At 26.7% G+C, this 115343-nt stretch carries 107 protein-coding genes and 2 other annotated features (1 of these 109 only partly in view); of the genes, 26 read left to right on the top strand and 81 right to left on the bottom strand.

Translation table 11 applies throughout. The features are described 5' to 3' along the window. The 4 genes from IC758_RS09600 to IC758_RS09585 all read right to left on the bottom strand — a co-directional run. Nucleotides 1-394, bottom strand: partial view of a DUF1653 domain-containing protein gene (locus tag IC758_RS09600; RefSeq protein WP_227483122.1) — the 5' portion only. The gene continues 26 nt to the left of window position 1, outside the view; the window shows 394 of its 420 coding nt (coding positions 1-394); it begins with the start codon at nucleotides 392-394; its stop codon lies beyond the left edge, outside the window. 383 nt (nucleotides 395-777) lie between these two features. Beyond that, the gene (locus tag IC758_RS09595; protein ID WP_227436024.1) at nucleotides 778-1119 is read right to left on the bottom strand and encodes a LytTR family transcriptional regulator DNA-binding domain-containing protein; all 342 of its coding nucleotides are present in this window, start codon (nucleotides 1117-1119) and stop codon (nucleotides 778-780) included. A gap of 1129 nt (nucleotides 1120-2248) precedes the next feature. Next, nucleotides 2249-2917: a histidine kinase gene (locus IC758_RS09590; RefSeq protein ID WP_227834353.1), complete on the bottom strand. Its 669-nt coding sequence runs from the start codon at nucleotides 2915-2917 to the stop codon at nucleotides 2249-2251. A gap of 530 nt (nucleotides 2918-3447) precedes the next feature. After that, on the bottom strand, nucleotides 3448-3825 hold the full coding sequence (locus IC758_RS09585) for a BlaI/MecI/CopY family transcriptional regulator (RefSeq protein WP_227860929.1): 378 nt from the start codon (nucleotides 3823-3825) through the stop codon (nucleotides 3448-3450). Between the two features lie 634 nt (nucleotides 3826-4459). On the opposite strand from IC758_RS09585, the gene IC758_RS09580 reads away from it, so the two are divergent. Further along, nucleotides 4460-4933 carry a DUF2798 domain-containing protein gene (locus IC758_RS09580; RefSeq protein WP_227436019.1) on the top strand — a complete coding sequence of 158 codons (474 nt, stop codon included), beginning with the start codon at nucleotides 4460-4462 and terminating at the stop codon, nucleotides 4931-4933. An 866-nt stretch (nucleotides 4934-5799) separates the two neighbouring features. Here the strand turns inward: IC758_RS09580 and IC758_RS09575 are convergent. After that, nucleotides 5800-8199, bottom strand: a complete 2400-nt coding sequence (locus tag IC758_RS09575) for a cell wall-binding repeat-containing protein (RefSeq protein ID WP_227860928.1) — start codon at nucleotides 8197-8199, stop codon at nucleotides 5800-5802. A 653-nt stretch (nucleotides 8200-8852) separates the two neighbouring features. Beyond that, nucleotides 8853-10064: a diaminopimelate decarboxylase family protein gene (locus IC758_RS09570; RefSeq protein WP_227860927.1), complete on the bottom strand. Its 1212-nt coding sequence runs from the start codon at nucleotides 10062-10064 to the stop codon at nucleotides 8853-8855. 677 nt (nucleotides 10065-10741) lie between these two features. Here IC758_RS09570 and IC758_RS09565 point away from each other — a divergent pair. Beyond that, nucleotides 10742-11344 (top strand): flavodoxin family protein, encoded by a 603-nt coding sequence (locus tag IC758_RS09565; RefSeq protein WP_227483126.1) that lies wholly within the window; start codon nucleotides 10742-10744, stop codon nucleotides 11342-11344. 87 nt (nucleotides 11345-11431) lie between these two features. Here the strand turns inward: IC758_RS09565 and IC758_RS09560 are convergent, their stop codons facing one another. The 3 genes from IC758_RS09560 to IC758_RS09550 all read right to left on the bottom strand — a co-directional run bounded on the left by IC758_RS09560 (nucleotide 11432) and on the right by IC758_RS09550 (nucleotide 15252). Then, complete coding sequence (locus IC758_RS09560) at nucleotides 11432-13177, bottom strand: cell wall-binding repeat-containing protein (RefSeq protein WP_227823860.1); 1746 nt, start codon at nucleotides 13175-13177, stop codon at nucleotides 11432-11434. A gap of 249 nt (nucleotides 13178-13426) precedes the next feature. Continuing rightward, entirely contained in the window at nucleotides 13427-14110 is a 684-nt protein-coding gene (locus tag IC758_RS09555) for a methyltransferase family protein (RefSeq protein WP_227483128.1), read from the bottom strand. Nucleotides 14111-14361: 251 nt separating this feature from the next. Further along, entirely contained in the window at nucleotides 14362-15252 is an 891-nt protein-coding gene (locus IC758_RS09550; RefSeq protein WP_227435999.1) for an MBL fold metallo-hydrolase, read from the bottom strand. 148 nt (nucleotides 15253-15400) lie between these two features. On the opposite strand from IC758_RS09550, the gene IC758_RS09545 reads away from it, so the two are divergent. The 4 genes from IC758_RS09545 (at nucleotide 15401) to IC758_RS09530 (ending at nucleotide 19083) form a co-directional block, all read left to right on the top strand. Further along, the gene (locus IC758_RS09545; RefSeq protein WP_227483129.1) at nucleotides 15401-16261 is read left to right on the top strand and encodes a YitT family protein; all 861 of its coding nucleotides are present in this window, start codon (nucleotides 15401-15403) and stop codon (nucleotides 16259-16261) included. 510 nt (nucleotides 16262-16771) lie between these two features. Beyond that, nucleotides 16772-17338 (top strand): TerD family protein, encoded by a 567-nt coding sequence (locus IC758_RS09540; RefSeq protein WP_227435995.1) that lies wholly within the window; start codon nucleotides 16772-16774, stop codon nucleotides 17336-17338. Nucleotides 17339-17379: 41 nt separating this feature from the next. Then, complete coding sequence (locus IC758_RS09535) at nucleotides 17380-17961, top strand: TerD family protein (protein ID WP_227435993.1); 582 nt, start codon at nucleotides 17380-17382, stop codon at nucleotides 17959-17961. Nucleotides 17962-18765: 804 nt separating this feature from the next. Further along, entirely contained in the window at nucleotides 18766-19083 is a 318-nt protein-coding gene (locus IC758_RS09530) for a hypothetical protein (RefSeq protein ID WP_227435991.1), read from the top strand. A 51-nt stretch (nucleotides 19084-19134) separates the two neighbouring features. Here IC758_RS09530 and IC758_RS09525 read toward each other — a convergent pair whose 3' ends face one another. Both IC758_RS09525 and IC758_RS09520 read right to left on the bottom strand, forming a co-directional pair. Next, complete coding sequence (locus IC758_RS09525; protein ID WP_227435989.1) at nucleotides 19135-19701, bottom strand: hypothetical protein; 567 nt, start codon at nucleotides 19699-19701, stop codon at nucleotides 19135-19137. 430 nt (nucleotides 19702-20131) lie between these two features. Next, nucleotides 20132-20440: a DUF1835 domain-containing protein gene (locus IC758_RS09520; RefSeq protein WP_227435987.1), complete on the bottom strand. Its 309-nt coding sequence runs from the start codon at nucleotides 20438-20440 to the stop codon at nucleotides 20132-20134. 1204 nt (nucleotides 20441-21644) lie between these two features. On the opposite strand from IC758_RS09520, the gene IC758_RS21225 reads away from it, so the two are divergent. Next, entirely contained in the window at nucleotides 21645-21764 is a 120-nt protein-coding gene (locus IC758_RS21225) for a helix-turn-helix domain-containing protein (protein ID WP_227483130.1), read from the top strand. Further along, the gene (locus IC758_RS09510; protein WP_413927322.1) at nucleotides 21721-22041 is read left to right on the top strand and encodes a LysR family transcriptional regulator substrate-binding protein; all 321 of its coding nucleotides are present in this window, start codon (nucleotides 21721-21723) and stop codon (nucleotides 22039-22041) included. The genes IC758_RS21225 and IC758_RS09510 overlap by 44 nt, the downstream gene beginning before the upstream one ends. 131 nt (nucleotides 22042-22172) lie before the next feature. On the opposite strand, the gene IC758_RS09505 is transcribed toward IC758_RS09510, so the two are convergent. Beyond that, nucleotides 22173-23078: a LysR family transcriptional regulator gene (locus tag IC758_RS09505; RefSeq protein WP_227435985.1), complete on the bottom strand. Its 906-nt coding sequence runs from the start codon at nucleotides 23076-23078 to the stop codon at nucleotides 22173-22175. 127 nt (nucleotides 23079-23205) lie between these two features. Here IC758_RS09505 and IC758_RS09500 point away from each other — a divergent pair, with 127 nt between their 5' ends. Then, nucleotides 23206-24837, top strand: a complete 1632-nt coding sequence (locus tag IC758_RS09500) for an FAD-dependent oxidoreductase (RefSeq protein WP_227483131.1) — start codon at nucleotides 23206-23208, stop codon at nucleotides 24835-24837. A gap of 2 nt (nucleotides 24838-24839) precedes the next feature. Continuing rightward, nucleotides 24840-25787 carry a 4Fe-4S dicluster domain-containing protein gene (locus IC758_RS09495; RefSeq protein ID WP_227483132.1) on the top strand — a complete coding sequence of 316 codons (948 nt, stop codon included), beginning with the start codon at nucleotides 24840-24842 and terminating at the stop codon, nucleotides 25785-25787. 283 nt (nucleotides 25788-26070) lie between these two features. Here the strand turns inward: IC758_RS09495 and IC758_RS09490 are convergent, their stop codons facing one another. From IC758_RS09490 to IC758_RS09475, 4 genes are all read right to left on the bottom strand, one after another. Then, a complete protein-coding gene (locus tag IC758_RS09490; protein ID WP_227435979.1) occupies nucleotides 26071-26334 on the bottom strand; it encodes a DUF1883 domain-containing protein in 264 nt (87 codons plus the stop codon). Nucleotides 26335-26439: 105 nt separating this feature from the next. Continuing rightward, the gene (locus IC758_RS09485) at nucleotides 26440-26685 is read right to left on the bottom strand and encodes a hypothetical protein (protein WP_227435977.1); all 246 of its coding nucleotides are present in this window, start codon (nucleotides 26683-26685) and stop codon (nucleotides 26440-26442) included. Between the two features lie 418 nt (nucleotides 26686-27103). Beyond that, the gene (locus tag IC758_RS09480) at nucleotides 27104-27472 is read right to left on the bottom strand and encodes a C-GCAxxG-C-C family (seleno)protein (protein ID WP_227435975.1); all 369 of its coding nucleotides are present in this window, start codon (nucleotides 27470-27472) and stop codon (nucleotides 27104-27106) included. Between the two features lie 441 nt (nucleotides 27473-27913). After that, nucleotides 27914-28084, bottom strand: coding sequence for a hypothetical protein (locus IC758_RS09475; protein WP_227435972.1), 171 nt, complete (start codon nucleotides 28082-28084; stop codon nucleotides 27914-27916). A gap of 441 nt (nucleotides 28085-28525) precedes the next feature. Between IC758_RS09475 and IC758_RS09470 the strand changes: the two genes are divergently transcribed. The 5 genes from IC758_RS09470 (at nucleotide 28526) to IC758_RS09450 (ending at nucleotide 32281) form a co-directional block, all read left to right on the top strand. Further along, nucleotides 28526-29482 carry an L-threonine 3-dehydrogenase gene (locus tag IC758_RS09470; protein ID WP_227823858.1) on the top strand — a complete coding sequence of 319 codons (957 nt, stop codon included), beginning with the start codon at nucleotides 28526-28528 and terminating at the stop codon, nucleotides 29480-29482. Between the two features lie 286 nt (nucleotides 29483-29768). After that, nucleotides 29769-30119, top strand: coding sequence for a hypothetical protein (locus tag IC758_RS09465; RefSeq protein ID WP_227435968.1), 351 nt, complete (start codon nucleotides 29769-29771; stop codon nucleotides 30117-30119). Between the two features lie 40 nt (nucleotides 30120-30159). Next, on the top strand, nucleotides 30160-31131 hold the full coding sequence (locus IC758_RS09460; protein WP_227435965.1) for a 3'-5' exonuclease: 972 nt from the start codon (nucleotides 30160-30162) through the stop codon (nucleotides 31129-31131). 107 nt (nucleotides 31132-31238) lie between these two features. Beyond that, entirely contained in the window at nucleotides 31239-31898 is a 660-nt protein-coding gene (locus IC758_RS09455) for a DUF421 domain-containing protein (protein ID WP_227435963.1), read from the top strand. Nucleotides 31899-31900: 2 nt separating this feature from the next. Then, entirely contained in the window at nucleotides 31901-32281 is a 381-nt protein-coding gene (locus IC758_RS09450; protein ID WP_227435961.1) for a DUF4363 family protein, read from the top strand. A gap of 55 nt (nucleotides 32282-32336) precedes the next feature. Here IC758_RS09450 and IC758_RS09445 read toward each other — a convergent pair whose 3' ends face one another. The 25 genes from IC758_RS09445 to IC758_RS09325 all read right to left on the bottom strand — a co-directional run bounded on the left by IC758_RS09445 (nucleotide 32337) and on the right by IC758_RS09325 (nucleotide 62144). Further along, complete coding sequence (locus IC758_RS09445) at nucleotides 32337-33500, bottom strand: MerR family transcriptional regulator (protein ID WP_227435959.1); 1164 nt, start codon at nucleotides 33498-33500, stop codon at nucleotides 32337-32339. 226 nt (nucleotides 33501-33726) lie between these two features. Continuing rightward, nucleotides 33727-34779, bottom strand: coding sequence for a BtrH N-terminal domain-containing protein (locus tag IC758_RS09440; RefSeq protein ID WP_227834423.1), 1053 nt, complete (start codon nucleotides 34777-34779; stop codon nucleotides 33727-33729). A gap of 397 nt (nucleotides 34780-35176) precedes the next feature. Continuing rightward, nucleotides 35177-36376 (bottom strand): argininosuccinate synthase, encoded by a 1200-nt coding sequence (locus IC758_RS09435; RefSeq protein WP_227435954.1) that lies wholly within the window; start codon nucleotides 36374-36376, stop codon nucleotides 35177-35179. Nucleotides 36377-36638: 262 nt separating this feature from the next. After that, nucleotides 36639-36846: a binding site (T-box leader), on the bottom strand. A gap of 105 nt (nucleotides 36847-36951) precedes the next feature. Then, entirely contained in the window at nucleotides 36952-37692 is a 741-nt protein-coding gene (truA, locus tag IC758_RS09430; RefSeq protein ID WP_227483137.1) for a tRNA pseudouridine(38-40) synthase TruA, read from the bottom strand. A 21-nt stretch (nucleotides 37693-37713) separates the two neighbouring features. After that, nucleotides 37714-39147 carry a cell wall metabolism sensor histidine kinase WalK gene (walK, locus tag IC758_RS09425; RefSeq protein WP_227435951.1) on the bottom strand — a complete coding sequence of 478 codons (1434 nt, stop codon included), beginning with the start codon at nucleotides 39145-39147 and terminating at the stop codon, nucleotides 37714-37716. Nucleotides 39148-39149: 2 nt separating this feature from the next. Beyond that, nucleotides 39150-39848 carry a cell wall metabolism DNA-binding response regulator WalR gene (gene walR / locus IC758_RS09420; RefSeq protein ID WP_227435949.1) on the bottom strand — a complete coding sequence of 233 codons (699 nt, stop codon included), beginning with the start codon at nucleotides 39846-39848 and terminating at the stop codon, nucleotides 39150-39152. 28 nt (nucleotides 39849-39876) lie between these two features. Beyond that, complete coding sequence (locus tag IC758_RS09415) at nucleotides 39877-41256, bottom strand: hypothetical protein (RefSeq protein ID WP_227435946.1); 1380 nt, start codon at nucleotides 41254-41256, stop codon at nucleotides 39877-39879. A 147-nt stretch (nucleotides 41257-41403) separates the two neighbouring features. Then, complete coding sequence (locus IC758_RS09410) at nucleotides 41404-42552, bottom strand: THUMP domain-containing class I SAM-dependent RNA methyltransferase (protein WP_227483138.1); 1149 nt, start codon at nucleotides 42550-42552, stop codon at nucleotides 41404-41406. Nucleotides 42553-42605: 53 nt separating this feature from the next. After that, nucleotides 42606-43424: an ATP-dependent sacrificial sulfur transferase LarE gene (larE, locus tag IC758_RS09405; protein WP_227860926.1), complete on the bottom strand. Its 819-nt coding sequence runs from the start codon at nucleotides 43422-43424 to the stop codon at nucleotides 42606-42608. 364 nt (nucleotides 43425-43788) lie between these two features. Further along, entirely contained in the window at nucleotides 43789-44490 is a 702-nt protein-coding gene (locus IC758_RS09400; RefSeq protein ID WP_227435938.1) for a DUF4253 domain-containing protein, read from the bottom strand. 824 nt (nucleotides 44491-45314) lie between these two features. Then, a complete protein-coding gene (locus tag IC758_RS09395; protein WP_227435937.1) occupies nucleotides 45315-45677 on the bottom strand; it encodes an arsenate reductase family protein in 363 nt (120 codons plus the stop codon). Between the two features lie 458 nt (nucleotides 45678-46135). Beyond that, nucleotides 46136-46807, bottom strand: coding sequence for an amino acid ABC transporter ATP-binding protein (locus tag IC758_RS09390; protein ID WP_227435935.1), 672 nt, complete (start codon nucleotides 46805-46807; stop codon nucleotides 46136-46138). Nucleotides 46808-46839: 32 nt separating this feature from the next. Next, nucleotides 46840-47451, bottom strand: a complete 612-nt coding sequence (locus IC758_RS09385) for an amino acid ABC transporter permease (protein ID WP_227435933.1) — start codon at nucleotides 47449-47451, stop codon at nucleotides 46840-46842. A gap of 37 nt (nucleotides 47452-47488) precedes the next feature. Next, entirely contained in the window at nucleotides 47489-48292 is an 804-nt protein-coding gene (locus IC758_RS09380; protein ID WP_227834424.1) for an amino acid ABC transporter substrate-binding protein, read from the bottom strand. 132 nt (nucleotides 48293-48424) lie between these two features. After that, nucleotides 48425-48685: a binding site (T-box leader), on the bottom strand. Between the two features lie 86 nt (nucleotides 48686-48771). After that, nucleotides 48772-50079 (bottom strand): hypothetical protein, encoded by a 1308-nt coding sequence (locus IC758_RS09375; protein ID WP_227483140.1) that lies wholly within the window; start codon nucleotides 50077-50079, stop codon nucleotides 48772-48774. Nucleotides 50080-50609: 530 nt separating this feature from the next. After that, nucleotides 50610-50807: a GyrI-like domain-containing protein gene (locus IC758_RS09370; RefSeq protein WP_227435928.1), complete on the bottom strand. Its 198-nt coding sequence runs from the start codon at nucleotides 50805-50807 to the stop codon at nucleotides 50610-50612. Beyond that, entirely contained in the window at nucleotides 50782-51063 is a 282-nt protein-coding gene (locus IC758_RS09365) for a hypothetical protein (RefSeq protein ID WP_255604584.1), read from the bottom strand. Before IC758_RS09365 ends, IC758_RS09370 begins: the two co-directional genes overlap by 26 nt. Nucleotides 51064-51206: 143 nt before the next feature. Next, nucleotides 51207-51647 (bottom strand): SufBD protein, encoded by a 441-nt coding sequence (locus tag IC758_RS09360; RefSeq protein WP_227435925.1) that lies wholly within the window; start codon nucleotides 51645-51647, stop codon nucleotides 51207-51209. Nucleotides 51648-51974: 327 nt separating this feature from the next. After that, nucleotides 51975-52352: a C-GCAxxG-C-C family (seleno)protein gene (locus IC758_RS09355; RefSeq protein ID WP_227435923.1), complete on the bottom strand. Its 378-nt coding sequence runs from the start codon at nucleotides 52350-52352 to the stop codon at nucleotides 51975-51977. 86 nt (nucleotides 52353-52438) lie between these two features. Continuing rightward, the gene (locus tag IC758_RS09350) at nucleotides 52439-52933 is read right to left on the bottom strand and encodes a methylated-DNA--[protein]-cysteine S-methyltransferase (protein ID WP_227435913.1); all 495 of its coding nucleotides are present in this window, start codon (nucleotides 52931-52933) and stop codon (nucleotides 52439-52441) included. A 142-nt stretch (nucleotides 52934-53075) separates the two neighbouring features. After that, nucleotides 53076-57332: a 2-hydroxyacyl-CoA dehydratase gene (locus IC758_RS09345; RefSeq protein ID WP_227860925.1), complete on the bottom strand. Its 4257-nt coding sequence runs from the start codon at nucleotides 57330-57332 to the stop codon at nucleotides 53076-53078. A gap of 387 nt (nucleotides 57333-57719) precedes the next feature. Then, nucleotides 57720-58889, bottom strand: a complete 1170-nt coding sequence (locus IC758_RS09340) for a hypothetical protein (RefSeq protein ID WP_227860924.1) — start codon at nucleotides 58887-58889, stop codon at nucleotides 57720-57722. Nucleotides 58890-59270: 381 nt separating this feature from the next. Beyond that, nucleotides 59271-60287, bottom strand: coding sequence for a type I glyceraldehyde-3-phosphate dehydrogenase (gene gap, locus IC758_RS09335; protein ID WP_227435901.1), 1017 nt, complete (start codon nucleotides 60285-60287; stop codon nucleotides 59271-59273). Nucleotides 60288-60751: 464 nt separating this feature from the next. Next, nucleotides 60752-61360: an NUDIX hydrolase gene (locus IC758_RS09330; protein WP_227823851.1), complete on the bottom strand. Its 609-nt coding sequence runs from the start codon at nucleotides 61358-61360 to the stop codon at nucleotides 60752-60754. A gap of 82 nt (nucleotides 61361-61442) precedes the next feature. Continuing rightward, nucleotides 61443-62144, bottom strand: a complete 702-nt coding sequence (locus IC758_RS09325) for a B3/4 domain-containing protein (RefSeq protein WP_227435897.1) — start codon at nucleotides 62142-62144, stop codon at nucleotides 61443-61445. 239 nt (nucleotides 62145-62383) lie between these two features. Here IC758_RS09325 and IC758_RS09320 point away from each other — a divergent pair, with 239 nt between their 5' ends. Next, nucleotides 62384-62647 (top strand): DUF1294 domain-containing protein, encoded by a 264-nt coding sequence (locus IC758_RS09320; RefSeq protein ID WP_255604585.1) that lies wholly within the window; start codon nucleotides 62384-62386, stop codon nucleotides 62645-62647. Between the two features lie 110 nt (nucleotides 62648-62757). Here the strand turns inward: IC758_RS09320 and IC758_RS09315 are convergent, their stop codons facing one another. The 14 genes from IC758_RS09315 to IC758_RS09250 all read right to left on the bottom strand — a co-directional run bounded on the left by IC758_RS09315 (nucleotide 62758) and on the right by IC758_RS09250 (nucleotide 74379). Then, nucleotides 62758-63177 (bottom strand): YjdF family protein, encoded by a 420-nt coding sequence (locus IC758_RS09315; RefSeq protein ID WP_227483147.1) that lies wholly within the window; start codon nucleotides 63175-63177, stop codon nucleotides 62758-62760. Between the two features lie 195 nt (nucleotides 63178-63372). Next, on the bottom strand, nucleotides 63373-64155 hold the full coding sequence (locus IC758_RS09310) for a PhzF family phenazine biosynthesis protein (RefSeq protein ID WP_227483148.1): 783 nt from the start codon (nucleotides 64153-64155) through the stop codon (nucleotides 63373-63375). Nucleotides 64156-64371: 216 nt separating this feature from the next. Beyond that, nucleotides 64372-65715 (bottom strand): MATE family efflux transporter, encoded by a 1344-nt coding sequence (locus IC758_RS09305; RefSeq protein ID WP_227834427.1) that lies wholly within the window; start codon nucleotides 65713-65715, stop codon nucleotides 64372-64374. Between the two features lie 106 nt (nucleotides 65716-65821). Continuing rightward, nucleotides 65822-66277: a MarR family winged helix-turn-helix transcriptional regulator gene (locus tag IC758_RS09300; RefSeq protein WP_227435888.1), complete on the bottom strand. Its 456-nt coding sequence runs from the start codon at nucleotides 66275-66277 to the stop codon at nucleotides 65822-65824. A gap of 239 nt (nucleotides 66278-66516) precedes the next feature. Continuing rightward, nucleotides 66517-67743 (bottom strand): RtcB family protein, encoded by a 1227-nt coding sequence (locus IC758_RS09295; protein ID WP_227483150.1) that lies wholly within the window; start codon nucleotides 67741-67743, stop codon nucleotides 66517-66519. Between the two features lie 244 nt (nucleotides 67744-67987). After that, nucleotides 67988-68818, bottom strand: a complete 831-nt coding sequence (locus IC758_RS09290; RefSeq protein ID WP_227483151.1) for a class I SAM-dependent methyltransferase — start codon at nucleotides 68816-68818, stop codon at nucleotides 67988-67990. A gap of 351 nt (nucleotides 68819-69169) precedes the next feature. Further along, nucleotides 69170-70072 carry an SPL family radical SAM protein gene (locus IC758_RS09285; protein ID WP_227834428.1) on the bottom strand — a complete coding sequence of 301 codons (903 nt, stop codon included), beginning with the start codon at nucleotides 70070-70072 and terminating at the stop codon, nucleotides 69170-69172. Nucleotides 70073-70121: 49 nt separating this feature from the next. Further along, a complete protein-coding gene (locus IC758_RS09280) occupies nucleotides 70122-70583 on the bottom strand; it encodes a pyrimidine dimer DNA glycosylase/endonuclease V (RefSeq protein WP_227435873.1) in 462 nt (153 codons plus the stop codon). A 51-nt stretch (nucleotides 70584-70634) separates the two neighbouring features. Next, entirely contained in the window at nucleotides 70635-71090 is a 456-nt protein-coding gene (def, locus tag IC758_RS09275; protein ID WP_227435871.1) for a peptide deformylase, read from the bottom strand. Then, nucleotides 71071-71325 (bottom strand): helix-turn-helix transcriptional regulator, encoded by a 255-nt coding sequence (locus IC758_RS09270; protein ID WP_227483153.1) that lies wholly within the window; start codon nucleotides 71323-71325, stop codon nucleotides 71071-71073. The genes def and IC758_RS09270 overlap by 20 nt, the downstream gene beginning before the upstream one ends. A gap of 96 nt (nucleotides 71326-71421) precedes the next feature. Further along, the gene (locus tag IC758_RS09265; RefSeq protein WP_227831011.1) at nucleotides 71422-72138 is read right to left on the bottom strand and encodes an ABC transporter permease; all 717 of its coding nucleotides are present in this window, start codon (nucleotides 72136-72138) and stop codon (nucleotides 71422-71424) included. Next, nucleotides 72135-72818, bottom strand: coding sequence for an ABC transporter permease (locus IC758_RS09260; protein WP_227834429.1), 684 nt, complete (start codon nucleotides 72816-72818; stop codon nucleotides 72135-72137). Before IC758_RS09260 ends, IC758_RS09265 begins: the two co-directional genes overlap by 4 nt. After that, complete coding sequence (locus tag IC758_RS09255; protein ID WP_227853312.1) at nucleotides 72815-73675, bottom strand: ABC transporter ATP-binding protein; 861 nt, start codon at nucleotides 73673-73675, stop codon at nucleotides 72815-72817. The genes IC758_RS09260 and IC758_RS09255 overlap by 4 nt, the downstream gene beginning before the upstream one ends. Before the next feature lie 113 nt (nucleotides 73676-73788). Continuing rightward, nucleotides 73789-74379, bottom strand: coding sequence for a TetR/AcrR family transcriptional regulator (locus tag IC758_RS09250; protein WP_227823843.1), 591 nt, complete (start codon nucleotides 74377-74379; stop codon nucleotides 73789-73791). Nucleotides 74380-74655: 276 nt separating this feature from the next. On the opposite strand from IC758_RS09250, the gene IC758_RS09245 reads away from it, so the two are divergent. Further along, on the top strand, nucleotides 74656-74889 hold the full coding sequence (locus tag IC758_RS09245) for an ATPase (protein ID WP_227433254.1): 234 nt from the start codon (nucleotides 74656-74658) through the stop codon (nucleotides 74887-74889). A gap of 223 nt (nucleotides 74890-75112) precedes the next feature. On the opposite strand, the gene IC758_RS09240 is transcribed toward IC758_RS09245, so the two are convergent. From IC758_RS09240 to add, 5 genes are all read right to left on the bottom strand, one after another. Next, on the bottom strand, nucleotides 75113-77500 hold the full coding sequence (locus IC758_RS09240) for a cell wall-binding repeat-containing protein (RefSeq protein ID WP_227433253.1): 2388 nt from the start codon (nucleotides 77498-77500) through the stop codon (nucleotides 75113-75115). 193 nt (nucleotides 77501-77693) lie between these two features. After that, nucleotides 77694-78449 carry an acyl-CoA dehydratase activase gene (locus tag IC758_RS09235; protein ID WP_227433252.1) on the bottom strand — a complete coding sequence of 252 codons (756 nt, stop codon included), beginning with the start codon at nucleotides 78447-78449 and terminating at the stop codon, nucleotides 77694-77696. Nucleotides 78450-78470: 21 nt separating this feature from the next. Beyond that, nucleotides 78471-79622, bottom strand: coding sequence for a double-cubane-cluster-containing anaerobic reductase (locus IC758_RS09230; protein ID WP_227483213.1), 1152 nt, complete (start codon nucleotides 79620-79622; stop codon nucleotides 78471-78473). Between the two features lie 198 nt (nucleotides 79623-79820). Further along, entirely contained in the window at nucleotides 79821-80558 is a 738-nt protein-coding gene (locus IC758_RS09225) for an EcsC family protein (protein WP_227433250.1), read from the bottom strand. Nucleotides 80559-80632: 74 nt separating this feature from the next. Then, nucleotides 80633-81622: an adenosine deaminase gene (gene add, locus IC758_RS09220; protein ID WP_227831052.1), complete on the bottom strand. Its 990-nt coding sequence runs from the start codon at nucleotides 81620-81622 to the stop codon at nucleotides 80633-80635. A gap of 270 nt (nucleotides 81623-81892) precedes the next feature. Between add and IC758_RS09215 the strand changes: the two genes are divergently transcribed. After that, nucleotides 81893-83146 (top strand): sodium/glutamate symporter, encoded by a 1254-nt coding sequence (locus IC758_RS09215; protein ID WP_227433248.1) that lies wholly within the window; start codon nucleotides 81893-81895, stop codon nucleotides 83144-83146. Nucleotides 83147-83242: 96 nt separating this feature from the next. Continuing rightward, nucleotides 83243-83467, top strand: a complete 225-nt coding sequence (locus IC758_RS09210) for a FeoA family protein (protein WP_003423664.1) — start codon at nucleotides 83243-83245, stop codon at nucleotides 83465-83467. Nucleotides 83468-83743: 276 nt separating this feature from the next. On the opposite strand, the gene IC758_RS09205 is transcribed toward IC758_RS09210, so the two are convergent. The 8 genes from IC758_RS09205 to IC758_RS09170 form a co-directional block, all read right to left on the bottom strand. After that, nucleotides 83744-84187 (bottom strand): FlxA-like family protein, encoded by a 444-nt coding sequence (locus tag IC758_RS09205; RefSeq protein ID WP_227860923.1) that lies wholly within the window; start codon nucleotides 84185-84187, stop codon nucleotides 83744-83746. A gap of 87 nt (nucleotides 84188-84274) precedes the next feature. Then, nucleotides 84275-85660 (bottom strand): sensor histidine kinase, encoded by a 1386-nt coding sequence (locus tag IC758_RS09200; protein WP_227834473.1) that lies wholly within the window; start codon nucleotides 85658-85660, stop codon nucleotides 84275-84277. A 1-nt stretch (nucleotide 85661) separates the two neighbouring features. Beyond that, entirely contained in the window at nucleotides 85662-86369 is a 708-nt protein-coding gene (locus IC758_RS09195) for a LytR/AlgR family response regulator transcription factor (protein WP_227845221.1), read from the bottom strand. Nucleotides 86370-86678: 309 nt separating this feature from the next. Beyond that, a complete protein-coding gene (grdF, locus tag IC758_RS09190) occupies nucleotides 86679-87986 on the bottom strand; it encodes a sarcosine reductase complex component B subunit beta (RefSeq protein WP_227860922.1) in 1308 nt (435 codons plus the stop codon). Between the two features lie 85 nt (nucleotides 87987-88071). After that, nucleotides 88072-89358, bottom strand: a complete 1287-nt coding sequence (grdG, locus tag IC758_RS09185; protein WP_227836383.1) for a sarcosine reductase complex component B subunit alpha — start codon at nucleotides 89356-89358, stop codon at nucleotides 88072-88074. Nucleotides 89359-89636: 278 nt separating this feature from the next. After that, a complete protein-coding gene (locus IC758_RS09180) occupies nucleotides 89637-90962 on the bottom strand; it encodes a sigma-54-dependent transcriptional regulator (RefSeq protein ID WP_227860921.1) in 1326 nt (441 codons plus the stop codon). Then, on the bottom strand, nucleotides 90959-92953 hold the full coding sequence (locus IC758_RS09175; RefSeq protein ID WP_227483222.1) for an ATP-binding protein: 1995 nt from the start codon (nucleotides 92951-92953) through the stop codon (nucleotides 90959-90961). The genes IC758_RS09180 and IC758_RS09175 overlap by 4 nt, the downstream gene beginning before the upstream one ends. Nucleotides 92954-93036: 83 nt before the next feature. Next, complete coding sequence (locus IC758_RS09170; protein ID WP_227860920.1) at nucleotides 93037-94284, bottom strand: GntP family permease; 1248 nt, start codon at nucleotides 94282-94284, stop codon at nucleotides 93037-93039. Between the two features lie 237 nt (nucleotides 94285-94521). Between IC758_RS09170 and IC758_RS09165 the strand changes: the two genes are divergently transcribed. Continuing rightward, nucleotides 94522-95067 (top strand): helix-turn-helix domain-containing protein, encoded by a 546-nt coding sequence (locus IC758_RS09165; protein WP_227433237.1) that lies wholly within the window; start codon nucleotides 94522-94524, stop codon nucleotides 95065-95067. Between the two features lie 12 nt (nucleotides 95068-95079). After that, a complete protein-coding gene (locus tag IC758_RS09160; RefSeq protein WP_227860919.1) occupies nucleotides 95080-95766 on the top strand; it encodes a YjjG family noncanonical pyrimidine nucleotidase in 687 nt (228 codons plus the stop codon). A gap of 109 nt (nucleotides 95767-95875) precedes the next feature. On the opposite strand, the gene IC758_RS09155 is transcribed toward IC758_RS09160, so the two are convergent. The 4 genes from IC758_RS09155 to IC758_RS09140 all read right to left on the bottom strand — a co-directional run bounded on the left by IC758_RS09155 (nucleotide 95876) and on the right by IC758_RS09140 (nucleotide 99494). Further along, the gene (locus IC758_RS09155; protein ID WP_227860918.1) at nucleotides 95876-96496 is read right to left on the bottom strand and encodes a hypothetical protein; all 621 of its coding nucleotides are present in this window, start codon (nucleotides 96494-96496) and stop codon (nucleotides 95876-95878) included. Continuing rightward, on the bottom strand, nucleotides 96483-97508 hold the full coding sequence (locus IC758_RS09150) for a uroporphyrinogen decarboxylase family protein (RefSeq protein ID WP_227433234.1): 1026 nt from the start codon (nucleotides 97506-97508) through the stop codon (nucleotides 96483-96485). Before IC758_RS09150 ends, IC758_RS09155 begins: the two co-directional genes overlap by 14 nt. A gap of 1 nt (nucleotide 97509) precedes the next feature. Beyond that, a complete protein-coding gene (locus IC758_RS09145) occupies nucleotides 97510-98148 on the bottom strand; it encodes a B12-binding domain-containing protein (RefSeq protein ID WP_227860917.1) in 639 nt (212 codons plus the stop codon). Between the two features lie 194 nt (nucleotides 98149-98342). Beyond that, the gene (locus tag IC758_RS09140) at nucleotides 98343-99494 is read right to left on the bottom strand and encodes a GNAT family N-acetyltransferase (RefSeq protein WP_227860916.1); all 1152 of its coding nucleotides are present in this window, start codon (nucleotides 99492-99494) and stop codon (nucleotides 98343-98345) included. A gap of 440 nt (nucleotides 99495-99934) precedes the next feature. Here IC758_RS09140 and IC758_RS09135 point away from each other — a divergent pair, with 440 nt between their 5' ends. Then, nucleotides 99935-100747 (top strand): Mrp/NBP35 family ATP-binding protein, encoded by an 813-nt coding sequence (locus IC758_RS09135; RefSeq protein ID WP_227433231.1) that lies wholly within the window; start codon nucleotides 99935-99937, stop codon nucleotides 100745-100747. Nucleotides 100748-100843: 96 nt separating this feature from the next. On the opposite strand, the gene IC758_RS09130 is transcribed toward IC758_RS09135, so the two are convergent. From IC758_RS09130 to IC758_RS09100, 7 genes are all read right to left on the bottom strand, one after another. Then, on the bottom strand, nucleotides 100844-101035 hold the full coding sequence (locus IC758_RS09130) for a hypothetical protein (protein ID WP_227433230.1): 192 nt from the start codon (nucleotides 101033-101035) through the stop codon (nucleotides 100844-100846). Between the two features lie 159 nt (nucleotides 101036-101194). Then, nucleotides 101195-102406 (bottom strand): nitrogenase component 1, encoded by a 1212-nt coding sequence (locus IC758_RS09125; RefSeq protein WP_227433229.1) that lies wholly within the window; start codon nucleotides 102404-102406, stop codon nucleotides 101195-101197. A 1-nt stretch (nucleotide 102407) separates the two neighbouring features. Continuing rightward, the gene (locus IC758_RS09120) at nucleotides 102408-103685 is read right to left on the bottom strand and encodes a nitrogenase component 1 (protein ID WP_227483230.1); all 1278 of its coding nucleotides are present in this window, start codon (nucleotides 103683-103685) and stop codon (nucleotides 102408-102410) included. Nucleotides 103686-103791: 106 nt separating this feature from the next. Then, on the bottom strand, nucleotides 103792-104586 hold the full coding sequence (locus IC758_RS09115) for an ABC transporter ATP-binding protein (protein WP_227433227.1): 795 nt from the start codon (nucleotides 104584-104586) through the stop codon (nucleotides 103792-103794). After that, nucleotides 104586-105566 carry a FecCD family ABC transporter permease gene (locus tag IC758_RS09110; RefSeq protein ID WP_227823827.1) on the bottom strand — a complete coding sequence of 327 codons (981 nt, stop codon included), beginning with the start codon at nucleotides 105564-105566 and terminating at the stop codon, nucleotides 104586-104588. The genes IC758_RS09115 and IC758_RS09110 overlap by 1 nt, the downstream gene beginning before the upstream one ends. A gap of 16 nt (nucleotides 105567-105582) precedes the next feature. Beyond that, nucleotides 105583-106479: an ABC transporter substrate-binding protein gene (locus IC758_RS09105; RefSeq protein WP_227860915.1), complete on the bottom strand. Its 897-nt coding sequence runs from the start codon at nucleotides 106477-106479 to the stop codon at nucleotides 105583-105585. A gap of 64 nt (nucleotides 106480-106543) precedes the next feature. Next, a complete protein-coding gene (locus IC758_RS09100) occupies nucleotides 106544-107293 on the bottom strand; it encodes an AAA family ATPase (RefSeq protein ID WP_227433224.1) in 750 nt (249 codons plus the stop codon). A gap of 148 nt (nucleotides 107294-107441) precedes the next feature. Between IC758_RS09100 and IC758_RS09095 the strand changes: the two genes are divergently transcribed. Then, nucleotides 107442-108182: a helix-turn-helix transcriptional regulator gene (locus IC758_RS09095; protein ID WP_227433223.1), complete on the top strand. Its 741-nt coding sequence runs from the start codon at nucleotides 107442-107444 to the stop codon at nucleotides 108180-108182. A 313-nt stretch (nucleotides 108183-108495) separates the two neighbouring features. Beyond that, entirely contained in the window at nucleotides 108496-110115 is a 1620-nt protein-coding gene (locus tag IC758_RS09090) for a Na/Pi cotransporter family protein (RefSeq protein WP_227433222.1), read from the top strand. 149 nt (nucleotides 110116-110264) lie between these two features. Here the strand turns inward: IC758_RS09090 and IC758_RS09085 are convergent, their stop codons facing one another. Together IC758_RS09085 and IC758_RS09080 are read right to left on the bottom strand one after the other, a co-directional pair. After that, on the bottom strand, nucleotides 110265-113171 hold the full coding sequence (locus IC758_RS09085) for an EAL domain-containing protein (protein ID WP_227860914.1): 2907 nt from the start codon (nucleotides 113169-113171) through the stop codon (nucleotides 110265-110267). 302 nt (nucleotides 113172-113473) lie between these two features. Continuing rightward, the gene (locus tag IC758_RS09080; RefSeq protein ID WP_004454426.1) at nucleotides 113474-113755 is read right to left on the bottom strand and encodes a hypothetical protein; all 282 of its coding nucleotides are present in this window, start codon (nucleotides 113753-113755) and stop codon (nucleotides 113474-113476) included. Between the two features lie 311 nt (nucleotides 113756-114066). On the opposite strand from IC758_RS09080, the gene IC758_RS09075 reads away from it, so the two are divergent. Together IC758_RS09075 and IC758_RS09070 are read left to right on the top strand one after the other, a co-directional pair. Then, nucleotides 114067-114876 (top strand): helix-turn-helix transcriptional regulator, encoded by an 810-nt coding sequence (locus tag IC758_RS09075; RefSeq protein WP_227823824.1) that lies wholly within the window; start codon nucleotides 114067-114069, stop codon nucleotides 114874-114876. A gap of 41 nt (nucleotides 114877-114917) precedes the next feature. Beyond that, entirely contained in the window at nucleotides 114918-115184 is a 267-nt protein-coding gene (locus IC758_RS09070) for a DUF3795 domain-containing protein (protein ID WP_227433219.1), read from the top strand. The last annotated feature ends 159 nt before the right edge of the window (nucleotides 115185-115343 follow it).

Here is a 115343-nt window from a genome sequence, read left to right as displayed (position 1 = left end):
ATTCTTGAATTGGATTAAAATACCTATCTCTATCTACTTTTGATAAAAACATATCTAATGGCCTTGCAAATATCCCTGTATCATCATATAGAGTTTTATATAAAACCAAATTATTATTATCTTTTTCTTTTTTATGATAAAAACTTCCATTCATGTCTATATATATATAAATATTTTCATCTAGCTCAGTATGCTTAACATCTAGCTTATACCTAATTTTGTTTTTAGTTGAACCTTTTTCATTGTATGTTTCACAGATTTTTTCTATATCATTATTATCAATGGCTTTGCTCAATCCCATTGTAGCATAATATTTTCCTTTAAAATGCTTATAAATACAAGGACATTTTAATTTTCTTTCATCAATGTTTAGACTATTTTTTGGTTTATCCATTTTACTATCCTCTCCTATATGTATTTTTTAAAAAATATGCTTTATCTTATTATTTTTTATTTTAAAATAAATTTACAAACTAAGTTATTTAAACTTTTTCAAAATACAGCAATTTTTAATATTCAAATTATATATTATAATTTGTCTAATATTTTTACACATCATATAATATATTTAGTTGTTTATGAATTTAATTTTTATTTATATAAATATATTCTACTTTTCTTATTATGTAGTTATATAAAATCATGTAGTTATATAAAACTTATCCTATATTTTATTTATTAAAAGCAATACTTGTCTTATATTTTATCATAATTTAAAGTTTATTAATAATACAATAAAATAAATAAAGAGGCTGTATAAAATACAGCCTCTCAAAGTTAATATTTATAATCATATAATTTTTCTAACTTCTTTTCTAATTTCTTTTTTCTATCTAAACCTAAAACTCTTATAAAATTATTTCCTACAAAAATACAATTATTGCTGAGATAAAATTCACACTTATCTAAATTTACAATATAACTGTTACTGCATTTGAAAAAATTTTCTTCTTTCAGTAGTTTTCTTACACTAGAAGAATTTTCTCCAATATAATAAGTTCCATTTTCTGTATAAATTTTTGATTCATACTCTTGCTTTTCTATGTACAAAATTTCTTTAATGTTAATTGAAAAACGTTTATCTTCGTATTCAATATTAATAAAACATTCCTCTTTCATTACCATCCCTCCAAGTATTCTTATTAATTTAATTTTAGTGTTTTTTATCAATATAATCTATCGGAAATATATGTAAGATTAGTCTATTTGAGATATTTATAAAGTTATTTTTGATACTGACCTACAGACTCTTTTTTTAACATTAATTTTTAAAGTTAAAATAGCTTATTATAAATAACATCAGTAATTATAAATACATATTTCTTTAATAAAATAACTTTTCAATAAAATCGTGTAAAATTATACATATAAAAGTAAATATTGACTTTTATATGTATAATTTAAAAAATTAAGATTTAATTATGAATTTGTTAAAATAATTTTATACTTCTTAATTATCAATTAAAATCTCAATAGACATATTATAAATATATATGTATATTTATGTATTTCTTTTTTGATATTCTGTTACTCCCTCAAGTTATATCTAAGCAAATTTAATAATATAATCTTTTTACTATAAAAACTTGATAAAAGTGTTCCCATATATTTTACACATACATTTCATTTTTTCAAAAAAACAATGAAGTTCATATTTGTAAATTTTTTTAATTTCTGTTGAAAGAATTCGAACATTTGCTTGTTCTGAACTAGAAGCAAATGGAAAACGTAAAACACCTTGCAGAGTAACTGGAGTCTGTTCAGAGTGTTTTTCACTTGAGTACATGTGTTGCAATATAGTTGTTACACATATGTCTAGATATAAAAAACGCATAAAAGTGATTTTGGTTGATACATAGCTAGGATGTTAATATTACATTTTTTTATATTTACTAATATCTCTCCTTACAAAATAGGCATTTCTTGAAGTTATTAAAAAATCTATAAGTAATTTTACAAATGTTACATGGTATAGTTATAGACATAAAAAAACAGTCTATATGTTAAAATAAACTGCTCTATAAACTAAAACTTGATAATTTTTTAAATATTATCAGTTCTTCTACCATACAACTTGAGAATACATTTATGTAATCTTACTTATATCACTAATACGCTCATTTTAGAAAGTCTTAGCATAATCAACTTTATCTACTTTACCAGATAATTCAATTTTCAATCTTTTAAGACAAATAAGCTATAATATATCAATTAGAAATATATACTAAGCTATTTTTATATGTATTAATTAATTTATTATATTATCTTTTTTATCTTTAATTTTAAGAATTATACATATTAATGCAAATATTGAGATATTGGATAATATCAATAGTAAAACTATTACTAGAAAGACAACTCTTCTTTCAGGAGAAATCTTTATAAGATTAATAATATAATCGTAAAGTATAAAAAATGATAATAAATTTGCTATCATTGGAACACATATATACAATTCTTTTTTACTAATTTTAAAATTAGTACAAGAAATTTTATAAATGTATAATAATATAATTAAAATCAATTTTCCAAAAAAGATAGCTTCATACCTGTATAAATTTCCACTAAGTAAAATATTCATATTATCTAAATTGTTCATTGAAACTACTAATAGCATACTCAATGCATTTATACCTATTAACACCATCCAATAAAAAAACAAAACCACTAAACATTTATATATATTGACCTTATAATTAGACTTATAAAAAATAAAAGTTATAAGAATACATATCCATATTCTATCATTAGCTCCTACATTTATATAAAAAGAACCGATAATAAGAAAAATAGAAAATAAGAAAGATATATTTAGTTTCATTAAATTAGTTTTTACTTTACTTGTATAATCAAAAACTTTCTTGCATGCCCATATCTCTATAATAGAAGAAACAATTGTTATAAACGTGTCTAACATAATAACTCCCCAAAAATAATTAATTTATATCTTCACAATAAAATATACCATTAAAAATACATACTAATTATAACATAAAATGGCACTTAAATTTGATATTATCACTTAATGATTTTAATAATAGTATAAAATCAACTAACGAAATATTAACCACTAAATTGTTAACATTACAATTAGAAAATATAAAAATTATTTCCTCATTTTATTTTAATTATGCTCAAAAATATAAGTTGACTCTAAGAACAATTAGAAACAATTAAGGAAGTTTGATATGATTAAATAAAATAACGGCTTGAATTAAGGAAAAGTAATGAATTAAAAAATTATTTTTAAAGCTAAAAGCATGGAGAACTAAAATAGGTGGTATCATTTAACTTGATACCACTTACTTTAATTATTAATAGGTATTTTATTGAATTTACGCCTATTAATCATCAATTTATAAATAGTTGGTAACTTATTAAATAATACCAATATAGATTTTTGTATATATCTATCTATTAAAAACTTAAACATATAAATACATATATTTATTCATCCTTTAAATTTTTAAAATGATTTTCAAATAAATCTAATGCATCTTTGTCAATCACTTCATCTTCATGTAATGCTAAAAGTAAACTTTGTAAAGAATTATCATGTATATTACTTAAAAAATCTTTTGTCTCAACATTCAAATATTCTTTGTGACCAACAACTATCGTATAATGAGTATATCTATCTATTTTTTCTGCATTCAAGAAATGCTTTTTAACAAGTCTTGATAAAAGTGTCAATGTTGTTGTTTGTTTCCATCCATATTTTTGTTCCATAGCTTCAATAGTTTCTTTTGATGTTACTGTATCATTTTTCTCCCAAATAAACTTCATAACTTTTAACTCTGCTTGTGGTATTTTTGAAATTGTCATAGCCTTACGCCCCTCTCAAACTTTTATTAAATTAATACTATCGCAATATAGTTTTTAAGTCAAAGATTTTGTCGATAATAATATTTTCCAATTTTTTCCATAATTTATTTCTTGCTATAATTCTATAACAAATTACATAAGTAATGATTATTCTACATAATAAATTTAAGTACATAAATAAGATATAGATTATCAAAGAAATAAAAATTTAAATTTTCTTATTGATTCATATATTAGAGACCATATATATCATAGACATGTTTATATTTCCTATTTTTGTAGAGAAATAATTTCAAAAAACTAAAAGTGTATTTGTATTTAATTTTTTGGAATATTCTTCTTAAGATTAATTTAGATTTCAATAATATGTCTATTTTTAAGTTAAAGTTTTTTTTAAATCTTTGATTTATTCTATCTTATTTTAGACAATATAAAATAGTAATTTTCATAAACTGTAACTTAATTTATAATAACTATTCTAATTACTTATCCTCTTAAAATCATATCCTATATTTAAATTTAATTTTTCATTATATCAAAATAATTTTCAATTAAATAAAAAAATTACTTACACTAAAATTTTTCTTAATGTATAATCCTAATATAAATAAATTAAATTGGGAGGTAAATAAGTATGCCACAAAATAAAAAAGAAAGTTTGATATTCACAGTGCTTATGTGTGCTTTTATGGTATTTTTTATGAGTATCTATAATATCTCTTTACATGAAGGTCTTTCATCAGAAACTGTAAAAAATGCTTGGATGGGGTTTCCGCTAGCCTATGTAGTAGGTATGATTTTTGATTGGTTTATTGTTTCTAAAATTGCTAAAAAAATTGCATTTTGCATTGTAAATCCACAAAGTAAACAAATTGCAAAGGCCATTGTTATATCAAGTTGTATGGTATGTGGGATGGTTATATGTATGTCTTTATTTGGAGCCATTGAATCAGTTGGTTTCTCTAGCACAACCTTATTTGTATGGGCTGTTAATATACTCAACAACTTTATCATTGCATTGCCGTTGCAACTACTAATTGCAGGCCCTTTAGTGAGATTTGTTTTTAGGAGATTATTTCCTGAAGGAACAATTGTAGACTGTTTATAATTCACAAAACTACATAAAACTTTATACTATAAGTATGTTTATCCTAAAGCAAACTACTACACTATACAATAATTTTTAATTAATGGCAAAATAAATTTATTACCAAATTTATTTTGCCAGCAAATTTATTCTTAATCGTATTTTAGATTTATGAAATACTATTCAAATTCATTTAATTTATTTACATCTAATTTTTCATCTTTTCTATTTATTAAAACTGAAATTAAAATCTTAAGTTAAATTTTATGTATGTTCTTTATAAATCTTTTTATTTCAAATTTTTGATATTTCTTTTGCTAACATTTTATAAAATTTACATTTATCTCTTTTTTAACCATCAAAAGATATTATTTTATAGATAATTTATTAATATAATTTCTGTTCTTAATAATTGTTCTAGTAATATTTCTTATTTTTCACATTCTCTTCAAGGTCACTCATTCCAATGTATTTTTTACTTTGTATAATCAAGTGAAGATTTTATTGTATAGTAGATTTCCAGTACTTCTATACTTCCACCCTTCTAAAAATAAAGTATACTTATCATAATCGATCAGTACTAGTTAATCAATAATATAGGAGGATGTTGTATGATCAAATTAAATACTTTTATGAATGTTTTAATAGGTACTTTCAATAATTCTGAACAACATGAGGGATTACAAAATAGATGACTCAAATGGAAAAACAAACTTTGTATATAATTATATGTAAAAGAAAATAATAAGTTTTTATAAGCAAACAGGTATGTGTTCAAGCAATAGTATATGCCTATTTTGATTTGATGAATATAGAATAAAAGGTATTGAATTTATAGTAAAAACAAAACAGAAGGTAACAACTAATTATAGTTGCTACCCTCTAATCTACTTAACTATTTTTTCTATTTCCTCAAAAGCTTTCTCATTTCCATTCCCACCAATTTGAGTTATATTTTTAAATTTCTTATTCTTAATTAACTCTTTTTGACTATTATCTAATCCACTTCCAACTAAGACTACTGGAGATTCAGTTTTACCTGCAAGTACTCCTACTGATAAAGCATCTACTAAATCATCTTGTTTATTCATTCCATTCTTAGCTACATATAAGTCATTAAGTATCTCTTTGCTATAGAAATGATTTATTACTTTTGAATTAGTTTCTGTTCTATCAGAACCCGCTATTTTAGTTACAGATGGTAATGTATTACTCACTTCTTTAGTATTAAATAAAGATTCTCCACCTATTACATATGACTTTGATATGTGTTTATTAGCTATTAAGTCTTTTATATCTTTCATATCATCATTTTGATTGGTAAGAAGAATTGGCATTTCCTCTTTTGCTGATATAGCTCCCATGCTTACTGCATCAGCTAGTCCTTTTTCTCCATTAACCACTACCACTTTTGACAACTTGGAGTTTTTATCTAATTCTTTTGCAAGTTTTATTGATGTTTCGTATCTATCATTTCCAGATATCCTAATTACATTTAATCCCTTTGTCTTTAAATCAGATACTACTTTTTCACCTACAGACTTTAATCCACCTACTATATACACATTTTTTACTTCTAATCTATTTATTTCTTTTTCTGTTAACTTATTTAAGTTATTATTTTGAGTAAGTAGTATTGGTGCATCTTTTGACTTAGCAAATGGTGTTGCTGATAAAGCATCTGATATACTAGAATCATTTATTAATACTATATTATCAGCTTTTCTCCAACCTTTTTGGCTTATCTTCACAGAGGTATCATTTCTATCTGTACCTGTTATTTTTTCCTTAGATAGTATTGTATTAAAGTCCTCTTTACTTGAAGTTCCACCAGAAGAACCACTTGAGCCCGTTGATTCTTTTTTATAAGTTGCTATAAAGTCAATACTATCATTAAAAACTAATCTACTTACCTGTTCTGATGTATATACTTTTTCATCTTTGTTATTTCTCCAACCACTGAATTCATAGTTTTCTCTTTGAGGATTAGCTTGAATTTCATTCATACTTGAATTGTCTAATATCTCTTTTTCATTAATTATACTCCCATCATAATCTATATATCTAATTCTACATTTTACTAATTTATCTACTGATATATTTACGTCCATATATTGTGTGTCATCTACTGGACCATACTTATATTGCAAACTATAATTTACATTACTTGGAAAATCAGAAGCATTCTTCCATGTTAAAAGACCAGTTGATGTGTCATAATTTCGTGGATATAATTCTTTTAATTTTAAATTTTCTTTTCCTATGTCCACAACTATGTTTTCACCTATTTTTATAATACTTTTTTCTATATATTGGCTACTACACTCTAGTGAATTTAATTCTTTATTTTTACTGATATCTATTTTAGTTAAACTATTATTACCACAAAGTAAAGAACGTAAATTTATATTTGTAGACACATTTAAATCTTGTAATTTATTCTTAGCACACCCTAAGTACTCAAGATTTACAAGCCCTTTTATGTTTAATTCTCTTAGATTATTACCTGAACAGCTTAAATTTTTTAAAATAACATTATTACTTAAGTTGAGAGATTCAAGTTTATTGTTAGTACAATTTAAAGATTGTAATTTTGGATTATGGCTTAAATCTATACTTTTTAAATTGTTATTAAGAAATTGCAAACTTTCTAAATTTTTATTATTACTTAAATTTATTTCTGTTAATTCATTACTCGTAAAAAATAAACTTACCAAGTTTTTATTATTTTTAAGGTCTAAACTGGTTAATTTATTTGCATCACAATTTAATTCATTAATAAGACTATTATTTTTTAAATCTATATTTAATATCTTATTTCCACTAATGTCTATATACTTTAATTTTATATTTTCACTTAAATCTATATTTTCTAAATTGTTTGAACTACAATCAAGTTTTTCTAGACTTTTAAAATTTTCTATTCCATCTAAGTTATCTATTTTTTTTGGATTAGGAACATCTGGATTTTTATGTAAATTTAATTCTAAACAATTCTCAATTTTATTTAAATCGCTTTTATATATCTTGTAATTATCTTTTGATGCAATTTCATTTGTTGTTGGATCGTTTCTGTTTTCCAATACCATTTCTACAATATCTCTTCTAAAAGAATCATCTGGAAAACTACTTGTTATATCTAATTCATTCATATTCTTTCTATTATTATATTGAATATCACTATCAATACCTAAATCTAATGCATTTGCTACAAAACCAGCTTTACTCATTATCAATATTAGACTAGAAACTATTAATAATGATTTTACATATTTCTTAAAACTCATAATATACCCCCATATATTAATAATAGTATTATCTAAATAGTATCATATTTATAGCCTTAAATAAACATCAAGGTCACCTTAAATATAATATCTATATTGAAATAAAATAAAAGAATATTTTTGTTTATAAAAATTTAGTACAATAAATTTATTAAAAAACATATAGGATATTAAGACAAGGACATTAACCTGTATTTTTCTTTTACAAAGTTTCTGCTTTGTACATTGTTGACTATAGGTCATCATCATATATTGAAGTGAATTTTTCTCATATAGCCTTACTTGTTTCTTTGAATTTTGTTCCAAATTCCTCCCCCATAACATACATATTTTCTGTTTGATATGGTTTATAATCTTTTACAATTACTACCACATGGCTTTCCTTTAATCTTTTATAATATAATTCTATTATCTTTGCTAATAGTTTATCTTCTCCACAATAAACTATTATTGAAATAGTAACTCCTTAAAATAAATAAAGTATAAAGAGTTATTACTAATCCCTATATACCTTATACTTATAGCTTTAGTATTAAATTTTATAATTTTTAAGCAAATGATGCATACTTTAAATCAATTTTAAAAGTTATTAAATAATTAAAAAAGTCATTATAAACTTAAAATCATATTTATTATATATATTTAGATCCTAACTAATCAATCCATTCATCTTTTCTTCTATAGTATTGTTTAGGAAATTCATAGCTTGAAAACATTACTGGAGATAGAGAATATGAGTAACTACCTGCATTATTAATTGAAATCACATCTCCTATAACTGCCTTTTTTAATTTAACATTATTAGCTAACACATCTAATGATGTACAAAGATTTCCAACTATTGTTACATATTCTTCTTCTTCTGAACTACTTAATACTGAAAAATAAAATGCATGATTTGATGTATATAATGGTTCTTGCCCTTCTAATTCTACACCACAAGTTACTTTCTCAATTAAATTAGAAATAATAGGTCTCATAAATCCATTAAGACCATTTCTTACAACAAGATACTTTATCCCTCTTGATACCTTAATATCGACAATTTTAGTATAGTAATTACCTGATGTGCAAACTACAAAACGACCTGATTCAATAAAGAGTCTAGCCTTTAATGTATTTGCATTAGTAGAAACAATCTTTTCAGTTAATATTGAAAGCTTTTTAAGATTAACTGGACTTTCTTTAAGATTGTCATATACTACTCCAATACCACTACCAAAATTTATAAATTCAATATTTATATGTTCACTTTTATTTAAATTTAGTGCTATGAGAAAACATTTTTCATAATAACATCCTAACTTTTCAAAATCTAACACTTGAGATTTAATATGTATATGAATTCCAACCACAGATATATAGTTACAAAGATTTAGTATTTTAAAAACATTATCTATATCTTCTATATCAATACCAAACTTGCTTGATATAGAGCTATCATCATCCATAGTAAAAGCAGGATTTATTCTTATGCCTATTTTAATTTTTTTATTTTGTTTTTCTGATATTTTATTTATAAGTTCTATTTCTGTTATACTATCTGCAATAATTATACACTTATCTAAAACAGCTTCTAGCTCCTCTTCTAGCTTTCCTGGTGCAGAATAGTAAATATTATCTCTATCCACTCCACATTCTTTTGAAATCAATACTTCTTTCATGGATGCTGCATCTGTTCCAAACCCTTGTTTAGCAATGCTTTTTACAATTTTATTATATGGATTTATTTTGATGGAATATAAAAAATCAAAACCTAAAATACTATTTTTTAACTCCATACACCTTTCGATTATATTAATCTCATCATATATATAACATGGTGCATGTTCTTTTATAAAACTATATTCTTGATTTAAATACATATTTTATACCTCCAAAGTTATAGATGATTTTATTAATTAAGTTCCTATACTGTTTATAATATATTTTACTATAGATTGGTATAGTTAACTATATACATATGCTTAAAGTATGCATTTCAAGTATTTTATATAGTAAACATTCAATAGTAATATTTATAAGTTTTTATGCCATAAATTCATCTATCTAATAAAAAAATATAACTTAAAATTATTATATTGAATATATTTTATATCCAATCTTAATTGTTTTTGCCTAATTTTTTGAATGATTTATTTCAACTTTATTACAGATTAAAAAAGTGTATTGTTGTTAATGTATTCTCGTAGTATCCTAAATTTATATGAAACTTTAAAATTGTGAGGTTATATATGAAATTTTTAATGGTCTTTTTAGCATATTTTTTAATGTATATTTTACTGGTACGTATTGGAAAAAGAATTAATAAGATATATCCATACAAAAATCATATTTTTACATGGATGATTTTAATTTTATTAGCATTCTACATAGTTACTAATATTGCTAGTTTTCTAAAATCACTTCTTTAGGCTGTTGGTTTTAAACTACTAAATGAAATGAAACTCATTTTATAGAATATATATTTAAAAAGTTTTTATAAAATTTAAATATTACTATATCATTAAACATTATTTTAAAATAATATGGAGGTGTTAATATGAAAGTATGTATTCTTATGGGAAGCCCTAAGAAAAATGGTAATACTGCTTCTATTTTAGAACCATTTATAGAAGAACTAGAAAACTATAATGCAAATCTTGAAATGTTATGGTTGTATGATTATCAAATAGAACCTTGTATTGCCTGTAAAAAATGTCAAGAAAATTTATCTTCTTTTGGATGTTGTCGTCAAGATGATGTTCATAAAATTTTCAAAAAGGTTCTTATGTGTGATTTAATTATTCTTGCAACTCCAATTTATTCTTGGTATTGCACTTCTCCAATGAAAGCATTGCTCGATAGATTGGTATATGGTATGAATAAATACTATGGTGATGAAAAAGGACCAGCACTATGGTCAGGAAAATCAGTAGCACTTATTACAACTTGTGGATATAGACCTGAAAAAGGAGCTGATATCTGGGAAGATGGTATAAAGCGTTATTGCAAACATTCACAGTTAAAATATATAGGAATGCTTGTTGAACGTGATTTAGGTAAGCCTAATTTTATGGATACAGAAAAAGAAGAACATTCTCGTCAATTTGCAAAACAAATTTATGATATTTTAGAGAATTCATTTAAAGCAGATAACTGTTAAGTACATAATGCTACATGGAAAGTATTGGTAATATAAATAGAGCTTATAATAATTTTAAAATTATATAAGCTCTATTTTTATATGTTTTTATTCTCCAATTGATATATTATTTATGCCACTGTTTTTAACTTCGACAATTGGTTGTCCATTTCCTAAGATATAATCTTTAGACCAACCTTCTGGTAATTTATTCAGACCATTTCCAATCAACTTCAAGTGTAAATTTGATGGTTCTTTTTTCAAGTTTAATTTGAATATGCCATCAAAGGTATCTTTGCTGTCCTTTCCAAACAAACTTATATTGCCACTTATATTTGTAGCTGTTACATTTACAATTCCATTGTTTCCTCTAAACTTTATCTCAGATGATATAGTTTCGGCTGTTACACCTGAAATCCCACTATTAGTATTTATATTAAAAGGATATGTTACACTTTTGTCGATAACTTTCGCAATTCCATCATTGACATCAACTGTAGCTCCCCCCTTAATATTATAAAGTTCTACTGAGCCTCGTTCAACATCTACTTTAAAATTAGAATACACTTTATCTGGAATTCCAATCTTTATTACATTTACTCTCTTATCTTTATTTGCATTTATCATATTATCGCCATTCATATCTTGCAAGGGACCATCTTTCTTCTCTATTGTTTTCTTAGCACTTACAACCAACTTTCCATTTTTTCCATTATTAGAAGCAGTCTCTTCATTCACAGAAAAAGTACAATTTTTTTCATTAGTTACACTTACATAATCAAACTCAAATTTATCAGTATTCGTCTTTTCAACAACTACACCTAAATTATCAGTTTCTATATATACTTCAGAAACTTCATTTCCTTCAATTGAAGTTAAGTGTTTTACAATATTTGGAGTTATATTCATATTATTATATTCCACCATATCTAAACATTGTTTATATATATTGGCATCAATTCCTCCAACTTTTGTTATACTTTTAGCTCCTTTTAAAATACTTTTATTACTTCCATCAGCAACTAAAACAATTGGCTTTTCTTTTGCTAGAGGAGATAGTGTTAATGCATCTACTAATTGATATCCTCTTGTTATGTAAAAGTCAGTTGATTCATTATAAAACTTTTCTATTACTTTTTTATTGGTTTCAAATCTATCATTTCCACCAACTCTAGTTGCATTAGTCTCCCTTACCAAATCCTCATTTATTGCAGATTTGCCACCTATAGCATAAATATTTAATCCTTCAATCTTAAATGGAATTGATTTACCATCTGTAAGTATTATAGCTCCTTTGTTTTTTGCAGCTACAGGTGCTATGCTCATAGCATCAGCCTCTCCTACAAACCCATTTGTCAACATGACATCTTTTACCTTACTAACTTCATTTATTTTTTTTGCTACATTGTAACTAGTTTCAATTCTATTATTTCCACTTATCCTTTCTACTTCAATACCTTTTCTTTTTATATCTTTTTCCACGGAACTTTCAATAGTATTATAACCACCAATTATGTACACTTTTTTTACAACGTTCAAATTCTTGTTATCTAGTCTATTTGAAGTGGCCTTTGGTATTTCATCCTTTTTAGTCAAAAGTATTGGCGCGTTAATAGCCCCAGCTAGTCCACTTGATGAAAGTCCATCAGATAAATTTTTATCTCCATTAACCAATATTACAGTGTCATAAGTCTGCCTATCTGCTATAAGCCCTGCTGTTTCATATCTATCAGTTCCTATTATAGAATCTTCTTTGATTTGTGCACTTGCAGTTAAACTATTAAAAAGAATTAGAGTCAAAGCCAAAGTTGATATACCTATTTTTTTACTGAATTTTTTGAACTTTTTATTCATAATTCCTAATATTTCCCCCTTATTATAATTAATTATTTTTTTAATTTTTATAAATTTACCTCTTTACTTACAAATTATAGCATAATTTTATAATTAAATATCTATTCACCTAAAATTATTTAATATAAAAAAGCTGTATTTCTATTTATTAATTACTTGACTATTAATTAATAAATAGAAATACAGCTTAAAATGTTCGACTTTTTACCAAAGTTATTTAATCCGATTAATAAACTAAAAATTTGCACTCTACCAAATATAAGGTATAATACGATATTTTGTTTTTTGACAATATTCTTTATACCCATCAAGTTCAGCACTAAGCAACTTTTCTTCATCTAATATACGAAACACAACTATTATGCATAAAGGAATTACAGCAATCATTCCCCACCATGAATTCAGTGCTAGAGGTGTAAAAAGTATAATTAATATAGCACCTAGATACATAGGGTGTCGCACAACTGAATATGGTCCATCAGTAATTACTTTTTGATTACTCATAACAACTATAACTTTTGATGTAAAAGAATTGTAGCGAAAAACAAAGAATACAATTATAAATCCAATTAAAATAAGTACATCTGATATTATTGTCAAAATAATTGGAATACTAGACCAAGCAAAGCGGTTGTCTAGAGCTGGTACTCCTAGCAATCCAAATAAGAAAAGAAATCCAGCGATACTTTGACCAAGTATTTGTTGTGGACGTGTTTCCTTTGATTTGATGCGACGTTCAAGTAATACTGGGTCATTAATCATCAGGTAAATTGTAATTATACAAGTTGGAATACAAAAGGCAGTCAGAAATATCCATCCTTGCCAAAAATCAATTGTACCAGTTAAACCAAAAATTAAGCATGCTAAAACTAATATAAAAGCAATAACAGATACACTTGCTAAAATGTATAAAGATTTTATTTTTTCTTGCATTTAAAACCTCCAGCACAGCTTTTTTCTATAAAAGCAATAAACTATATGTAAGATAAATTAAGATAAATATAGAAAACAATTATAAGTTAATAAAAAATTAAGTTCCTTAGACTTTTAAATATATTATAAAATTATTTGCTACCATTGTTTGTTATTGTGGCAATTTGGTAGCAAATTTTATTTCTATCCCATTTTTTAGAATATACTTATATTAAAATATTTTTATTGCATAGTTTGATATTTTTCAATATTTATACAGCTTTTATCATCATCTTGCCACCATCAAATACATACTCAACCATATTATGTTCATATAAATATGTTATATAAGAACGTATTGTACTACCAACTAGAACGTATTGATTAGCATCTAATTTAACATTGTACACATCACACATTTTTTCAATGACTTCATCAATCATAATTGGTTCACAGCAAACCTTTTTAATATTAGATATTATTTCTTCCATCTTGTCTTTATTTACATCAATTAAATCTTGTATACTTGTAGTCTTGACAGAGTGACTTGGAACAAAAAAATCTGCATTAAGAGTTTTCATTTTTTCTAACGTTTTAAATTGTGAATCTATATCTAACAAAAAGAAGAAATGATATTTACTAATTATATTTTCTGGTGTAAGACTGTCTGCAACAAACAAAACATTATCTGGAGTTCTAACACCAATCATTTCAAAATAATGACCAGGAAGAGAAATCGCTTCAAGTTCTGTATCTAAAATTTTTCCATTTGAAGGTATAATATAATCAACTTCACTCTCTTTTGCTAATAAAAATTTATTTTTTAGTGCTTTACTTGGATACCCTCCATACAAAAATGCCGATTCTAATATTGGATTTTCTGTAAAGTATCCTTCTATTTTAGTTGTAGCAATCTTACATTTTGTTTGATTTTTCAAATATGCATTCCCTCCTATATGGTCTGCATTTGAATGAGTGTTTATTATTAATTTAGGATTTAAATTATGCTCCTCTAATAGTCTAAGAATTTGTCTAGCAGTATCTTTGTTATTTCCACTGTCAATTAAAATTGCATTATTTCCATCTACATATACACCTACTATTGTAGGAAGTGGAATATAATATGTATTTCCTTTTATCTTCTCTAAAGTCAGTTTAGCCATTTTATAACCTCCCTTTAAATTTATTTTTAATTATAGCATTAATTTTCAGAAAATTCCAATCAAATTATTTTTATAATATGTTTTTATTTTTTTTATTAAAAATTGGAAAAACTATATAATATATATTATAATCTATATATAAGGAGTGATGTTATTGAAAAAAGATAGAATAACTTTTTCAGAAATTTTAATATTAATTGTAGGCTGTATATTAATGGCAATTTCTCTTAACATGTTTTTTAATCCACATGCAATTGCTGCTGGTGGTATAACAGGTCTTGGAGTTGTTTTAAATTCATTATTTGGTGTACAACTTTGGATTGTCAATTTACTTTTAAATATACCTCTATTCATATTTGCTTACAGAATACTTTCAAAGAAAGATTGTTTTAAAACAGTCTTAGGAATAATTTTTCTTACTATAGCACTTAAAGTTACTGCAAATATGACTACACTAGATATTACAAATGATATGTATCTTGCAATTATATCTGGTTCTATTTTAATGGGAGTTGGTCAAGGCCTTATTTTTAGAATAAATGGCTCTACAGGTGGAACCGATTTGATGGCACTCCTATTGAATAAATATTTCCCTACACTTAGTATTCCTGTTTTGATGGGTATTGTTGACTGTGTTGTAGTAGTACTATCGGGAATAGTAAATAAGCAAGTTGAGATTGCACTTTATTCAACTGTGGCACTATACATTTTAGTAAAGATTAGTGACTTACTTATTGAAGGATTTAATTATTCAAAATCATTTACTATTATATCTGACCTGTCAAAAGATATAAGTAGAAGAATAATGGAAGATTTAGATAGAGGCGCAACTATTCTAAAAGGTGAAGGTGCTTATACTGGAGAAAATAAAAATGTGCTTTTAGTTGTAGTTGAAAAAAAAGAAGTTGTCGAACTAAAAAAATTAGTGAAAAGTGTCGACCCTAATGCGTTTATAATAATTACAGATATACATGAAGCTTTAGGAAATGGATTTAAAAAAATAGAATAATCACAAAAACAAACAGCAAGCATAAATTTCAAATATAAAAAACTTATATTTTTATATTTGAAAATTGTGCTTGCTGTTTTTCATACAATAAACAGTCAAAAAATACACTACTTAGATTTATTTTAAGATTTATCTCATTATTCTAAGTTCACATTATTTATTAGTTTAATATCTATAATTACATTATAATTATCTCCCAACTTTGTATAAATTCCTATGCATATAATCTTATCTGCAAACTAGAAGTTTTTATAATTATTATTCTCCATTATATCATTTATTGATTTTTTTAACAATTAAAGCAAATATAAACTTAAACACCTATGTAATTACTAACTATAAAGTGTTTTAAAATTACACAAGACCTATATTTATAGATTATAAGATATTTATATAAAAATGATTCATAAATATAGCCAAATTGCTCTAAATATGTATATAATAAAAATAATATGATGATTATATTTAACACTGTCAATAAAACTAAAAATATTAAAAGGAGAACTTAAAATGAGTGTTAATTTACAAAAAGGACAAAGAGTAAGTTTAGTAAAAGATGCTAATCCTGTAAAAAATTTAATTGTAGGATTAGGATGGGATATGAACAAATTAGGTAAAAAAAACTATGATTTAGATGCATTTGCAATAGCATTAACTAGTGAAGATAAAATGAAATCATCAAAAGATTTAGTTTATTTTGGACACCTTAAACATCCTTCTAAATCTATCATACATACTGGTGATAACTTAACTGGAAGAGGTGAAGGAGACGATGAACAAATAAATGTCAATTTATGTGATATACCTGAATATGTACATAAAATAGTTTTTGGAGTTTCTATATACAGAGCTAAAAAAAGAAATCAAGATTTTGGCCAGATGAATAATTCTTTTATAAGGCTAGTTGATTCAAATTCTAGACAAGAATTATTTAAATATAACCTTCAAGAAGACTTTTCTGGTAAAGTAACCGTTTTGGCTGGCGAAATTTATCGTAGAAATAACGAATGGAAATTTAATGCCCTAGGAATTGGTCAAAATGAAGAGCTTCATGAATTAACTGATATATATCGTTAATACTAACTATAACAAAAAAATTATAAAAGGAGTTGTTTTAAATGGGTATAACTTTAGCAAAAGGACAAAAAGTAAGTTTAACAAAAACTAACCCAGGTCTTAAGAAAGTAATGGTAGGATTAGGATGGGATACTAATAAATATGATGGTGGTTTTGATTTTGATTTAGATGCTTCTGCATTTTTAACTGGAGCTGATGGTAAGGTAACAAATGATGGGGATTTCATATTCTACAATAATTTAAAACATGCTTCTGGAGCAGTTGAATACATGGGAGATAATAGAACAGGAGTTGGAGATGGTGATGATGAGCAAATAAGCGTTGACTTATCTAAAATACCACAAAACATTGCAAAGATATCATTCACTGTTACTATAAATGAAGCTGTTACAAGAAGACAAAACTTTGGACAAGTTGAAAATTCATATATAAGAATTTATAATGAAGAAACTAGTGAAGAGCTTATCAAATATGAGTTAGGTGAAGATTTTAGTATAGAAACAGCAATAGTGGTTGCAGAGTTATATAAACATAATGAAGAATGGAAATTCAATGCCTTAGGTTCTGGTTTTGAAGATGGGCTTGCAGGATTATGTGGAAATTTTGGTGTTAATATAGGTTAATAAGTAGTTTAAAATAAAAAGGTAGCTACTATTTTAAGTGCTACCTTTCAATCTACTCCTCTTATTCTTGCTGACTTTTTATTCATTCTTCTAATGCTTCCATTTTATCGCCCTTAAATTATTCTTTCTCCTATAGTTTTGAAAGATAATAATAAATATATATCTTATTTCCTGAATATTATATGCTTCTCAATATAATGCATTGTAGTTAGAAACTCACTGAACCATACTTTAATACAAGCCAACTATCCCTATTGTAATTGTTATAGTGGTCTATTGTATTGGTTTGTTTCCATATTGCCTACCTTTCATATATTGGAAAATATAAATAATCTACTGTGTGCATTGTTCGGCTAAGCCAAACAAATACAACTCAATTTTCTCTCATTCTAATACCACCATAAAATATCTTATGTTTTAGGATGATAATTTTCATTCATTTTATTACAATTTATACTATAGTTTTATGTGCTTTGTTAATATTTGTAATATTTTAGACACTCTTTATACTTATGTTACTGATATACTTTGATTAAGAAAAGTAAATATAATATGAGTTGGTGATTATTTATGAAAGATATTTTAAAGAATTCTTTTCGTACTATACTAGGGTTTTGTATTGGTGCGTTAATATGTATATCTTATGAATTTATTTCTAAAAAAGAAATAAGCTTTTATACAATTAGACTATTTATTTTTTTACTTGCTGGAGTGCTTATAGGTACTCTAATACGTATAATATTTTTATATTTAAGACAAAACAGAAAGCATTAATAGAGTATATTATAAAGGAGATAATGATATATGGATTTTTGGAACAATACACTTTTAAGTATAGGAGTAATATTCTCAATAGGAACTACAATAAGATACTTAATTAAAGGTAAAGCTAATTATTGCAAGAAAAAATATTTAGATAAGTTAGAATTGAAATATGGAAATATAGACAGAGAAAAAGCTATTAAACTAGAACTATTTTTTAACTATTTAATAAGTTTAGAATACATAATAATGGGTTTATTAATAAAAAAATTTGATACTGCAATAATATCAGTGATATTAGTATCTATTATAACACTAGTATCTTATTATTTAGTTAGGAAGAAATATATAACTCTATAAGAACCACTAAGATTAATTAAATTAAAAAAAGAACTCCTGTTATTGAGTTCTTTAATACGCCTTTATTGGTATCCTAAATTCTTTTGTTTCCATGTTATCAGCTGATAATACTACTTCTATATAAGCTTCTTTTTTAAGCATAATACAATTTTTAAAATTAAATTGTTCTATTCTAAAATTTATTCCTTTATGAATTGTAGTATTATCTTTTGGGTGCCATCTAAGTTCTTTATTTATCTGTTCAAAATTGTTATTTTCTCCAATATCTACTTCCATATTAATAAATTTCAAACTTAATATGGGGCTTTTTGCAACAATAGTACTTTTATTTTCTATTACAAAATCAACTAAGTTATTACTATGAATTTCAGCATAAATATTAGCTTTATCATCTAACTTATTTGAATCAAGTCTAATATATCCATTACCATTCTCATAATAATCACCCGCCATATTATTCTCATTATTTCTTCTATATTTTAATATCAATTTGGCTTGTTTATTAGATTCCATAAAAGCCATAATTGATATAATTAAGGCTGCTATTGCTGCAAATGATGCAATTACAGAAATTATATTTACATAATTACCAAGAAATTCATTAAACTGATTGAGCATATCTTTTTCTCCTTAAAAACATTACTTTATCTTATTATAGTTGTATAATATTTTTTACATTTACTTTTAATTTATTACACAAACTTCTTATATAAAAAAAGACCATCTATCAAGATGATTCTCTAGACTAAGTATCTATGTTTTTGTTTATACTCTGTAACAGCATCATTTCATGCCTCTTGCTCTCTTATTCCCTTTTCTCTAGCAATTCTCTGTGCTATCTTTCTAACTAATTCAGCATTTTTTAATATTCCTATACTAACCACTTCCTTATCTCTATTTTATATTATACCATACAATAAGGAATAAAGCTAATTCCTATTAAGTTTTGTTGCTCGTTTCATAAGTTCAAAAACTTAATCCCCCTAACATCTTCTTTTAATTTATTATATAAAAAAGACCATCTATCAAGATGACCTTTTGACTTAATCTATTTTTTACCTTTACACCACTTCTTATTGGTATCATCTTTTATGTAAGTTCTAAATATTTCACAACAACCTAAACATAAATCAGAACATTTCTTTGAGACTTTAGAGAAAAATCTTGGATTATTTGCATACCATATTATTATATCTCTATGTTTTACTAATTTTCTATCTTCTAGTAAATTTAGGTTAAATAATAATTTAGGATTATTTTCTCTTAATTCCTGATTATTTACATCTGAAATATTACCTATTGATAAATTATCTTCAAATGATACAATTTTATTATGTGGTATTAACTTTAACTTCATTGCTTCTTTTAATAAATAACAGCATCCTCACACCCTGCCTAGTCAGTTCAATAAGCTAGAGTAATCTCTTAATTCTAGCCTAGTATATATTTAGTTTTGATAGTAAAATTCTTCATTTCCACAATATTATTATCTTACATAATTATCAATAAAAAATCTCAGGATAGTTTCTAAATAGTCTCATTTTCAAGCTTTTCATGAAAAAATGGGTAATTCAAATTCCTTTATTTTGAGATATAACATATTAATAATCTTACTATTGATAACTGAATTATTTAATAATCTTATTTTTTCTACTTCTATAGTTCATAGCATTTTGATTTCTTTACTTAAATTTTCATCCATAATCCATATCTCCTTTTCCTTTTGAATAATTTATTTCAATTTATTTACAGTTCTGCAAAATTGATTGCTATTATTAACAACTCATATTACTCTAGAGTTATACTAATTTATGAGGTAATTATTTATGGACTATTATCCTATGTTAAAGTATTTAATAACTTTTTTAATTGCGATTTTTGTTTTCATTCTGATAAATTCCATTTGTCAAAAGATAGAAAAAAGTTTCAAATTAAATGGATTTAAAAAGTTTCTTTTTTATTTATTTACATATTTCATTGGTTATTCAATTATTAGGTATTTAGATTATTTTTTTACAATTTATAGTTAATATTAGGAGAATAAATTTATGACTGTCTTTTCTTATTTGCAAGAATCAAACACATTTATCATTCTGTCTATAATTTTAGGAATACTTATGACAATCAATGATAATAAAAAACAACTATTAAAATTTAAAATACTGAATTATTGTTTTTTTATATGTATGAGTATCTCTTATATTTTTTCTTTTTTAGTCTTTTTTAAAGACTTTAGTTCAAACATATTAGAAATTATTGCTCATATTTTGTCTATAATACTATTAATCGCTTGTAATAGAGTTTCGACTAAAAATACTTTAAATACTAGTCTTTACACTTTACTAGCATTTTGGTTTAGTCCTCTATTTGCAATAATATTATTATTTTGGATACACAAACCTCACAAATATCTTAACAATTAAGTTTCTTATTTTTAGAAGGTAAAAAATATAATAAAATTTCTCTCAACACTTGTAATTACAATTCTTTTATATTATAATTCTTTAAATTAAATATTTAAAGTTATACTTTAAAATTATTTAACTATCTAGGAGGAAAACATGTATCTTAAATATCTGCAAACTTTTAAGACTATTGTTGAAGAAGGTAGCTTTTCAAAAACGGCAGACAAACTGAATTACACACAATCAACAATTAAAAATACCATTTATAATAGATGAGAAAAACTGCATTTTTAGACAGATATTTGAGACATATTTACGAGAAAAGGATATTACTTTAGACCATACAATTGAACTTTGGAGTATACCAACAATTAAAAATTTAGTAAAAAATGATATGGGTATATCTTATCTCCCCACATTTACAATAGAAAGTGAAATTAAATCAGGAGATTTATGTGAAATTAAAACAGATTTAAGTAGTAAAACTATCACAGCTGTCTGTGCACATCACAAAAATAAATGGATTAGCCCTCTTATGCAGTTATTTATTTAGTTAGTTGCTGCAAATTAAAAATAGTAAAACAATAAATATGACATAATAACCACTCAACTTCTAAATTCAAAACTTTGTAGTTATGAATATACTTTAGATATGAAAAAGAAGGTAACAACTATACTTAGTTGCTACCTCCTAATCTTTTTTCTCATTTCTTTTTTCCCAAACTCTACTGAAATATCAAAAAATGATGCTATATTCTCAGTAAAAAACTTATTTTTATGATATGCAATATCAAATGTCCTGCATAAGTCAATGCCTTCAATATCACAAGACCATAAAAGATTTTTCTTTACGTAATCTTCAACAAGAAGTTCAGATATAACAGCAATACCAAAATTATCTGTAACTGCTCTTAGAATAGCTTCAGAGTTATAACATGACCATCTAATATTCATTGGTATTTTTAATTCTTTCAATTGATTTTCTAATTGCGCTCTTGTTCCACTTCCCAGTTCACGCATAATTAATGGCTGGTTTGAAAGTTCTGAAACTTTTACTGAATCTCGATTGTAAAATTTATGCTTATTGGAACATACAAGTACAAGGTGGTCCTTAATAATGCTTTTTATCACAATATCTGGATGATTAATCTTTCCTTCTACAATTGCAATATCTAATTCACTATTAAGTAATTTTTTTACAATTAGACTTGTATCTTCAACAAACACTTCAGGTTCCACTAAAGGGTTTCTTTTATATAACTCTAATATTATTGGGCTTATCACACAAGTACCAACAGTTACTGTTGCTCCAACTCTTATTCTAATATTTTTAGCACAATGTTTCATACAATCAATCATCTCTTCATTTATAGATAAAAGATGCTTTCCATATCCTAGAAGCTTTTTTCCTGCTTCAGTTAGGTATAGTTTTTTTGAAATTCTATCAAATAATTTAACTCCATACTCTCTTTCTATTTCCGAAATAGCTTGACTAACTGACGACTGTGTAATATACATATTTCTTGCAACTTCACTCATTTTGCCACATTCAGCAACCCTTACAAATATCTCAAGGCTACGAATAGTCATATTATCACGACCTTACCAAATATTAGTAAATACTTATGATTTTATTAACATTTTAGTATTTTACAAATACATTGTCAAGAACTATAATTTTAGCATAGAGTTATAAAAAGGATTGGAGTGTGATATTGTGAAAGTATTAATTATAGGTGGAGTTGCTGCTGGAACAAAAACTGCTGCAAAAATAAAACGTGAAATGGGTGACAATTGTTCTGTTACAATCCTCAATAAAGGCGAACATATTTCTTATGCAGGCTGTGGCTTACCATATTATGTTGGTAAGGTTATTGAAGATAAATCATCTTTAATTGTAAATACACCTGAGAGCTTTTCTAAACTAACAGGAGCAGAAGTTCGATGTGGAGTTGAAGTTACATCTATTGATAGAAAATCAAAACAAGTAGTTTTGAAAAGAATTTCAACAGGAGAAGAAGAAACTATTAGTTATGATAAACTTGTAATTGCCACAGGAGCAGACCCAATAAAACCACCAATACCTGGAATCGATTTATCTGGAGTATTCTTCATGCGTACTCCAAATGATGCAATAGCATTAAGAGATACTGTCGAAAATGGAGTCAAGAGAGCTGTTGTCATTGGTGGAGGCTTTATTGGTCTTGAAATTGCTGAAAATCTTTCTGCTATGGGTATACGTGTAAGTGTTATTGACATGGCCGAACATGTTATGCCTGGATTTGATACCGATTTCGCTGAATATGTTGAAAATCACCTAGCTGATAAAGGTATTATGATTTTCACAGGCGACCAAGTTATAGGAATTGAAGGTGAAAATAAAGTAGAAAAACTTCGTACCAAAAATAGAGTTATTAAAACAGATTTAGTGGTTATGTCAGTTGGAATTCATCCTAATACAGCCTTTTTAAATGATACAGATTTAGAATTTGCTCCAAACAAAACACTTATAGCTGATGAATTTATGCTTACAGCTGATGAAAATATATATGTAGTTGGAGATTGTGCTTGTGTAAAAAATGCTTTGACAAATAAACCTACATGGTCACCTATGGGTTCATCTGCAAATCATGAAGGTAGAATTTGTGCTCAAAATATAGCTGGAAAATCTAAAACTTATAAAGGAGTTCTTGGAACAACTGTAGTCAAATTGCCAGAACTTAATGTAGGAAAAACAGGTTTAAGTAAAGAGTCAGCTAAAAAAGAAGGTTATGATGTTTGTTCTGTTACTATAGCTACTGATGATAAGGCTCACTATTATCCTGATGCATCTAATTTTATAATAAGAATGGTTGCTGAAAAACATACTAGAAAGTTATTAGGTGTTCAAGTTATGGGCCCTGGTGCAACTGATAAGATAGTAGATATAGCTGCCACTGCAATAACTTTGGGAGCAGACCTTTATTCATTAGAAAGTATGGACCTTGCATATGCACCACCTTTCTCAACAGCTATTCATCCTTTTGTAGTGGCAGTAAACGTGTTACAAAATAAACTTGATGGAGAACTCGATAGTGTTTTACTTGATGAAATTGAAGATTTTGATAGCTGGACTAAACTTGATGTTTCAAAAGCCCCTTCTATTCCTAACCTACGTTATTTACCTGTTGGTGAAATTAATGGAGAAATTGAAGGTCTTTCTAAAGATGAAAAGATTCTTCTTCTATGTGCAAAAGGTAAAAACAGCTACATGGCTCAAAATCGTTTAAGACGATTTGGTTATACAAATACAAAAGTCCTTGAAGGTGGAATACTATTTTATCCAAATCTTAAAGCAATGGAGGATTAATTATGAATAAGATTACAACAGAACAAAAAAAGGAATTAAAAGGTAGAGGCTTTTTACCAAGTAGAGATGGAGAACATTTTGCTGCACGTATAATAACTGTAAATGGAGTAATCAATACCTCACAAACGAAAAAGATTGCTGAGGCTGCTGAAAAATTTGGAAATGGTCAAGTAGCATTTACTACTAGATTAACAGTAGAATTACCTGGTGTAAAATTTGAAGATATTGAAGCTTTAAGTGAATTCATTGCCAGTGAAAATTTAATCACAGGTGGAACAGGTTCAAGAGTTCGTCCTGTTGTAGCATGTAAGGGAACTGTTTGTGTTCATGGATTGATTGATACACAAGCACTAGCTGCTGAAATTCATCAAGAATTTTATAAAGGATGGTACGATGTAAAGTTACCTCATAAATTTAAAATCGGTGTTGGTGGATGCCCTAATAATTGTATTAAACCTGACTTAAATGACCTTGGAATTGTTGGTCAACGTGTACCTGATTATGACCCTGAAATATGTGTTGGATGCAAAAAATGTTCTGTTATGGAAGTCTGTCCTGTCAAAGCCGCTAAATTAACAAATAAAGGAAAGCTTGAAATAGATAATAATTTGTGCAATAACTGTGGTAAATGTATAGAAAGTTGTAATTTTGATAGTATTGAAGAAAAAGAATCTGGCTACAAAATATACATAGGAGGAAAATGGGGCAAATCTGTTCGCCCTGGAACACAAATTGATAAACTATTTTCAAAAGAAGAACTTATGACTTTAATTGAAAAAACTCTTCTTTTATTTAGAGAACAAGGTAAAACAGGTGAACGCTTTGGAATTACGATTGATCGAATTGGTGTTGATAAATTTATAGAAATGCTTTTATCAGATTCTGTATTGGAAAGAAAGCAAGCTATACTTGATGCTCCTTTACATCTTAAAGGTGGAGCTCAGTGTTAATAAGAGTATTTTTAATTTAAATTTTAAGAGTATATTTAGCGTATATAAATAATCTATATAAAAATAATATAGTAATCATATGCCAGATAGATATAGACACAAAGGATTTATAAAGATAAATTTTTAATGCATCTTTATAAATCCTTTCTTTATCAAAACTGTATACTTATTTTATTCTAATTATATATCAACACTCTTTTTAATATTTATTAAGATAATTTTATATATAAACCATGATACAATAAAAAGACCTAGATATTAATCCAAGCCTTTTAGTATTAAATTAATTTTGAATTGTATTAATTGAAAAGTTTACTATACCACTATTTCCATTTTCATTTACAACCAAATACCAAGTTCCTGTATTAGGAACTTTCATTCTACATAGAGTTTTCTTAGCAAATCCACCATAATAATCATAGTTTCTTTGATTTTTAAATTTAACATAATTTATATGATCTAATAATATCACATTAGCTTGTTTCTCCAAGTTTACTTCTACAATATCCCCTTTTTGCAGATGCATCTTACTATAACTATATTCCATTTAATTAACCCTCCACAATTGAATAACTTTTCTTATTTATTACATATTAGTCCTCTATATCTGAAAATTTATTTAAAATATCATAAATACTATATAATTACATGATTAACCAGCTCTAACCTTATCTACTACAACCCAAAGTCTATTTAAAATATTATTAGCAACAACTTTTCCATCCCATGTTACTTTTTCATCCTTATTTTCTAACAAAGCATAATACCCAGAGTCAGAACTTTCATCTTTATAGATTGTAACATAAAATTCTTCATCACTATATTCAGGTCTATCTTTAAAGTCTTCAGATATTTTACATTTTATTATATATCCTTCTAATTCTTCCTCTATAAACAAATTAATTCCTCCAATCTCTATATTTTTACTAATTATACCATATTATGTCATAATCTATGTATTTTATAGGAAATTTCTATTTTTTCTTTATTTTATAAGAGTATTATATAATTTTATACTTTTTTACTTTATATTATATTCATTAACTCTTTTATTTTCTTATATATTTCTTTATAATTAATATATTTTTTTATTAGTTTCTACAATCTTATAGACATAATTATATCTACTCTCTTTATGTTAAATAATTTATTTTTATTTAGCATAGTATATTTTTTCTTGTCAATTAATATTTTCTATATTAAATTATATTGGCTAAAATATAATCAAATTGATTTAAAAATTATATTAAAAGAAAATAATATTTATCTAATAAAAAATAGCACTCCCCTAAATGGGAAATGCTCATTTTTCAAGATTATTTTTGATCTTCTAGTATATCATTTAAGGCATCATATGTGAAATTTATTATTTCACCACAGCTTACTTTATTTTTTTTCAATGAAGCACATATTTCTGTACTGTATTTAGCCCTTACTTTATTCATTAATTCTCTTGAATACTTTCTTGCCATATTTTCATCTAAGTTATTATTTCGTCCATTTAAATATCCTATTATAACAACTGCTGCATTTACAGCTCCACAGACACTCCCTACAGTAATTCCAACTCCCATACCACTTCCTATTGAAATTGGTATATCTGTTTCATGTTCTTCATTATAAGATTTTATTAATGCTTCTGCACAAGTGTATCCTTGGCTATGATATATTGATGGTCTTGTCATTTTTATACTTCCTTTCAATTTTTATTTTAGTTTACGTGTTCTCATAGTGTATAAATAAAATATTATTAACCTTTTTATATAATATTTATTATGACTATAAACTTAGAATTGTATTTACTTCAAAAAATTCATAATTTTATTCATTTGATTGTCTAATACTTCAAATATTACAAAACAATGTTTAACAAAAAACTACAATAAGTTACAACTAAACTAAAAACAACATTTATACTCAGTTCAATACTTATGATACTTTTTTATTTGTAGAAACATCTTTGTTATATCTTAATATTATATCCTAAATTTACTTTGACTTCTGTGACTTAGTCACATACTCTATATTTATACCTCATTAAGATTTAATTTAATAAGAAATACGCTTATAAAAACATATAATTTTTATTCTCAGATTTTATGGGAAGGATATATCAAAGTTATTCTTTAAACTAAATACCTATACTTTTGTTTATATACACTAACAGCATCATTCCATGCTTCTTGTTCCTTTATGCCCTTTTCCTTAGCTATTTTTTGTGCTAATTTTCTTATTAATGTAGCACATTCCAGTATTCCAATATTAGATATTTTATCTCTATCAACTCTATATAACATATAAATTTATCTCCTTTAAACTTTTATACAAATTAATTTAATTTTTAATCTTACTTAATACTTATCTTTGTAGTAATTTTAAACTTTATATATGTGATATATGTGAAGTACATTAGAATAAATTTAGAATTTAAACAAAAGTAATCTTATAAATATTACTTTTTAAACTTAATCCACTGTCCACTTTGACTCTCTTTGTACTTTACCTATCTTTAAAAACAATTTCATAAATAATATATATAAACGTTACTATTACTATGTCTTACCTATATGCTATATACTTAATTTTGATATTTATTACATTAAACTCTGAAACATTTATTATAATTTATTAAATTAAGTAATGCATTAAGTAGTTTAATTCTTTGTATTTAAACAAAAGATTTGCTAAAATAAAAATAAGCAATAATACACAAATTAAACTCTAAGGAGGTTAGCAAATTGAAAAAAATACTTATAACAGGTGCATTAGGACAAATAGGCTCAGAATTAACACTCAAGCTAAGAAATGAATATGGAGAACAAAATGTAATTGCTAGCTCAAGAAGAACAAAAGAAGGAAATCCTGTATGTGAATCTGGTATATTTGAAATATTAGACGTCACAGATAAAAATCGATTCTTTGAAATCGCAAAAAAATATGATGTGGATACTATAATTCATCTAGCTTCTCTGCTTTCAGCAGTTGCAGAAAGTAAACCTTTAGAAGCTTGGAATTTAAATATGGATGGATTGATAAATGGTCTTGAAATAGCTAGAGAATTGAATTGTAAGTTTTTTACACCTAGTTCAATAGCTGCATTTGGTGAAAATTCTCCAAAAAACATGACTCCTCAAGATACACTACAAAGACCTAATACTATGTATGGTGTAACTAAAGTATCTGGTGAATTACTATGTGATTATTATCATTCAAAATTTGGAGTGGATACTAGAGGAGTTAGATTTCCTGGTCTTATTTCTTACGTTACTCCTCCTGGTGGTGGAACTACAGACTATGCAGTTGACATATATTATGAAGCATTAAAAAATAAAAAATATAAGTCTTACATAGCAGAAGGTACAAAAATGGATATGATGTACATGCCTGATGCTCTTCAATCTATAGTAGATTTAATAGAAGCTCCAGCTGAAAAACTTATTCATAGAAATGCTTTTAATATCACTGCTATGAGTTTTGCTCCTGAAGAAATAGCTGATTCTATAAAAAAATACATACCCGATTTTACAATAGAGTATGATGTAGACCCTGTAAGACAAAGTATAGCTGATTCTTGGCCTAATTCATTAGATAGTAGCAGTGCTGTAAATGAATGGAGTTTTAAAGCTAATTATGATTTAGATAAAATGACTAAGGATATGCTAGAAAAATTATCAGAAAAAGGAATTGGCAAATAACAAATTAAGAATTTAGTACCAAAAAATTCAGAGAATAAAACATCTTATATTTATGATTCTATTTTATAATCTTCACTTTTACATAGCTTTTATTCTCTGAAAGACTAACAGTTTTTATTTTTAACATACAACAAACTATTCTTTATAAGCATATTAGTAGTTTTCTAATATGGATTAATCATATAAAAATAAACAGAAAGGAAAAAGCTACTATTGCAAGTATAATAAAAAAACTTAATCAAATTTTACTATACTTTGCATATTATAATACAAGTAGTAGGTGTTAATGTTGCTAAATTTAAGAGAAATTAGAGAAGAAATAATTAAAGAATATATAGGCAATAATTTAATCTCTGAACTTACAGAAGAATTAAAGAACATTCTTATAACTGATTTAAAATCTAACCCATTTAAAAGTAATATTGAACTCAGTATAATACCCGCGAATATAGAAATATTTAAAAAGATAGAAACTAAATTGTTAGAAGCTAAGGTTAATCTAAAAATAGGTTGGGAAAGAATACTTATAAATTCTATCTTAAAAGATTCCTTTGATTTAAATTACGAAATAAATAAAAGTTGTAATGAGCCTTTGATGTTCAGAATCATTATATCAATTGATTCTTATGACGCTTAATCTCATTAAATAAATATCTATGAGGATGTGCTTTTAATTTATGAAATACAAGTTATTTATAGACTTTGAATTTAATATATTAGATGATAATAAATACAAGCTAGAATATAGTGGAGCTGAATTGATTTCAATAGGTTGTGTTTTGGTAGATAATGACTTTAATATAGTTGATGATTATTATTCTTTAGTTAAACCAAAATACAATGAAATACTTTCATTTAAGTGTAAAAAACTCACTAAATTAAACCAGTTAGAAATTAATAATGCTCCTAATCTTTTATATGTTATGGATGATTTTTTCAAATGGTTTAAAAAATTTAGCGATGTTACAATATATAATTGGGGTGATTTTGATATTGCTGGTCTTCTAAATTCCTTTAGAGTATATAAATATGCGGGTACCTGCTTAGAGTTATTCAATATGATGATTGATATTCAACCTTTTATATCTCAGCATATTACATATAAAAATAGAGTCTTATCTAAGCAACTATCTTTACTAAATATGAAAAAGATTTTTTCTGTAGAGGGAGAAATTAAACATAATTCACTTTCAGATGCTCTGGATTTAATGAATGTATGTAAATGCTTTTACCTTAACTATCCTAAAGATACTAATACACTTGAAGAATTATACAATAAACTGCCTCCTATTAAAAATCCTTTATATTATATTCCCTATTTTGAGGATGAAAATTTTGAACTTAAATTTGATAAGACTCCAGAAGATATAATAATGTATCTTAAACAAATATTCAATATATTAAATATAAGTAAAAAAGACATTTATTTTAAAAAAAGAAGTGTATTAGTAAATAATTCTAAAATTATCAACTTCAAAAACTTATCTTCTTCTTTTAAATTAATAAAGCTCAATGAATTTGAAGAATATCCTGATTTTGTATTGAAATTAGGTGATAAAAAGAATTTTGTTGAATCTGTAGTTAAGATAAATAAAAGTAATAGAAAATCCATAAAAAATTTAATATTGAGATTATCAAGAGTACCTTAAATGATTGAATTCAATTGTTTAAGGTATTTTTTATAATCTGAATTATTTTTTTTATATAGGATATACTAACTTAGTATAAATATTTTTTAAAGGAGTAATTGATAGATATGACAGTGGTATTAATAAGAAGTATTATATTATACATAACAGTGTTGATTGCACTTAGAGTCATGGGAAAAGGTGAAATCGCTGAAATGAACTGTTTTGACTTGGTCATAACACTTTTAATTGCAGAAGTTGCATCCGTCCCAATGGAAAATAATAATATACCAATTATAAATGGTGTTGCAGCAATAACTGGCCTTGTAATTATGCAGACTCTAATTTCATTTTTATCCTTAAAAAGCAGAAAATTAAGTTCATTTTTATCAGGTAAACCTTCTGTCTTAATTGACAAAGGAAAGATTGTATATAATGAACTTAAAAAAGAAAGAGTTAGTATAGATGAGTTGTTAGAACAATTGAGAATTCAAGGTTACTTCAACATAAAAGATGTACAATATGCTATTTTAGAGACTGATGGTAATTTAAGTGTGGTTCCAGCATCAAGTTATAATAGTACTCCTCCAAGAGCTTTTAACCATTTACCAATTCCACTTATTTTGGATGGTAAAATAATAAATAAAAATCTTGATATGGCTGAAAAAGATACTAACTGGTTAATGGGTATCTTAAAGTCTAACCACATAGAAACTTTTAAAGATGTTCTTATTTGTGTTTTAGATGAAAATGACAAAATATTTATTCAAAATAAGAAGGGTGATTAATATTGAAATCTACAACATTTGTTATACTATGGGCTGTTTTATTTATGCTATTTGGATTTTATGTTAATAATAAACTATATGATTTTACGGAAGATTACAAAAACAATATGTCTATATTAGAGAAATCTATAGAAAATGAAGAATGGGAAAAAGCTCAAAAAGAAGCTGATTCTATATCTACTAGATGGTCTAAAGAAAGAAATCATTGGTATAAAGTTTTAAATCATGAATACTTTGACGAAATAGGTCTAAAATTTAATATTCTTGATAAAGCAATTTATACTGAAAATAAATTAAAATCCTTAGAAGAAGTTGAAAGCATAAAAACATATTTAGGAAATATTGTTGAAAGTGTTAAGTTTGATATAAATTATATATTTTAACAGTCACAAATAAGGATATAGATAAAGTAATAATTCTATATCCTTATTTGTTTATTTACAATTTACTACTATCAGAATAAATTTTTAGAGCTTCTCCAATGAATTTGGATGCTCCTTTACCATATTTCTTATCAGTCACCTGTATATAGCTAGAATTTTGTAAATAAAGTTCTGACAAATAATCTAAATGATTCTCTCCTTCATCTATCTTGTAAAATTCATTCATTCGGTTAGTTTCATATACTATATCTCCAACAATATCTTGAATCTCTTCTGAAGAAGGATTTTTACTTAAGTCTGCCACAAGCTTTTCATATAATATGTTTATTTTGGGTTGTTTATTACCTAAATAACTCTTCAAAACTTCTCCAATAAATTTACACGCTCCATTACCATACTTTTTATCAACTTCTTTTATCCATATAGGATTTAGTAAATAATTTTGCACCATGCTATACCAATTATCATCTCCATACTCCATATTAAAAAGTTCATAATCTTTCTTAGATGTATCTGTTATCTCTTTAGCAATTTTTTGAAGTTCCTTTGATAAAGGATTTTTATTTAAATCTGCTACAAGTATTTTATATAGTTCACTTAATTTTGGATGATTATCTTCCAAACAGTCTTTTTTAAATTCATCAAATTGTTCTGCTAAAGTCAATATATCACTATTAAAATTTTTCTTTATAGCCTCAGAATATTTCTCAATACTTCCATATATTTTTATAGCCATTTTAGCAATTTCATCTTCTTTAGATTTAAACTTCTCAATATGTTCATTATATTTCTCTACACTACCATAAATTTTAATTACTTTATCTTCATGCTCTATTTTAAATTCCTCTAATACTTTAAAATATTCACTCATATCAAATTCTTTGAAGTTTACTACATTTTCTCCTTTTAACGTTTTGTCTATAATTTCTATTAGACTATCCAATCTTTTACGTTTTATAATAAGTAGCTTTCTTTGACTTTCTAGAGCATGCATTTTATCAAAGTATGGGCTTAACATTATATCTTTAACTTCTTTTAAAGGTATCTCAAGCTCTTTAAAAAATAAAATTTGTTGAAGCGTTTTAATAGCTTCATCATCATAAAACCTGTACCCTGCTTCTGTAATTTCACTTGGTTTTAATAAACCTATCTCGTCATAGTAATGTAATGTGCGCACACTTATTCCTGTCAAATCTGAAACTTGTTTTACTGTTCTCATTGCCTCACCTCAAAATTTTATTTTACAGCTACGAATATTAATAAATATTTATATACCTATCAGTATTTATTAATATTTTCAAACTATGTTTTCATATTACAATATAACGTGGTGTTAGAGTCAACACTTTATAAATATATAATTTGATTTTTTGAACTCATTTCATATTTAAATTTTGATTATCTAGTTAATATACTTTTTATTAAAAAGAAATCTTGTTCTATATTCATATACCTAACATTAAGTATCCAGATTTCATTTGTTTCAAAATTTCGGAAAATAGTAAAGGAAGTTTTTCAGTTTCATCAGCCTTATTCAATAAATAATCTATTATTATATTAGATATTTTTTCAATTATAATTGCGCTTTCTTCAAAAATCTCTGCTACTTCTACCCAACAGTCATTTTTGTATTCAGTTCCAATAGATTTAAGCATCTTGCTCATTTTATCAAAACCACCTTTAAATTCGACACTATCTGGTTCTTCAATTCCTTTGATTGCATTTGGAATAGTTGGTACTGTTCCAAAAAACATAACCATATTAGCTAAAATCCTATCATAGTCATCTTTTTCCAGTTCATGTTTCCATTGTGACAATTCTTTGATAAACTTTTCAAAACCTTTATATCCTAAAAACCCTGTAGGTGGATTTAAAAACATATCACGCTTTATAGCGAGTGCTTCTTGAGCAATCTGATATTTATTCTTTGAACTATTCATTCTAACTGTACAAATTGTATTCGCTTTGCTTAATCCAGGATAACTACAATTCATACATTCACATAGTTCATCATAAGAAATAGAGATTAAATCAGTTATCCCACAATCATATAAATATATTCTTTCTTCTATATCATCATACCCTACCATAAGCACATAATGAAAAGGAATATGCTCTTTATGATATAATTTTTCATAATATGGCAGATAATACATATCTAAGGCTCCTAAAACAACTGGATAACCAGAATCAATTTCTGATTTTGCTTTTTTTAAAGCTTGTTCATACTTTTTAAACTCATAGTGTTTATATTCAAAACCAACAATAGGTGCTAAAAATTCATACATTTTTTTGGTTCTTCCATCCCCCAAAGCAACCATTCTCTTTAATTCTTTTTTATTTGTTTTTAGATAACAAAACGAGCCAAAACCTGATAATAAAAAGAAAAAATCATTTGGCAGAGATTCACCCATTTTATTCATATATATATCTTCTATACCATTCCACATACATTCATAATCATGTAAATGGTGCTTTATTTCAATTATTTTCCTCATTTAATTTACCTCCATTTATAAATAATTTCATTATGGAATTAATAGTGTTTTCATAAATTATATCTTTATAATTTCAAATGATATGGTTATTGCCTTCTACGATTAGTAGCTTTTTCATGTATATTTTTAATTAAACCTAGTATAAACCCTCCTATAATGTGAGAGTCAATGGCAAAATTCAAAAATAAGTATTCATATTGTGTAACTTATAATAAAATTAGACTTTTAATGCTTGTAAATAAGTAGAAAATCTTGAGAAAAATAAGTTTTAAAATTTCTTGTATTGTAATCAAATAAATTATTACAAATAATATAATAATTTTATATAAAAAAGAGTATATAAAAAACTAAAAAACGTTTCTTATATACTCTAATAATTTTAATTTACTATATTCTATTATTTCCCAGCCTTCATAGCTCTAATTTTTAGTGGTAAAGTAAATAAATTAATAAATCCTTCTGCATCTTTATGGTCATAAAGTTCACTATCTCCAAAAGAAGATATTCCTTCATCATAAAGTGCATTTTCAGTAAATATTCCAGCAGGTTTTATATTACCTTTGTAAAGTTTAACTTTTACTGTCCCTGTAACATTATCTTGAGTTTGTTCCATAAATGCATCTATAGATTCTCTTAATTTACAGTACCATAATCCATTATAAATAAGCTCTCCATATTTGTAAGATATCATTTGCTTAAAGTGTAGTGTGTCTTTATCTAAAGTAGCACTTTCTAAAATATTGTGTGCTTCATAAAGAATTGTTCCTCCTGGAGTTTCATATATACCTCTTGATTTCATACCAACAAGTCTATTCTCAACTATATCTATAACTCCAATTCCATGCTTACAACCTAACTCATTTAATTTATGAATTAATGCCACTGGAGATAATTCTTCACCATTTATCTTTTTAGGCTCACCTTTTTCAAAATAAACCTCTACATATTCAGCTACATCACATGCATCCTCAGGGTCTACACATTGTTTATATACATCCTTTTTATGTTCATTTTGTAAATGTTCTATGTCTCCACCTTCTGTTGATACATGCCAAAGGTTAGCATCTACTGAATATATTTTAGCTTTAGTTGCTGTTACTTTTATGTTGTGTTTCTCAGCATAATCTATAGCATCTTCTCTTGATTTTATATCCCATATTCTCCAAGGAGCTATAACTTTTATAGTTGGGTCAAGGGCTGCAATTGTAGCTTCAAATCTAACTTGGTCATTACCTTTTCCTGTACATCCATGGCATATATATTTTGCTCCTTCTTTATGAGCAACTTCAACTAATTTTTTAGCTATTATAGGTCTTGCTAAAGAAGTTCCTAATAAGTATTTTCCTTCATATTTTGCTTCTGCTTTTACAGCTTTAAATATAGTTTCCGTCACAAACTCTTCACTTATATCATCTACATAGGCTTTTGATGCTCCACTTTGTAAAGCTTTTTCATAAACATCTTCCATTTTATCTTCTTGACCTACATTTCCACAAACAGCTATAACTTCTATATCTTCATAATTTTCCTTTAACCAAGGTATTATAATTGATGTATCAAGTCCTCCTGAATATGCTAATACTACTTTTTCCTTCATTGTTAATTCCTCCCAATTTTAAATTATAATTTTATATTTTTTATTTTTTAATAGAAACTCTTAATATTTAATGACTTTAAAAATATAGATTCTTATAAAATCATTTTAATACTAAAAAAACCCCTCAGTATTTTTAAATACTAAGAGGCGAAATATCCGCGGTACCACTCTTATTGATAAACTTAGCTAATCAATCAGTAAATGTATAACTACTAAATACATATTAGTAAATAAATATATTAAAAAACGCCTCTTGGAAAAACCAAGAGACGAAATATATCCGCGTTACCACTCTAATTGATAAGATAAACTTATCCACTCTTTCTCTTAAGGCGAGATTACCTACTAACATACTAAATTCAATTAGCATCCTCCAAAGTTCTTTTCACTAATACTTATTTGCTAAGCTTCCACCATCCTCAGCTCTCTATAAAATACATAAAAGTTACTCTCTTTTTCATCGGATTTAAATATCAAATTTTTTAGACATCTCTTATAGAATATATAATAGTTTATTTTTCCATTTATGTCAACTATATAATTTATTTTCTTTTTAAAATATTTTCTCTTTAAGCTTACTCATATTTTACTTTCCAAAGGCATAGTCCTTTAGCTGGTGCGGTGTCTGATGACTTGCTTCTGTCTTTCGACTCAAGCATATGCTTAACATCTTGTGGTGCTTTTCTTTTAAGGCCAACATCTATTAATGCTCCTACTATTATTCTTACCATATTATATAAAAATCCATTTCCCTCTATATATATTTCTACAATATCATCATTTTCTTTTATATTTATTGAGTAAATTTCTCTTACATTAGATTTTTTCTTAGACTTAGAAGAAGCAAAGCTAGTAAAATCATGTTCTCCTATTAAATACTCACTTGCTTTTCTCATTCTATCTAAATCTAATTTTTTACTTATGTGTGCAGCATACTTTCTCATAAAAGGACTGTGATATTTATTATTATCAATCTTATATAAATAAGTTTTTGATTTTACATTGTATCTTGAATGAAATCTTTCATCAACTTCCTCAACAGTTTTTACAACTATATCCTCTGGCAAATATTCATATAGATATTTTTGAATTTTATCTACTGAATCCATACAATTTGTTTTAAAGTTTATAACTTGACCTCTTGCATGTGCTCCCATATCAGTTCTCCCAGAACCAATTATCTCAATAGTTTCATTGGCCATTTTACTTAAGACAGACTCAAGCTTTTCTTGTATAGTCATGTCATTATCGCCTAATTTTTGATAACCTTTGTATCTTGAACCATCATATGCTACTATCATTTTTATATTTCTCATCTTAATCCTCTTTCTAAGAATTTATGCCTGTTTAGCAAATTTATTTTTTATATTAAAAGTTATTTTTGTTCCAACATTCTTTTCACTTTCTATTTTCATTACTCCACCATGAAGTTTTACAATTTCATTACTAATTGCAAGACCTAATCCACTGCCAGCCTTGTTGTAATCCTCTTGGAAAAATTTATCTAAAACTTTATTTAAATTTTGCTTTTCTATACCTGAACCATTATCTTCAACTGATATAGTTGTTATATCTTCATCCTGAGAAGCTACAACTTTTATGTAACCACCCTGACTAGTGAATTTAAATGAATTTTGTATTAAATTTATAAGAACTTGTCTTAGTCTATTTTTATCTCCTTGGATATTTTCTATGAATTCATTTTCAAATTCAAATAAAAGTGATATATCTTTTTCAGCTGCTTTAACTTTCAACTGATTTACAACCCCAACAACTAATCCTTCAACATCAACTATATCAATATGAAGCTTTATCCTATCAGAAGAAAGCCTTGAGAAATCCAATAATTCTTCTACCAACTTTATAAGTCTTTCTGTCTCATCTTGTATAATACCTAGACCTAAATCTAACTCTTCTCTAGTTATACTTTCATATCCTAATGTTTCACTCCATCCCTTTATAGATGTAAGAGGGGTTCTCAACTCATGAGATACAGAAGATATAAATTCTTCTTTCAATTTTTCACTCTTATCAATTTCATGTGCCATATGTTCAAATGTCTGTGCTAAATCACCAATTTCATCATCTACAATCTTCATATTTTCCAATTTTATATTGTAGTTTCCTACAGCTAATTCGTTTGCAAACTTCTTTAGCTCTCTCAATGGTTTTATAAGAGTCTCAGCAAATTTGAGACTTATTAATATAGCTATAATAAGTATAAATATTCCCGCCAATATAAGCCATGTAGCTTGCTTTAATATGGCGTTATCAATTCCATCTAATGAAACAGTATATCTAACAACACCTTCTATAATATTATTTACTTTGAGTGGTAAGGAGATGCTCATGACATGCTCTCCTGTATCTGGTATTTTATAAGTATATGGTGTTAAATTTTTAGTCTTTACATCTCTTAATGCATTATCTACATCTTCATAATTTGCTTTTTCTTTACTTTTAAATCCATATTGGTCCAATATAACATTTTTATTCTTATCTATTATCGAAATCCCAAATTCTGAATTCTTTGTTAATGGCTGTTTATCAAAAATATTTTTAACTTTTTTCTCAAAGCTTGTAGTTTCCATTGTAATAGCATTATATTCATCAGCGTATTTTATTTCAGATTCAAGTAACTGTTTAACAGAATCATAGTAATAGTTTTGTATATAAAACATGAATAGCCCTTCAAACAGAGTTACCATTATAATAATTATTATAAAATAGTTTTTTATTACTTTTTTTCTCAGACCTTCAAAATGTAACACTATTATTCTTCCTTTCTAAAACAGTATCCATAACCCCAAATAGTTTGTATATATTTTGGTTTTGATGGGTCATCTTCTATTTTATTTCTTATCCTTCTTATATTTACATCTACTATTTTAAAATCATACAAATAATTAGTTCCCCATACCTCATCTAATATCTGATCTCTACTTAATGATTGTTTAGCATTTGATATCAAATATTTTACTATTGAAAATTCTGTTGGAGTAAGTTCAATCTCTTTACCATTCTTAAATAATTTTCTTTTATCTATATCAAGTATAAATGGTGGCGAGACTATCTCACTTGACTTAACATTTGAATCATCTTTTGCAACTCTTCTGATAAGAGCAGAAACCCTAACTAAAAGTTCCTTTATACTAAATGGTTTTATGATGTAATCATCTGCTCCTGAAATAAATCCTTCTATTTTATCATCTTCTTGAGCTTTTGCAGTAAGCATTATTATCCCAACTTGATCAAAATTTTCCCTTATAAACTTACAAACCTCTATCCCACTTATATCTGGAAGCATTACATCTAAAAGAGCTATTGTAATATCACTTTCTGTTGTCATTTTTTCTATAGCTTCTCTACCAGTACCTGCTTCAACTATTTCATAGCCTTCTCTTTTTAAGTTTATACTGACAAAACTTCTAATTCCAATTTCATCTTCTAGTATAAGTATTTTTTCCTTCATAAAATAAAACCTCCAATTGAGTGTAATATTAACCATATATTAATGAGAAATACTCTTTTAATGCGTCTATCGTAATATCTAACTTATCCATTTCATTTGCATCATTTATAGTTAGTAAAAAAGTATATTCATCGCTTTCTTGAAGTACAATAGAATTTTGTGTATTTGCACTTTTTCTATCTTCAAGTTTATTTTTACTCTCTACTATTATATTAAATAAATTCTTACGTTCTGAATAATCAAAATAGTAAAATTTAAATACAGCTTTTTCCCCAACAAATTCTTGTTCAACAATTATTTTATCTACTAAATTATTTTGCATAAATAATCTAAAATTGTATTTATAATTATAGTATATCTGGCTTATAAATATTAATTTTGAATTAGAATCTTCTTTCCCATTCCATCTGTACCAACTTATATTAGCAGATGCTTTAGAGGTATAAGTATTTCTATTCCCTCCAGCAACTATAGGTATCTCTATAATTTTATCTTTATCAACATCATCAACAGGTATGTAATAAGGTTTAGTAATAGTTTTATCATAATCACTAAACACTTTTTGAATTTTATCATTTTTCATATATAATATCTGTGTGATATAATTATTTTCTTTTAACATGGGAATATCTAGTACAACACCTTTGATGGATGCAGCTGAATTTCCAACAGATGAAGCAACATTACCTAGAGTTATATATAACTCATTTAGATTTTTTACATTTTCAAATTTGACATAATCCTTAACCTTCATAGTTCCATCAAAATTTGCAACAGTTGCAAACATCTCATTAGTTTTATTATTCAAATGAAGCATTAATATATCTATCTTGTCATCTCCATCTATATAACCAATCTTTACCTTCATATCGTTAAAATCTTCTTTATTTTGAATCCAAGAAGCATCTAAATCGTATACTTTTGTGATTTCATTATCCCTTACTTTGTATATATGCATATTAGTTTTATCTTTGGATTTAACAAGTAAAATAACTTCCTTATATCCATCTGAATCCAAATCATAGAAATTAGCATATTCTATTGATTCTCCATTTTCTAAATAATGGTCTCCTAGTACATATTTTTCACCATTGTAACTTAAAGTTACAAAACCTACTTTATTAACATTATTACTTAAATCTTCTTTTTGCTCAAATACTACTAATTCATCAACTCCATCACTATTTAAATCTACCTTATTTATTTTTCCTACCTCTTTTGTATTAGAAGGCAATATCATAGATGAGTCTGGTTTTAGTAGCTGATCTATACCATCGTACAATACTTTTTTTGTATCATCATAGTTAGGTATCTTTGCCAATTGTTCTGGAGATTCAGTTTTAACATTACATCCAGTAACAAATAACATCATTAAGCCTGATACAATAATAAGCTTTAATAACTTCATTTAACCCCTCCTAATCCTACAATCTTAAATTTTTCTTTTTTCTCGCAAAAATCTCCTCACAATAGTTAGACGTTTCAAATCCTCATAAGGTTTTACTTATTTTAACAAAACTTTATATTTTGATAAAACTTATGATAAATATAAAATCTAATTATTATTTCTAGGAGGTTTAGGCCCTGGATATTGGAAAAAGTTAGTTTTTAGCATACCATTATATAATTTTCTCTTTTTAGCTGCTTTTTGTCCAAATTCATATTCAAATTCTTCATAGGAAGTTATCAGATAATATGACCAATTTTTTAACTTTCTAAATGCATAACCAAGCTCTTTATATAATTGTTTAACACTATCCTTATCTTCCAATCGTTCTCCATAAGGAGGATTGGTAACTATAAATCCAAATTCTTCTTCACTCTCAAACTCAGTTGCATCTCCTACATTGAATTCTATATATTCATCTACACCTGCTATTTCTGCATTTTCTCGAGCTATATCTATACATTCTGCATCTATATCATATCCATAAATTTTAAATTTAGATTCATTGTCTATTTTATTAAAAGCATCTTTTCTTACATCCCACCAAATCTTTTTATCAAGCGTTCTCCATTTTTCTGATATAAATTCTCTATTTAATCCAGGTGCCATATTTATACCTATCATAGCTGCTTCAATTAATATAGTACCAGAACCACACATAGGGTCTACTAAAGTCCTACCTGCTTTCCAAGGAGTTAAGTAGATAAGTCCAGAAGCTAAAGTTTCTCTTATCGGAGCTTTATTTGCTTTTTCTCTATATCCTCTTTTATGTAAAGCATCTCCTGTTGTGTCTATTGAAAGAGTTACTTTATCTTTGTGTATAAATACAAATATAGGGTATTTTTCTTTATCTTCTTTAAGCAAACCATCCTCTAAATAACTTTTCTTCAAGCTTTCTACAATAGCTTTTTTTACTATAGCTTGTACATCTGGTGTACTGTATAATTTTGATTTTATAGAAGAAGCTTTTGAAATAGGAAATTGAGCTCCATAAGGTATATATTTAGACCAATTTATCCTTTTTGTATTTTCAAATAATTCATCAAAGCTTTTTGCTTCAAACTCAGCAATCTTAAGATGTACTCTTTCTGCACATCTTAACCACATGTTTGATTTTGCTATCCCAAATTCATCAGTCTTATATGTTATTCTTCCATCTTCTGTTTTTATTATTTCATATCCCAAATTAGTAATTTCTCTAGCCAACATTTTTTCCATTCCAAAAAAACATGGCGATATTAATGTATAGTTTTTCATAAAACCTCCTGTTTCCTATATTAATTACAACGATTATTTATTTTTTAACCTATTTACATGTTTAAATTCATACTTCCCATTTGATATCCTGACATATCTAGTGTAACATATTTAAAGCCAAATTTTTTTAATTTAGTGTCAACTTTACTAAAATTGTTATTTTCAAAAAATTTACCTAATTCTTCCTGATTAACTTCTATTCTAGCTATATCTCCATGCATTCTTACTCTAAATTGAGAAAAGCCCAAATCAGATAAATATTCTTCACTTTTTTCTATTATCCTAAGCTTTTCATCTGTAATTTCAACACCATAAGGAATTCTGCTTGCCAGACATGCAAATGATGGTTTGTTAAAAGTTTCTAACTTCATATCTCTTGAAAGTAACCTAATTTCATTTTTCTTTAATCCACTTTCTTTCAATGGACTAATTACTTCTAGTTCATTTAGTGCTTTAAGACCTGGTCTATAGTCTCCTAAATCATCTACATTGGTTCCATCCACTATGTACTTTATATTATGTTCCTTTGCGACCTCTTTTATTTTAGTAAATATATATTTTTTACAATAATAACATCTTTCAACACCATTTTCTTTGAATTCCTTTAAATCAAAATCTTCTATTTTTAATATAATATGTTTAACTCCAAAATTTTTAGTATATTGTTTTGCTTCTTCTATTTCTCTATTTGAGTGCATCATTGCATGAATAGTTACAGCTATAACATTATCTCCTAATGTATCTCTTGCTACTTTAAGTAAGAAATTACTGTCAACTCCACCTGAATAAGCAACTGCCACACTTTCTAATTCAATCAATTTTTCTCTTAATTTTTCTAACTTTTCTCTTTCCTTCACTAAATCTACCTCCATATCAATGAAATATGAACTCTAAAACTATTCTTATTTTTTACATACTTAATGATTATAACATATAAAGTATATATTTAAAAAATTAGAATAACTTTTAAATATATTAATTATAATATTAAAGTACTTTTATTTATATCTTTACAATTTAAGCATATTGCTGTATTACACTATATAAAAACAAAACAGTGTAATACAGTAATATACTTAAAAGCCATGAAGCCTAAATAGCCTATCTTCATGGCTAAGTTCACGATTTTATTCTCATATAATTACTCTTCTTATCGATATAATTGTAAATTACAAAAAGATACTATCATTAAAAATGTTTTAAAAACTTAATACTTATAGTTTACAGAGCTCTATATCAATCCCACCAAAAAAGCCATATGGTAGAATCTTGTATTACCTCTTTTAGAGCTCTTAATGTCTCATATCCTTGTACAATAATATCTTCACAGTACAAGATTAACTCTATGCATAGGTTATTGAACATTGTATTGTCACTAGGTATATTTTTTGAAAAATATTGGACTGTGTCACATCCAATTGCTATTGGGTATGCTCCATAATTTTCGTACCAATATTTTGCAACTGCTATATGCTCTTCATCACTAGGACAATCGTTAAATCCACCAATTGGTATATATGCAAATACTTCATAAGGTTTAGTTGTTGGAACTTTAGCTATGTAAACTTTGTTATTTTCTTGAAATATATCTATATTTGTAATTGGGTTAAAACTTTTATAATCACAAAAAATATCTTCTGACTCTATGAGTTCCTTTACCACCTCTGAAATTTCACTCTTCCTACACTTGAAAAATTCATTTACATCAATTTCATTATATTTTTTCAGACAATGCTCTTTGTAGTTCTCAAGAGAACCATACTCTTTATTGACAATATCAATGTTTTCTTTTAGCAATCCTACCTTTTCATCGATAATTATAATTGGTGTATATCCTTTTTCTTTTCCATCTTCTATCATTGTCTCCAATAAATTGTCAATATCAATCTCATTGTTCACAGGAACACATTCAAAACCATATAAATCTTCAATACCCATATTTATCTCCTATTCTTTTTAGATTTAATTCTTTTGAAAGTTTTCTTTTTTTGTTGTCAAATTTTTAAATACTATTATTATTTGTAAAACTATAAGTAGAGGTATAATTTATAAAAAACATTCATATTAAATAAATTTTCATTTAATTTTTTGTATAAATATAACGTTTTTATGACAATATCCTCATATAAATATAATATCACAAAACAAATGTTCATGGTTAATAATAAGTAATTTTGTAATAATTCGTTGTAATATTATGTTATTTTAAATAAAATAAATGATATAATTTGTATAAGAAAGGATATATTTATTTACATTAAATTTATTTGAGACAAGGTCAATGTGAATTTTTTTAATAGTAACAAATATCCCCAAAATAATAAATAATATTAGACTTTATGTATAGTATAAATTCTAATAAATCACATGCATGTTTGCAAGAATTAATAGATTAAAATCAAGATTTAGATTTAATAGTACTTTTATGTGAAAAGATATGTATTTATTTAATATATTAAACTCAGAAAGTACAAGATTCTACTATCTAATAGCTAATAATTCTATTGATATGCTTTTAATCCCAATACTAAAAACACTTACATAGAGACTAGAAATGTACTTTTCTAACTTGTAATTAACAGTAATTACTATGTATAAATTTTAACTGCATTGAGAAAATAGTAGAATAATATACCTGTAAAATTTATTAGAGTTGTATATTCACGTGTATTTCTTATTATTTATGTATAACAAAAGTAAATTTAATACATAAATTTATAGGTGTACCAATTAAAAATTTTAACTAATACACCCATTGATTTCTATTCTTCCTTTAATAAAATATCTTTCCATACATCTTCTTTAAACCCTAATAGTACATTTTTACCATCAAATAGTAGTGGTCTTTTAATAAGCATACCATCACTTACTAATATTTCTAGCAGTTTATCATCTGACTCAGTCTTTACTACATCTTTAAGACCTAATTCTCTATATTTCATTCCACTTGTATTAAAAAACTTTTTTATATCATATCCACTAATATTATAAATTAATTCTAATTCATTTTTAGTTGGTGGATTTTGAACCATATCTATATCCTCAAATTCCAAATTATTTTCTTTAAGCCATTTTTTTGCTTTTTTAACTGTAGAACATTTTGTATATCCATATAATTTAATCATTATAGTAAAACTTCCTTTCTAATTTTTTATCTCTATATTTACATTTTTATACCCATAATATGTATATTATAATCAAGTTTTATCATAAATACGATAGAACAGTTCAAATTTTCTAGCATCAATAGATACAGTCTTAGTTATATTAAAATCTCCATATTTGCTTTCATTAAATTTATAATTGCTACTGTTGATGATAAATTCTTCCTCCTCATACTTTTTCTTTAGCTATTTTGGTGTGAAGTATGGTATTTCTATAATTTTAATCTTACATTATACATTTTTTGAATTTGTATACATGTAAAAGCCGTGACAGTTTGATATCACGACTTTTTTACCACACAGTTAAATTAAATTTTAACTGCTCTAATATATCAAAATTTATATTTTTCATTGTAAAAGTCAGACAAACAATCCTTATTTTTTTATAAAATTTCAATATAAATTCCGTTTTTAAAAATTTAAACAATTTTTTCTTTTATTTGAATATCCTCAACTATACCATCTTTTATACTTATAATCTTATCAGCAACACTATTTGAAAATACAACATCATGTGTAATTATCAGTATAGTCATGCCTTTATCTTTAAGCCTATTCATTATATTTACTACTTTTTGAATAGTATCAATATCAAGTGCAGAAGTAGGCTCATCAAAACAAAGAACTTTTGGCATTAATGCACAAGACCTAGCTATTGCAACTCTTTGTTGCTGTCCTCCTGACAACTCAAATGGATATGAGTTCAATTTTTCTTCCAAATCAACTAGTCTCAAAAGTTCTTTAGCTCTATTTTCAGCTTCCTCTCTAGGGACTTTAAAAACATTAACTGGAGATTCAATTATATTTTCAAGGACAGTCATATGAGGAAATAGATTAAAGTTTTGAAAAACCATACCTATTTTACCACGTATTTTTGCCATGTCTTTCTTACTTTTTATTATTTCATTATCTATTATAATTTCTCCACTATCAAATTCTTCAAGACCATTTATACATCTTAATATTGTGGTCTTCCCTGCACCAGATTTACCAAGCAAAACTCCAATCTGACCTTCTTCTAGTTCAAAAGAAATATCTTTAAGCACTTTATTTTTTTTAAATGATTTATTTAAATTCCTGATTTTCAACATATAAAAAACCTCCTCCTATAATTATTGTAGCTTTATCTGTAATAAGAATATTTTTTTTCAAGTAATTCAAATCCCTTAGTAAGTATAGCTACAAATATAAGATATATTGCTCCTGCCTCAAATAGTGGTAACAAACTTGCTTCTCTATTCATTGCTATTTGAGATATTCTTAAAATATCATTTAATCCTAATATATATACTAAAGATGTATCTTTTACTAATGTAATTACTTCATTTGAAATAGGTGCTAGTATTCTTTTAAAAACTTGTGGAAATATTATTCTCTTGTACATCGTAAATTTGTCAAACCCTAGTACTTTTGAAGCTTCATATTGACCTCTATCTATTGATTGTATTCCACCTCTAAATATTTCTGCAAAGTATGCTGCATAATTTAAGAAGAAAGCTACTATTCCAGCTGTAAATCTGTCAAATACAATTCCTATAAGAGGTAAACCATAGAATATGACTATCATTTGTAAAAGTAAAGGTGTTCCTCTCATTATTAATATATAACATTGTGTAATACCACTTATTAATTTATTTTTTGATAATCTTAAAAATGCAACTCCAATCCCCAATGGAATTGATACTATTAATGTTATACAAAACATTGCTATAACTATTTCTAAACCTTGTAACATGCCTTTAGTGCCCCCTTCTTAACAGCTAACTTATCTCTTATTTAAACCACTTATCATAAATTTTGTCAAAAACTCCATCTTTTTTCATTTCTTTTAATGTTTCATTTATTTTTTTACAAAGTTCTGGATTTTCCTTAGATGTTGCTACAACATAATCTTCTAATCCAAAATCTTCTTTTAATACTTTATATTTATCTTCACCTTTTTGTCCCATATAGTATCTAATTAAAACTTCATCACCAACAACTGCGCTAGTTCTACCTATCTCTAAGTCTCTAAGTGCTTTATCGTAAGTATCATAAAGAACTGGTGCTCCACCCTTTAAGCTATTCATAAAATCTTTATCTTTTTCTACTGCATCAAGAGCTGTTGAACCTTGTTGAGTTCCAACTTCTTTATCTTTTAAATCAGCTTTTGTATTTACTTTTGAATCACTTAAAGTAACTATTATTTGTTTATTTTGTAAATAAGGTTCTGTATATGATACTATTTTCTTTCTCTCATCTGTTATAGAATATCCATTCCATAATACATCTACAGTTTTTGAATCATTTAACTCTGTTTCTTTCATTGACCAATCTATTGGTTGAAATTTAACTTCCATTCCAAGTCTCTTAAATGTCTCTTTTGCTAAATCAACATCAAATCCCACTGTTTCTCCTTTTTCATCTAAAAATCCCATTGGTACAAATGTATTATCAAATCCTACAATTACCTCTTTTTTTGATGCATTTGAAGCATCTTTATCCTTTTCATTATCTGATTTTGAGCAACCTGCCATTCCACTTACTAAACCTAACATAATTGTAAATAATCCTAATTTTTTTAATATATTTTTCATAATATTCTCCCTCGTCTTTTAAATTTTTAAATTTTAAATATTTTGATTATTTCAGAAAAAATGTATCTATTGCAATATAATTCTCTGCGCGCTTAAAAAATTATATTAAAAAACTCCCGTCTCTAGCTATTGCTAGAGGACGGGAGTTAAATCTCGTGGTTCCACCTCTGTTCATTAATGCCTCACGACACTAACCTCTTTAAGTACAATAAAAATTATACTCTAGCACTATAACGGATGCAAGGATACCGGGAAACTCCTAGTAAAGTATTTTTACTCTTTCAGAGTCCTGCTCAAAGATGTGTTCAAAGTAAAATCTATTGCTCCTCTCACCAATCGGAAACTCTCTGTTTAAGATTACCTACTTTTACTATTTCTTTTCATCGCATTTAATGTTGTTTTGAATTCTTATTTATGATATTGATTTTATATCATAAGGCAATATCTGTCAATATATATTTTAAAATAAATATAAAAATCTAATTCCAAGGTACAACTTCTACCTCACCATAGCATCGTTCTACCAATCTATTAGAATACTCTCCTTTATATCCCAAAATAAAAAGCAAAACAAGCTCAATATATCTTGTTCCTATTGAAATGATATTCCAAATGTCTTCAACTTCTAGTGTAGCTCTATGAGCTTTTCTACTTGGATGAACTATACTATTTCTTAAATAAATAACTAAATCTATTCCATCATCAAACTTCTTTTTTATCATGCTATCAAATATGTCTAACTCATATTTACCATATGGTATCTTACATATATCAAGTAGAAGTCTGATATTTTTAGATGCCAAATTATGGTCAAAAGTTTCATCTGTAAGCACCTTATTTTGCTCTACCAGCACTACATATGACAAAGTTTCAAGTGCAATCTGTACAGATATTATATTATTTTCCATAGTCACACTTCCAAGAGACTCTATATACCAATCAACGACACTCTTTATCGCAGAACCATAATAAAAATCTTCTAATTTTTTGCACATGAGACTTATATATTTTTCTATATTATGATAATTCGACAGCGTATCTGACCATGTTGGTACATATCTAAAAGGTGTTATTTGATTTTCATTCCAAATTCTATAAACTTCATTACCATTTCTATATCCTTTTGCCAAACAAAATCCAACATATCTGCCACACATAAAACTCAAGGCTGTTGCTATTCTATCTAAAAGATTTATTGTATTATTAGTTCTAAAAATTCTACCATCTTTTCTTCTAATCCTACCTATATGAGTTATTATTGCACCAGATTTAGACTTTAAATCTGACTTCAATTCTTTTCTATAATCATACCGTTTATCTATAGTAACAACATAATCATTTATATCAAATTCAATTCTACCTGCATATACCTTATCATTGTATTTTATAAGTTTTCCAGGTATTTTATCTAAGTTTATTATATTAAAATCTACATGTTCAACATAAGAGTTTTTAGATTTTATACAATCATCATTGATATATCCTTCTATCACAAAATCACTTAGAGTGTTTATTGTTATAGAAATAATCTTATAACCATAGACTTCAAGAATAGCATTATCATAGTCCAAAACTAAGTTCTCATCTTCATTTTCTATATCTTCAATGCAACCTATATCTGCTTTAAAACTTATGGATATTGGAGGTGTCATTTTATAATAAATTTTTCCATTACATCTATATTTCTTATCTAAATATATACAAAATCTACCTTCATAGATACTAATATCTTCATTGATACCATAGCTTAAATATTCTGATGTTATAGAATCATCAATTTCTTTCATTTTTATTCCCACCTTTGCTTTTGTATAATAACATGGGGATTTCATTTCTTTTTTATTTAGTAAAACCCAATCTATTATATAATTCAATATATTATTTTTATTAATTATGTATTTTATAATTTCTTATAAAAACAGTATCATTCTAGTATCATCGTTTGTTAGAGACATTATGTATTTTATAATTTTTTATTTATTAATAATACCTAAAATAGATTTTAAGAAATCATTTTATTACCATAGCTTTTATTCATTTAGATATTATCATTCATATATGTACATTGTCAAAGAAAACATTTAATTTATTAAATATTTTCTTTAACAATATATTATTATAATCTTATAAATAATATATTTAATAAACTGAATCTATTTCATTAAATGATTTTTCAAAATAAAAATGGCAGCTTTAATTTGTTATTTCAAAACTACCATTAGATTATGTATATTTTCTTTTAACATATAAAGCTTTTACTCATTACAACGATTTTTACTACGTTTATTTAGTCTATATATTCAAAATATTATGGCACTCATAAAATTGGAACCCAAAATTCAATCAAACTTTTACCATCCTTATCAACTAATTCTCCATATCTCGCAAAATCATATTTAGCATTTTCATTTAACTGGCATGTTGACTGAGGTAACCATTCTTTATAAGCATAATCTACAACAGGTTGTAAGCTATCTTCTCTCTTTGCTTTAAAGGTAAAAACTATATTTTGCACATTCACCTATAACAGAAAAACCTAGTCGTGTATTTCCTTTATAGCCTACTAAAAGAATTTTGTCATTTTCAACCATTTTAACTTCCATTATTCTATCACCTCTCAAAGTTTCTTTTCCATCAACAGTAAACTTTAATTGTACAGGATGAAAATCTCCTTTTTTTCTAAATGATTGTGGGCTACATTTAAACATAGCCTTAAATCCAATTGTAAATGATTGTTGTGTTTCATATCCAGCAAATAGTGAAATTTCCATAATTGGCTTATCTGTAAAAATTAGTAACCTTCTAGTATGATTGTACCTAATTCTGTCTTAGCTATTTTCACATTTCTTGCTATTGTCAAAAAAAATTAATCACTAATAATGATGGCAACCCGTAAAATTTGGATAATATATCATTACTCAAGGTTAGATAATGTATTTCTTATGTCCTTTTCTACTAATGACTTCATATTATCATTATAAATATTTATATCTGCATTACTTAATTCCGCTCTTATACGATGAATAAGTTGTTTCTTATACTTTATGATATTAGGTAATGACTGAATAAAATTTCTCGATACAGAAGGCTTTTTATCCACAATGTGACTTAGTATACTATCTATATTCATTTCAATTTTATTATCAGTATCCCACTTAGCATTTGCAACTATTAACAACAATCCTCTTGTACGAATATATGAACTTTCATTATTAATCATTTCTAGAAAATAATCAAAAAAACAGTATGTAATGTTTGATTTTTTACTTTCATTTTCTAGAAATAAAAAAGTTTTATATGCTTCAGTATGATTTTTTGAACATAATTCTTTAATAAGTAAATCAATATTTTCCAATATTTTCATCTCCTTTGTAACAAATATTTATTTAAGCTGAGTATAACATAACAAAAAATAAATAGAAATAATTGCGATACCTATATAAATATTATCTGTTAATCAAGCTGATTTACATCAATGCATGTTAATACTCAATTGTCATTTAAATTCTGTTAATAAGTAATATAATTTTTTTCTAAATTATACTAGCAAAAAGACGCTCCTTTCTGAGCGTCTTCATAATATAAAAATCTAATATTCTTTTAAAGTTCATTGCGTTTTATTTGTAACTAATAAGTTATATAATAAATAGACTTAATAAATATATTATATAACTTATATTTATTATAGTTCCTTTTTTAAAGTTTCTTTTAAAGTATCATATGCAAAATCCATTATCTCTCTACAAGCAACTAAATCTTTCTTTAAGTCTATACATAACTCTGAACCATACTCATTTCTTACTGTTGTTGTCAAATCTTTAGCATATGCTTTAGCTTTAGTACTTTCACCCTCATGGTTTCTACCTCTTACATATCCAATTATTATATTTGAGGCATTTACTGCACCACATAAACTAGCAACTCCACAACCTGAACCTAATCCACTACCTAAACAAACTGGTATATCTGTATTAAACTCTTCATTATATGCTTTTATAACTGACTCTGCACAATTAAACCCTTTTTCATGGTATTTTGATGCTATAACTTTATTGCACATTAAAACTCCCCCTTATCAATGTAAATTAAAAATCTCTTCTAACATAATTATATCAAATATTAACAAAAAAATCACTTTTAACCAATTTAACTATTTTCTTCTAAATCTAATAGTATTTTTTTTAAGTCAGAATGATTCCCCATATATCCACCAATATTATTTTTACCAACAACTCTGTGACAAGGTATTATTATTGGAATTTTGTTGCTTTTACTTGCTTGTCCAATTGCTCTAACAGACTTTGGATTATTTATATTTTTTGCTATTTCTGAGTATGAGAGTGTTTTTCCATAAGGTATTTTTAACATTTCTTCATAGACAGACTTTTGAAATTCAGTACCATCAACACGTATTTTCAAATCAAATGTTTTTCTTTTTCCATTAAAATAATCATCTATCTGATTTATTGCCTCTTTTAAATCTTCTTCACTTCTTTTTATATCTATTCCTTTTTTAATATATTCTTCTTTTAAATTATTAAATTTTTCATCTCCTATATCTAAACTAACTACAAAACCATCTTCACTCAATATGTACAAATTTCCTATTTTAGACTCATAAACATCATATACTAAATTCATATAACGTCCCCCCTTTTATATTAGTATACATATAATTTTTCAAGTAATAAAGAGTTACCCTAAAAAATAGAGTAACTCTTTTTATAATTGTTATACAATAGAAATTTATTTAGATAGCTATAAATTTTCAATATGTGAAACATTAATCTTCTATATTTTTAAAAGCTTTAGAAAGCATAAGTTTTATCCTGTTAAGCTGATTCACCTCGCTTGCAGAAGGGTCATAATCAATAGGAATTATATTTGCATTCTTATATAATCTTTTTAATTCTTTTATAGAACCTTTACCAATTATATGATTAGGTAAACATCCAAAAGGTTGCATACAAATGATATTTTCCACACCTTCATTCAACAATTCAACCATCTCACCTGTTAAAAGCCATCCTTCTCCAGTTTGATTTCCTAATGATACTACTGGTTCTGTATTTTTCGCAACTGTTTTTATATTTCCTGGAGCGTAAAATCTTTTACTTTTATCAAGTGCTTTTTTATATACTCTTTGGTATATACTTGTTATGTATATAAAGGCTTCTCCTATCATTCTACTTTTTCTACTTCCTTCTAAATGAGTGTGTTTATAAATAGTATTAAACGCACAACTTAAAAAGAAATTTGTAAGGTCTGGTACAACTGCTTCAGCACCTTCTCGCTCTAATATATTCACTAGATTATTGTTTGCAATTGGATGAAATTTAACTAATATTTCTCCAACTAAACCTACTTTAGGTTTTTTAATATCTAATATCTCTAGGTTATCAAACTCATTTACTATCTCTTTTATGTTTTTAGTAAATACAGAAATTTTAGCTTTGACTAGAGATTTTTTACATATATCAACCCATTTTTCATATAGAGTATTTGTACTTCCAATAACTTTCTCATATGGTCTCACTCTATAGAGTACTTTCATCAATAAATCTCCATATACAACAGACATAAAAAGTCTATTGATTAATTTTAGAGATACATTATCCATTATCCCACTATCTTCTATTCCATTTACACTAAGTGCAATAACTGGAACATCTTTAAACCCTGCATCATACATAGCTTTTCTTAAAAATCCAATATAATTTGTAGCTCTACAACCGCCACCAGTTTGAGTTATTGCAACAGATGTATTATTTAAATCATATTTTCCAGACTTTAATGCTGTTATTAATTGACCTACTACTATTATAGCTGGATAACAAGCATCATTATTTACATACCTCAAACCTTCCTCAATAACACTACTATCTGTATCTTTTAAAATTTCTATCTTATATCCACTCAGATTTACAGCTTCTTCAAGGAATTGAAAATGTATAGGTGACATTTGTGGTGCTAATATAGTATGTTTGTTCGTTATTTGATTATTCTTTGCATACTGTATTCTATCTACTTTCATATTTTTTACATCTATATTTTTACTTTCTCTCTCAAACATAGCTGCTTTTAAAGACCTCATTCTTATCTTTGCAGCTCCCAAATTATTACCTTCATCAATTTTTATAATAGTATATATTTTAGATTTTTCATTAAGTATTTCTTGAACTTGGTCTGTAGTTACTGCATCCAAACCACACCCAAATGAATTAAGTTGAACCAATTCTAAATAATTTTTATCTCTTACAAAACTAGCTGCTTTGTATAATCTTGAATGATAGACCCATTGGTCTACAACTCTAAGTGGTCTTTGCATATTTGCTAAGTGACATATAGAATCTTCAGTAAGTACTGCCATGTCTAAAGAATTTATAAGCTCTGGCATTCCATGATTTATTTCTGGATCTATATGATATGGTCTACCACATAATACAATTCCCTTTAAGTTTCTCTCTTTTATCTCCTTAAGTGCTCTTTCACCTGCTGCTTGCATCTCCATCTTAAATGAATTTTGTTCATCAGTCGCTTTATCAACTGCATGATTAATTTCTTCCTTAGTTATATTTATACCATTAAAACGTCTTGATAATTCCTCATGAAGTCTCTTTTTCAACTTTTCCTTATCATTTAGACTTATAAATGGATTTATGTAATTTATATTTTTGTTTCTTATATTTTCCACATTATTTTTTATTACTTCAGAATAGGATATTACGACAGGACAATTATAATAATTATCTGCACTTAAATCTTCTTTATTTTCATTGGTTACACTAGGATAAAATATATTCTTTATTCCTTTTGAAATTAAATTTTCTATATGACCATGAACTAATTTCCCAGGATAACACACTGTTTCAGAAGCAATGCTAGTTATACCAGTTTCATATAATTGTTTTGATGACCTATCTGAAAGTACAACTCTAAATCCCATATCATTGAAAAATGTAAACCAAAATGGATAATCTTCATACATATTTAATACTCTTGGTATTCCTATCTCTCCTTTTTTTGCTTTATCTTTTTCTAATGGTTTGTATTTAAAAATCCTATCATATTTATACTTAAATAGATTTATGGGGTTTTTCTTTTCTAAACCTATCTTTTTATCGCCATAAATAGCTTCTCCCTTCTCACATCTGTTTCCTGAAATAAAAATTTCATTATCAGAAAATTTGTTTATTGTAAGAAGACAATGATTTGAGCATCCTTTACATCTAATTACACTTGATTCTAATTTTATACTATTCAATTCTTCTTTAGATAATAAAGATGTTTGATATCCACTTTCATACTTCTCTCTAGCTATAAGAGCTGAACCAAAAGCACCCATAATTCCAGAAATATTAGGTCTAATTACATTTTTGCCAATTAACCTTTCAAAACTTCTAAGTACTAAATCATTGTAAAATGTTCCACCTTGTACAACAATATTATTTCCAATCTCATTTAAATCTCTGATTTTTATTACTTTAAATAAAGCATTCTTTATTACAGAATAAGATAAGCCTGCTGATATATCTCCAACACTTGCCCCTTCTTTTTGAGATTGTTTTACTCTCGAATTCATAAACACAGTACATCTTGAACCTAAATCGACAGGGCTTTGAGAATAGATACCTTCATGTGCAAATTCTTCGATTGTCATAGATAAAGAACTTGCAAATGTCTCTAAAAATGAACCACAACCTGATGAACAAGCTTCATTTAATATTATATTATCAATTACACCCTCTTTTATTTTTAAACACTTCATATCTTGACCACCAATATCAAGTATAAAGTCTACATCTTTATTAAAAAATTTAGCAGCTTTATAATGTGCTATAGTCTCTATTTCTCCATTATCTATTTTTAATGCTTTTTTAATAAGTCCCTCTCCATATCCAGTTACAGTTGAACTTAAGATTTTAACGTCTTTTGGTAATATATCATATATTTCATTTATGACCTTGATTGTTGTTTTTAGTGGATTCCCTTCATTACTATTATAGTAAGAATATACTAGATTCCCATCTTCATCAATAAGCGCAGCCTTAGTAGTAGTAGAACCTGCATCAATTCCTAGATAACAATTTTTCTTAATTGAATTTATATCTACATAATCTATTTTTTCTTTTTCATGTCTTCTTAAAAATTCTTCATACTCGTTTTTATCTTTGAATAAAGGTTCTAATAAATTTACTTCTCCATCTTCAATATTTTTTATATTGTCTAGTTTTTCTATTAGAGATTTAAGTTTTATACTATCTTCATTTACTGATAATAATCCTGCTCCAATAGCAATATAAAGCTGTGCATCTTCTGGGAAAATTACATTTTCATCTTTTAAATTTAGTACTCTTTTAAAAGCTTCTCTAAGTTCAGATAAAAAATACAATGGTCCACCTAAAAATGCAACATTGCCTTCTATTTTTCTTCCACAAGAAAGAACACTTACTGTTTGTACGACAACTGCATTAAAAATACTCATTGCTATATCAGTCTGCTTAGCTCCATCATTTATAAGAGGTTGAATATCTGTTTTAGCAAAAACACCACATCTTGAGGCTATTGGGTAAATAACATTGTAGCCTTTAGCTAATTCATTTAAACCACTAGCATCTGTCTTTAAAAGGGAAGCCATTTGGTCTATGAATGCTCCAGTGCCACCTGCACATATACCATTCATTCTTTGATCTATTCCTCCACTTAAATAGGTTATTTTTGCATCTTCTCCTCCAAGTTCTATAACAACATCAGTTTCCGGATGGAAATATTCTATTGATTTTGTACTAGATATAACTTCTTGGACAAATTTTACCCCAAGTTTTTTTGAGATTCCAATTCCTCCTGAACCAGTTATTATAATGGTTGCATTTATATCTCCCAATTTTTCGTATATTCCATTTAGTACTTCTTTAACTGATTTCTTCACATCAGAATAATGTCTTTTATATTCTTTATGAACTATATTGTTATTATTAAGTACCACAACCTTTACTGTTGTAGAACCTACATCAATTCCTATATGAAATAATTCATCCATTGTACCCCTCCATACTTATATGCTTTTTTAATTTTTGTAAGTTCTATGGCTTTATTTTAAGTAAGTTATTTTATAATTTTTATGATTAATATTTTTATTTTATGATTCTTTTATTAATCAAGCTTACTCTACTAGGTAATTTCTAATAATACCTTTAAATTTTAAATAAGAACATATAGTTAGTGTACTAAATTTTGTCATAAATTTCTACAGATTTTTGTTACTTTTTACATAAATATAACTTAACTCTAATACCAATTTAATGTTCGTATATTATAAAATATCTTCATTCAAAAAAAATGGTTGTCAGTACACAATTCCTTATTGCATATAGACAACCATTTTTTTGTATATTATTTTTATTTTAATTACTTCTATTTATCATATTTATGATACGAGCATAAATATAAAGTGAGCTGCTGCTCCTGCACATAAACCACCTATTGTATGAGAAAGAATTGCTTTTCCAGCTAATTGTCTAGCATTTAATGCATCCATCATACCAATATGTGTACTTAAATATCCACTCCAACACATACCCATTGCTGTAAATACTGCTATATCATTAGGAGTTATAGCTCCTGATTTTATAAATTCTGGAACTAAAGACATTGCTGCTCCAACAGCTCCTAATGAAGTTATAGGGAATGCTATTGCTTCTGGTGATGTAAATCCAAATAATGGCTCTAATATAAATCCAAGCTTATCCCCAAGAACTGGAAGTAATTTTATTCCTTCATATGCAGCTCCTGTATAAACCTCTTGACCTGTAGCAGGGTCTGTAGATGGTCCAAAAGTTAATAGCATAACTAATGTACATACTACTAGGACACCAGGGATTATAGCCATTCCCATATCTACACCCATCTTACCACCTTCAAGAATAGCATCTAGGCCTCTTTGGAACACATTTCCTTCTCTTATTTCTCTAAATTCAGCTTTTTTCTTTAATGTTCCTGCTGCTTTATCTTCTTCTGGATTATAGTTATAGAACTTCTTAGTAAATGTCAACATTATTCTAACACTTACAACACTACCTATTACTGCACCTAAGTTACCAATCAATGCTGGCAATACATATTCTGTACCTTGAGATATCATAAACGTTGTTAAGATAAGTCCCATACCAAAAGCTGTTCCTAAATTACATAGTGCTGGAACTTGATATTGTTTAAAATACTGTGTGAATGTTTTATCTTTAGCAAAAGGTATAATAGCTGGATTATCTGATAAATAAGTTGTTATAGCCCCTGCTATACTAGCACCAGGTAATCCGTATAAAGGCTTCATAAATATAGCGAAAATTTTATTAATTAATGCTATTACTCCAAACTCTGAAAGTAGTGCGCTTAATGCGCCTGCAAGAACTGCCATAGCCATAATTAAGAAAACTGTCTCTAATAGTAAAGCATGTGCTGTACTCATTATTACTTTAAACATCATTCCTGCGCCCATAATACTACCAACATAGCCAAATCCAACTATTAGTAATATTATGAAAACGAATGTCTCCATGCTTACTGCCTTAACCTGTCTCCTGTCTGTTAACTTCTCCATTTTGAATCATCCCTTCTTTTCTTTTGTTGTAAAGCTTAACAAAACCTTTTCTCTTTTTTAATTATACTTATAAATATTACTCTTTGCAACTTTATTTGTCATTTTTTTATCATAAATAAAATGAAAACCAGTATTCCAATAATAAAAATTTTTCAGATTTCTGCAAGTTTTCGACATATTATCTTTCATATATAAAATGATACAATTTCTTACTAAATAGATATAACCTCCTCTAACGACCTAATATCTAATAACAAGTTGTAACTTATAACTTTTATATTAATCAAAAAAGATTATGAAAAATTTTTTCCTTCAATATTTTTCATAATCTTTTTTTCTGTTTTTATAAATTTTTTTCAAAAATTTTTTTTTAGTTATGTATTATTTTAATTTTTCAGCTATATATTTTACTAAATCAACAGTTCTTGAGGAATATCCCCATTCATTGTCATACCATGAAACTACTTTGACCATATTATCCTCTATAACCATTGTGGACAGAGCATCTATGATAGATGATCTTGAATCGCCTCTATAATCTATAGAAACAAGTGGTTTGTCACAGTATCCTAAAACACCCTTTAATTCTCCTTCAGCAGCTTCTTTTAATACAGAATTCACTTGCTCAACTGTAACGTTTTCTTTAAGTTCACATACTAAATCAACAAGTGAAACTGTTGGTGTTGGCACTCTAAGTGAAAAACCATTTAATTTTCCTTCTAATTGTGGTAATACTCTTGACACAGCTTTTGCTGCTCCTGTAGTGGTAGGTATTATAGATTCAGCCGCTGCTCTCGCTCTTCTCAGGTCTTTGTGGCTCTTATCTAATATTCTTTGATCGTTAGTATATGAATGTACAGTAGTCATTAAACCTTTTACTATACCAAATTTTTCGTCCAATACTTTAGCAAATGGTGCTAGGCAATTTGTAGTACAAGATGCATTTGAGATTATATTATGCTTTTCATTATCATATTGTTCTTCATTAACTCCAACAACTATAGTTATATCTTCATTTTTTCCTGGAGCTGTTATTATTACTTTTTTTGCACCTGCTTTAATGTGTTTTTCTGCCTTTTCTCTTTGTGTAAATAATCCTGTTGATTCTATAACTATATCAACCCCTAACTCTTTCCATGGTAATTCTTCCGGGTCATTGTATCTCAGTATTTTTATTTCTTTAGAGTTTACTATTAGTGTATCTTCATCCTTTGCTTCTACCTCACCTCTAAAAGTTCCGTAACATGAATCATATGTAAATAAATGTGCCAAAGACTCTGTTGTTGCTCTTGCATTTATGGCTACAATTTCTATATTATCTCCTAATTCTTCTTGAGCTATTCTCAACACAGCTCTTCCTATTCTTCCAAATCCGTTCATTCCTACCTTAATTTTCATTATGAAATGTCTCCCTCCATTACTATGTTTTTACATGATTATTGTACACTAAATAATTCATTTGTTCAATACTTTTTCTAGATTAAATAATTAAATTCTGTGTTTTTTTATTGTCAAAAGACAATTAGTGTATCATTTTTATCTCTTTTAACCCTTATTTAGTATATACTTTTTAATATAAAGAGGCTGGAGGGACGTATTTTGCCCAATGTCCCTTGGGACATATTTCACCACCATTTTTTTGAATTTTTAAACTATATCTATATTTGAAAATACAATATGTATTAAAAGATTATCTCTCAATACAAAAACATCTAAAGATTACCTAAAAATAACCCTTAAATTTTTGTATTGATTACTTTACATCTTAAAAAATAAAACAAAAAAGAGATTATATCATTATATGAATAAAATAAATTTTTATACTTTACTCACTTACATAATACAATCTCTTTTTTGTATAATTATTCAAATAATTTAGTTCCTAAACTTACAAACATTTGTAAAATTAAAAATGCTTTTGTATCTATCTTATGATTACTCTGTAAAATTTCTTTTGCTTCATCTTGTGAAACTAAAATAACTTCAATATCTTCATCTGGTTCTAAGAATTCATCAGTTATATTACCATCGCATATACAGTAAACAAATGCAATCGATTCATCACTCATACCAGGAGATAGATATACTTTCTCATTACTCTTATTTTTTTGAATTTCTAAAAGAGTAAGCCCAGTTTCTTCTCTAAGTTCTCTTTCAACAGAAATATCTATAGATTCACCCTTATCGATAAGACCTGCTGGCAATTCGTATATATATCCATTAATGGGTACTCTAAATTGTTTTATTAAAATTAATTTTTTACTACTTTTATGAAGACCTACTATTGCAACTGCATCTGCACTATCTTCTTTATTTTCAAGATAAATACTTTTTAGTTGTTCACTGCTTTTTCTTGATGCTACCATCCATATCTTATCTTCATCTAGCTTATTTTTATACTCAATTTCAAAAAGTCCCATAAACTTACTTTCAACCAATGGATTTATATTCTTTATTATAGTTTTTTTCAAATTTACTACGACCTCTCTTTATTTAAATATCCTTAAGTAATTATAGACATAATACTTTAAAATAAGTATTGGATACAGTTTCTTATATCTCCATTTCTAAGTTATCTTTATCTATGAACCCTACTTTAATTTCACAATCAAATATTTCTTTTAATAATTTTGCTAACTCTTCTCTTGCACTCATTACTTGATCTAAATTTGCATTAGTAAAACCATCTATAGGGAAAAATATATTTTTTGAACTACTTGTAATTTTTCCTTCTTCACCTTGTCTCCATATCCATCTTCTAGTTTTTACCATATCTCCAACAGAATAAATTAATTCTCCTTCTTCCATCAACTCAACTTCAGTTTCTCCAAACGGAATAAATTTATCCCCTTTTTTTGAAAATCTAACAAATACATCATCATCTCTAAAATCCATATCATGTGCACCCATTGGAAGTAGATATTTTAAAGAAATAGAGTTTCCTAAGTCTACAATAGGATTTATATGTGGAAGCTTTTTATTTTTAGCAACTCTTGTTGTCATTGCTTCTATCGAACTCATAAATTTATTTGGATTCATCCCTAAACTTCTAAATGCTTCTCTATATGGTATAATTTCTTCTGCTTCTTTTACCTTTTTATCTTTAAAGTACTCTTCTACTCTGTCTATGCTTATATCTAAAAGATTATTTATTCTTTCAATTTCTTTAGTATTGTCTATTCCTTTTGCAACTACTACACCAAAACATACATTTTCTAATTTATCAAATACTTCTTTTTCTACTATGAATTTCATTTTGCCTTGTCCTCCTGTTATTTTACATTATTTTCTAAGTAAATTTTATCACTTTATGTCTTATAAATATACCCCCTATTTTAGCAATTGTTTAATTTTTTTAAATTTTCCAATTAATACAATATTAGTTCTTATGAAATATTTTATATATAGTAATTATAGATTAAGCTTTTAAAAAAAATATTCTTGCTTTATAATGTATAATATATTTTTATTATACGTCTTATGGAGGTAATATTGTGAAAAATTTGATTTCTATATATTTTATAATTATTAATATTATTGGTTTATCTTCAATGTATATTGATAAGAAAAAAGCAATAAAAAATAAATGGAGAATAAAAGAAACTACCCTTCTTGCCATAGCAATAATTGGAGGTAGCATCGGTTCTATCATTGGAATGTATTCTTTTAGACATAAAACTAAGCATATTAAATTTACACTTGGGATACCATTTATAATATTACTACAATTGTTATTATTCTATTTTTATATGCTTTAAAGTGATTTTTAAATATAATAATTCTATTTTTATTAATAATTTAAGGTGTATAAATTTTTTAATTTTATACACCTCTTATCTAGCAATTCATAAAAATCTAACCAATTAAATTAATGACCTTTATGTTTGGCTTTTCTTTTTTCTTGTTTCAAAGTAAAAAGTCTTTCTTTTTCTTCTTCTTTTCTAGACTTAGCTAGTATTTTTTTATCTTGTTTTCTTTCTTCATGTTGAAGCTTAAGAGCATTTTGCGCTTTAGTTCCTATAGTTTCTTTAGACTGTTCTTTTTTTACTTTTCTCTGCATCCTTTTGTATCCAATGTTGTCTTTAGATACATTTTTATCCAATTTGATACTTCCAAAATTTAATGAAAAGAACTTTTCAAGTATGAATTCATATACTTCTACATCCTTAGGTTCTGCTCCAAAAACTACCCTACACACCTCATATTTTTTACCATCTTGTCTTTCGAATATACCTATCCAAAACGGTTCTTCAAATAAGACTGTTAATTTTCCACTAACATTATCCATTGCTAGTTCCTCCTATTTATTTGCTTTATTTCTAAAGAATGGACAACCAAGGAGGCAGGTTACTGACAGCAATTGCTGCGTCTGGACTACCAACCAGACTGTGTTTTTATCTTCATCAGTTAAATATTAACTTTTTTATTTTAATTTGTCAATGTTGATATAAATTTATCTTCCTTACTATTGCTATTAACAACTTTAAATATTATCCATTATTTCTCCATGCATAAACAAAGCTGCTTCTCCAGAAATTTTTACATCATTATCTTTTAATAATTCACACTGAATAATGCCACCACGATTAGAAAGTTGTGATGCTATCATTTTATCTTTTCCCAACTTTTCAGCCCAATATGGTATAAGACTACAATGAGATGAACCTGTAACAGAATCTTCTGAGTCTAATTCTGGACAAAAATATCGAGATACAAAATCTGTATCAGTTCCTTGTGATGTAATTATAACACCTAGCCAACCTGTTAATTTACGTAAATCTTGATAATTAGGTGTATAGTCTATAACTTCTTGTTCATTACTTAGTAACAATATTAAATCTCTTGAAGAGTAGATAGCCACTGGTGTACAACCCAGTAAACTACGTTGTTGTACTGATAATTCAATTTCAATAGGTTCTCTGTTTGGAAATATCATTTCATATAGATTCCCATTTCGTGTAACTTCAAGAGTTCCACTTTGAGTAAAAAAACAAATTTTCTTAATATCTATATCAATAAAATTGGATATAACATAAGCTGCAGCTAAAGTTGCATGACCACATAAATCAATTTCTTCTTTAGGTGTAAACCATCGTAAGTCATAATTTCCATTATTTTTAACTACAAAAGCTGTTTCTGGAAGATTATTCTCTGTTGCTATTTTCTGCATTAATTCTAGTGATAACCTCTTTTCAAGAACACAAACACCAGCAGGATTTCCTTTAAATAATCTATTTGTAAATGAATCAACTACATAATATTTCATTATTCACACCTTCTTTCTAATTTAAAGTTAGGAATACATTCATATTATATTATCCCATATTTAAATAATCAAAACAAATTACTATTTCTTATGAATTTATATAATTCAATATCTTACTCTCGACAAGTATTTATTGAAATACAAAACTAGAATACTTCTTTATCAATATTTCAATAATATTTTCTTTTCTGATAAAATCTCTTCTATAAATCTCTTCTATACTAATTGTAGTGACTTTTCTTTAAACCACATTATGACAGTAATAATTGTTGCACATACATCTGCTACCAATTGAGTTGCAATAAGACCTTTCATCCCCCATAAATTTGTGAAGATCAACAGAAATGGAATGAACAGCAAACCTTGACGACATATACTTAGCATACCACCTTGTTTTGCCTTTCCAATTGCTAAAAAGTAATTTCCTATGACAATTTGAACCCCTAATGTCATAAATGAAATAGCATCAACAATTAAAGCAGTTCTTCCAATTTCCAATACTTTAACTGATTCTTGATTAAATATATAAATAAATTGCTTTGAAAATAAAATGCACAAAGTTCCAAACAATACATTTACAACAGTACTCCAATATATTGCTGTCTTAGTAGCTCTTTCAACTCTATCTATTTTTCCTGCACCATAGTTATATCCAATCAGAGGAGAATAACCTTTTAAAAAACCATATAAAGCATTTGATTCCAAAGACATAAGGCGATTAACAATTCCCATAGCTGCAATAGCAGCTTCTCCAAATGGTTTAGCAACAATATTAGTTAAACTCACTGCCCCACCAGTCAAAAATTGGAAGAAGCAAACTGGTAGACCGATTTTGAAAATCTCTGTGTAAATAGTACGCTTGATTTTAAAATAACTAAAAGAAATTTTCAAAAATGTATGCCCTTTTAAAATATAAAATCCATAAAATGAGGTAGAGACAAGTTGTGAAATTAATGTTGCAATAGCTGCACCAGAAACTCCCATATGACATCCAAATATTAAAACTGGGTCTAATATGAAGTTTGTTAATCCACCAAGCAACATAGCAGTCATACTAAATGAAGAACTCCCTTCTGCAACTATCATATTATTCATCATTATATTTAAAACATTGAATATAAGCCCCAAAATATATATCAAACCATATTCTCTTACATAATAAAGTGTGCTATCTGTTGCCCCTAAAATATTCATAAGAGGATTAAAAAATAATAGCATAATTGTAACCAAAACAGTGATTAAAAATATACCTGAAAAGAAAGCTATACTACTACAAGCCTTTACTTCCTCATATTCTTTTTTACCAAGAAGCCTTGAAATATAAGAACCTGCACCACTTCCAAAAAGCAATCCTATTCCAGTACCAACCATAGTTAATGGATATACTAAGGATACTGCAGCAGTTTGCAGTGTCCCCAAACGACCTACAAAGAAAGCATCAACAATATTATATAATGCTGATACTATCATCCCCATCATAGTAGGCATTCCTAATTTTAACAGTGATTTCCTTACATCTTCTTTTTCTAAAAGATAGATTCTTTTTTGATTTCCATTCATATCAATCATCCTTTCAAATGTTTTGTTTCAATACAGTATAGTTACTAAACATATTTTCAAAAATAATTGCTACCCTCTACGATAGCAATTTTTTCACACACAGCTATTACTTTTCTTCTAATTTTTTATCAATACTTTCTTCAAAAGCAGAAAAATAACTCAACATATACTCATAAAAAGGCTCTGGCATATCATCTAACAGTTTTAGTGATTCATCATTAGTTTGCTTATGATATTCTTGATGAGCTTTATAATTTTTCATTCCATCATCTGTAAGGCTCAAAACTACTTCTGTATCAGAATCAGGAGATACTTTTTTTACTACAGTTCCTTTATCTACTAGTTTATAAATCATCTGAGAAGCTGCTCCTTTTGTAATACCCAAAACATCTGCAAGAGATGTAATGTTTATTCCAGGATTATCACCAACAGCTGATATTGTATGAATTTCTGATTTTGATAATAGAATCTCTGTTCCATAAGTTCGCTTTTTATCTTCCCACTGATTGTATTTGTGAATAATACGTTCCATCAATGTAATTAGTTTAGAATAATCTCTCATACTTTCACCTCTATTTGTTTAGTTTCATTACTGTTTAGTTACTATACATATTATATCTTTACTTATCAATTGTCAAGTTTCTCTTTAAGAAATATCCAAGGATTTATTTTCATAATTGAATGAATCCTTATTTCTGAACCTCCATATAAAAAAGGAGTACTATTTTTTGTACTCCTTTTTTATAAATTTTATTTTTTATATAGATTAAGATTACTATATTATCTTAATCTTCCAAATTGTTAATTTGACTTAAAATTATAAATTGGTTTCAATATATTAATTATGTCAACTGTTTCTCTTATATTTTCTACAATCTCATCAATTGGCTTATACGCTTGAGGTGCTTCATCAATGGTTTTAATATTTACACTCGTTGTAAATACATTTTTCATAGAATCTTCATAATCTTTCATATTTATACTTCTTTTGGCTTCTCCTCTTGAAAGTATACGTCCTGCTCCATGAGGTGCAGAATTAACCCAATCTAAATTTCCTTTTCCTACTCCCAAGATAACACCATCTCTCATATTTATAGGAATCAATAACTTTCTTCCTTCATATGATGCTATAGCTCCTTTTCTTAGTATTCTGTTTTCAATTTCTATATAATTATGTATAGTTTGAAAATGGTCTAAATCATTGAACTTAAGACCTATACATTCTTCAATTATTCTTTTAGCCATTGTATTTCTGTTTAGTTCAGCATATTTTTGTATAATATCCATATCATGAAGATAATCTTCCATCAATTTTCCTTCTAAATAGCATAAATCTTTTGGTATTTTAGGGGTAAAATTATGTTCTTCTTTAAGCGTTATCAATGCATCCTGAATTTCTTCTTCTCTATTTTCCTTTTTGTACTGCTCAACAAGTCTTTTACTGTCTTCATCAAAGCTATTGCTAATTCTGACATAGTAATCATAAGCTTTTTTTTGGTAGTATTTTGCTACCCTATTGCCAAGATTTCTACTACCAGAGTGTATTATTAAATATTTATTTTTTTCACTATCTTCATTTAACTCAATAAAATGATTTCCCCCTCCAAGGCTTCCAATAGCTCGATTATATTCCTCTGTAGCTTTTCCTATACCTTTTATACAATATAATGATTCTATCTCTTTTTTATAGTTTGCTTTACTATATTTATTTATATTAAATCCATGAGGTATTTTTTTTCTTATAAAATCATCTATCTGTTTCAAATTCAAATCAACTTTACCCAGATTTACACATATAACCCCACACCCTATATCTACTCCAACAAGATTTGGGACTATTTTATCTTGTATTGTCATTACAGTACCTATTACACAGCCAGAACCTGCATGACAATCTGGCATTATTCTTATCTTAGATTTTGTTGTAAATTCCTGATTACATAATTCTATTATTTGACTTATTGTTGTACTATCTACATTATCTGTAAATATTTTTGCTTTATTGTATTTTCCTTGAATCTCTAGCACTAATACCACATCCTTCTAAACTATATATTAATTTTAATATCATATTCTGTTAAAAAAATATATTCAAATAAATTTTATATAAAAAATAATAACAAAAATATTGCTTTTATTTTTATATAATCAAATTTATAATGTATTAAAAATAACATAAAAATGTCCATCTTTCAATATATATACTTTTCTTATGTGATATCATTGTAGATTTCAAATTTTTATTCATTTAAATATATTCATTATTTTTTTACTATTTTTGTAAAACCAATCCCATAGTCATACTATCATCAGAATATGCTTCACCTTTGACATTATTAAAAATTTCAATAGATTTAAAGCCAATATCTTTAATTTCTCTAAAAAAACTCTCTTTTGAAAAGTATTTATTCCAAATATAAAATACATTTTCACTTCCTTCTGTTATAACAAGAGTTTGTTCTAATGTATTGTAATCACTATATTTGCAATTATCTTGTATACACATATATCTTTCACTACTCCAAAATCCTCCATTTTCATTTATTTCCCATGTTTTAACTTCTTTAAAATCATCGTATTTATTTATTGTAAATACATCTAATATCAACTTTCCTCCAGGTTTTAAACTCTTGTAAATATTCTCCATCAATAGACTTCTGTTTTTAGTTGATAAAGCTCCATAATCACAATAAATTAAAGTAGCTATATCAAATTCTTCACTGTAATTCATATTTAAATAACTTTGAAATAAATATGTTATATTTAGATTTTTCTTTTCATTTCTACTTTGTGCATAATTAATAGAACGTTTTGAAAAATCAATTCCAGTTACTTTATAACCTTTCTGTGCAAATCTTTCTGAGTATAATCCTGGACCACATCCTAAATCGATTAAATTTGGATACTTATCTGGAGATGCAACTTTAACTATCCAATCTACAGAATCATTAATAAAGTCTAGACTTCTACTTGCTCCTTCAAAATCAACATCTAAATGTGCTTTTAATAACTGTTTTGAGATATATTCATCATCCCAAAAATTAACTTTACTTTCCTTATAAAGTTCTGGTTTTTCTAAATACATGCATAATTTGTTTAACAAAACATACCACTCCTTAAAATTTATTTATAAAATAAAAAAACCACAGATTTTACTCTGTGGTTTAACTTCAAAAAGATGAGTTTAAATAAGAGTAAAATAGAATCAAATATTTTTAAGCACAACAATAAAACTATCGCTTTATTTTGTTTACTTATTAAATTTGATTTTATTTACTCTTTTCCAGCAATACTTACATCAACGATTTTATGATATCAAGTACCCCGAACAACATCATCCTTTCATATTTTTATTTTATAGATGTATTGTATACTTACTATCTCTATTTGTCAATAAATTTCAGTTTAAATAATTTATAATATTAAATTAAAAAGTACACTATTGTATCTAAAATTAATCAAAAAAAGACAACTGAATATCGCTTGAATGTTTTAATTTTTCTTTCATTACTTTGTCATAACTACTTGATAAAGAATACTTATTTCTAAGTTGATTGACCATTTTATAAAGTTGGTTTTTATACTCTTTATTAGCTGAACCTGTACTGTACAATACTGATAATTTATCAAATAAATTAGGAAATTCTTTTTTAATGAATTCAAAAAAAACACCTCTAGTTATACCTCTTAAATACAGAGTTCCAGGTAGCACATAGTGTACATTACTTTCTTTTGCATATCTAAATAATGAATTTATGTTATCAAAATTATCTGTAATATAAGGTATGATTGGCATAATATGAAGACCAACTGAAGCGTTAGTTTTTCTAAATTCTTTTAACATTTCAAATCTTCTCATTGAATCTACTCCATTTGGCTCAATGAGCTTTTGTGTCTTTTCATCTACAGTCGTAATTGTAGATGCTATGTTAATATATGTAATTCTAGATAATTTATCAACCAAATCATAATCTCTTAAAATTAAATCCGATTTTGTAGAAATAATTGCTGGGGTTTTATATTTGATTAATAGATTCAATATTTCTGGCATAATTTTATACTCAGCTTCTATAGGTTGATAACTATCTGTCACTCCACCTATATTAATTACTTCTCGCTTCCACTTATTGCTACTCAATTGTTTCTCAAGCATTTCTACTATATTTGTTTTTACATAGATATCTTCAAAATAATTATTAGAATTAATATACTTATGTGAATAGATAGCATAACAATATTTACATGCATGTTCACATCCACGATAAATATTTAAATCCCATTTATATGGAATACTTCTTTTTAGTTTATTGCAAGCAGTTTCACAATTTATTGGAATATATTTTACTTTATTATACAAACAATCACCTCTTTACATCTAATAATATCATAATATTAAATTATAGTAATTAAAGTAAGTTATTACCATGCCATAATTCATAGTCATCACCGTATTTACAAAGTAATATATCCCATTCATTCATGGATATTCCTCCACACACTGCTTTTTCTTCTAAATTATATAGACATTGCTTTAAATATATTTCATTATGCCAATCTCTATATAAATTTTCTAAATTTAGATTATATACTACAGATACATCCATTGAGAAATTGTTATTGTTCCATTTTAGCATTTCTATAAACTTAGTTTCATTAGGTCTATAAGCCCTTTTTACCATTTCATCATGTACAACTTTAGCATAAAACTTAAATTCATCAATACTATAATTTAATACTTTATTTACTAATAGATGATTTGGAGTACCTTTTTTCTCTATAGAACCTTTTATAGCGAATAGTTCTCTCCATTGACTTACTAATTGATTTTTTGGTAATACATCAATCAAATCTTTATGCCATAATCTCATAATCTAACTCCTCACTATAAAATATTATCTAAATTTAGTACTTAAATTACCTTATAGTTTTACACGTTCAATAATTTTATCTGTAAAAACTATGCCATCCAAATGGTCTATTTCATGACAAAGACATTTTGCCATAAGTCCTGAACCTTTAATTATTATTTTCTCACCATTCTCATTTAAAGCTTGAACTGTAACTTTTTTAGGTCTTTTTAATTTTCCCCATACATCAGGAAAACTTAAACAACCTTCAACAACAATTTGCTCTCCTTCTTCTTTAATAATTTCAGGATTGACAAGTTTAATAAGTCCCTCTCCTAAATCTATAACAACTAAACGTTTTAATATTCCCACTTGGCATCCAGCTAAACCCCCACCATTTGGTGTATTGTACATGGTTTCTGCCATATCGTTTAATAGGTCTCTTATCTTATTATCTACTTTTTCTACATTCTTACTCTTTTTTCTTAAAATTTCATCGTCAAAAGTTCTAATCTCTCTTAGAGCCATAATATTCCCCCCTACTTATCTGAGCTCTTGATTTTCTCTCACTTTGTTCAAATAAAAATATACTTTCTATTGGTTCATTAAAAACTCTTGAAATATCATATGCTAACCATATTGAAGGTTCATTTTTTCCAGTCTCTATAGCATTTATAGCCTGCCTAGATGTTCCAACTAATTCTCCTAGTTGTTCTTGTGTTAACCCCAATTTTTCTCTTAATACCTTGATTTTATTTTTCATATATACTCCATTCATGTAATGTTAACCTTACATTTAAACTGTAACATTTTCTAATTTTTATGTCAAGTCAACCTTACATTTATTTTGATAATCTATTTAACTAGATATTTTTTTATTGAATTTTTTAAGTAATAAAACAATCCAAATTAATGATACAATAAATGAGATAAAAATATATATGTAGTTACTATCTTTAAATGCCTTTGCTAACCAAAATGATGGTAAGAAAAGTAAAATATATTGTATTTTATTTAAAATAAAAAATGGTGCTGGAATACCTAACATAAAAAGTCCTGATAACTTTGTAAGTGCCATACCTTCTAATTTATTTGATGATAAAGAAATTATTAATATTGATATAATAATTCCCTGAGTCAAAGATACTAAAGAAATTGCCAAATTTAATAAAAAAGAAATTTTAGTTAGCGAAAAAGTTAATAATAAAATTACTGTAATGGCAAAGGCTAATATAGCTGGTATTCCAAGTCTTGAAATAAGATAACCACTTTTTCCAATAGGAGTGATTATCAAATACTTTGAAATATTATCATCAATTTCTCCTAACATAACCATAGTAGAAACAAAAAAGAACATAAAAGGTGTTATAAAAGCTAAAAGCAAGTCAAATACTAAAAAATATGGTTCTAAAGTTAATTTATAATAAGAACTATCAATTAATATATTTTGAATTAATGGTATTCCAAATTTTATAAGTCCTCCACATAATATTGGAGAAATACATACTACAAAAAGCATAGCATCACCTTTTATTTGCTCAAATTCTTGTCTAAAAGCATTAATAATTTTTATCATAACTTTATACCACCTACCTTTTTCCAAATACTACAAACAAAATAATATGTTATAAAGTAAACTATTATAGTCATCAATATTAAAATTAATATATTAGTTACTAAAGAATTTTTATCTCCACTAATAAGAGAAATACATATATTAAAAGGATACAAGTTGGTGAATACACTTAAATCCATCAATACATTAATTATTGGTGGCACAAAGCAGACAATCTCAATAGGAATAGTTAAAACAATAAATTGATTTAAACTTGATGCTCTACTTGCAAGTATAAGCCCAAGTAATGAAAATATTATGGATGCAAAGAAAGTTCCCATAATTACTATCAAAATATTATTTAAATTTGCTGTAATTGCAATTACCATAGATACAATACTAGATATTATTGACAATGAAATCACTTTTGATAAAATATATTCTGATATTTTTGTGGGAGATACAGCTAGGGAATTTAAAACTCTTTGACTCTTCTCAAGAAGTACAATTGCTCCCATAAAAAATAGTCCCATTGCTGCTGGGTCAGAATAAATCATAATTATAGCTACCTTTTCTCTCAATAATGGTGGAAAGGCATTAAGCAAACAAATATATACAATACTTAAAGTAACATATAAAAAATAAAATCCATATTTAAATTGAAACTTTACATCTCCTAAGATAAGATTTTTTAATCTCATTGTAAATTCCTCCCTGTTATCTCAATAAAAATATCATTTAATGTCGGTTCACTGCTATGTATTGATAAGAGCTTATTTTCCTTAATAAGCATATTTAATTTTTTGTCATTACTAGTATCATTTAAAAAACATTCAGAAGTTTTTTCTTCATTATCAAAATCTTCATTATCAAAATATGTATATCTAATTTTAACAGCACCTTTTGACATAATAAGATTATGTGGTGTATCTAATGCAGATATTTTCCCATTTACAATGAATGCTACCCTATCACAAAGTTCTGTTGCATCCAACATATTATGAGTTGTTAAAATAATAGTTTTACCTTTAGATTTTTCTGACAAAATCATATTTTTCATAATCTTACTATTTGATGGGTCAAGTCCACTTGTTGGTTCATCTAAAAACAATATATCTGGATTATGTAATAAAGCTTTTATAAAATTTAGTCTTGATTTCATACCCTTTGAATATTCTGATATTTTTTTATTTGCTTCACTTTCTAATCCTACTGATTTTAGTAGTTCATCAATTGGTAAGAATTTTTTAGAATATAAAGATCCAAAGTATTTTAAATTTTCTATTGCAGTTAATTTTTCATATAAACTAGGAAATTCAAAATCAACGCCTATATTCTCATAAAATTTATTTGAATGTTTTTTGCTTTCTATTCCATTTACAAATACACTTCCTTCATAATTGGTTATCATACCAATTAGAATTTTTTGTAACGTTGATTTACCTGCTCCAGATGGTCCTAAAAATCCTAGTATTTCTCCTTTCCCTACTTCAAAATTAATATTTTGTAAAAATTTTTTATTTGTATAACTAAATGATAAATTATCAACTTTAATCATTTTTATCCCACCTTTTTATATATTTGACTATTTTAACTATATAGTCAATAAAAATCAATTTTTTTGTTTGTTAATACTTTTTAGTAAAAATATTAGCAAACAAGTTTAAGAATTTATTCCATAAGTTGTATAACTAGACCTCTTATCATCAATCTTAAAGCATCATCAAAGCAATTCTCACCAACTTCATGTTTGTATAACATAGTAAGAAATACTGCTCTAAACGCACCACTAAAGTTTTCTACACTTTTATTTTTTGCATTTGGAATATAAGATATCATCTTACTAATTTCAAAATCATCATGTTTAAAATGTTCTTCAATTATAGAATCTGGTAATTTTCGCATTAGTATTTCAAATTCTCCATTAATTAACAGATTTAAAATTGAAGTATCATCAACTAACTTATAAAATTTCATAAATATATCTGTCAACTGCTCATATGTAACACTGTCATCAAGTTTTTTTAATTCATATAACATTTGATTTTGTATTGAATCATGTATATCTCTCAATACTTCAAAAAAAAGTAATTCTTTAGATTTAAAAAACAGATAAAAAGTTCCTTTTGGAATATTTGCTCGTCTTACAAGCTCATCAACAGTAGTTTTTCTAATGCCATATTGCTCAATGCACAAACTAGCTTCTTCTTTAAGTCTTTTAACTATGTATTCTCTTTCTTTATCAGAATATGATTTAGGCATCCTTTCACCTCCTATTTGACTAAATTAATCTTTACAGTCAATATAATTCATTTCCACTTTAATGTCAATAAATTTCTTAATTCCATTAAAAATCTTCGAAAATTCTGAATTTTATATAGCTTTTTTTATGCTATAATGTTATAATTAAAGTATAAATAATATATTATTCTATTTTCATATCTATTTGCTTATTTTTTAACTTAGTTTCTAATAGCAGTAATCATATTTATCTTTTTAAAAGTTCCATTTTTAATAAAAAATGAAGGAGTTGATTTTATGACTACTACTACAAAAAATCGTTTTTATGATTTTGTTCAAGAAAACTTAAATAAATATGTTGAAGTAAATTCTTATTTTAGCAGTTGCCCTTTATATGGGGAAATTATAGAAGCAGACAGCTTATCAATTACACTTTGTTCAAGATATATAGACGAATCTAATCCATCTTTAAACGAGACTTACACACTATATTTACCACTTAGCTCTATAATAGCTATTAGAACTATATAAAAAAGTTAATTAAATACAGGTTGTTTTTATATAGGATGTAAGACTTTCTATATAAAAATAACCCTTTTCTATTTATACACTTAAAATATTAATACATATATTTAAAGCTGTAAATAGAATCTTATAATTATTGATTGTTTCAGTTATCAATAATTAAAATAACTATTTACAGCTTACATTTGACACTCTCTACTAGAAATATATTAATCTACTAGTATCTATCTTATTTAGCACTTTTTAATTTTACTAACTCCTTAAAGGCGTTTTGATTTGCACCTCCACCAACTTGAGTTGCTTTTTCTAAAGTTTTATTTTTAAGAACATCTTTTTGACTATCAGCTAATTTATCACCAACCAAAATTACTGGTGACGCATTTTTTGCTCCTAAAGGGCCAACTGCTAATCCATCTATTAAATCATTTTGACTCTTGATTCCATTTTTAACTACATATGCATTTTTCAAAGTATCTTTTTTATAAAAATTATCTATTATCTTTGAATTTGTTTCGTCTCTGCTACTACCAGATAATCTAGTGGGATTTTTAAGTTTACTTTCCAAACTAGTTGATAAAGATACTGTACCGCCAATAATATAAGACTTCTCTATATTTAGTGAGTTTAAAAATTCATCTGCTCCTTGTAATTCGCTTTTTTCATTTGCAAGTATAATTGGAATATTATTTTCTGCTGCGGCTGCACCTACACTAATTGCATCAGCCAAACCTTTTACACCATTTACAACAGCTATTTGAGAAACATTTTTTATACTATTTAGTTTTTGAGCTAATAGCAAGCTTGTCTTATATCTGTCACTTCCTGATATTCTTTCAGTTGATATATTTAAGTTTTTTAATTGTTGTTCAGTTTCTTTACTTATGGAATTTTCTCCACCTATTAAGTATACTTTTTTTGCACCTAATCTCTGTATTTCAGCTTTAGTTTTTGAATTCAAAGCTTCCTTTTGTGTTAATAGTATTGGTGAATTGATAGCAGATGTAAAAGGAGTTGCTGCCAATGCATCCACTATTGAACTTCCATTTACTAAAACTACATTTTCTGAAGAACTAAAGCCATTTTGACTAACTTTAATGGCAGTTTCATATCTATCACTACCAATTAAAGATTCATTTGGAATACTTTCCCCAGAAGATTTTTCTGTAACAGCTTTTATAGTAAAGTTACATGGATAAAACTTGCTATCTCTATTTATATCATAGAATTTTCCAGTACTATCTATAATGTAACTTTCTCCTAAGTTTGCTTTTGCTTTAAACGTATCGTAACCTGGAACATTTGATTCTGAACCTATAGTTGATTCTCCACTTTTATCTTCTATGCTAACTACTATAGCACCTTTTCCTTCTGGTATATCAAAAGAATCGATTGGAACTGTTATGTATCCCGAATATTGTGTAGTGCCCTCTTTTAATTTTTTCATGTTATTTTCTTGAGGTATGCTATTTACTACTGGAGCATAATATATTTCATACTTAGCTCCTATACTCTCAGTTAAAAACATTACAGACTTTAGAGTCTCATCTCCCCTATTAAAGTCAAATACATTTGCAGCTGTTATCTTGTTTGAAATTAAAGGAACAATACTTGCATAGTCATGTTGATACATTTTTTCATCATCATTTGGTTTTTGACCTCCTCTGATTGAGAAATTATCTATATCAGACATAAGAGTCTTATCTTCATAAGATATCCAGAAGTATCCACGTTCAGAATTATAATCTCCCCAACTATTTTTTATTAGCCATGCACCATTTTTTGATGGTCTATTGCTTGAATTAAAGTTATCCTTAGAATAATTGTCATCCCAACCTACAACTGAAATAGCATGGTTAGTGTTAAAACTTTTTGTTGGACAATAATATGAATTTTGGTCTTCACTTTGATACCTAATATCTTCATAATAACCTGATGTTACTGCTCCATACTGTAATATAGCATTTTTTGTAGAGTTCATATCATTACTTACACATACAGCATCTGTTACATTAAAGACAGTTGGTGCTGTATTCATATTAGCTGGTTTTGTTGCTCCTTGTGCTTTAGATATTTTACCATTATATGGAATATCTTTTTCCAATTTAGGACCTGACCAAGATGTTAAGTATCCCATAGCTTCATAATTTAAAGCACCATCCATATCATTTACAGTCCATCCATATTCACCTTCTGAAGCCCACCATCTTAAATGTTCTTCTGATAAATCATAGTCTCCATAATTCTTCAATTTCAGGAAACTTTCTAAAGTTGCCATAGCTGCAAAGTCCCAGCATATTCCAAGATTTTCTTGATTTTTTATTGATGTCATTAATCCTAACTTTCTTGGGTCATAAGATGCTGGAGCTGTTCTTCCTTTGCTTTGAACTTTAGTACCTTCCAATTGATATGGATTTGGTATAATACCATTATATTTTTCTGTACGTCCATTTTTAGCATCTTCTAGATATTGTTTATAGGTCTCACTGTATTCAGCTTTTTTTATCTGATTCAATGTATTTCCATTTTCAGCTGACACAGGAATCGTTGACATTACTAAAATAGAAATTAAAAATAATGCAATAAACCTTGATGCTTTTCTTGAAGCAAACTTTTTCATACTTTCTCCCCCTAACTTCGAGCTAATTTTTAAAGATTTAATACTATATATGACTAAATATTGATTATTTCTAAATATATAATCATTTAAATCAATTATACCAAAGTTTTCCTTTAAAAATAAATAGAATAAAATAAAAAGCTGAAATTATCTTGGATAACTTCAACTTTTTATTTTATTATTTAAGATATTTTTATTTAAATCCAATTACTGCAGCTCCTAGAGCTCCCATTATCTGAGTATCTTCTGCAATAAATATTTTTTTATCTAATATTTCTTCTATCATTTTTACTAACACTTTACTCTTTGCAAGGCCTCCAGTAAATGCAATTTCATCTACTATTTCTCCTCTTGCTAGCATTGATGTTGACTTATTTGCAATAGATTTAAGTATTCCTGCTGCTACATCTCCAGTAGAAATATTTTGAGCTAAGAGACTTACTATTTCTGACTCTGCAAAAACTGTACACATACTAGATATATTAACTGGTTCATTTCCTTGAGCTAGTGTATCAATACTTTCTATATCACTCCCCAAAAGATTAGAAGTAATTTCTAAAAACCTACCAGTACCAGCAGCACACTTATCATTCATTATAAAATTAAATACATTTCCATCTCTATCTAAATTTATAACTTTACTATCTTGGCCACCTACATCTAAAATAGTCCTTACATTCTCATTTAAAAAGTAAACGCCTCTAGTGTGACACGTTATTTCTGTTACTTTCTTATCAGCAAAGTCCATTACTCCTCTGCCATAACCTGTGCCTACTACTTTTTTTATATCTTTTTTATCAATTCCATCGCTTAACAACTCATAAACTTGTTTAGATGTACTTTTAGGGCTCCATCCAGTTGGTATAATTATTTTTTTGACAATTTTTTGACCATCAAATAACACACCTTTTGTTGCTACTGACCCTGAGTCCACTCCTATACTAAACATAAACCCTCCTATTATTTACTCCTATAACATCTCCACAAACGCTTCAAATCTAGTTCTTAATTGTTCAGTGTCTGATTTTGAATAATCAGTTTCAAGAGACATAAATGGCTTATTTTTTTCTTTTGTAACAAATTCTCTTACTCTGTAACTTTCTATATTAAATGTATGACAGGCTTGTAAAACTACATCTATTACACCATCTACATTATATTCATCTATTATTCTATCTAATAGTTCAATTCTATGGTCATTGTTCATCATACAAGAGCAACCTATATTTATGTATTTTTGTGTTAAAGCATCATACACATCTTCATTTTCTTCATCAACTAATAAATCATTTGATCTTATAGCTCCACAAAGTTCATATGCAACAACTGATGCTCCAGCATCTTCTAAAGTTTTAACTATTTTTTCACTTATTCCACCAATTGGAGAACCTGTTATAAGAATTCTTGGTTTATCTTTTGTAATTGGACATTCTCCTTTTTCATATCTTTCTTTCATATCATCTATAACTTTTCTTAAAGATTGTTTAAGTTCAGCACGGTCAAATTTAAAACCTGCTTGATATAGAACATTATGAAGTTCAAGACCTGTAAGTGCAGATGGCTGTAATTTACCAAGTGCATAAAACTCTTTTAGAAGTTCTCTTTCTTCATTCTTATCTTTTATAGCAGCTCTTATATCATCTTCTGTTATAGTCACTCCTAAAGACTTTTCAACTTCATCTTTTAATTTTATCATTTCATCTTTCCAAAGCTTATAAGCAAACTCACCTTTTGCAGTATTTGGTAAATGCATTACATATGTTGGTTTAACCTTTGCAAGTTCTTCATACATTTTTTTCTTGCCATCACAGGTAGTTTCTCCTATTAATAAATCAGAAAAATAGAAATATGGACATGTATCTGTTATTGCATGTCCATAACTTGATTTTATTAAAGGACAAAGATTTCTTGGTAACACTTTTTCTGCATCTGGAATTGGTTCTTCACTAACTCCACAAACACCTACTACTGTTGCTCCTGCTGCCATTGGAATTTCAACTGGAGTAAATGTACAGAACACTCCAACCATTTTTTTCCCACTTTCTTTAAGTTCCTTTGCATTTATAAATCCTTTTTGTCTAGCTTCATTAAAACTATCAAATTGTTTTGGTAAATTTGCCATGAAAACATTCCTCCCAATTACTTCTCTTTATAATTCATTTTGTATTTTAAACAGTAAAACTTAAATATTTCCATTAAAATACAAACCTCTACATTAGATTTTATCATGCTTTACCTTTCACTCATCATTGTTTTTATCAATGCAAATCAATATATATATAGATATATTTTATAGTCACTTTTAAAATTTTAACACTTATTAATTAAACTCTCTAATCCTCAATCTATAAGCAAATACTGCTGTTTCATGTAATTTATCAATTAATTTTCCATTCACATAAAATCCTACAAATGCTCCTATTCCAGGCATTAGTTGCAAAAATTTGGCTAAATCTAAATAGTCCCTGTATTCTTGCTGAAATGTTCTCCAATCAAAATCATTGATATCATTTGGTAAATTTTTTATATACTCATCCCAATTATCCATCAATTTAAATGTTGTATTTATATGAGATTGGCTAGAAAAGGCCAACTGCAATATATTTAGTATATAAATTCTTTCTCTATAGTCTTTGACATCATATCCATATATTGAAGCAACATCGTATAAAAATTTTATCTTAATACCTAAAAGTAGAGGAAAATCAGAAAGCCCTAAAAAAATCCCTCCAGCTCCTGTACCTGCTCCTTCAATCATTGCTGTAGTTTTATAATTTTTAGCCTTTTCATCAACTAGCTTTTCCCTTTCCTCTAAAGATATATTTCTAATTGGTGTCTTTGTCGCATATTTATATCCAAACAATACAGTTTTTGTCATTCCTTTTATTGAAGAAGTCATTATTTCATGGTATTTATCTGGCAAGACTCCATTGAATTTATTTTGTATACCTTTTGACGCCTTATCAAATATAGACGGTTTTTTTAATATATCTTTCTTCCATTGTTCTAATTCTTTTTTTGCTAATTCATTATAAGAAATCTCTTTATAATTTTTCAAATTTATCTCCTACTCTAAAATACAAATTTAATTAACTTACTTAATTGATTTAAAGTTATAGTTCATTTAACCTACTAAATTAGACTGTATAAATATTTTTTAGTCTCCTTATCTGCAAAACTTGCTTCTACTGTGTTTTTATAAATTATTTTATAGTCTTCTAAATTTAGATTAAATATATCAAATATTAGATTTAGTTCTGAATTTAAACTTATATCTGACACAGTTCTATTATCAGTATTTATGCTTACATTCAAATTATCTTTATAAAAATCGTAAAATGGATGACTTTTATAAGAATCTACTGTCTTAGTTTGTACATTACTGGTTGGACATATTTCCAGTAATACTTTTTTATTTTTAACTAAATCATATGCATCTTTTTCTCCATTAATTTTTATACCATGGCCAATTCTATCTGCCTTTAAAATATTTATAGCATCTAGTACATTTTTTCCACTTGCAGCTTCTCCTGCATGTACTGTAACTTTATATCCATAATCTCTTGCCAATTTAAAAGCTTCTTCATATTCACTGCAAAATCCGTCCTTCTCTGGACCACATAAATCTACTGCTACAACACCTCTATTTATAAAAGATTTACCTGCTTCAATTACCAACAATGCCTCTTCTGAGGTCATTGTTCTCATACAACCTAATATTAAATTCCCTTTTACATCATAAATACTTTCAGCATCTCTAATTCCTTCAACCACACTTTCAATTATACTTTTAGCACTCAACCCATTTTGAGTATGAAGTAATGGAGCAAATCTAATTTCTATATATTTAATATTTTCTTTACTTACATCCTCCAAAAGTTCAAAAGTAATTCTTTTTAAACTTTCTTTAGATTGCATAACTTTTAGAGGTAAATCAAATTTTTTTAAATATTCATCAAGTGAAGTACAATCATGTGGAACTTTTGATAATTTTTTTATTTCATCAATATTATCTGATGGTAAGTCTATTTTCTCTTTAAGTGCTATATCAAATATAGTTTCTACTCTAACACTTCCATCTAAATGGCAATGTAATTCTATCTTAGGTAAATTTTCAAACATTTTATCCTCCTTTTATACTTATAAATAATATATTCTATTGATAAGTTTTTAAGTCTTATTTCTATTATAACAATATACTAAAATTTTTCATGTTAAAAGCTGTGTATTAGTAAAATATTCTCATTTAATTTATAATTATCTAATTATATCCATTGATTTTTTTTAATATACATTTATTAATATACATTTGATAGTAAAAATTCCATTACATAATAATTTAAATTATATAAAGGCAATTTTAAATTTTTAAATTACAAAGGAGGACTTATTTTGATTACTTTAACTTTTAATACTATACAAACTTTAACCTTATCTATGCTATTCTTTTTAATTGGTAATCTGTTAAAGAATAAGATTAAATTTTTAAATAACTTCTGTATACCTGCACCAGTAATAGGAGGTCTATTATTTTGTTTTTTAAATTTATTTCTTAAATACTTTCATATAGCAGATATCTCTGTGAGTGGAAACTTAATGCCAAATTTCATAACTTTCTTTTTTACAACTATTGGACTTGAAATAAGCATAAACCTTATAAAAAAAGGTGGTAGTGTATTATTTAGATATTGGATTTTATGTGGAATATTAGCATTTTGTCAAAATATCATAGCCATATCAATATCAAAAATTATAAAACTTGAACCACTTTTAGGACTTATGTGCGGTAATGTATCTATGGAAGGTGGTCATGGTTACTCGGCTGCATTTGGGCTTACAATAGAAAGTCTTGGTATAAATGGTGCAGTTGGAGTTGGCTTATCGGCTGCAACAATAGGTCTTATTATAGGCGGGATATTGGGATGCCCTGTTGCTAGATTTCTAATAGAAAAGTATAAATTGCAACCTTCAACAAAAGCAGATTTATCAAGCCTTAAATATAAAAAAGATTCAATGAGAGTAATGAATAAATTTTTTAGAAACAGGAATAAAATAATCCAAAATAACTCGTCCCAAAAGATAACTCCTACTATATTTTTGGAGCAAGTTCTTCTTATATTTATTTGTATAAATACAGGAGAAATTATAAGCAGAATATTTTATATGACATGTAACATTCTTTTACCTTCTGTTGTGACTTGTATGTTTTCAGCAGTTATTTTTAGAAATTTAAATGACAAAATAAATATACTGGAGTTAAATTTTAAACTTATAGAGTTTCTAAAAGAACTTTCATTAGGAATTTTTCTAACATTATCACTTATGAATATAGATTTATTTGAATTATCAACATTATTGCCTCCAATTCTTCTAATAGTAACTTTTCAAGTAATCTTTATAATTTTATTTTCAATCTTTATTTGTTTTAAGATACTTGGAAAAGATTTTGATTCTGCCATCATAATAAGTGGCTTAATTGGACATGGAATAGGTGCTACTCCAAATGCTTTAGCCAATATGAGCTCTTTAACACAAAAATACGGAGATTCTCCAAAAGCGTTTTTGGTTGTTCCCTTAGTAAGTGGTTTTTTACTAGATGCCATTAGTATCCCTTGTATACTATTTTTTATAAACATACTGAGCTAGTATGTTTATTTTTTGTTATATATTGACAATTTAGCTTTTTTATTATATATTATAAGTATAGAACTTGATAATGATTTTCATTAGGAGGTGTTAATAATGACTGTTTACAACTTAAAACTTGGACAAAAGGGAATTATAGATAATATAGCTGGGAATGAAAAACTTATGAAGAGACTTCTTGCTTTAGGATTAATAGATGGCACTGAAGTTGAAGTAAAAAAAATAGCCCCTCTTAATGATCCTATAGTGATTAGATTTAGAGGATTTGATTTAGCTATTAGAAAATCTGATGCAAAAAATATAAATTTAAAAAATAATTAATATAAAATAAAAATAAGAAAAGAGATTTTAAAATCTCTTTTTTTATTTACATTAAAAACATTTGTATTAGAACCATAAGTAATCTTAAGAAGATAGCCACTGACATTTATATTTGTTATAAAATTTAAAATAGAAATTCATAAATAGTAGTTATAAAGCTATATTTAAATTTGTATAAATATAGTATATTTATTTACATTTAATATATTTATATAATTATTACTTAAGAATATAAAATACTAATTAATATTTCAACAAGTTGATTTTCTAGATACACTATATAGGTCTATTAAATTTTACTTTTAAATTTTTATCGTCTTGAACAAGACTATAAGTATTGTCCCATTGTTCTTCTTCATTGCTTTTTTCAAAAATATCATATGGTGTTTTTGCATTTTTATTATTAGAATTTTCTTCTTTTCTATCTAATGTACTATTCTTCACTTCAGAAACAGTATTTTGTCCTCCCTCTGACTCTTGTGCTTTCTCTTCTTTTAATTCTTGAATTTTACTTTCGATTTCTTTTATTTCTTTTTTAAAATTTTCTATTTTTGACTTAGCCATTTCATTATCAATACTTTTATCGTTTTTAACTTTCTCCAATTCTTCTTGCAATACTTTTTTTTGCTGTTCTAAACTTTGTATTTCACTTTGGTTATTACCTGAACTGTCTATATTAGACATCCTTGGTGTCTGACCACTTATACTTTCAATTTTCATTTTAGTAACCTCCTATTTCTATATGTTAAATTTTTCATTTATATATACTTTTATTTACATATATAATATTGGTTACAAATTCTATTTTCAAGTTAATTGTTCTGAAATGTCAGTATAGTGTAATGAAATAATTAGTAATATATTTATTTGAAAATAATCTGATGTATTCTCTATACTTATAGCTCCCTGGTATTTCTTAGCAACCTCTCTTATATTTGAAATTCCGATACCTGAACCACTTGTGTAATTATTTGCTGCATTATAACTATTCCTTATTTCTATCATAAAAAATCCACCATCTAGTTTAGTTGATAGCTTTAAATATCTATTTCGTTTATCTACAAATTTACAAGCTTTAATTGCATTGTCAATAGCATTGGCAAATACTATACAGAGGTCAACATCATTTATACTAGTATTACTTGGTATAATTACGTCACAATCCACCTGTATTCCTAATTGTTTTGCTATGCTTAATTTATTGTTGAAAAGGGCATCAATTACAACATTTCCTGTATTACAAGAAAATGATAGGTCACTGGTTATTTTTTCGAGTTTATTTAAGTACTCTTGTGCTTTTAAAATTTCGCCTTTTTTTAGCAATCCATTTACAATAGCTAAATGATTATTAAAATCATGCCTAAAAGACATCGTTTGTGACAATCGAGATTTTGCTTCTTCAATGTAATTTTTTTGAGAATGAATTTGTTGGTTTAAAATAGCCTTATTTTTCTCTTCTTTTAAATATTGCATCAATTTCTTAAACTCAAATAAAGAGAAAAAAACACATATAATTCCAATTGAAGAAAAAAGGAAAGCTTGAATTTCTTTAGTAAGAGATGTATTCATTAATAATTTTACAGTTTGAAGTTTTGTATCGATATTTATCGTTGAACTTGAATAACCAGTATGCTCAAATGATTGCCAAAATAATATTATGAGTAACAATGGCATTATCAAAATTATTGAATATCTATCAAATTTTACAGTTTTAATATTAAATTTTTTAGCACTATACAAATATATAAATCCAACTATTATAATCGTAATAAAAAATGAAATCTCTGTATTTATAACAAATTTATAAATATTTATATCTGTATTATTTATAAATAGTAAGTAATTAAATGGAGCTATAAATCCATATGCTAACTGCTCAATTATATATACTAATAGAGATAATACTATAGATAAAACTGTAGATTTTTTTATTACATACTTTACAAACAAAAAAGTCAGTAGAAAAAATATAAGCTGTGAATAAAATAAATTATATAAATTAAAATATGTATTTATACTAATTGACAAAACTGATACTAACAAGTATAAAATACAGTCCCCAAATTTCGACTTAGTATTTGTAAAACTAATTAGAAAGTAATATTGCAATACTGCCATTAGACTTCTATCTACTGCAAAAACGAACAAAATACTATATTCTAATAATACATTAGAAGAAGATAAATTAGCCATGCTATCTCCTCCTATTTTTCATATTTTCAAGCATAGCTTCAGAAAATTCTTGTTGACGTAACCTAGAAACAGGTATCATATCTCCATTTTCCATAACTACATTACCATTTTCATAGCTATATACAGCTTGTAAATTAATTATATAACTACGATGACATCTAAAAAAATTTATTGGTAAACTTCTTTCTAGACTATCAATAGTTTCATAATAATCAATAATTTCTTTTTTTAAATGGATATAAATCTTTCTTTTTATAACTTCACAATATAAAATATCTGCTATTTTTAACCTCCAATATGAGTGCCCTTTTTGTATTGTTATATAATTTTTTTCATTACTATCCAGCTTTATAATTATTCTATCCATTGTCTTAGATAGTTTTTCATTAGATAATGGTTTGAGCAAGTAATTTATAGCATCTACTTCAAAAGCATCATATACAAATTCCTTTAAAACTGTCACAAAAATTATAAAACAATCATTATCATATGACCTTAGTTTTTTAGCTGCTTGCATTCCATTAATACCTTCCATCTGTATATCTAAAAAGATAATATCAAATAATTCATGATTATATAATAGAGTCTCAGCTTTATCAAAAAGCTCTATATTATATAATAAATTATTTTTATTCATATATAGCTCTATATTTTCTTTTAAATCATTTAGCATATACGATTCATCATCACAAATAGCAATTGAAATCAATATGTAACACCTTCTTTCTCATATTATTTTATTATATAAAGTTAACTTCTTTCTTTCAATTAATCTGTTCTAGTATGCTTAATATATGTTCTAAAGTGAATAACTTTACGTTTCATAGTATATCTAATTTAAATTTATGTATCAATACTCTAAATTTAATTTTCCATTCTAGTAAATTTAAAAACAAACAAATATATTTAATATTTTTAAATTACTTAAAATTACTTAATAAAAAAAGATATCATAAAATAATTTTTAAAAACTATTTCATGACATCTATTTTAATTTAAGTGTTGTGCTATATTTTTATTATTCAAATACTGTTTGGTCTTCTACATCTTCTTTTAATGAATTTAAGGCTTTTAAAACTATGTTCTTTCTAATTTTTTTACTTTCTTCTTCTCCTAGCTTTGGATTCCCAAGTGGGTATGGTATACCTACTGCTGGAACAATTCTATTTGCTCCTATTGTAAGTGATATTGGTACTACAGTACAAACATGGACAACTGCTATACCTGCTCTTTCAATCTCTTTTACCATCGTTGCTCCACAACGAGTACAAGTGCCTCATGTAGATGTTAAAATTACAGCCTCTACTTTATCTTCTACCAATTTTTTAGAAAATTCTTCTCCAAATCTCTTAGAATTACCCACACTTGTTCCAGTACCTGTAGTGGTTATAAAGTAATTTGCCAACTCTCCAATCACACCATCTTTTTCAAATTCTCTAACCACATCTAATGGCACAACTAAGTTTGGATTTTCAAGTACATATGCTCTATCATAACCTCCATGTATAGTTGTAAAATCTTTATTTGACATAGAATTCATACCTGTTAAATCATAAATACCATACTTAGTAGCACTTGAAGATTCGATTTTATCTGGATTATCAGTTGGAACTATCCCCCCAGAAGTTACTAATGCAAGTTTTATTTTAGATAAGTCTTTGATAGCCTTTACAGGTGTAACTCTATCGAATTCTGGCATTGGATATTCAGTTTCAAATTGTTCTCCATTCATTTTCTTAACCAGCATTTCAATTGCTCTTTCAGAACCTCTAAATTCATGGAAGAAATTTTTTCTTATTCCCCTCATTATATATCCTTCTACTTCGGGAGGTCCTACTTCTTCACCCTTAACTAATTTAATCCCTAGTCTTGACATTATTGGAACTACCTTTCTAAGACTAGCTGCTGAATTTCCTGTAGCTATTATGTGTAAATCTAGTTTAAACATATCTACACCTGGATTTTCTTTATACATTCCTGTAACTACAGGAATATTTAATTCTTCTTCAACAGCTTTACAAATAGTTCCACAGGCTACTCCATATCTCCCTGCATTAAATGCTGGCCCTGCAATAAATAAATCAGGTTTTTCTTCTTTTATCATTTTTAAAAGTTCTCTAGTAGCATTTTCAATATTTTCTCCAAAATATGTGTCTCCACAAATTACAGTTGAAACTATCTCTGCTTCATCTTTGAATTGACTTTGAAATGCCATTCCAGGTCCTACTACTCCCTTTCTTTTTTCTGGTTGAATATCTGCTTTTTCTTCTCCTCCTATACCAGCAAAGAAATTATTTATATAGTGAACAACTCTGATTTTACTCATATCTTAATCCTCCAAATTACTTTATAGTTATTACATCAATTAAATTAATAATAGTATTAACAATAACCTATACTCAAATATTTATTTAATAATATCTTGCTGTCAAATGATTGTAACCATTTGCTATAGTTGATGCTATTATAATCTGTAATTCTGCATCCATACTTCCATCCTCATTTAAGCATCCTTTATATCCACCAATCATCATTTCAACATAATCCAAAGTTCCTATAACTTTTTTCATAGCAGGAAAATGGACTACTAAGTTTCCCTGACCACAAGAAACAAGTGCATCTGCCTCTTTAGTAGCATCTGCTATAGATTGACTCTTTCCATCTTTTCCAGGAAACTCATCAGTTATTAAAACTACACTTGCTCCAACTTCACTACATTTTCTACAATTCATCATAAGGTCAGTGTCTGGATTTCCGTATCCTTCTTCTGTCACTAATACTCCATCAACCCCTAAAAATTCCACTAACTTTGCAACCATATCAGAACTTCTTTCTTTGTCAACTAAAAATACGTTTTCATTAGTTAAAATTACACCTATAAAATTCAAGTCTTTTCCATGTCTTTTATATAAGTCATGTATAACTGGATTATTTAAATGGTGAAAAGTAGTCACTTTATCACATGGTGCAACACAATTACCAGATATTATGGCTCCATCCATTATTTCAGTTGGATACATAAATGTTGGAACTATTTGTTTAGCATCAACTCCATAATAATAAGTATCATGTAAAAGTCCCTGTGATTGCAACATATGAACATATGCTACTGTTGGTAGGTCTGGATATTCTTTCACTTGTTTTAATAGTGGTTTTGTTTCATATACTATTATTTCATCTGGTTCAATTTCCTTGCCTGCTTCTCCTATATAGGCACCTATCTTTAATCCAACTATTCTAGCTGCTTCTTCATAATCATGAGTTTCTATTCCCTCTTTTGCTTTTATAACAATACATACATTATTTGTTTTTGAAAAAGGTGTATATTTAGCAGTAGGACCACTCATATCAATTACACCTTCCTGAAACCCGACTATATTTCCACAAGTTATAACACAAGCTCCTGAAAGGACATGAGTTCTTCCACTTCCTACAGTCTTTACTTTGTTAATAATTCCAGGAAATATTTTGCTTTCATCTCCAATTTTAACCCTAGGTTCTATAACATCTTTAACTGGTGCTATTCTTATTGATTCACCAGGTCTCGCAAGTTCAACATTTACACTTACAATTCTTTCATCTTCTAAAGCTATCTGTTCTATTTCTTTACCATTCACATATAATATGCCATCTTTTACTTCTGTTTTCTCGCCAAATTCAACATTTTTTATAAATATATTCCCTAGCTCTAGCTTCATATGAAAATCCCCCTTAATACATTTAATCGCAATTAAAAATATCTATTATTACGTTTATTTATTATAAAGCATTTTATATGCCAATTATTTAAAATATAGCTTTTTTATGTTAATGCCATAGATATTTTCATTTTTTACTTATATAAACATTGAATTTACCTATAATTATTGTAAGTCTTAAATTTAAAAATTATAATAAAAAAAATAAGTAGAATTTTTCTACTTATCTTTTAATAATTGTGAGAAATTTTTTGCTCAGTATATGAGAAGTTTTTTTCTCACTTAATATTGTACTCTGATATTTTATTAGTTAATTGTCTTCTGCTAATCTCCAATTTTTTTGCTGTATTTGAAATATTATTTCCACATAGAGATAGAACCTTTTCAATATATTCACACTCAAATTCTTTTCTTATTTCTCTTAGAGGTCTAATACTTATTTTATCATCTATGTTTATATTGTTTGATATTAAGTTTAAATTATCTTTTGATAACTTACTTCCTTCACTTAAAACTACTAATCTATTGATTATATTTTTTAATTCTCTTATGTTACCTGGATAATCATAATTTCTTAAAAAATCAACTACTTCTTTATCAATTGAGGATATTTTTTTATCATGTTCAATCTGGTATTTATTTAAGAAAAAGTCTATAAGTGTATTTAAATCTTCTCTTCTATTTCTTAAAGGTGGTATAGTTATTGTTATTGTACTTATTCTATAAAAAAAATCTTCTCTTATATTACCATTTAGTATTTCTATTTTAGGTTCTTTATTCATTGCACAAATTAATCTAAAATCAACTTTAATAGACTTGTTACTTCCTATTCTCTCTATAGATTTATCTTCAAGTGTCCTTAACAATTTTACTTGTACATTTAGAGGTATATCTCCTATTTCATCTAAAAATAAAGTGCCCTTATTTGAAAGTTCAAATCTGCCTTTTCTATTATCTACTGCTCCAGTAAAAGAACCTTTTTCATGTCCAAATAACTCAGATTCTAATAAGTTTTCAGAAAAAGAACAACAGTTTACAGGTACAAATATTTCATCTCTTCTTGGACTTAGACTATGCATATATCTAGCTAAAACATCTTTTCCTACACCAGATTCTCCAAGAATTAGTATATTTACATCTTTACAAGCAGCCTTTTCTGCGATTTTTATTATATTATTAAAATCCTTATTTTTAGATTCTAAAGTAAAGTCCAAATTATTTTTTTGTGTACAAACTACTTCTTTTTCTATTTTTACTTTCTCAATTTCTTCTAATAAAGTTTCAATAGGATTGCTTTTTATAAAATAAGATAAAGCTCCTCTTTTCATGGCTTCAACTGCATTTTCAATACTTCCATATCCAGTAACTAATATAACTTCTATATTTTTATTAATAGATTTAATTTTATCTAAAAGTTGTACTCCATCCATGTTTTTCATCATAACATCAGACAAAATCAAATCATAATTTTTATTTTTTTTGATAATACTCACAGCTTCTTCTCCACTTAGTGCTATATCTACCACATATCCATTCTTTTGCAAAATTTTTTTCATTATTGTCCCATACTCTAATTCATCATCAACTACTAGTATCTTCATCATATAGTCACCTCTTTATTTAGTGGAATTTTTATATAAAAACAAGTACCAACTCCCAATTGACTTTTGACACTTATATCTCCGTTATTCTTTTTAATCTCATTATATGTAATATACAATCCTAATCCAGTTCCTTCACCAATCGGCTTTGTAGTATAAAAAGGATTAAATATATCCTTTAAAACGTTTTCTTTTATACCATCACCATTGTCTTTAAAATCTATAAATAAACAGCGCTCTTTCACATAGCAATTTATAATAATTTTACCGCCTTTATGTACTGCATCTACTGAATTAGATATTAAATTTATAAATACATGTTTTAAAGACTCTCCATTTATGTAACACACTAAATCCTTATTGCAGTTTATATTTATTTCAACATCTTTTAACTGTAAAACTTTATACTGAAGCTTGACTATATTTTCAATAAAATTTCTCATATTTATATTTTCTAAACTATCATCTGATATTCTTGCAAAATTTAATAAGTTCGTTATTATATTACTTGCTCTATCTACATTACTTTCTATTGATTTTACACAATCATTTACCTCTTCTATAGTAACATTATCTTTTAAAAGATAACAATTATTTCTTATTATTCCTAGAGGGTTTCTTATCTCATGTGCTACTCCAGAAGCTAGTTGCCCTATAGATATCATTTTATTATCTCTCAACAACTTTGCTTCTATTATTTTATCATTAGTTATGTCTTTAATTAAAGCTACTATATATTCAACATTATTTTTTTTATATTCTACAGGGAAAGTACTTATTTTCAAAATTTTATTACTCAGTTCTATTTCACTTGTTTCATGTGTATTTTCAGAAAATGTATTCTCAATAATATTTTTTATTATATCAATTAATTCTTCTTTTTTATATTGTGTCTCATTGATAAAATCATAGAATACTTTATTTGATTCAACTATATTGTAATTGTCATCTATAAGCATTATTATGTCTGTGATACTATTAAATGTAGCCTCTAAAGCCTTCTTATTTTCTATTACTTCTTCTGTTTTCCTTCTTATTTCTATTTTTAATAAATATGTATAACTATAAAAAATATAAATAGATATCAAAATTATGCCTATAAAAATATAAATGATTGGTATGACTCCTCTATCATATAATACATCATCAACTTCATTATATATAGAATACCATTTTTTATTTAAATCTTTATATACACCATTTTTCTGAAGTTTAAAAATTCCCTTATTTAAAATACCAACTAATTCTTCATATTGTTTAGGAACAGCGAGAACTGCCTTTTTGGTATAAATAGGAGTATTTAAAATACTATATTTATCTGAAAGTTCATAGTTTATTACATAGTATTGTAGTACTGGTTCATCACCAACAACTACATCTACTTTACCTGACATTAAATAATTGACTCCAGTCTTTATATCTGGAGTCAACACAATATCTATATTATCAACTCTTTGTTTCAAAAAGTTTATAGAATAGTCACCCTCTGGTATTGCTATTGTTTTTCCTTTTAAATCTCTATAACTATTTATATTCTGTGATTTTTTATCTTTCAATATATTTGCGCTTAACGTATAAATTGGGTCAGTAAATACAAACTTATTTGCTCTTTCTTTTGATGGAATTAAGTCAAAAAATCTTATACTATCATCCACTGGATTTACAAAGGATTCTTTCCACCATGTATTTGGTTTAAAATAGAAATCTCTACCTATTTGGATTGATAGGGAATTAATTAAATCAACAACAATTCCTTTGTATTGACCATCTTCTTGACCTTTATATCTAAGGGGAGGAGAGCTCTGGTCAGAACTATAAACTAAATTTTCATGTTTTTTTAGCCATTGTTTTTCCTCTTCTGTAAATGGAAGTGATTTCTTAACATATTCAAATATATTCAAATTATACTCCATACCTACATACATATTTGCGAGTGAAACTACAACTAAAAATGAATAAATAATCCCTATAATTACTATCTTTTTTTTATTCACCTTAAAACTCCAATCTTTCTTTTTTATATAAATTCAATATTTAATAACAAAATCCTACTTTTTTCATTAAATATTTATATTTATTATAAGATTAATTGTATAAATGTTGAAACTATAGTCATTACTATTCCTATTAGTGCTTCATACGGAATCAATTTAAATCTTTCACCTATATCCATATTTATACTACCTGCACTAGTATGAAATAATGAACCATGTGGTAATTGTTCAAATACACTAGAACCTGCATTAACAATTGATGCACCTGAAATTGGCGATAATCCACCACTTAATATAGCATCAGAAAAAGTTGATGATGCTATAGTAGCTCCAGCTGTTGATGATGCTGTTGCCAGTGACATAAGTATACCTGAAATTGGTGCTAATAAAAATTGTGGCATATTTAAATATTGTAGTATACCTATTGTACTCTGTTGTAATTCAGACATTTGTATAATACCTGCAATAGTCCCTGTTCCGAGTAATAATATGCATACACCTTGCATCTTAGATAATCCAAAAGATAAATACTCTCTTGTATTCTTCAAATTTCCTGTAGCTATTAAGGTCGCTACTCCTCCTATAGGAAGTGCAACCATAGGGTCTATTACTATAGGTGATATATTTCCTAAAAACAATAAAAATATAGCTACAATTGGACCACATAATGACTTAAACAAACTTGGTAAGCCCTCTCTTTGCTCCAAGAGTTCATATGATTCTACCTTGTTTCCTTTATTTATTAATAAACTTGCCAAAACAACTGTAATCACAATACCAACAATTGCTGGAATTACGTTTGCTATCATAACACTAGATAGATTTACAGAAAAATTTCCTGCTACCGCAATGGTATTTGGATTTGGTGATATTATATTACCTGCTTTACCTCCACCTAACATAGCTAAAAGTATTGCTAATTTAGAGTAGTTTAATTTTCTTCCTATGTATAAGCCTATTGGTGCTACAGTTATTACAGATACATCCAAATTTACACCTACTCCTGCAAGTACCATTGTTGAAGCAGCTATAGAAAGTAAGGCTCTCTTTTCTCCTAATATCTTTACGATTTGTTCTGATATTTTATCAACTGCTCCTGTTTTTATTAGACTTCCAGCCAATACACCTGATGCTAAAGCTCTAAGAATTGATGGTGAGATATTCATAGCTCCAGTTGCCATAAAATCTACAGTTTCTGTTATACTCGCTCCTCCAATTATTCCCCCAACAAATGCCCCTAACATTAAACTATATACAGCTTGAAATTTCTTTATAATTAAAATAATTGCTACTAATAAGCCAAATATAGCTCCAAAAGTTGTTATTTGCACACTATTCCCTCCTATCTTAAAGTAAGTTAATTATTTTTTACTTAATTTAATTTTATTTAAATATATTTTAAGTATTCTGTATCCACTTGTCAATTATATTTTAATTTATTCAATTAGATTTAACATTATTTATTCAAAATTATATCTTATATGTTATAATGATTTCATACTATATAATCTTTTTATTTAGGTTATTTTAAAGTAATATTTTTAAAACGAAAAAGAGAGGATATTTATATGAATGATTTAAATTTAGGAGAAAAAATAGCTGAAGTTCGAAAAAAACAAAATCTAAGTATTCGAGATTTAGCAAAACTAGCAGATGTTACACCATCATTATTGAGTCAAATAGAACGAGGTCTTGCTAATCCATCTGTAAACTCATTAAAATCTATAGCCTCTTCTCTAAATGTTCCTCTATTTACATTTTTTGTATCTGAAGTAGATAAAAAAAGTTTAATAGTGAGACGCGATAGTAGAAAGAAAGTTATTTTACCTGGAAGTAATGATGTTGTATATGAAGTTTTAATTCCAGATTCTAGTGGTAACTTAGAATTTGCTATTATGGATTTGGCTCCAAATACATCTTCTTGTGTTGATAGAATTACTCATAATGGAGATGAAATTGCATACATTTTAGAAGGAGAAGTCAAACTATTTATGGATGATGATGAATTTACTCTATTCAAAGGTGATAGTGTTAAGATTCCTCTAGGAACAAAGCACAAATGGCAAAATGATTCTAATAGTGAAAGCAAAGTAGTTTTTGCAGTTATACTATAAAGGGTAGACCTTATGAAGAGATATAAATTTATATTTTTTGATGCAGATGATACTTTATTTGATTTTAAAAAGAGTGAATCTTATGCTTTCAAGAAACTTTTATCTAAATTTGGATTGGATTTTAACTTTGAAAAATGTATAAAAATATATAGAAATATAAGTGATAAGCTTTGGCTTGACCTTGAAAAAAACACTATAACTTTAGATGAGCTTAAGCTACTTAGATTTGAACTTTTTGCAAAGGAAATGAAATTAAATGTTGACCCTATAATTCTTAGTAAAATGTACCTAAATCTTTTGTCAGAATGTACTTTTTTAATGCCAGGTACACTTGATGTATTGTCATACCTTAAAAGTAAATATAAAATTATCATAATAACAAACGGAATTTCTAAAGTCCAAAATAATAGGCTTAAAAACTCAGAAATAAAAAAATATATTGATGGAATGATTGTATCAGAAGAAGTAAAAGTATCAAAACCGAATCCAGAAATATTTAAATATGCATTTAAAAAGTTTAAGTGTTATGATAAAACTTCGGCTTTGATGATTGGTGATAGTTTAACTTCAGATATATTAGGAGGAATAAATTCAGGAATAGATACTTGTTGGTTAAACTCCAATAACAGTATAAATTATACTAGTTCTATACCAACTTATGAAATAAACACTCTCATTGAATTAAAAAATTTATTATAATTTATAAGTAGAATCTTATTATTTTGCAATAATTTTTTTAGCTAGCGTATCTTTAAGCTAAAAAAATTATTGCAACTTGCCAATATCAACTTTAATCTTGTAAAAATTTCTAAAAACACTTTCTAATACATTTACTGCATCTTGATTCAGTATTTTCCTTATCACCCATTAATATGAGCATCGCGACACTTTTTATAGGAGCCAATTGATGATAATCATTGATTTTTATTTCCAAATTATTGTATTTATTTTTTATATATTCATAAATGTCTTTTTGATTTTCAACTTTAAAATCTTTATCTCCTGGATATATCTCGTATGATATATTGAGATTACTATAGGTTTCCTTTAAATACATTTTTATTTTTTCATTAATGTAATCTAAACATACTACACCTATTTTGTCTAGTGCTAGACCTGCCATCATATTACAATTTTTCATGTAGTCGTTCATCTTAATATCAATTTTATCTCCTATAGTATATAAAATAGCAAATGCCTTTTTACACTCTTTAGGCATTTTATCAGTATCAATTTCACTTATATAAACTTTAATATTCAATATGCTTTTTATACTTTTTATTTCTTCTTCAACTATTTCATTAATCATTTCTGGAACTTTTCTATTAGAATATCCCAAAAACTTTAGCACTGTAGCTTTATTTATATAAATATCTTCTAAATCTATAAATTCTAAATAAGGCATATTTTTACTGTTATTCCAACTCATTCATATCAATCCTATCTAATTCTTTATAACTAATTCTGCCTGCTTTTATGGCTGCTTGTAAATTTTCTACTGGTGTTGTATTTAAACAGTTACAACCAAAATCACATAGGAAATTATCATACTTTCTCATCTTTTTTAACAACTTTAGTGTTTCCTTTGTGATTTTATCAGGTGTAGAACGTCCAAGAAGTTTTATTGGGTCTAAATTTCCAATTAAAACTATATCTTTTGGAATTCTTGGTGCAATTTCTTCATAGTCTAGAATTTGGTCTAAACTTACTGCATCTATATTGCAACTCAACATATTATCTAACAACTCTCTTGTGTCTCCACATATATGCATACCTTTCCAACAATCAAGTTCATCATATATCTTATTTAAATTTTTTACTATATATTCATCAAATCTAGCTTTGTTTAAAGTTACTGATGTTGGCTCTGCTATTGAAATATATTTTGCACCTGCTTTATTTGCAGCCACAGCATATCGCCTTACTAACTCAGTAGTGAATTCTAATAACTCCTCCACAAATTTTTTATCAGTTATTATACACCTTAAAAGTTGTGTAGCCCCAGCTAATTGACCTGCAAGAGTAAATGGACCTTGTATTGATTCATACAATGGTTTTTTTATGGTTTTTGATATTAGTGACAAGCTTTCTAGATTGAGTGGCATACGTCCACTTGTATAAGGGTCTGGTACATCTAATTTTCTTAACTTTTCACTATCTGTTATTGTATGTGTCAATACACTTGGAAAATCGTAATCTGGTCTTAGTGTCTCTAAGCCCAGAGTCTCACAAAATGTAATTCCATCACAAAATGAATATATAAAATCTGATTCAAAATATTTGTCCATAGTTCTTGCTAATTCCAATTGTAAATCTACACTATCATATACTTCATATGCTTTTTTATTTATTAAAAATAAACCATTTGTACCCATATCCGGCAGAAAAAATCCTCTATCTTCACTATTTATATATTGCAATAAAGTCATATCTGAAAACATTTTAAATTTCTCCTCCTATAAGTTTGTCTATTAATTTAACTGCTTTTGGAGCATTTGGACTATATCCATCTGCACCTATCTCTTCTGCAAAATCCATACTTACAGGACCTCCACCAATTATTACCTTTGGCCTTTTACTTAAATTAAGTCTATTAAGCTTATTTATTACTGATTTCATGTTTTCCATTGTCGTTGTCATCATTGAAGATAAACCTATTATATCTACATTGTTTTTTATAGCTTCTTCTATTATATCTTCGCTTTTTCTATTTACACCTAAATCAATTACTTTATATCCAGTAGCTTCAACCATTACTTTTACAATATTTTTTCCAATCTCGTGGGTGTCACCTTCTACTACAGACATTAAAATTACTCCCTTTGATTTTTTCTTTATCTTTCCAGTGCCCTTTAAGATGCTAATACCTTTGTTTAATGCATCTGTACATACTATCACTTCTGAAAGATAGTATTCTTTACTCTCAAATTTATCTAAAGCACCTATCATACCCTTGTTTAACCCATATTCATATATATCATCTACATTAATATTTTCCTCTATAGCGTCTTTTACCAACTCTTCTATATTATTTACACCCATATTTAATATACATTCTGCTATTTTTTCAAGTATGTCCATATAATACTCATCCTTTCAAATTCCTCCATAAAAGTACTTTTCCAACACTCATTGATCTAATCTTCCATACCAAATAACTTTATACTCAAGTTACTTGATGTAGGTAATCTCTTCTTTGATTAGCTAATTGAATCAACTTCTTTAAGCCATCTCTAAGAACATTTCTTTTAAATCTTAGGCAAAAAGTATAATAATTATTGGTAGTTTAAATTTGCAGTCCATGGAAAATCTATAGGAAATACTTTTGTAGTAAATTCATATATTTTTTTTAAATGTTTAAATTCATTGTATTGTTCTTCATTTCTTTCGAAAAATAGCTTATTAAGTTTATCTAAACTTTCTATTATAAGCTCCTCTTCCTTATATTTGATGATATATTTATTTTCAACTTGTTTAAATTCAATATGCTCTAATAGTTCAGAATCTACATATTGATTAAAATAACCTTTTAAATTATCACATAATTTACTGTAATTTATTATTTTAATTGTTCCTTGTTGATAATCCAAAGACTTTAGTTCATTACATTCTAATTGGTCCTTTAGATTTCTTACATGTACCTTATAGTCTAAATACTCTAAACCAAATTTATTCGTAACATATTTTAATACATTTTCAACATTTATATTATTCACTCCTATTTCAACTACTTCTCCTATAATAGAACCTTCTTTTTTTATTGTTCTTATTATTAAATATCCTATTATGTTACTATTTTCTTTTATAAATACTTTCTTATAATCAATTGGCCCCCAAGCAATAGTAGCTGCATGTAATAATTTTTTAAATTCATCTCTCGTTCTTATAAATCTAGTACTATTTTGATTATATAATTCAATCATTTTATCTAAATCAGCATCTTTTTCAAAATTAGTTTCATCAAATTCAACTATTTCATATGGTATTTCAATATTTTCTGGCTTTATTGTATATTTATAGAAACTCTTCACTACACTACAGTTTCTTCTACTATATAAACTTCTTGTCCCTGAAATAATTAAAACATCTACACCATCAGAAAACATTTTTTCTTCTGCTTTATCTAGTATTTTAGATGAATATCCCTTCTTCTCATAATCTGGATGTGTGCATACTCCACCTATAGCTGCAACCTTTAGTTTATTTCCTTGAATAGATACATCTTGTACCAAATAGTTTACATCTGAAACTACTTTTTCATTTTCTGATATTATAATCATATTTTCTATGTTATCTTTATTCAATAAAAGGGGAAACTCTTCCACCATAGTTGGCTTATAGTTTCTTGATATTCTAAACACATAGTTTATTAATCCTGTTACTTTATCAAACTCTTCTACTTTTGCACTTCTTGGTTTTATTTCCATCTATATACCTCCTGATGTTATTTAAAATATTTCAATGCTATCATTTTTAGTAAAATATTTATTACCACATTTTTAAATTTATCACTACATTTCTAATTATATCTTTTTTCTTCATGATTTTTAATTGTTTTTCAACAAACTTCTATAAAAAATATATATAATTCCCAGTTATACTTATAAAATGACCATTTATGTATAATATATTGAAATATTTCCTATATGTTTATATGATTAAACTCTATAGGTCAATTGAAACAAACATTTTATTGAGAAGGTTATATTTTTTTATTACCTTCTTTTTTTTATAATAAATTACTATTTGATTAATAGAAAATATTCTAAGTTCCTTTTAAATAATGACTTTATTGTTTAATTGTACTAAAATAGTATATGTAGGTTACAAATAATCTAATAAATACTAAACATTGGAGGTAATAGATATGGCAGATTGTAATTCATGTCCATCAAAGGGAAATTGTAATAGTCAATCAAATTGTTCTATTGAAAATAACCCTAACAATAAATTTGGAAAAATAATTGGTGTTATGAGTGGGAAAGGTGGAGTTGGTAAATCGACTGTAACTGCTTTACTTGCTAATAAACTAAATAAAATGGGATATAAAGTTGGTATATTAGACTCTGATATAACAGGACCAAGTATTCCTAGACTTATGGGTCTAAAAAATGTAAAAGCTTATTCTGATGGTTCTTATATTTATCCTGTAGAAAATTCAAATAACATAAAAGTAATGTCTATAAATCTTATGATAGATGACGAAAATGAGCCTGTTGTTTGGAGAGGACCTCTAGTTGGAGGAGTTGTAAAACAATTTTATACTGATGTACTTTGGGAAGAACTAGACTATTTACTTATAGACATGCCCCCAGGCACTGGAGATGTTGCATTAACAGTTATGCAATCTATACCTATAAGTGGAATAGTTATGGTTTCAGTTCCTCAAGATTTGGTATCTATGATTGTATCAAAAGCTGTTAATATGGCTAAAAAAATGAACATAAATGTTCTTGGAGTTATTGAAAATATGAGTTATATTCAATGTCCTGATTGTTCTAAAAAAATCAAACTATTTGATGGTGAATCTACTGAAAAGTTTTTAAATGATTTAGATTTAAAACTTCTAGGTGAACTTCCTATGACTAAAGAAATCATAGATATTACTCATAATGGTGTTACAGACATTAGCAATGATTTAGACTCAATATTAACTGATATTGTTGAAACTATAAAATAGATATAAATTAAAATTTTATAGTTTTACACTCTAATACTAAAAGAGGTGTGTATTTATTTTGTAATATTACAAATAAAATACACACCTCTTTTACATCTATCTATGTTTTAAATACACAAAATATTCTTCTATTATATCTCCATTTTTCACTTTTACTAAGTATTCATTATAGTGAGCATTGTATGGCTGTGTCATTTTACACTCTACTACATTTTCTATATCTTCCAATTCTAAGAGTTCTACATCTTTTAAAAATTTTCTTTCTAAAAGCTCCATTAGTCTTTCCATAACCTATTCCCCCACTTCTCCAACATAATTAAAATAAAGCAAGTAAATTATCTATTTATAAAATTTACTTATTTATATTATATCCCATATCTTACAAATCCTAACAGAATTCATAAATTATTGTGAGAAAATATGTATTAACCTTTTAATAAATCTATCTTATAGTGATATATTAAGTATTCTTTCAATTATGTAAAGCACTCCTCTTAATCCAATAAATGGTGTATATGGATATATATTTACACTTTTTAGGTTTGGATTACTTATCTGTATATCTAACTTTGAATTGTGACTCATATCAATACTAGTACCATCTCCAAATAAAACCAATAACTCATTTTCTTTTAAATATTTATTTCTTTCTAACTCATTATTTCCAATATATACAGATTCGTCATTACAATCTGTATTATGCAATATATTAACTCTATCAACTTCAAGACCTAATTCATTCAATAAATCTTTAAATCCTAAAGCAGTGTCATAATCTCCAAATACAGCACATTTTTTGCTTTCCTTATAAAAATAAAACTTCCTTTTTATATTAAATACTTGTCTTTTTATGTTAGATACTTCAGCTTCATAAGCACTTTTATCCAAATCCCACATAGTTACTTTTTGTATGTCTTTAATAAATTCTTCAGTATTTTTTATTCCATAAGGCTTTTTATACACATAAGGTATATTGTACTTATCCTTCATAAAAGTGGCTGCTTTAATACCTTCTTTCCTAAGTACTATATTTAAACTAGATTTAGATGCATTTTCTATTTCATCTATTGATGTGTATGATGTAAAGGTTACATTTACTTCTTTTTTGAAAAAAGTCTTTATCATCCTTTTAATTTCTTCACAATCTGATAAAAAGTTATATTGGTCTATATTACATCCAATTATATTAAAACTATCAATTTTTTCATTGCTCTCTTTTACTACATCCTTTGCTAATATATAAAGAAAATCTTCAACTCCTTGATTATAATCTTCTCTTAATCCACCTGTTGTAATTGGGATTAACTTACAGTTTACAGAATCACTTATGATATTGCAGATTCCTACTATATCCACACCTATAATAGAAGATACAGATGAAGCCATTACAAATATATATTTTGGGTTAATATTATTATCTATTTCAATTATAGCCTTTTCTAATCTATCATAATTTCCAAACGTAACATCACTTTCACTCATATGAGTTGAATAAATCTTTGCTTTGTCTTCTCCATTTAAACTTCCAATTGCTTCTATCGCATAGTGAGTTGTTCCTGATGGGCCAAATTCTATGACACAGGCTTCACTTATTGATGATACTGTAAATATTATTCCCATTCTATCAGAAGGATTTGGAAAATATTTATATACTTCCATATTAAATCACTTCCTTTCTTGTAACTTTCTCCACATCAAACAATTTAATTAAAGTTTCCATTATGCCTATTGGAAGCTCAAACCCTATTTTTTGTGCATGTTCGTCTAACGTTATTTGCATAAGTCCTTTTTCTTTTAATAACATTGGATTTTCATGGCCTATATAAATATCTGCATTTATAGTATCATACAAACTTCTAAGTGGAGCTATATTCGCAATTCTGCTTATATATGGATTGTGTCCTTTTTTTATTATGTTGTCTTTAAATAAACCATCTTGTTCATAAAGTTCACGCACTTGTATAAATTCTGGCACTAACCCTAATTCTGTTAAGAAATCCACTGTTTCAAACACCATCATTGGTGTATTCCCATAAATTAGCTTTTTACCTTCCATTAGAAGTCTACATTTATTCAATAACAAATTATATTTTTGTCTTTGTTCTAATAATTCATCTTGTACATCTATATCTAAAATGTTACAAAGTTTATTATAGTTTTCCATTATAATTGACTCTTTCATGTTTTTATCAAAATATATGTATTCTATTCCAAATTTATTTTTCATATCTTCTGCTAAATCCAATGCTATCATGTCTGTTACTATATTTAATTTAGCACTAGATGCACTTTTTATATCTCTTATAGTACATTTAGATGGTATTACACAATTTATTTTTACGCCTTCTTTAAAAAGTAACTTTACAAGCTCTGTATCTTCTACATTCTCTTGTCTATGCCCTAAAATATTAACACCTTTTTTATTTGTATGATTCTCCATAACTGATGATAAACTCTTTAAAGCTCTAGTCATTCCAATTATATGAGAATTACAAGTATAATGTTCGGTATTAACTGCTAAAACAGGGATACCTATCAGTTCTTCCAATTCCTCAGATAAAGCATTATAATCCTCACCTATTAACTCTGGTACACATGTAGTTACTATCATTATTGCATCAAACTTTTCAACTTCTGAAATATACTTTACAGCTTCTATTACTTTTTTTTCTGCACCAAAAACTATATCTTTATCTTTTAGAACTACTGAATAAACACTATCTTGACCAGACTGTCTATGATATGCAAAGTTTTTACTATAATAAGTACATTCATTTGTTCCTACTATCACAAGAGCCATGTTTTTTATATATGATGCAGTTAATACAACTCCAAACAATGGACAATGAGTCCCTGGAAACACAGCATATGATAAAGATTTTATATCTTTATCATATGCTATATCTTTTAATCTATTTAATACATTTAAAGTATACATATTTTTTCCTTTCCAATCCTATTACTTATACAACTTTATAAATTTAAAGTTACACTTATATTACTTTTTATATTTTTAAACTGTGGTCATTTCAAATGTTAAAACTTTATATACTACTAGTTCTTCTACATAACATTATTGGATGAATCCTAGGCTTTTTGCTAATTGGATCTATATCTATATCACATTTTACCTTATAAACATCTTTTATTATTTCTTCACTTATTACGTTATTAGGATGGCCATCCGCTACTATAGCACCATTATTCATAATAATAAGTCTGTCACTGTATTTGCTCGCTTGATTTATATCATGTAGAACCATAATTATAGTCATTCCAAATTTTTTATTTATATCTTTTACAAGTTCCATTAGTTCTAATTGATGAGATATATCTAAATATGTTGTAGGTTCATCTAATAAAAGTATATCTGGCTTTTGACAAAGTGCCATCGCTAACCATACTCTTTGTCTTTCTCCTCCAGATAAATTGCTTACCAATTTATCTTTATATGCTTCAAGACCTGTATTTCTCATTGCCCAATTTACTATCTCTTCATCATTTTTATTTTTACTTTCAAAAAAACCTTTATGTGGTATTCTTCCATAATATATTAAATCCTTTACTTTTATATCCTTTAAGGAGGCATTATGTTGAGCTAGTAATGCCACTTTCCTCGAAATTTCTTTATTACTCATGACTTTCATATTTTTCTTACCAATATATATGTCACCCTGTTTAATTTTCAAAATTCTAGATAAGGATTTAAGTAGCGTAGATTTTCCTGAACCATTTGGACCTAATATAGAAACTACTTCTTTTTCCTTAATGCTCACACTCAAATTGTCTATGATAATCTTATCTTCATAACCTATTTTGACATTTTTTACATTGAACATTAATAACCGCCTCTCTTTCTTAATAAATATAAGAAGAATGGACCCCCTATTATAGACATAATAACGCCTACTGGAATCTCTATAGAGCCTCCTATTGTTCTTGCTAATGTATCTGCAATTAATAATACTATACTCCCTAGTACTATACTAAATGGTATCGTATATTTATGGTCACTACCAAGCAACATACGAGTTATATGTGGTACTATAAGACCCACAAAGCTGATGACACCAACTATGGAGGTAGAAACACCTGCTAAAAATATAGCTACTAATGAGATTAGAAACCTACTTTTATTTACATTGAAGCCAAGATTTGTAGCTGCGTCATCTCCTAGTTGCAGTACATTTGCACTTCTGATAAGTAAAATTGCTCCTATCAATCCTATAACAGAATACCATATTAGCATATTTACATCTAACCAAGTCTTTGTGGCTAAACTTCCGTTTAACCACAACATTGCACTTTGAATTCTTTCACTATACATAGTTGATAAATACGATATAACACCACCTAATATAGTGTTTACAGCGACTCCAGCTAGTATAATTCGCTCTGGTCTAAGCCCATTTTTATACGCCATCAAATATACTACTCCACAAGATATGAGTCCTCCTATAAAAGCAACTATTGGTAACATACTTGTATATTGTGGAAATAAAAGCAATATTATAATAGCAGCTACACTTGCTCCTGTAGATATACCTGTTATACCAGGGTCTGCTAATGGATTTTTCATAACAGCTTGTAACAATAATCCTGAAACTGCTAGATTTGCACCAACTAACGCTGCTAAAATATTTCTAGGCAACCTCATTTTATAAACTATTGTAGTAACCATTGTATTATTTTCATTTATCAATGCATCAAATATTTCCCCAATACTTAAATTTACACTCCCTACAGTAGAAAAAACAATTAATAAAATAATTACAGTTATCAACCCTGTAAATATCAATAAGACTTTTTTATTATCCATATTATTCACCTAAAATCTATTTATCTCCATATAAGATATCTCCCAGTTTATTTATTGAATCTTTGACATGTATATTTGCTGATACATTAAATATACTTGAGTCTAAATCTATAACTTTTCCATTTTTCACTGCATTCAATGTATCCCATGCAGGATTTTTATCAAAAGAATCATCAAATGCTTTTTTAGTCTCTTCTATATTCCCATGTGCAAATCTAAGTATGTAATCTGGATTTTCTTTTATAATTTGTTCTAAGCTAAATTGTATATAATCTGAATCCACACTATCTGTTAAGTTATCAGCTATATTTTCAGCACCTACTGTTTTAACCAAATCACCAAGATATGAGCTCTTTGTAGCTAGCATAAAACTATTTCCACCACCAAATAAAATAGCTACTCTTGGTTTTTTATCCTGTTTTTTTGATTTTTCTACGACCAATTCTTCTACTCCTTTTAGCTCTTTTATAAGTTTTTCTGCTTCATCTTGTTTATTTATTTTATTACCTAAATTTTCTATACTTTTAAGAAACTTTGTGTATGTTCCAGTTTCAAAATAGAATGTATCTAGGTTATATTCTTTCATACTCTTCTCAACATTTTCTTTAAACATACTATCAACTATAAATACATCTGGCTCAAGAGATGCTACAATTTCTAAGTCAGGATTCATAGCTTGTCCTACTTCTGGTAGATTTTTATATTTTTCTGGCAATTCAGATTTAGTCGTTGGAATACCTACTAAAGTAGCATCTAATTTATCTAATACTTGTGTTGCTGCTACTGTGGCTGAAACAACTTTTACGTTGTTATTTGACTCCTTATTTGCAGACTCATCATTTGATGGTTTTGAGCATCCTGTTAATATTAATGAACTAAGTAAAAATACTGAACATATCTTTTTAAATTTCATAAAAATTTCCTCCATAATAAACTTTATTTTAAATCTGTATTTTCTATTTTAATCTTATATTTATCTAGTTACTTTGCATAATCTTATTTGCAAGTTCTATATATACTTGTGACATTTCATCATCTTTATCTTCTTCTATAACGGTTCTTCCATTATTCTCAGACTGTTGCATGATTTTATTTCTTGGGATATAGTGAAAAACTTTACTTTTTATTTCATCAGCCAATTTTTCAACTAATTCTATTTCATTCTCAACATTTTTAGCGTTTAATATGAGTCCTTTTAAAGAAGCATATCCTCTATTTTTAAATTGCTCTACAGCTAAAGATATGTTACTAGCAGCATACATTGACATCATTTCTCCAGAAGTTACTATATACACTTCATTTGCAAATCCATTTCTTATTGGCATTGAAAATCCTCCACAAACAACGTCTCCAAGTACATCGTAAATTACTACATCTGGATTATATATTTCAAATGCCTTTAATTCTTCTAATTTTTCAAAGGCCGCTATTATGCCTCTTCCAGCGCAACCTACTCCTGGAGTTGGGCCTCCTGCTTCAATACATAATACTCCACCATATCCTTCAAATACTATGTCTTCAAGTTTTAAATCATCTTTCTTCTCTTTCATTACATTAAGAACTGTTGGTATAAATTTTCCTTTCATTAAATTTTTAGTAGAATCTGATTTAGGGTCACATCCTATTTGCATAACCTTATATCCTAAATGAGAAAGTGATGCAGATAAATTGGAAGTTGTTGTTGATTTTCCAATTCCTCCCTTCCCATAAATAGCTATTTTTTTCATTGACTTTTTACCTCTCTTACATCATAATATTATTTAACGAAATTAATTATCATTCGCAATAACTATTTTACGCGATATGTTTTTTAAATTCTTAACTATATTTGTTTTTTTATAAAAATATTTGTATAAATTTAGATGAGGTGATTTTTTGAAATGTTTTAAAGATGATATAGAACTTATCATTAATGATTTTTTTGACTGTTGTAATATCCCAACAAAAGTGATTAATAAGGATTTAAAAGAACTTTGTAGTGTTGGCTACAGTGATAAACTAGAAATATACTTTTCAAGTTTAAACATATTCAATAATATAAAAAGCACAGATTTTATATCTAATAAAAACTTATCCTATATAATGTTAAGTTTTTGCAATGACATACAATTTTTAATTATGCCAATACATAAATTTGATATTTCTAGTGGCTATTTTGTTATAGGGCCTTTTAAATCATGCATTAATAATGATATTGAGTTTTCTGATATACCATTTAAGCCTCTATCATGTGTAGATTATATATCAAATCTTTTATCAGAAATATGTAATGATAAAATGAAACACAAACCAGCTCTTAGTTTTTATGTAAAAAAAACTATCGATTATATTCATAAAAACTACTCAGAGGATATAACAGTAAGTGATATATGTAATGATTTACAACTTAATAAAAGTTATTTTTGCTCCCTATTTAAAAAAGAAAGTGGATATACATTTACTAACTTTCTCAATAAGGTTCGAGTCGAAAAAAGTAAAAAATATTTGCTTCGAGAAGACATGTCTATTTTAGATGTTGCTGTATTTGTTGGGTTCAATAGCCAAAATTATTATAGTATGGTTTTTAAAAAGTTCAACAACCTTACACCAATTGAATATAAAAATATTTATAATTAAAAAATATCATTCTGCAAAGGATGATATTTTTTAATTATAAATATTTTGACGAAAACAGTTAATTCTTTGTTAAGTTGACTTTATCCAAAATATGCTAAATATCACCTTAAGTATTTAAATTACTATATGATATAAGTTTTCTCAAGTTAACAACAACTTAAAGATTTAACATTCTCTTAACCTATACTTAACAAAACGTTAATATTTAAATTGACAAAATTTGTTATTCTATATTATGGAAACGATAAATTTTAGTTAATAAAGTTTATAATTCATATAAAAAATTTATTAATTTCTTAAGGGAGGAAATATCGTGAATATAGCAGTTAGTCTTATCGGTGGACTTGGACTTTTTCTTTATGGAATGAGTTTAATGGGAGAAGGTTTACAAAAATCGGCAGGAGACAAATTAAAGAAAATCATCGAACTCTTAACAAGTAATGTTGTTATGGGTGTATTGGTGGGTACAGTTGTTACAGGTATCATACAAAGTTCAAGTGCTACTACTGTAATGGTTGTAGGGTTTGTAAATGCAGGAATAATGAATCTAAGTCAAGCCATTGGTGTAATAATGGGTGCAAATATAGGTACTACTGTTACTGCCCAATTAGTTTCATTTAATCTTGAAGGAATAGCCCCAATTGCATTAGGTATAGGTATAGTATTTTATTTATTTACATCAAATCAAAAAACAAAACACTTAGCTGAAATACTTATTGGTTTTGGTATATTATTTACAGGTATGGAATTTATGAAAGATGCAGTAGCTCCACTTGCTGAGTATAAGGGATTTACTGATACACTCTTATATTTTAGTAAAAATCCTATCCTTGGTATATTAGCAGGATTTGCAATCACTGGTATCATACAAAGTTCAAGTGCTTCTATGGGTATGCTAATAGCTTTAGCTTCTCAAGGAATACTTCCTCTATCAGCTGCTTTACCTATACTTTATGGAGATAATATTGGTACTTGTGTTACTTCACTTTTATCAAGTGTTGGTGCAAATAGAAATGCTAGACGTGCAGCTGTAATGCATTTAAGCTTTAATGTAATTGGTACAATAATATTTATGCTTGTCTTAAATAAACCTATATCAGCAATAGTTACTCATTTTGACCCAACTGACACAGCTAGACAAATAGCAAATGCACATACTTTATTTAATCTTACAAATGTTATAATATTATTGCCATTTTCTAAATACATAGTTAAATTAGCAAATAAACTTATACCTATTAAGGAAACTGAGTCAGAAATTGTAAACAATACTAAGTACTTAGATGAAAGAATGTTTAGTACTCCATCTATAGCACTTGGTAATACTGTACAAGAAGTTGTTAGAATGGGCCATAAGGCTACAAACTCTTTAGAACATTCAATTGCAGGTTTTTTAAATAAAAGTAGTGAGGATATTAAGAAAACTTTTGAGTCTGAAAAAGTTGTTAATAAATTGCAAAAAGATATATTAAATTACTTGTTAAAACTTTCTAAAGAACCACTCAGAGATGATGAACGATTTAGAACAGATTTACTTTTCAATACAGTAAATGATATCGAAAGAGTATCTGACCATGCTGAAAATATAGCTGAATTGGCTATGACTGTTAAAGAAATGAATGTTAACTTTTCTGATAGTGCAATAAAAGAAATCTATGAAATATACAATAAAACTATGACTAACTTTAAGGATGCTTTAGTAGTTTTAGATGTAAAAGATTTTGAATTAGCAAACAAAGTTTTAGAAGTTGAAAATGAAGTAAATTACTTAGAAAAAACTTTTAGAAATTCTCATATGATTAGATTAAATAATGGTAGTTGTACAATTGATGCTGGTGTACTTTACCTTGACTTACTTACTAACTTAGAAAGAATTTCTGACCATTCAACAAATATAGTAAAACAAGTTTTAAAACTTAAACAGAAAATATAATGACTACAATTTGTATTTAATTTTAATTAACTACTTAATATAATAAAAAGCTATAAATAATAATTCTATTATTTATAGCTTTTTCAATTTAGTTAATATAAATTTAGAATAGGTATTTTTCTTTTTCTCTTATATAATAAACGAGTACCTTAAACATTTGATTTAATTTTAAGCACAGGATTTTTTAATAATTGCTCAAAATCATCTTGTGGCATTGGCTTTGCATAAAAATATCCTTGTGCCAAATAACATCCAATTTTTTTTAGTATTCTCACTTGTTCTATACTTTCTACCCCTTCACATATAACTTTCATATTTAATTCTTTTGCCATATTTACCACTCCACGCACGACAGCTTGTTCACGACTACCATGCATTCCTTTTTGTATAAATGTACGGTCCAACTTAATTATATCAACAGAAAATTGTTGTAATAAGCCAAGAGAGGAATATCCAGAACCAAAATCATCTATAGAAATAGGAAATTCTGATTCTCTTAGTTGATTAAAATGACTCAAAATCTGATTGAGATTTTCAACAAAAATACTTTCTGTGACTTCTATTTCAAGGTATTTGTGAGGTATTTTATAGGAATCCGCTATTTCTATCAATTTTTCTGAGAAGCTTTCATTATTAAAATGAATTCTGGAAAAATTGCAGGATACTGGACTAATATTTAATCCCAAATCCATCCATCTCTTTAACATTTTGCAGACTTCTTCATAGATATAAAAGTCAATTTCTACCACAAATCCATTTTTTTCAAAATAAGGAATGAATTTTGCAGGACTTATTATACCTTTATGTGGATAATTCCATCTTACCAATGCTTCACTTCCTACCAATTTATTTGTATTCATATCTACCTTTGGTTGAAAGTATGGAACAAACTCTCCATGTTCTAAGGCTATTTGCATTCTATCTGTTAAGTTTCTTTGATGTAACCCTTCCTCTCTCATAGTCATATCATAAAGTACAACACAACTTTTGTGAGTTATTTCTGTATTTCTTCTTGCATAATTTGCTAGGTCAAGCATGAGAGATATATCATGTTTTTCAACTTCATCTACTATATATACACCAAATACAAGAATAAGTTGGTAAGTTTTTCTCATTTTTTCTACCCAACCATTTAATTGATTATCAATCTTGAAGAGACGTTCTTCTAAGCACTCCCAACTATCGTATTTTAATAACATAACAAATTGGTCTGCAGAAACGCGAGCACAAGATTCTTCAAAAGATACAGAATCTTGTAAAGCTTTAGCTAATGCACAAAGTATTTCATCTCCTTCTGAAAAACCTAAAGTGTCATTAATCATTCGAAATTGTTTTATATCTAAATAAACAATCACATATGAACCACTTTCTGCACTTCTTAAACTCTTAATAGCTTCTTTACAAAATTTATTTAAATTCCAAATTCCTGTAAGACTATCTCGGTATAACAAACTCTCAATACGTTTATTATTTTTTGACTTTAATAAAAGTAGAAAACTCAAAAGTATAATAATAATAGCTGATACTATAATAACGCCTCCAATAATTGCCATTGGATGCTGGTGGATAATATCTTGCCAAGTTATATCATATTGAATTATCGTATTTTTTAAAATTATTCTGTCCATTTGTTCTGTTGACATATATTGAATACATTTATCTAGTATAGAAAATAACCTCGAATCTGCAGAATCAGAAATACCAATACTTATTTCTTCTGCATAGTTTGTCAAGGTCGAAACAGAAAATTTTTCATAACGAGGATTGGACAATAGATAATCTGCAATATATGTATTTACATAAACAGCATCCACTTTATCCTTTAATACAGCCTCAAAACATTCTTTTGGAGAATTATAATACTCTATAGTTCTATCTAGTTTCCCATCTTCAGTAATATTTTGTCCAATTAAAGAACCATTTACAGCTGCCACTTTTTTAATTTCATTTTCTTTTTCTCCACTAACTAAAACTACTGGAGCACGTAAATAATACTGCGTTGTTCTTATATTGTTTTTTTGGTTGTTAATATAATCGTTTTCCATACCACAAACTATAGATATTCTAGAATCTTTTGATACTTGAAGTGCTTCACTATAACTTTTTGCAGAAACAAATCTAAATTTTAAACCAGTGTTATTTGTAATTTCCTTAAATAAATCAGCAACCACACCAGAAAACTCACCTGTTTTTGAATCACCATATTCTAGTGGTATCTTTGTAGAATCATAAACAGCTGAAATTTCACCAGATTGTTGTATATATTCTTGCTCATCTTTTGTAAATACTGGCTTCTGAGCAGTACTTATAGAAAAATATTTATTATATAATTTTGTTTCATAACTTGAATTCCTAAGTGTCAATGTATTCAAAGCAGAATTCAGTTGAGATAATAAATCCAGTTTCTTATTCGAAACCACAGTATAGAGTGGCTCTGGAGAAAATTGTGCTACACTTTTAAATGTACTAGTCCGACCAAGATGTGTTATAGCAACACCATCAAGATTTCCATTTTTTAAATCTCTTAATAAATCATCTGTTTCTTTATAAGATATAATTTTAACTTCAAAATCATTTGTTTTACAATATTCTTTAAAGTTTTCAGCATCCTTACTATTACTAATAACACCTACTTTCATATCCTGAAATGAATCAAAATCCTCATAATCATAACGAGTATCATCCACTTTTACATTTAAAGTTGTATAGATATTACACATTGGTAGTGTTGGAAAAAGCATTTTTTTTGTACGTTCTTTTGTATAATAGACACTAGGAAGAACATCTATCTCACCTGATTTTAACATTTCAAGAGCATTTTCCCAACTTTTACAATCTACTATTTCATATTTCCAGTTAGTGTACTTAGTAATTTCTTGTAAGTATTCAAAATTAAATCCTATATACTCTCCATTTTCATTTCGACTCATATAATCGCCATCATCATAATACCCGACTTTAACTGGAACCCTATCTGAAGCAGAGTTAATTTTTATTGGAAAAGAAAGAAAAATCATACAAACAATCAGAATCAATTGATAGGTTTTTAACTTCAAAATTTTGTCCTCCTCCCTCTTAGTAGCTATATTATATCATTTTCAATAGAAAAATAGAATATACTGCCAATTGTTTAACTTTCAAAATACTTCTAAAATATATATTACTAGTGAGAATACAGAAAACTTAACTTATATAAACATACTATTTTTTTATATCTATCACACATAATAAGAATACTTAAAAAGCTATATAAATTTGCAAAATAACAAATTTATATAGCTTTTAACATGGTAAAATAATTCATTTTTTATATAATCTTTTTATAATTACATCAAATTGAAATTCCTATAAATTAATTTTATTGCACAATTGATACTTTAATAATATCCCCATTTTTTCTTTCTAGATGAACCACTTCTCCAGTTAAATCATAGTCAAATGCCTTAACTAGTATTTCAGTAACTTTTTTACCATCAACTACATCATCTTTTCCATTAAATAAATCTAAAGCATTGTTTTCAATCATTCTCTTTGCAAAATTTACAGGTAATTTTATATGTATTTTGTCGCCTGTATGTGATAGAACTCTTATTCTTAAAAACTTTTCTAAATTATTTCTTGGTATTTGTTTTGATGCCATTCTATTAAATCACTCTCCCTTATTTTTTATTTAATAATAAATTTTATTCTTAAAAATATCTTTATATGTATCTATTATAAAAGTAACACCATTATTTTCTGTGTTTAGTTTATACCTAACTCTATCTAATATACAAGTTTCATGAGTGCATATATTTTTTTTAATAATTGTACATTTTTAGACTTTATTTTATAATTATTCTATATACTTTATACTCTCAATAAAACTTTTTTATCAGAATATTTTATTACATAAAATACTAAAATTAAACTAATCTATTTATCACTAAATAGTATCAGGGGGATATACTTATGATAGAAAAAATTAAAAACATGCTAAAAAATCACAATCATGATATATATATTTCACCACACAAATTATTAAGACCATATATAGCTCACTATACAATAACTTTTCCAGATAAAAATTCTATAGAAAACCTGACATTGATACCTGATGCCAGTGGATGTATCGTATTTGAATTTAGTAAAAAAGGTATAACTAGCAAATTTTGGGGTGCTACAACAAAAACTATTATTGTAAAAAATGATATAGAAAATGTACTATTTAGAGTATTTGTTGAATTTCTTCCATGTGGAGTATACTATTTAACAGGTTTTCCTCAGATAGAATCAGCCGATTTAATAATCCCTGTTAAAGACTTTAACACTCAACTTGATTTCGAAACTAATTCTATCTTTGAAAAGTCCAATACTCTTAAAGAACTCATTAAACAATTCGATAGGTTATTTTTATCGTACTTATTTAAATCTAATATAAAAGATTTAACAATACCAATTCTTATAGATGCTAGGAAACAAAACTCTATTATGTCTGTTAAAAATATTGCTCAAATTAGTTGTTATAGTGAACGCCATTTAAATAGGATTTTTAATAATTCTCTTGGTATGAGTGTTAAGACATACCTTAGATTATTACGTATAAATACAGTACTACAAGAAATACAAAGTAATAATATATCATTTACAACTTTAGCTCAAAATATAGGTTATTATGACCAATCTCACTTTATAAATGATTTTAAATCTATTTGTGGTGTTAATCCAACAACCTATATAAAAAATTTGTCTGATTTTTACAATGAGAAATATAAATTTTAACATATGATTATATTAAAGTTTATATTTGAGGAGGATTTAAAATGATAGAATCAAGATGTGGAATTTTGTGTTGTGAATGTAAGTATAAGGAAGATGTAAATTGCGCTGGATGTACAAATATTGATAAACCTTTTTGGTCTGAAGAATGTCCTGTAAAATCATGTTGTGAGAATAAAAATCTTACACATTGTGGCCTATGTGACACATTTCCATGTGAAATATTAACTCAATTTGCATATGATAAAAAACAAGGTGATGATGGAAAAAGAATTTCTCAATGTGAAAAATGGGCTTCTCTAGCTTTATAATAGTATCATATTTATATATTTTATATTGTATATAAATTAAAATATTAATACCTTAATACATAATTGTATATTCTCTAAGATAGATAGCTATTATTCAATATAAAATAATAGCTATCTATTTTTTTCACAAATAAACATTGATTTTTAAATCTCTTAATT

It is taken from the genome of Clostridioides sp. ES-W-0016-02, from assembly GCF_020641035.1.
In the GTDB taxonomy this organism is placed as follows: Bacteria; Bacillota; Clostridia; order Peptostreptococcales; family Peptostreptococcaceae; genus Clostridioides.
This window is presented reverse-complemented; position numbering and strand designations above follow the sequence as displayed.

Bases quoted from the DNA above. Each gene is read 5' to 3' on its own strand.
- IC758_RS09595 (WP_227436024.1), bottom strand. From the start codon at position 1,119: ATGAAAGAGGAATGTTTTATTAATATTGAATACGAAGATAAACGTTTT.
- IC758_RS09590 (WP_227834353.1), bottom strand. From the start codon at position 2,917: ATGTTAGACACGTTTATAACAATTGTTTCTTCTATTATAGAGATATGG.
- IC758_RS09585 (WP_227860929.1), bottom strand. From the start codon at position 3,825: ATGACAATTTCAAAAATACCACAAGCAGAGTTAAAAGTTATGAAGTTT.
- IC758_RS09580 (WP_227436019.1), top strand. From the start codon at position 4,460: ATGCCACAAAATAAAAAAGAAAGTTTGATATTCACAGTGCTTATGTGT.
- IC758_RS09575 (WP_227860928.1), bottom strand. From the start codon at position 8,199: ATGAGTTTTAAGAAATATGTAAAATCATTATTAATAGTTTCTAGTCTA.
- IC758_RS09570 (WP_227860927.1), bottom strand. From the start codon at position 10,064: ATGTATTTAAATCAAGAATATAGTTTTATAAAAGAACATGCACCATGT.
- IC758_RS09565 (WP_227483126.1), top strand. From the start codon at position 10,742: ATGAAAGTATGTATTCTTATGGGAAGCCCTAAGAAAAATGGTAATACT.
- IC758_RS09560 (WP_227823860.1), bottom strand. From the start codon at position 13,177: ATGAATAAAAAGTTCAAAAAATTCAGTAAAAAAATAGGTATATCAACT.
- IC758_RS09555 (WP_227483128.1), bottom strand. From the start codon at position 14,110: ATGCAAGAAAAAATAAAATCTTTATACATTTTAGCAAGTGTATCTGTT.
- IC758_RS09550 (WP_227435999.1), bottom strand. From the start codon at position 15,252: ATGGCTAAACTGACTTTAGAGAAGATAAAAGGAAATACATATTATATT.
- IC758_RS09545 (WP_227483129.1), top strand. From the start codon at position 15,401: ATGTTATTGAAAAAAGATAGAATAACTTTTTCAGAAATTTTAATATTA.
- IC758_RS09540 (WP_227435995.1), top strand. From the start codon at position 16,772: ATGAGTGTTAATTTACAAAAAGGACAAAGAGTAAGTTTAGTAAAAGAT.
- IC758_RS09535 (WP_227435993.1), top strand. From the start codon at position 17,380: ATGGGTATAACTTTAGCAAAAGGACAAAAAGTAAGTTTAACAAAAACT.
- IC758_RS09530 (WP_227435991.1), top strand. From the start codon at position 18,766: ATGGATTTTTGGAACAATACACTTTTAAGTATAGGAGTAATATTCTCA.
- IC758_RS09525 (WP_227435989.1), bottom strand. From the start codon at position 19,701: ATGCTCAATCAGTTTAATGAATTTCTTGGTAATTATGTAAATATAATT.
- IC758_RS09520 (WP_227435987.1), bottom strand. From the start codon at position 20,440: ATGAAGTTAAAGTTAATACCACATAATAAAATTGTATCATTTGAAGAT.
- IC758_RS21225 (WP_227483130.1), top strand. From the start codon at position 21,645: ATGTATCTTAAATATCTGCAAACTTTTAAGACTATTGTTGAAGAAGGT.
- IC758_RS09505 (WP_227435985.1), bottom strand. From the start codon at position 23,078: ATGACTATTCGTAGCCTTGAGATATTTGTAAGGGTTGCTGAATGTGGC.
- IC758_RS09495 (WP_227483132.1), top strand. From the start codon at position 24,840: ATGAATAAGATTACAACAGAACAAAAAAAGGAATTAAAAGGTAGAGGC.
- IC758_RS09490 (WP_227435979.1), bottom strand. From the start codon at position 26,334: ATGGAATATAGTTATAGTAAGATGCATCTGCAAAAAGGGGATATTGTA.
- IC758_RS09480 (WP_227435975.1), bottom strand. From the start codon at position 27,472: ATGACAAGACCATCAATATATCATAGCCAAGGATACACTTGTGCAGAA.
- IC758_RS09475 (WP_227435972.1), bottom strand. From the start codon at position 28,084: ATGTTATATAGAGTTGATAGAGATAAAATATCTAATATTGGAATACTG.
- IC758_RS09465 (WP_227435968.1), top strand. From the start codon at position 29,769: ATGTTGCTAAATTTAAGAGAAATTAGAGAAGAAATAATTAAAGAATAT.
- IC758_RS09460 (WP_227435965.1), top strand. From the start codon at position 30,160: ATGAAATACAAGTTATTTATAGACTTTGAATTTAATATATTAGATGAT.
- IC758_RS09455 (WP_227435963.1), top strand. From the start codon at position 31,239: ATGACAGTGGTATTAATAAGAAGTATTATATTATACATAACAGTGTTG.
- IC758_RS09445 (WP_227435959.1), bottom strand. From the start codon at position 33,500: ATGAGAACAGTAAAACAAGTTTCAGATTTGACAGGAATAAGTGTGCGC.
- IC758_RS09440 (WP_227834423.1), bottom strand. From the start codon at position 34,779: ATGAGGAAAATAATTGAAATAAAGCACCATTTACATGATTATGAATGT.
- IC758_RS09435 (WP_227435954.1), bottom strand. From the start codon at position 36,376: ATGAAGGAAAAAGTAGTATTAGCATATTCAGGAGGACTTGATACATCA.
- truA (WP_227483137.1), bottom strand. From the start codon at position 37,692: ATGAGAAATATAAAAATGATAGTAGCATATGATGGTTCAAGATACAAA.
- walR (WP_227435949.1), bottom strand. From the start codon at position 39,848: ATGAAGGAAAAAATACTTATACTAGAAGATGAAATTGGAATTAGAAGT.
- IC758_RS09415 (WP_227435946.1), bottom strand. From the start codon at position 41,256: ATGAAGTTATTAAAGCTTATTATTGTATCAGGCTTAATGATGTTATTT.
- IC758_RS09410 (WP_227483138.1), bottom strand. From the start codon at position 42,552: ATGAAAAACTATACATTAATATCGCCATGTTTTTTTGGAATGGAAAAA.
- larE (WP_227860926.1), bottom strand. From the start codon at position 43,424: ATGGAGGTAGATTTAGTGAAGGAAAGAGAAAAGTTAGAAAAATTAAGA.
- IC758_RS09400 (WP_227435938.1), bottom strand. From the start codon at position 44,490: ATGGGTATTGAAGATTTATATGGTTTTGAATGTGTTCCTGTGAACAAT.
- IC758_RS09395 (WP_227435937.1), bottom strand. From the start codon at position 45,677: ATGATTAAATTATATGGATATACAAAATGTTCTACAGTTAAAAAAGCA.
- IC758_RS09390 (WP_227435935.1), bottom strand. From the start codon at position 46,807: ATGTTGAAAATCAGGAATTTAAATAAATCATTTAAAAAAAATAAAGTG.
- IC758_RS09385 (WP_227435933.1), bottom strand. From the start codon at position 47,451: ATGTTACAAGGTTTAGAAATAGTTATAGCAATGTTTTGTATAACATTA.
- IC758_RS09380 (WP_227834424.1), bottom strand. From the start codon at position 48,292: ATGAAAAATATATTAAAAAAATTAGGATTATTTACAATTATGTTAGGT.
- IC758_RS09375 (WP_227483140.1), bottom strand. From the start codon at position 50,079: ATGAAAGAAATTGATGATTCTATAACATCAGAATATTTAAGCTATGGT.
- IC758_RS09365 (WP_255604584.1), bottom strand. From the start codon at position 51,063: ATGGAAATTTCACTATTTGCTGGATATGAAACACAACAATCATTTACA.
- IC758_RS09355 (WP_227435923.1), bottom strand. From the start codon at position 52,352: ATGTGCAATAAAGTTATAGCATCAAAATACCATGAAAAAGGGTTTAAT.
- IC758_RS09350 (WP_227435913.1), bottom strand. From the start codon at position 52,933: ATGAATTTAGTATATGATGTTTATGAGTCTAAAATAGGAAATTTGTAC.
- IC758_RS09345 (WP_227860925.1), bottom strand. From the start codon at position 57,332: ATGGATGAATTATTTCATATAGGAATTGATGTAGGTTCTACAACAGTA.
- IC758_RS09340 (WP_227860924.1), bottom strand. From the start codon at position 58,889: ATGGAGAAGTTAACAGACAGGAGACAGGTTAAGGCAGTAAGCATGGAG.
- gap (WP_227435901.1), bottom strand. From the start codon at position 60,287: ATGAAAATTAAGGTAGGAATGAACGGATTTGGAAGAATAGGAAGAGCT.
- IC758_RS09325 (WP_227435897.1), bottom strand. From the start codon at position 62,144: ATGAAATTCATAGTAGAAAAAGAAGTATTTGATAAATTAGAAAATGTA.
- IC758_RS09315 (WP_227483147.1), bottom strand. From the start codon at position 63,177: ATGGATAATGTTAGTGGAAAATTAACAGTCTTATTTGAAGAACCGTTT.
- IC758_RS09310 (WP_227483148.1), bottom strand. From the start codon at position 64,155: ATGAAATATTATGTAGTTGATTCATTTACAAATAGATTATTTAAAGGA.
- IC758_RS09305 (WP_227834427.1), bottom strand. From the start codon at position 65,715: ATGAATGGAAATCAAAAAAGAATCTATCTTTTAGAAAAAGAAGATGTA.
- IC758_RS09300 (WP_227435888.1), bottom strand. From the start codon at position 66,277: ATGAGAGATTATTCTAAACTAATTACATTGATGGAACGTATTATTCAC.
- IC758_RS09280 (WP_227435873.1), bottom strand. From the start codon at position 70,583: ATGAGATTATGGCATAAAGATTTGATTGATGTATTACCAAAAAATCAA.
- def (WP_227435871.1), bottom strand. From the start codon at position 71,090: ATGGCTCTAAGAGAGATTAGAACTTTTGACGATGAAATTTTAAGAAAA.
- IC758_RS09270 (WP_227483153.1), bottom strand. From the start codon at position 71,325: ATGAAAAATAAAATCAAGGTATTAAGAGAAAAATTGGGGTTAACACAA.
- IC758_RS09265 (WP_227831011.1), bottom strand. From the start codon at position 72,138: ATGATAAAAATTATTAATGCTTTTAGACAAGAATTTGAGCAAATAAAA.
- IC758_RS09260 (WP_227834429.1), bottom strand. From the start codon at position 72,818: ATGAGATTAAAAAATCTTATCTTAGGAGATGTAAAGTTTCAATTTAAA.
- IC758_RS09255 (WP_227853312.1), bottom strand. From the start codon at position 73,675: ATGATTAAAGTTGATAATTTATCATTTAGTTATACAAATAAAAAATTT.
- IC758_RS09250 (WP_227823843.1), bottom strand. From the start codon at position 74,379: ATGCCTAAATCATATTCTGATAAAGAAAGAGAATACATAGTTAAAAGA.
- IC758_RS09245 (WP_227433254.1), top strand. From the start codon at position 74,656: ATGACTACTACTACAAAAAATCGTTTTTATGATTTTGTTCAAGAAAAC.
- IC758_RS09240 (WP_227433253.1), bottom strand. From the start codon at position 77,500: ATGAAAAAGTTTGCTTCAAGAAAAGCATCAAGGTTTATTGCATTATTT.
- IC758_RS09235 (WP_227433252.1), bottom strand. From the start codon at position 78,449: ATGTTTAGTATAGGAGTGGACTCAGGGTCAGTAGCAACAAAAGGTGTG.
- IC758_RS09230 (WP_227483213.1), bottom strand. From the start codon at position 79,622: ATGGCAAATTTACCAAAACAATTTGATAGTTTTAATGAAGCTAGACAA.
- add (WP_227831052.1), bottom strand. From the start codon at position 81,622: ATGTTTGAAAATTTACCTAAGATAGAATTACATTGCCATTTAGATGGA.
- IC758_RS09210 (WP_003423664.1), top strand. From the start codon at position 83,243: ATGACTGTTTACAACTTAAAACTTGGACAAAAGGGAATTATAGATAAT.
- IC758_RS09205 (WP_227860923.1), bottom strand. From the start codon at position 84,187: ATGAAAATTGAAAGTATAAGTGGTCAGACACCAAGGATGTCTAATATA.
- IC758_RS09200 (WP_227834473.1), bottom strand. From the start codon at position 85,660: ATGGCTAATTTATCTTCTTCTAATGTATTATTAGAATATAGTATTTTG.
- grdG (WP_227836383.1), bottom strand. From the start codon at position 89,358: ATGAAGCTAGAGCTAGGGAATATATTTATAAAAAATGTTGAATTTGGC.
- IC758_RS09180 (WP_227860921.1), bottom strand. From the start codon at position 90,962: ATGATGAAGATACTAGTAGTTGATGATGAATTAGAGTATGGGACAATA.
- IC758_RS09165 (WP_227433237.1), top strand. From the start codon at position 94,522: ATGAATGATTTAAATTTAGGAGAAAAAATAGCTGAAGTTCGAAAAAAA.
- IC758_RS09160 (WP_227860919.1), top strand. From the start codon at position 95,080: ATGAAGAGATATAAATTTATATTTTTTGATGCAGATGATACTTTATTT.
- IC758_RS09155 (WP_227860918.1), bottom strand. From the start codon at position 96,496: ATGAGTTGGAATAACAGTAAAAATATGCCTTATTTAGAATTTATAGAT.
- IC758_RS09150 (WP_227433234.1), bottom strand. From the start codon at position 97,508: ATGTTTTCAGATATGACTTTATTGCAATATATAAATAGTGAAGATAGA.
- IC758_RS09145 (WP_227860917.1), bottom strand. From the start codon at position 98,148: ATGGACATACTTGAAAAAATAGCAGAATGTATATTAAATATGGGTGTA.
- IC758_RS09140 (WP_227860916.1), bottom strand. From the start codon at position 99,494: ATGGAAATAAAACCAAGAAGTGCAAAAGTAGAAGAGTTTGATAAAGTA.
- IC758_RS09135 (WP_227433231.1), top strand. From the start codon at position 99,935: ATGGCAGATTGTAATTCATGTCCATCAAAGGGAAATTGTAATAGTCAA.
- IC758_RS09130 (WP_227433230.1), bottom strand. From the start codon at position 101,035: ATGGAAAGACTAATGGAGCTTTTAGAAAGAAAATTTTTAAAAGATGTA.
- IC758_RS09125 (WP_227433229.1), bottom strand. From the start codon at position 102,406: ATGGAAGTATATAAATATTTTCCAAATCCTTCTGATAGAATGGGAATA.
- IC758_RS09120 (WP_227483230.1), bottom strand. From the start codon at position 103,685: ATGTATACTTTAAATGTATTAAATAGATTAAAAGATATAGCATATGAT.
- IC758_RS09115 (WP_227433227.1), bottom strand. From the start codon at position 104,586: ATGTTCAATGTAAAAAATGTCAAAATAGGTTATGAAGATAAGATTATC.
- IC758_RS09110 (WP_227823827.1), bottom strand. From the start codon at position 105,566: ATGGATAATAAAAAAGTCTTATTGATATTTACAGGGTTGATAACTGTA.
- IC758_RS09105 (WP_227860915.1), bottom strand. From the start codon at position 106,479: ATGAAATTTAAAAAGATATGTTCAGTATTTTTACTTAGTTCATTAATA.
- IC758_RS09100 (WP_227433224.1), bottom strand. From the start codon at position 107,293: ATGAAAAAAATAGCTATTTATGGGAAGGGAGGAATTGGAAAATCAACA.
- IC758_RS09080 (WP_004454426.1), bottom strand. From the start codon at position 113,755: ATGGCATCAAAACAAATACCAAGAAATAATTTAGAAAAGTTTTTAAGA.
- IC758_RS09075 (WP_227823824.1), top strand. From the start codon at position 114,067: ATGATAGAAAAAATTAAAAACATGCTAAAAAATCACAATCATGATATA.
- IC758_RS09070 (WP_227433219.1), top strand. From the start codon at position 114,918: ATGATAGAATCAAGATGTGGAATTTTGTGTTGTGAATGTAAGTATAAG.